Below are 115,343 nucleotides of genomic sequence, written 5' to 3'. Positions count from 1 at the left end.
ATATTCCACTTGACGCCGGGACGATACAGATTCGGGTTGTCGACAATGTGCTCGGGAATCACCAACCATGACTCATCATCGTCAAGCGATTTCAGCCCTTGGTTCAACTCGGCTTGAGGCGGTTTGATCAACGGCCCCATCTTTGTCGACAAATCCCAACTGGATCCCACTCGGATGCTCGAGACGGCGTCGGCCAACATCTCGCGGAACGTTTTGTCTTCAAACACATCGTTTTCAAGTAACAACAGCGATGTGGCACTACATTTTTGCCCGCTGTGTCCAAACGCAGACTGCACGACATGCTTGACCGCCAAGTCACGATCAGCCATCGATGTGACGATCGTGGCGTTTTTGCCACCCGTTTCCGCTAACAGATGCAGATCACTTCGCACCGAAAGCATGCGTTTTGCCGTCGAGGTGCCGCCAGTCAAAATGACCGTTTCAATCTGCGGGTTCTTGACCAGTCCTGCTTCGGCAACACGTCCCGCGCACGGCAAGAACTGCAACACGTCCTTAGGAACGCCGGCATCCCAGAACGCTTGGCACAAATGCCAGGCGACCAGCACGGTTTCGGAGGCGGGTTTTAGCAGCACACAATTTCCAGCCGCTAGCGCCGCGGCGATCCCGCCGCAGGGAATCGCCAAGGGAAAATTCCATGGCGTGACCACCGCCACGTTACCGCGGGGCTCGAGTTTGATTCCGGATTGACGATGCCAATGATCGACGGTCAACGGATAGAACTCGCAAAAGTCGATCGCTTCACTGACTTCGGGGTCGGCCTCGAGCACGGTTTTCCCGCCGTCGGCAACCATCGTCGCAATCAAATCACCACGTCGCTCACGTAGGATCTGAGCCACGCTTCGCAGTAAGTCATGACGATGCCGGACGCTGGTTCCTCTCCAATCGGCCTGAGCCGCCGTAGCCGTCTCGACTGCCGCCTCGACGTCCGCCAACGTGGCTTCCGAATAGCGACACACCACCACTGCTGGACGCGACGGATCGGTCGATTCACGCGTCTCGCCACTGCCGGTGTCGAGCGTGTCGCAGCGATCTTTCCATTTGCCCAGCACCGATTCAATCCATTGTGCGTTGTGAGGCAGCGACCAATCGGTATCCGGTTCGTTGACGAACTTGGTCCAGTGCTCGGCCACCGGTGGTTGCTGCGGTCGCACCCGTCGATCTTGGGTTCGACGGGGCGTATGAGACACGGTGTCGATCATCGCCAACGAGTCTCTGAACCCCTGAGCAAGCATCGCAAATTCCTTGCTGTCGGGTTTTAGCCGATAGGTATGCCGCAGGAAGTTTTCGGGCCCCGTGTTCTCGTCCAATCGACGAATTAAATAACTGATCGCATTGATGAAACTGTCTTGGAAACATGCAGGTGCATAGAGCACCATTTTTTTGTCGCGTTCGGAGATCGCCCGACGCTGATGGTTCGCCATCCCTTCGAGCATTTCAAACTGCACGTTCTCGGTCGCATTGCAATCATCCGACCAAAGAAGCGCGAGTGCAACATCGAACAGGTTGTGTGAGGCAACGCCAACGCGGATCACCCCTTCGGCCGCAGCATCAATCAACACACGCAGCATCGATTTGTAGTTCGCATCGGTTTCCACTTTGGATCGATACGGCGCCTGGGGCCAACCTTGAATCGACGCGTCAACACGCTCCATTTCCAGATTAGCGCCTTTGACCAAGCGAATCGTCAGCGGTTGTCCGCCGCTTGCAACGCGACGGCGTGACCAATCGATTAACCGCATCATCACGTCGAACGAATCGGGAATGTAAGCTTGCAGTGCGATTCCCGCAGACACATTCAGCATCGCCTCGCGATCCAGTGCGTTACACAAGATGTCCGCGGTCAAATACAGGTCGCGATACTCTTCCATGTCCAAGTAAACGAATTTACTTTGCTTCGTCTGTGGGTCCGCCTTGCTGAGCGCGATCCGGTAGAGGGCCTCGAGCCGATCCGCCACTTTGTCGATCGAGTGTCGCCGCGCGATCGGCGAGATCTGGCTATACAATGTCGAGATCTTGACCGACAGACATTTCAGATCGTTCATCCGCAGCGCGTTGTAACACTGATCCACTCGCCGACGAGCCTCCTGTTCGCCCAAGATCGCCTCGCCGAGCAGGTTGACGTTCATGTGCATGCCATGCGTTTGGCGATTGCGAAGATGCTCGCCCAACAATTTCGGTTCCGCCGGCAAAATCACATTGGCGGTCTCACGCCGCATTTTTTCTTTCACCAACGGCACCGCGACGCCGGGCAGGTACTCGCCAAACGACTGGAACCCCTTCAGCATCGCCTGCTCGACGGGGCTGAAAAAACGCGGAATCCCTTGCACGTCCAACAGATGAGTCAATTGGTCCGCCACCCGGGCGGGCGAGTGCGTGCGAAAGGCTTGGTCGGTCATTTCGACCAGCGTCGCCTTGTCCTCGGCGTGTCCGATCATGCGATCCAATTCGGCTTGCTGACGCCGTTCTTGGGGTGTCTGTAGTTTGCTCGCCTCTTCGAGCAATTCGGCGGCGAGCGAGACGGCACGTTCCGCATCGGTCGATAAATCTTGCCCCAAAGCCTGAACCATTGATTTGCATCCTTAAAGAGATCGGGATCGCGAGATTGCAACGATCGCCCCCGAAATTAGCGATTAATCGCGATTTTATCGAAATCCGCCTACGAAAAGTGGACTTTCGTTTTTTCTGTCCTGCAACCCATGTGCCTGTTCCTACCAGCCGATTCATCGACACATCCCCCCTAAATCCAGACGCTGGGCAGCGAATAAGGCGATACACAGTGCGATTTCGCTTCCTGAAAGGCTTTCCCACGCCCCGCGATCGCTACCATTCCCCCCACCGATGCGGCAAAGCGTGCCAAATGAATCCGCTTAGCCAACCTTTCGTACTTAATCCGCTAAGCATAGAATTCGCATCTACGCCTTCTATTCCCCGTTTTCCCCGCTTGGCAGAGACTCCCTTGCGTCGATGCCAAGCAAACCACGTGATGGAAATTCGCTAACGATGAGTGCTACCGCGACTGCTCAGCGCGTCTTCAACTTCTCCGCTGGTCCTGCTGCGATGCCCCTTTCGGTACTGCAGCAATTACAAGAGGAAATGCTGTGTCTGCCCGGCGCAGGTTGCTCGTTGATGGAAATGAGCCACCGAGACCAAGCATTTGTCGATATTTTGCACGATGCCGAGAACAACATCCGCTCGCTGCTGAACATCAGCGACGACTACGCGGTGCTGTTCCTGCAAGGAGGCGCGACGCTGCAATTTTCGATGATTCCCGCAAATCTGATCCGCGGCACCGAAAAAACGGGCCAATACCTTGTCACCGGTTCTTGGGGCAAAAAGGCGGTCGGCGAAGCGAAAAAGGAAGGCAACGTCGAAGTCATCTACGACGCCAAAGAATCCAATTACAACCACGTCCCCGCCGCAGGCGACTACAAAGTCCGCGATGACGCCGGGTACTTGTACTACTGCAGCAACGAAACCATCCAAGGCGTTCAGTTTCAATCCGAACCTGAGTGCCCCGCCGGCGTGCCATTGGTCTGTGACGCGTCGAGCGATTTCCTGTCGCGACCATTGGACGTCAACAAGTACGGCATCCTGTACGCATGTGCTCAAAAGAATGCCGGGCCTGCCGGAGTGACGGTTGTCATTATCCGCCGCGATTTGGTCGACAGCGCCAAAGCCGAGCTGCCAGGTTACTTGAACTACAAGAACCACGCCGAAGCCGATTCGGAATGGAATACGCCACCGACGTTTGCCATTTACGCCCTTGGCAAAGTCGCACGCTGGTTGGCCAACGATATCGGCGGCCTCGACGCGATGGCGAAACTGAACGAGCAAAAATCGCAACTGCTCTACGATGTGATCGATTCGCACAGCGAATTCTACCAAGGTCACGCGGTCGATTGCTGTCGATCGAAGATGAACGTCACGTTCAACTTGCCCAGCGATGAACTGCTGAAAAAATTCGTCAGCGAAGCCCAAACCCATGATCTGGCCAGCTTGAAGGGTCACCGCAGTGTCGGTGGCATCCGAGCGAGCGTTTACAACGCAATGCCGATCGAAGGCGCCGAAACGCTGGCCAAATTCATGACCGACTTTGCCAAAAAGAACGGCTAGTCTTGCGACAAACGTTTTTACAAACAAACGTTGCTTTCAAAGTTCCCCACAATTTTTACTCCCTTTCGCCCAACAACTCCTGCCATGCATCGCATCCTCGTCCTCGACAATATCGCACAAGAAGGCCTCGTTATCCTCGACGCTTCCCCGAACGTCGAATATGAAGTCCGCACCGGTCTTTCAGGTGAAGACTTACGAACCGCATTGAACGAGTTTGACGGAGCGATTCTTCGCAGCGGAGTGAAAATCACTCCGGAATCGCTTGAGGGCAATACCCGGATGCGTGCGTTGGTACGCGCTGGCGTGGGAACTGACAACATCGACAAACCTGCGGCGACGCGGCGTGGGATCGTCGTGATGAACACGCCCGCCGGCAATACCGTCAGCACGGCGGAGCACGCCTTCGCACTGCTGTTGGCACTGAGCCGCAACATCCCCGCAGCCAACCAAAGCCTGGTCGAAGGACGCTGGGATCGCAAAAAGTACATGGGCACCCAGGTTGCCGGCAAAACGCTCGGGATCGTTGGGATGGGCCGTATCGGACGCGAAGTCGCATCACGAGCGATTGCGTTTGACATGAAGGTCATCGCGTTTGACCCGTTTTTGACCGACGAACAAGCTTCGGCGATCGGTGTGAAACGCGTTGCCACTGTCGATGAGATGTTGCCGCAAATCGACTACCTGACCGTCCACACGCCGCTGACCCCCGAAACCAAGGGGCTGATCAGCCACGCCCAGCTTGACAAAGTCAAACCCGGTTTGCGTGTGATCAACGCGGCTCGCGGTGGCATTTACGACGTCGACGCCTTGGTCGAAGGACTCAAAAGTGGTCGCTTGGGCGGCGTCGCATTGGACGTGTTCGAAAACGAACCGTGCACCGACAGCCCGCTGTTCGGCATGCCCAACGTCGTCTGCACCCCGCACCTCGGGGCCAGCACCGAAGAGGCTCAAACGCAAGTTGCAGTCGAAGGCATCCATTTGCTGATCAACTATTTGCAAACTGGCGAAATCCGCCACAGCGTCAATGTCGCGTCGCTTGACCCAAAGACGCTCGACGAACTGCGCGGGTTCTTGAACGTTGCCCATCGCCTTGGTCTGTTGGCATGCCAATGGCATGGCGGCGGAATCGATCAAGTTTCGATCACCTATCGCGGTGAAGTCGCTGGCAAGGACACGCGTGTGGTCAACAACGCATTTTGTGCGGGGCTGCTCGAACGGATTGTCGATGACGCCAATATCGTCAACTCGGAAATGTTGCTTCGCGAACGTGGCATCGAACTGTCCGAAGAAAAACATCGCGACAAAGGTGCGTTCGCATCGAGCATCACCGTAAAAGTTTCGGGCGGCGGCCGCAGCATCATTGTCGGCGGTGCCGTGCTTGGTCAAAACATGCCACGTTTGATCATGTTGGATGAATACCGTTTGGAATCGTTCCTCGATGGCAAACTGCTGATTTTCGCGCACAAAGACGTGCCCGGAATCATCGGCCGTGTGGGAACCGTGTTTGGCACTCATGGAATCAACATCGCTCAGATGGCTGTGGGCCGCGAAGGCGATGCCCCCGGCGGTTCCGCGATTGGCGTGTTGAATATCGACGGCGACGTTCCCGCCGATGCATTGGCCGAAGTCGAAGGCATCGACGCGGTCACGCAAGTCAAGATTATCGACCTGCCCAAAGCAGGCGAACTACCAAGCTGGTTGTCGTAAACTTGGTTGCCAAGGCCTAAGATTGTCGACGTCACGACAGGCCTTTTCCCAGACGTGATGCCATCGCACCACGTCTGGGGTTGCAAGCGGTTTGCCTACGACTGCAAACCATGGGACCTTGATGACTTCGCATTCACGCCACATCGGGCTTGTCGGCGCCACCGGAATCGGGGTGGGAGCGATCGTTGGCGGAGGCATCTTGGCACTCGCGGGGACTGCGTTTGCAACCACCGGTCCCGCTGCGATGTTGGCGTTCGCGCTGAACGGCGTGATCGCGCTGCTGACCGCACTCAGTCTTGCGGAAATGGCGTCAAAGTTCCCCGAGTCCGGCGGCACTTACACGTTTGCCAAAAAAGCGTTGTCGGTCGAAGCTGCCTTTGCCGTCGGCTGGGTCGTGTGGTTTGCCTCGATCGTCGCCTCGGTGCTGTATGCGATCGGCTTCGCCCACTTTGCCATCATCATGGCCAGCGATCTTTGGCAAGCGTATCGCGGCGACGCTGCAGCCGATTGGCTACACGCCGGGTGGTTCAAAACCGCGGCGGCGATTGCGACAACGGTGTTCTTGGCATTCGGATTGACGCGAAAATCCTCGGGCGGAGGCCACTGGGTGAACGTGGCCAAGGTGGCGGTGTTCGCACTGTTGATCCTGTCAGGCCTAGTTGTGGTCGTCCGCCAAGGCACGATCCAAACGACAACCTCGTTGACACCATTTTTTACCGCTGGCTTTGGCGGATTGATCCAGGCGATGGGCTATACCTTCATCGCACTGCAAGGATTCGATTTGATTGCCGCGGTGGGCGGAGAAGTCCGCCAACCAGCGAAAACGATCCCGCGAGCCATGGTGTTGTCGTTGTTGATTGCGTTGGCGATTTATCTACCGCTGCTGTTTGTGATCACCACGGCCGGAACGCCCCCAGGCCAAACGATCAGCGAACTGGCCCGCGAGAACCCCGAAGGCATCGTCGCGACCGCCGCAGAATCCTACCTCGGTCCGACCGGCTACTGGTTTGTGATTGTCGCAGCCGTGTTGTCGATGTATTCGGCACTACAAGCGAATCTGTTTGCGGCGTCGCGTATTGCTCGAGCGATGGCATCGGATCGTGCGTTACCTCCGATCATGAGCGTCATCAGCGTTCATCGCGGCACTCCGGTGATGGCGATTGTCGTCACGGCCTCGCTCGTCTCGGTGATCACCTTGGTGCTTCCGGATGTGGGAGCCGCTGGTGCTGCGTCGAGTTTGATCTTCCTGGTCACCTTCGCCATTTCCCATCTATTGACGTTTTTGATCCGGCGGCGAAGTCGACGCCATCCGCCACCATTTCGCACACTCTGGTTTCCGATGATCCCGGTCGTCGGCGGGTTTGCGTGCATGGGACTCGCGGTGTTTCAAGGCATCGTGGTTCCCGCTGCGGGGCTAATCACGGTCGGCTGGCTCGCGATTGGCGGACTGTTGTTCCTAGGCCTTTTCGCACAGCGTGCCCGCGTGATGGACATCACCAGCATCGCGATCGATCCTGAACTTTCGACCCTCCGTGGCCGCTCGCCGTTGGTCCTTGTCCCGATCGCCAACCCCAATAACGCCGAAGCCATGATCTCATTGGCCGACGCGTTGGTGCCTGCGGAGATTGGACGCGTGTTGACACAAACCATCGTCGTGCCACCTGCCGATTGGGACTCTGCGACGGATCATGCACCGATTCTGCGGTCGCAAGAAGTGATGCACGAACTGCTGCGAGCCTCGAACGAATCGGGGATTCGCGTCGAAGCGTTGACCACAATCGCCGCCGAACCGATGGCCGAGATCAATCGGGTCGCGAGGTTACATCGCTGTGATTCGGTGCTGCTGGGGTTGAGTAAGATCAGCGAAGATGGCCAGACCGCTCAGCTCGAATCGCTGCTGGGGCAGCTTGACGCCAACGTGGTCATTTTAAGATCCCGCGAAAACTGGCACTTCAAAGATGCACGCCGTGTGCTTGTGCCGATTGCCGGTCGCGGAGGCCATGAACACCTGCTGGCGATGTTGTTGGGAAGCATGAAACGATCGGCACCACGCGACATCACCTTTCTGCGGGTGATGCCGACCGACACTGCGAATGATGCAATCCGACGTGCCAATCGAGACCTACGTCACTTGGCACGTGATCTCTGCTCGCAATCCAGCGTGAAGATCCAGCAGAGCAACCAACCGCTCGAAACGATTGCAAAACAAGCCGACGAGGCTGACGTGTTGATCCTGGGTGTGCAGCGAGTCGGTCGACGAGAAAAACTGTTTGGCAGTTTCATCTGCGAACTGGCCAACCGAACCGATTGCCCCATTATCTTGATCAGCAGCCGCGGATAGTCGTTAATCGCTCCGCGATCTTGACGTTGGATCACATCGCATCCAACGACAATGGAAGTCATTGTTTCCGAGCCCATCCGCAGCAGTTATGCTAGAAAACCTTTCCCGCCCCTTGAACTAGGATTTCCCCGATGAGTCTTCGCACGCTGCTTTGGTTACTGCTTCCTGTCTGTGTCGCCGCTCCCGTATTAGCCGAACAACCTCACGTCGTGATGTTGATCGCAGAACGTGAATACGAAACCGATCAAACGCTTCCCAAGTTTGCGGAACAACACCTGCAGGATCGCTATCGAACGACGATGGTGTTTGCCAAGCCAGACGACAAAAACACGCTCGATGGAATCGACGCAGTCAAGGACGCCGATGTGTTGTTGATCAGTGTTCGCCGCCGAGCGCTTCCCGAGTCTCAATTGGATCTAATTCGCGACTATGTCGCCAGCGGCAAACCGGTGATTGGCATCCGCACCGCGAACCATGCCTTCTCGCTGCGGAAAGAAGAACCGCCAGCCGGGCACGACCAATGGATCGATTGGGACGCCAAAGTCTTTGGCGGCAGCTACACCAATCACTATGGCAATGATCTTAAAGCAAAGGTCACCTTTCGCAGCGACGGCGCGATCCCTAAAACCCTTCTCGATGGCATCCGCACGCAGCCGTTTTTCGCGGGCGGCTCGCTCTACAAAGTCGCTCCGCTTGCCGAGGCCGCCGTTGTGCTGATGGATGGCAAAGTGGAAGGGCAGGGGAGTGAGCCGGTGGCATGGACCTTCACTCGAGCCGATGGTGGCAAATCGTTTTATACCTCGCTGGGTCACCGCGATGACTTCGCCGGCGATGTGCTGCCAACGCTACTGAAAAACGCCATCCGTTGGTCGCTCGAGGAATCGAAGATCAAGAAATAGTAGACCGTGAGATCATCCACTCCATAAAAAAAACGCGGTGAGGAAAGTGATTGACACTTCCCTCACCGCGTGGATTCATCCGGCTATGAAAACGGTTCCGTGTGGTGGGTGACCTACAGCTTCGCCGCTGCGTCTTTGACCGCCGCGCCGACCTCGATCGCGTCCAGCTTGTTTTCGCCGGCGGTGACTTCGACTTCGATCGGGGTGGTGGTCACTGCTCGGTACTTGGCGTCAACAAGATCGAACATTTTGGTTTCGTTTGAAGATCCTGGGTCGTTGCCTGTCGCACTACCTTCGATCTGAGTCTTGTTCACGGTCACTTTAAACTTACCCGCCGGCGCACCAAGGTACTTTCCATGCGTCATGATCACGGCTTCGCCGTTCTCGTTCGTGCTTCCGCCTGAGACCCACTTGCTAAGCGAGGGGTCAGTTGAAATGAGCTGGACGCTGGCGCCGGCCAACGGGGCGCCTCCTTGATGCACGGTAACCTCGGCCGGATAGAGCACGGGAAGCCCATCAGGTTTTTCTTCGGAAGCACACCCTGTAAACACTGCGAACAGTACGACATAAACTGAAAAACGATACATCTATAGACACCTACGTTATGAAATGGAAATCATCATCGAATCCACATGGATTGTGATCATGTGGTGAGAAATGGAAGTGAGACAGAGCGGTTTCAACCGTCATACGAGACGGTTTCTTTTCCGTCCATCGATCCCATCGCTCCCCAAATCCCGTACGGACTTTGGCCGGAGGTGACTTGACGTGCGTTGAGGTCGCCCGAATCGATCGAGTCGGTGATAAAGCGAACGGCTCCATCGAACATCAACGTCTGCACGCCTCCCTGATGTTCGCTCGACGGCGAATAGGTCCCCCAGCTATCGTTCCCCCCGCCGTAGGCACACGAGTACGAGTTCGGAGGCAGGGTGGTGGTGAAGCGATTGTTGACGGTCCGGCCATCGCCGAGAATCAAACCACGCCAGCAATCCGCGCCGTTTTGATATTGACGTGGATTATTTGGATCCAGCGGTGCGGTCAAGCAGGGACCGGGAAGCGCCGATGTTCCGTCATACATTCCATTGAAACTAGCGACATCGCCTTTGACAAACGCTTGATCGCGGGGCGTTGCCGCAACTTCACTCATCGCAATGGTATTGCTGGTTCCATCAAGAAGGTCACGAAAACGACGAACCGAATTTCGTTCGCCGTTCAGCCGAGGAATGAACGGGCCGCGTGGATCAATCCGGGCGTACTTGCTTCCTTCCTGAGAATCATTTCTCGCGTTATGCCACATGGCATCACCGGTGCTAAAGACATAATGGCACTTCGAGATACCGTTGATCGCCGTACCATCGGCATTTTGTGCTGATGGGCAGAGGAACGCAGCTTGGGGTCCGGCCTCTTGCAGTGCCACGCTTTGCCAGGGACCAGATCCCGGTGTCGCCTTTTTGGCGTCTTCGACAAACGCGTCGTGAAGCGAATTCATCTCCATAAACGGCATCAAGAAGATCGCTGCGCTGACTGTGCGGCTGTTGCGTGAAAAGCCATGAAAATCCACTGCGCCAGCAGGAAATTGGCTGTAGGCGGAGTGGTAATTTTGGATCGCCAACCCCAATTGTTTCATATTATTGGAACATTGCATGCGACGTGCCGCCTCACGCGCAGCCTGCACCGCGGGCAGAAGCAGCCCGACCAATACGCCGATGATTGCGATCACCACAAGCAACTCGACTAAAGTAAAACCTGTAAATCTACGCTTTGCTTCACGATTCATTTGTCCGCCCTTAATAACACAATGTGAAAAAACTGTTCTCGAAATTGGGACAAGCAAAATCACTTGTCACAAATCGCCGCCTGTGACCGCATTCTCAACCAGCCACTTCCTTCTCTATAGACGTTAACTGAAGCGACCGGGTGGAGAGGTACTGGCAGTGAAGACGCGAAATTAACACGCCTTTAATCACTCGTGGGGTTCAAATCATGAAAAAACTAAATCAGGCAAGCAAAACGGTACACCGTTATCGTAAACCGATACTTTGTTAACAACACGAGTTGCAAGATGCGCAGCAACGCCGGAGAAGAGTCGTCCAACCGAATCGTTGTCGGCAGGTCAACTATGTTGCGGCTGTGAAATTTGCGGAGCCAATCGTTATTGCGAATGCTCTATAGAGATTGATATAAGCGAAAAACGAGGCTAATTTCAGTGACGATCTAGAGGCCGTAAGGCCAATGCCATCTACTTTCACACGAACAGGGTGGTTTTTATCGCGGTGCGGCGTGAGCCGCCCGGTCAATTTCGAATGTATGACTCGCTGCAACGGAGCGGCTTACGATAGGGCAGGGCAGCGGGACGACCATAGATCGTCCCTGGAAGCTTGCGAACATGCCCTATCGATAGCCACGCCATCGGCTGGTCGTAAGTTTTTACAGCTTCGCCGCTGCGTCTTTGACCGCCGCGCCGACCTCGATCGCGTCCAGCTTGTTTTCGCCGGCGGTGACTTCGACTTCGATCGGAGTGGTGGTCACGACTCGGTACTTGGCGTCAACCAGATCGAACATGATGACCTGGCTTGAAACGCTGGGATCGTTCCCGTTGGCACTGCCTTCGGTTTGGGTTTTATTCACGGTCACCTTGAACTTCCCCGCTGGAGCGCCGGCGTACTTGCCATGGGTCATCACGACAGCCTCGCCGTTCTCATCTGTGCTGCCGCCGGTCACCCACTTGCTAAGTGTAGGATCCGCTGCGATCAGCTGCACACTCGCTCCGGACAGCGGCGCACCACCCTGATGTACCGTGAGAGTCACGGGATAGAGTTCCGGAAGTCCCTCCGGCATCTCTTCGCTTGCACAACCAACCAAGACCGACAACACGGTCCCCAAGAATGCCAACCGAGGTAGATTTAAAAACATAAGCTCCTCAACTCAAATGAAATGAACACGCCGCATGCATGCGGAACCAATGGAACGGAAACTAGTTTGAAAACATCTTGGTCTCACTACCTGCGGGTGATCCCATCGCGCCCCAAACACCGTATGGACTTTCTCCGCTGGTCACTTGGCGAGCATTGAGGTCCCCCGAATCGATCGAATCGGTGATGAAGCGAACGGCTCCATCGAACATCAACGTCTGCACGCCTCCCTGATGTTCGCTCGACGGCGAATACGTCCCCCAACTGTCGTTACCGCCGCCGTAAGCACACGAGTACGAGTTCGGAGGCAGCGTGGTAGTGAAGCGATTGTTGATCGTTCGCCCGTCACCCAGGATCAGCCCTCGCCAACAGTCGGCGCCGTTTTGATACAGACGAGGGTTGTTCGCGTCCAGCGGCGCGGTCAAGCAAGGCCCCGGTAGCGCGGTGGTGCCGTCATACATCCCATTAAAACTGGCGACGTCCCCTTTGACGAAGGCGACGTCTCGCGGCGTTCCGGCAACCTCACTCATAGCGATCGTGTTGCTGGTGCCATCGAGCAAATCTCGAAAACGCCGTTTTGAATTTCGCTCGCCGTCAATCTGCGGAACGAACATGCTGCGTGAATCAATGCGTGAGTAGGTACTGGACTCTTGCGAATCGTTTCTCGCGTTATGCCACATCGCGTCTCCGGTACTAAAGACATAGTGACACTTCGACACCCCATTGACCGCGGTTCCATCGGCGTTGGCGGCCGATGGGCAAAGGAACGATGATTGAGGCCCGGCCGCTTGCAGCGAAGGACTTTCCCAGGCTCCCGATTCAGGCACGGCGATCTTGGCGTCTTCGACGAACGCTTCGTACAGCGAATTCATTTCCATGAACGGCATGATGAAGATCGCCGCGCTGACCGAGCGAGACGCGCCGAAGGAATAGCCATGAAAATCGACCGCCCCGGCAGGAAACTGATCGTATGTCGAGTGATAGTTCTGCAGGGCCAATCCCAACTGCTTCATATGGTTGGAACACTGCATCCGACGCGCAGCTTCGCGAGCCGCCTGCACCGCCGGCAACAGCAGCCCAACCAATACGCCGATAATGGCAATTACCACTAACAGCTCAACCAAAGTAAAACCTGCGTACTTGTCTTTCGTCACACGCTTCATCTGTCTCCCCTTATACAAGAATGGAATTAAATACGGTCTGATCGATCGATTTCGAAAGAATCACTAAGAAAACACAAAGACGGATTGCCAAGCCAACGTAAAGCACCCGTCACGTTTCACCCCCAACCACTTCATGGCGTGTCGCGGAAATGCAAACTGCATGAGGCTGAAAAGTAACAAGCTTGAATTGATTTGTGTGTGGGGAGGGAAAAAAAACAGAATTATGAAACGGAAGTGGTACAAATCTGCTACGAGGTGATACTTTTTCGAACCACCAACACATCGCCGATGTGAATTGCCACCAATCATGCAACCACAATGACTCTGCAGGACTTGTGTTTCCCATTCGGTTTCATTTCTTCTGTCTCGACACACTCGAGAACAAACGCGGTGGACATCGCTTCACCACCACGGTGCTCCGCAATGTACACCGATCCGAAGCAGCGTCAAAATTTCCGGCGCCCTAGGTCTATAGAGCAAGGGATCGATCATTGCCACTGCGAGCAGGTCTCGGGAAACGCGTGAACGCCGACGGTAGCGTTCTGTCCCTTAACCCTCTCCTTGCAGCGATCAAAGACTCCATGAAATGTGCAACGAAGATTCCTGAATTTTCGTTGTCTTTAAAACCACATCGACCGTGTCAAAACGGAAAGAACCCCGGCGAAGGGGGGGCAGGGCAGGGGGACGACGCAAACATCGCGACCGCTGCAGTGAATCACGCACCGCCAAGTGATGACGGAGATGGCGGGGCCACAGGCCAACGCCTCTCGGTCCCTCCTGGGCAGCACCACCTCCCCATAAGAGCCACTGTTTCACCTAAGCAACGGTACTTTCCCTATTAAAAGTGTCCATTGCTCGGACGGATCGCGATTCGAGCAAGGTTTGGAGGACGGGGGGCCAGGAGGACGGGGGCCAGAGCATACGTCAGCGGCTGCACGGCGAGCTGCAGGCTGAATCGCAGCGAAACGCAATGACATCGCAAACGTTGCTGACACCATCCAACGAAAAACGTCGCGTTCCCCCGCTTCGTTCTTCTCTGGACCTGAATGTCAATTTTTTTGTACTTTCGCTAAAGAGAGGCGAACGGGTCGCTTCGTTTCATGTGAGAAGGATTCGTTCGTGCTGTCAGTTCTACTTCGTTATCGCGATTTAGTGTTGCCAGTCGGCATCATCGGCTGTCTCGTCGTGATCCTTGTCCCGCTGCCAGCAATCCTGATGGATCTGTTGCTAGCATTAAATATCACCGTCGGCGTGATCATTTTGCTGACGACCATCTACGTCGCCACGCCGCTGGAATTCAGCATTTTTCCATCCTTATTGTTAGCCACCACGCTTGCCCGTTTGGTGTTAAACGTGGCAACAACACGGCTGATTTTGACCGGTGCGGATACCTTAAAAATGGAGGCCGCCGGCGGGGTCATTCAAAACTTTGGCGAATTTGTCGCCGGTGACCGGATCGAAGTCGGGATCATCATCTTTTTGATCATCGTATTGATCCAGTTCATCGTGATCACTAAAGGTTCGACCCGGATTAGTGAAGTCGCAGCCCGTTTTGCCTTGGATGGAATGCCAGGCCGTCAGATGGCGATTGACGCCGATTTGAATGCCGGTTTGATCGATGAAAAAGAAGCGCAGCGGCGACGTGAAGAGGTCAGCTCGCAAGCCGATTTTTACGGGGCGATGGATGGTGCGAGTAAGTTCGTGCGGGGGGATGCCATTGCGGGCATCGTGATTACGGTCGTCAACGTGATTGGCGGTCTCTATATCGGTGTGATGCACGCCGGAATGACGATCAGCGAAGCGGGTGCGTTGTTTACCAAATTGACGATCGGTGACGGGTTGGTCAGCCAAGTCCCCGCTCTATTGATCTCGCTTGCCGCCGGTTTGCTCGTCACACGAAGCACGCAGAAAGTCAATTTGCCGGTTCAATTCCTGCAACAACTTTTTGGAAACGCCAAAGCATTGACGGTAGCGGGCAGCTTTTTGTTGCTGTTGATCGTCACCAGCTTGCCCACGATTCCAATGGCAACCTTGGGAATTGGCTGCATTGGATTGGCGATTGTGATGAATCGCAGCAACACACGCGAGATTGATGAGAAGCAGGTTCGCGAGAATGCCGAGAAGGCAGCGGCCGCGGCGCCACCGGAAAAACGGGTCGAAGACTTTTTGACCATCGACCCGATGGAGATGACGATCGGTCTGGGATTGCTCAGTTTGGCCGATCCAGCACGCGGTGGCGACTTGATGCAGCGAATCACCGGCGTTCGCAATTCGATCGCCTCAGATATCGGCATCGTACTGCCGAAAGTCCGAGTGCGTGACGAGATGAGTTTGGATCAAAGCGAGTACGAGATTCGGATTGCGGGGAACACGATTGCCCGCGCAACCGTCCGTCCCGACAAACTGCTTGCGATCGACAGCGGTCAAACCACCGGCACGATCGAAGGCGAACCAACACGTGACCCGACCTTCGGCGAACCCGCGGTCTGGATCGACCCAATGCGTCGCGAACAGGCGGCGATCTATGGCTACACGACGGTCGAACCAGGTGCAGTGCTAGCAACCCACTTACAAGAGGTCGCTCGTCGTCATGCCGACGAACTGCTTTCCCGCGACGCCACGAAACATCTAATCGACGAGCTGAAAGAAGTTTCACCGGCGGTGGTCGATGAATTGATCCCCGGCGCGATGAAGATCAGTGAAGTCCAGCAAGTGTTGCATCTATTGCTACGAGAAGACGTTCCGATTCGTCAATTGAGCATCATTTTAGAAACGCTTGGCGATTTTGCATCTCGCACCAAAGACCCGGTGTTGTTATGTGAGTACGTGCGTCATCGATTGGCTCGCACGATCAGCACACGTTATCGCGACGAGCACAATCAATTGCATGTCTTGGCGCTGGATCCTGCGATGGAAGACCGCATTGCAGCGGGGATCGAACATACCGAACGAGGACTTTTTGTCAGAATGAGTCCTCAAGCGGTAGACCTCACTTGCGACAGAATCCAAGAAGCCGTTAAGAAACTGATTACCGCTGGCTACCCGCCGATTTTATTGGTCAGCCCTCGCATTCGTCCGGGGCTTCGCCAAATCACCTCGCCGTCGATGCCACGTTTAAGAATCCTGTCGTACAACGAAGTGACTCAGGATACGAAGATCGAATCCCACGGAGTTGTCAGTGACACGTAAACCGATTGAGCCCACACTGCAAAACAAACCAAGTCATCAAGTCTATTGAAAACGGTCATCGTCGGTCGTTTTCAGATCACCAAGAAATACCTCGCGATGTGATTCGCACTATGCATATTCGCACCTTCCGAGCCGCCAGTCTTCAAGACGCCCTTGAAGAAATTCGCCAGCAGATGGGCCCCGACGCTTCGGTGCTGCATACTCGCCAAGTCCGCGATGGATGGATGGGATGGCTGGGCCGCACCTATGTCGAAGTCACCGCGGGATTGCGAGACGCGATCGATGCGAACGGACGCCCGTCGCTTGAATCCGACGATCTTGAAGAAAACACATTCGCCCCCGAAGAAGACGCATCGCCGCGGCAGAGCGTTTTCATGCATTCGGCTTCGATGTTGGCCGGTCCACTGCAAGCGTATCGCGAACAATTGATCGATTCCGGCGTGGCCGCGATCACCGCAGACCGCTGGTTACGCGCGACTGAAAGCTTCGCTGCGGGGCTGGGTGAAACTCATGGCCAACCATGGATGGAACATCTGCAGCGATCGATCGCTCGCGAATTGCGGCTCGGCGGACCGATCCGCACGCAGCCTGGTTCAAAGCACATTGTCGCGTTGGTGGGTCCGACCGGTGTCGGTAAAACGACCACGATTGCCAAGTTAGCAGCAGGTTTCCGCATCCAAGAGCGGCGTCGGATTGGTTTAGTGACGATCGATACCTTCCGGATCGCCGCGGTCCAGCAGCTCGAGGCCTATGCCGAAATCATGGACTTGCCGATGGAGGTGGTCGAGAAACCGGCCGAGATGCAGCCCGCGATCGAACGGCTTGGCGATGTCGATTTGGTGTTAATTGATACCGCAGGCCGCAGCCCATCGAGTGACGCTCGGATCGATCAACTTGTCGAGCTATTGCGAATGGCGCAGCCGGATGAAACTCATTTGGTGATGGCGGCGACCAGTTCCGTCTCGACCGTCCGATCGGTGCTTCGCGGGTTCGCCCCGGCGCGACCGACCGCTGCGATCTTGACCAAGCTAGACGAAGCGACGAACACCGCAGGGGTGTTATCGGCGCTCTCGTCATCGGACTCGTTGCCTCGCATTCCGCTGAGCTACCTGACCAATGGACAACAAGTCCCCGACGACATTCAAGTGGCAAGCGCCGAGACATTATTGTCGCGTTTGCTGCCTACGACATTACAGAACCAACATTTAGACGCAGCTTAATTTTTTTAGAAAGTAGACTCAGGTTTACCCTGGGTCAGTGTCGATACAGAGGGTGTAGCACACTGGACGTTTCAAAAGTGGCTTGAGTCAATTTTGAAATTATCTGGTTGCTCGCATTACAACACAGGAAACCTTGTTCTTCAGAAGGACGCTTAACCCCGTGACACGAAGCTTCGCATTATGCCTCGGTGCACTTGCAATGGCTTTGGTTGTCGTACGCGGTGCAATTTTCGGCGAGTTTGCCGATCAGGTCGCCAGCGAGGCGATCGTTGCACTGGTGGTGTTTAGCGGCATCGGATGGGGCGCAGGGTGGATTATCGAGTATGTCGTTCGTGATTCCGTGGAAGCCAATTTTCGACGCCGGGTCGAGTGGTATCGCCAAGGGATCATTGACGCAGGACTCTTAGAAGACAACTCCGCCGAAGAATCTTGAACACGGATGTTCAACATAGATACTTCGGTTGGGCGCCAAGGCGGGTTTGGTTTACGTCTGCATGGATGCAAACGTGTACCAAACCGTCATGGATTTATATGAGTAACGATGGACTTGGATTGCTGCCGTTTTCGGTAGCGACGAGTGTCGATCGTTACGAGACGCAGACGGCATGATGCCGTCAGTACATTTTTTGGTCACGGAGGATTGGATGGCAGCGACAGTCACAACCGACGATGAGATTCTGCAAGTCTGGCAAGACTTCAAGAAAATCACCAAGGACGCAGCAGAATACGAAGATTTACGCAATCGGTTGGTCGAACGCTACATGCCGCTGGTTCGCTACAACGGCGAACGTATTTGGCAACGGCTTCCCGATGGAGTCGAATTGGATGACTTGATCAGTGCCGGAATCTTCGGCTTGATGGATGCCATCGACGCGTATGATATGGAACGCGGCGTCAAGTTCGAAACGTATTGTGTGCCACGGATTCGTGGTGCCATGCTGGACGAACTTCGCACCATGGACTGGGTTCCTCGTTTGGTTCGCAGCAAAGCCAGCAAGCTTGCCGCAGCCAAGAAAGAACTTGAAACCAAATTTGGCCGAGCTCCTACCAACTTGGAACTGTCCGAGAAGATGGAGATTCCGGTGGCGGAATTGGAAAAGATGCAATCCGACGCCAATGCAGTCGGCGTCGTTTCACTGAACAAGAAGTGGTACGAAACGGATAGCTACAAGGACGTTCGCGAAATCGACGTGCTTGAAGACAAGAAGGGCGAAGACCCGACGATCCGTGTGCAAAAGAACGACTTGATGCGTTTGGTCACCAAAGGCCTAAACCGCAACGAGCGATTGATCATCATTCTTTATTACTACGAAGAATTGACGATGAAAGAAATCGGTGCGACCCTCGATTTATCGGAATCGCGAGTTAGCCAGATGCACACTTCGATCGTCAACCGATTGCAACAGCAACTCGGACCACGCCGCATCGAATTTGGTGCCTAAGCATTCCGACGTAGCGCGGCGGCCATGCACGGCCGTCGAACTGCCCATAGCGGCTCTGGATTTCCAGGAGCCGCTTTTTTTATGCGCCGGTGGATCCTGAGTAGGGCCGTTTCCTAAGCTCCGCCACCGGATGTAGTGGAAGGGGCGACATCTGTAGCGGTGCCGCGCGAGCCGCCCGGTAAATCACGAACCTTTCACCCGCTGCAACCGGACGGCTTGCGCCGTGTCGCTAGCCAAAGTAGATGGCATTGGCAGTAAGTTACCCGGGTCGTGCGTGGGCCCCGGCCGCTGACGCGTCGCGGCTCAGTGAATCAACAAGCCGTCAAGAGTTTCGAGCTGATCGGCGATTCACAAAAGTCTTGACGACTTCCGCTACAAATGGATTCGAGTTGCCAGAAGGGCAGGGCAGGGCGGGTTGAAGCGTCTTTGTGTCACCTCTCCCGAACGTGGTTGGGAGAGGGCGAACAGAGCCTTCGACGATTGCGAGGGAGAGGGCGTTCGACCAAGTGGAGGCGGAGTGCAAGTTTGGTTGCGCGGTCGGCCCTCACCCGGACGAGGCCTCAAGGGCCCGTCCGACCTCTCCCGAGCTAAAGCTCGGGAGAGGTAACTTGCAATAGACATATTTAGCTGCGTTGAAAATTCAAGCCGCCGTTGGTCGCTCCGTCCAGCTTGAAAGTAAAGTTGCCTTCGCTGCCAGTCCATTGGCCGGACATCTGTTGCAAGTCGCTCGAGCGGACCAAGGTAAGCTGGCCGTCTTCCAAACGGTACTGGCCGCTGAATGCGTTTGATTTGCCGTCTTTGGTCGCAGTCCAGCTGAATTTGCCATCGGCTTCCAGAATCAATTCCACCGACTGGTTCCCGGGCAAGTTGACTTTCCAACTGCCAACGTGATCACCACCCGTTGTCGCCGCGGCCGCAGTGAACTCGGGCACGAGCGATTGTGTTTCTTCGGCGGGCGATGAATCGGCGTTGTTGATCGATGCCAACATCTGCAGCGCCGATGCCTCGGCCGATTGCGGTTGCGAAGCGGGTTGGCTGCGCGGCGAAGTTGATTGTGCTGGTGCAGCAGCAGGCGCCGTGGCAGCCGAGCCCGCAGGCTGGGTTGGCGTTGGTTGCGAGGGGCGACCTTGGCTAGCCCCGTTTGCGGCCAAGTTCGATGGAGCCCCGGTGGGCGCCGCGGCTGGTTGGAACGACTGCTGTGGTTGCGGTGGAATGGATTGCGAAGGAAACGGTTGCGATGGAGCGGGCTGCGAGTACACCGGTGCCGCGTAGCGAGATGTTGGACACGACGGTGCATACGTGCTGGTGCCGCCATAGTGACCGCCATAGCGATTGTGACTTGGGTAACTCGAGTGGCCGCCGCCGAAGCTGACACGAGCGAACGAGCCTCCGCCACCACCGGAACGTCCTCCACAAGCCGACACGATCGAGCTGTTGGTGGTGGTCAGTGCGAGCGTGGTGACAGCAACGGCGAGGGTTTTGTATGAACGTTTCATGGCTTTCGATTCCTGAGCTGAAGTGAACTGGGTGTGAGTGAGAATCAGGCGGCTGAATTTGCTTTCTCATCCGCCTGATAAAGAACCAAGCGAGAGGCTTGGAAAAGCGTTACACGATTTCTTGCCGATTTTTCTTTTTGCCGATTTCTCGTCGCGATCTTCGCCAGAAGGTGGTGATTCGTATGGGCCGGCAAGCATCCACGCACTGGCGAGCGTAGCTACGGAACGCAGATGCCGTCATTTGCCGCGTCAAAAATGCTTCACCGCGTTGGCCAAAACGGCTAAGCCCCTGCTTCGCGAGCTTGAGTGACATTATTTGGCGAGCCAGGATGCCAACGTCTCCTTCGCGGTCTTCTGGTCTTTGCTGGGGTTCAGCTCCTTGTGCATCGCTCCGGCAATACGTCCGACGTACTCGATCGTTCCTTGCACGGCTTCCGACGGTGCGGTGGCGTCGAGCTTGGCTACAAAAATGATCATGTGTTCACCGGACGAATTCTTTTCCACGGCCCACGAGCCCATTTTGGTAGCCGAGCTTTGACGGAGCAATCGCATCATCAGCTCGCTGCTCGGAGCGTCTTTAGAAACCGAGACGAGCGACCAGATCTTCCGCACATCGGCTCGTTTGAAGTACTCGGTCTCTTTGGCAACAAAAACGGTCTGTTTTGCGCCTCCGGATACTTCCTGTTCGACTTGATAATGACCGGTTGAGTGCTTGGTATGAGTGATGTTGGCGGCCTCGAGCAGATCTTTAGTCGGCAGCGGGGCTTCTTTCCACGAGCCGCCGATGAATGCTTTGATTTCGGTCGCGTCGACGCAGTAGCTAATCAGCGGACTTTCGGGCGAAAACGACTGGGCGATTGCGACCAATTTGCCTTCGTTGTCGACGACGGGTCCGCCACTATCGCCTGGTTTGATCGGGCTTTGGATTTCGACCACTTTGAAATCGTGTTCGCCGTGGTTGGATTTGAATTTCTTGTCGTACACCGAGCGGACTGTTCCCGAGGTGTTAACCCACAAAACGTCGCTTCCGCCGGGGTTTCCGATCACATCGACCGCCGAACCGGGCTTGGTGCTGGCGTCGGCGATCTCGATCACCTTGGCTCGTGCGGGCACATCGGGCAGCTGAATGAGGGCCAAATCGCGGCGGCGGTCCACTGCGACGACCTTGCCCGGTTGGGCAAGTTTCAGCACGTTGTCGAGATAATGTTTCCGTTTGACTTCGGGCAGTCCGTTTTTGATATCGGCAAAAAAGACCACGGCCGAGCGGCTGTCGCCCACCACATGAGCGTTGGTGAGCACGAGTCGCTTGTCCACATCGACAAAGACTCCGGTTCCGGTAGAGGTTTCGTTTTCGGCATCGCTGGTGATGATCCAGACGGTTGATTGCAACGTTTTGCTGTATTTGTCAGCGTCGGCGCGGGCGGATTGTGTCATCGCGGTGACAAAGGTCAATGCGAATAGGGCGTAACAGGCTGGCGAAAAGACGCCATGGGGTCGCAAAAGGGTCATGAAATCACCTCAAAAGTTGCTGTCGCGACAGGGTGTGTCGCGGGGGGTAAAAATCGGCTTGGCTCTACTTACCAAGCGGAGACCCGATGAGGGTGTTACAAAGCGGTTTGCTGAATTCAGATAATTTGATAGCGGTGCGGTGCGGTGCAAGCCGCACGGTCGCATTGGCATCTCTGCCACCTCTCTCGGCGAAGCTGGGAGAAGTCGAACGGGCCCTGTAGGCATGATTCGGGTGAGGGCCGACCGCGCAACATGACATGCCGTGGACTCGACTTGCTCGGTCGACCCTCACCCGAGCATCGCTGAAGGCTCTGCTCGACCTCTCCCAAACCTGCGTTTGGGAGAGGTGACCAGGAACGCTTGCGCAGCTCAAACTTGCGCACCTTGCTTACTTGGCTTTGCTGAAATCAAGCTTGATAGCCACGTTGCCTTTGGCGTCGTTGACCGCCAATTGGAACTTGTCCGCCACGGTCTGATTGACCGTGCAATTCAGCGTGATTTTGTCATCGCCGATCAAAGTCAGGCTATTGCCCGAGCGAGTCACTTTGCCCTTGGACGACGTCGCTTTACCCGATTTCATGTGGATCAATTGGAATGTGCCATCGCGGTTCAACCGCAGTGCGAACGCCTCGCCGCTGTTCAGCGATGCTGACCATGTTCCTGCGAGCGAAAAGCGAGAATTGGCGGCATTCGTTTCGTTTTTGGGTTTCGCGGCAGCGGGCTGGACCGATTCGGCTTTGACCTTCGCATTGGCTTTGGACCAGATCTCGGACTTTCGTTCGGCCAAGATCGCCAATTGGGTTAGATCCGCCTTCAATTGACGCGACGTGACAGCTCGGTTGCTCAGCGAGACGCGAAGCTGGACCAGCTTGTTCTCTTGATCCACCGCAAAGTAGCCGCCTTGGGTTGCGGTGTTAGAGACCAATAATTTCAGCAGCATTTCTTTGTCAAACGCGGCATCATCATCCATTTTGGCGAGCGACATTTCGCAAGCGATGCGGTCTTCGTCAACGAACACGGTCATCGAAACGGGAAAGACCCATTGAGCATGCTGAAGTTGGAAGGTCACCGATCGGCCGTCTTCGCTGGGGTCAAATCCAGCGGCCTTCAAAACTTGGACCAGCGAAGAGGCGCCCACAATCCGCTGCATGGTTTCTCCGTCGGTGATCGTGGCGACGTCCTTCACGGTCGCGACCTGTTTCTCGAAGACCGATTCCATCGCGACTTCGGAAAACAAACTGTCATCCGCGTGGACCTGAGCGTTGCCACAAATCACTGCAGCAATCACGGCAAAAGAGAATAGGTAACGCATCGTAAAACCTGGGTTGCATGAGAGGGGGGAAAGGGTCGCGATGATTCATTTCATTCGCGTGTCTTTATCTCTCAGCGAAAAAACGCATGCGTTGTTACAAAACGCTGCGAAGCATTTAGAAGCGGCAAATTACGGAATTTACATTTCGTAGCGACGCTCGCCAGAGCGTGGATTGGCGACGTCCAATGCAAATCACCACCTTCTGGCGAAGGCAGCTATATGGAAATGCTTCGCTGCGTTGGGTGTTGCGGCCAACCCAGCTGCAAAACCATTGCCGGGAAGATCGTCGGAACGGCCAGCGAAAACCGCCTTGAAAAAAATTTTCGAATTTTCGCGTAACACATCGCCGAGGTCGTCGCTTGGCCTGTTAGTCAAGCAAACAACGCAGCGACGCGACACGGCAGACTCACGATCGCTTCCTTCAATTCACTGCCACATTTGGAGAACAGTAAGATGTTAAACCGATTCTTTTTCGCAGTTGCCCCGATGATCTTGGTTGCCAGCTCCGTGATGGCGGACGACAGCATGCTCGCAACGATTGCCAACCTCGACCAAAACGACTCGATCGCTCAGGTCGACGACAGCGACGATCTTGGGCTGGCCGATGTCGAGTCGCTGCTCAATGACGGCGAGCAACAAAGTGGCGAGGAGGCGATCGCGGCCTGTTTCCGCCGAATTGGCTACGGTCACCGCCACTTCCACTACCGCAGCTTCCACAACTGGTACCGTCCGGTGTACCACAGCCACAGCTGCTACACCCCGGTGTACACCACTCATTACAGCTACACACCGACGTACACCTACTACACCCCTTGTTACACCAGCTACTGGGGTTGCTGGTAGTCGTCGACTCCGCTGATTCAACAAAACCAATAAGCCCGACAACCCGATTACCTCGCGGTTGCCGGGCTTTTCTTCTATCGAAACTCAATTCACTTTTTCTAGCAGGCAAACTCATGAACCGCCAAACATTGACCAAGGTCTTGATGACCACCAGCTTTGTCGTCTGTATGACGATGCATTCGGATGCACAGCAGATCAATGCTTCGCATCTATTCGGAAACCATGCTCATTGCGCTCACGTCATCGACTTGATTTCGCAGCATGGAGTCAACAATACGTTTCATCGTGGATCCACATTCCACGCTTCACCGTTTGGGCACGTCGTCGTCCCTGATTGTGAAATCGGCGATCTGCAAATCGTCGATGTCCGCCAAACCGAACACGTCGATTCGGCATGTGGTCCGACCTTTGCCATCACGATTCAAAACCATAGCAGTCGTCGTGTATGTGGTTTCCATGTCACCGCCGTGGCGGTTTTTGGACACATCTGTCCAACGTCGCCCAACGTGACGGTTAAGACGGGCAACATCGACGCAGGCGAAGCGATTGAAGTGTTGTTGACGCTACCCATCGAAGCGTTAGCGATGGGCAACCGCAACGGACAAGTCATCGGTTTTCAGCGGCTCGTCGTCGCTATCGATAGTTTCGACGAACTGATGGAGAGCGATGAGGCGAACAACTTGAAAGCGTTTGACGCCGCATCGATCCCTGTCACCACCGTGTCGGTTACGACCACGGTGGAATCCGAATCGGTTTCGACGATCCAATCCAGCGACGCTGCGAGTGTTCCCACAGCCGACGAGACTGTGGTTCCACAAGCGGCTGAACCGCAAATCGATTCGCTGCAAAACGGATCCCCCAGCGGCGAGCCTGATGCCGATTCACTTCGCTCGGCCATCAAGATGCTCGATACCAACAATGCCACTGGCGATGTTGCGGCGGCAAGTGGAATTTAAGCCGGCTGTCCGAGTCCAAATCGTGCGGACGATTGCATCGAGTGTTCTTTGGGGGGAATCGAAGATGCAATCGTCCCGCACGCCGTTTTGAAAAAAGGCCGAATATCATGACGCGGCGGTCAACTCGCCGGGAACCATTGACGTTCGCCTGGACAGTACCGCATCCATCTGCTTCCAAGTGTTGACGATAAACCGATAAGCAAAAAACGAAGCGAACAACCCAATGACCCCTGCTGCCAGCGCCGTCAACGTGAACAACTGCGATGCACCTTCGGTGGTAACCAGCAGGGCCACTCCGAGCAGCGGAATGATCGCCGCGATCAAAAAATACCATTCGCTACGATACAGAATCTGGTCCGCGCGTTGATCGAATTGCGGGTCTTGCATCGTCCCGCTCAAACAACGGGGATAAAACACTAGCGTGGCCACTAGCGCCATACCAAAGTACGGATAGATCATCGCCACGCCGCCACAGATCAGTGATGACATGAAAAGATGGACCGCTTGCGTGATGCTAAAACTGGAAAAGATCTTCGAGAGTACAAGCGGAAACACCACGCCGGCGATCAACCACAACGATCCACCGATCAATGCCGCGCGGTGCCCGAGTTCCAACGTCTCACTAAGGTCCGATGGATCCACGCGAACACCTCGACGAACCGAATCGACGGCGCGTACAATCCGCCGCGTGTACCAAATCGCGATGACCGCGGCAAAAGGAAAGAACGTCAAATTGACCACCCATGAAACGATTCGCAGTCCTTCTTTGGTCTCGGGCGTTTCCATCACATGATGATAGTTGTACTGATAATTTAAACAGCCGCTGATCATGTTCGGCAATAACAAAATCACACTGGTGACGATCCAAGGTGACCATTTCGAGAGCGTCATCGCCAAAGATTTCTCAGGAGGATCGAACAGCGTCGCGGTTTCCGGGTGCAGCGACAATCGCAGCCGGCCCGCCATCTCGGCACCATCGACAAAACGATCCTTGGGATCCAACGACAACGCCTTGCGAAGTACCTTTTCAAGCACACGTTCCGACGCGGTCTGCGAACGCAGCGGTTCTTTCAGCGGTTGCCCGCGCGCCGCCAACTGATTCGTCACCGCCTCGCTCCAAGACCCCGCAATGGGATCACAGACAAACGGCCGTTCGCCTTGCCACAGCTCCCACAGTGTGACCGCGAGTGAATACAAATCCGCAGGCTCTTGGACTTTCTCAGGTTCATCGAGCAGCTTCGAACTAATCGCACGCAAATGTTCGGGTGCCATGTAGGCGATCGAACCGCCGAACGAGGCCGCCGCGCCGGCGCGGCCCGCGGCTCCCGCAAAGCTGACATTGAAATCGGCGAGTTGGGGAATGCACTCGGCCGACAACAACACATTCGCGGGTTTCACATCACGATGCAGAACACCGCATGCATGAGCTTCGTCAAGCGCCTTGGCTAGCTGCATTCCCATCCATGCAACCACCGTCGGCCAGGGCGCGGTTTCGATCCATTTTCGCACCGCCGATCGATCAGGCACCACCTGCGCGGCGCGAAGTAAGTTTTGGTCTACCGAATCGAGCAGCAAACGACTGCATCGTTCCGAGCGGTCCGACTGCCGCACTAACTGCACGACATCGGCCAAGGTACCGCCGGGATGATACTGCATGTACAACAGATGTAGTGATTGTTCGGAAACGGTTCGCTGATCAAAGACGCGAACAATATTGGGATGATCAAACTGAGCAAGCGCCTGCGACTCATCACCGCTGCCGTGCGAAACCTTGAGTGCCACCAAGCGGTGCATCGAAATTTGGCGAGCCAAATAGACCTGTGCGATTGCCCCTTGGCCAAGCTTGGCAAGAATCAAAAAATCATCGACTTGACGGCCGACCGGAATTTCGGCGGGACGACCACATTTTTCGACCGAACGCGTTGCCTCGATCCGCGTCAACATTTGATCCAGCAGCGCTTCGTGCTGAGGGAACCGTCGCAGGTATTCATCATGCGATGGCGTCTCGCCAAAATCCTTTCGCAGCTGGATTTCTTCCATTAACAAATCCAGCGGAACCGTTTCCATCGAGAGCAGGTCGGGCATCGCATCGACATAATACTCGATGCCGTGCAGCGTCCCCGCGTCGGCTGCGATGGCCATATCCAATTTGATCAGTTCGACCAACACGAAATGCCGTAATTCGGAATCCGCGTCGGGCAACAGGTTCCGCAATTCCGCAGGTTGCTGGACCGAATCACGCTGAACAAGCTTTTCAAGACACGCCTGGATCACGGCGTCCATATCGTCTTGGCGATCGCTGGAGTGGACCTGATTTTTCATGGCAGGATCTCTAGCACAACTTTCTCCACGAAATTAAGTCTGAAACACACTCCACATTTCGTCAAACGACGTCGCTACTGTATGTTGATTGGAAGAATCAAGCTACCTCACCGATAGGTTTGAAGATGGATAAATTCGATCACCCCGAACTTCTGCAACGGATCAAACAGCACGATGCCGAGGCGTTGGCGAGGTACATTGACCTGAACCGAGGCCAACTTGCCGGCTTTCTTAAATCGATCACCGGAGAACATTTGTTGGCCGTGGTCGAACTGGATGATTTGATCCAGGAGGTCTCTACCGCGGCGCTGTCGAGTCTCGATTCGGCTCCCTTTGACCAGTACGAGCCCATGCAATGGCTGCAGCAGATCGCTCGCCGCCGGGTTGTCGATGCCCACCGCTTTCATTTTGGCGCGAAACGTCGAGACGCGGGTCGCCAACGATCGATTCACGCAGCAAATTCAGGTGGCACCGCGGCGTTGGGACTCGAACAGATGCTGGTCGCCAGCATGACGTCGCCCAGTGCGGCACTGAGCCGTGACATTCGTATGGTTCGCATGCAAGAGGCAATCGAACAACTGTCCGACGAGCAGAAGCAGTCGATCCGCATGCGATACGTCGAAGGGTTACCGACCAAAGAAATCGCCGCCAAGCTAGGCAAAACCGATGTGGCCATCCGCGTGCTGCTGTCGCGAAGCATGCGGCTACTCGAAACGCAGCTTCAGGACGTCAAACCGAGCGAATGACTTTCGCAGAGCGGGGCAGGGCAGGGCACATTGCAATTGAAAGAGTGAGTAAACTAAGTGAGCTTCAAAAATCACTCCCCACTCAACCCTGCCACCAAGGAATTTGCTTTCGATGCCCGCCCACCTTCTGACACGCTGCCTCGCCGTATGGGTCGCCATCGCCACGATGGCGATCCACCCCACAAACACCACCGCTGAATCCCCGACGTCAAACGAAAAGAAACTCAAGCGGTTGGATGCCGATTTCCAACTTGTCGATGGCGCCGCTTGGGATGGCCGAAATTTGCTTTATGCGCCCGATGTCAAAGCGAAACGCTTAGTCAAAATCAATTTGGCAACGTTGAAAGTGGTTTCCGAAAACGTCTTGAAAGAACCGCTTGGTATCTCCGGAACGTGTTATCAACTCGGCAAGTTGTACTTGAGCGACAACGCCAATAGTCGGATTGCAATCCTAGGCACGGGTGGCAAAACCGAAACACTGGCCCAATTCGAAAAGAACCAACGGCCCAATGACTTGGTGGTCGATTCACGTGGCAACGTCTATGCCACGTTCACCGGCGAAGGCATCGTTCGCCGCATCGATGCGGATGGCAAGGTGCTGATCGTTGCGACCAAGTTGGACACCCCCAATGGGATTATGTTGTCACCCGATGAATCGACGCTATACGTGTCCTCGCACAAGTCGGGGGCACTCTACCAAATTCAAATCGATGAAACCCAAAAGTTCATGGCTGCCAAACCGTTCGCTCAGCTAAAAGAGACGGACGAGGGATTCCGAGGCGACGGGATGTGCATCGACCGGGCGGGCAACGTGTATTGCACCGGTGCAAACGCCGTCAGCGTATTCGCGCCCAGCGGCAACTTGATTGAAACCATCCCAACCCCTGAGCGTCCGATCAACGCCATCATCGCGGGCAGCGACGGACGGACCCTTTTCATCAGTACGTTTGGCGGCATGTACTACAAAACAATCAACCAGTACGGTGTGCTGCCGCAGCCCGCACCGGAAACCAACACGCATGGTCAATCGGATCAGGACAGGGCAGGGGAATTGTCGATCGATCGCAATGTTGTTTATGCCAATATCGATGGCCGTAAACTGCTGATGGATGTCTTTCGTCCGTCGTCCGCCGAAGGCAAACGTCTGCCTGGGGTCGTACTGGTTCACGGTGGCGGATGGCTCAAAGGCGACAAGACCAAGTTTCAATCGCTGGCCAAACGGCTCGCCCAAAAGGGCTACGTCGTCGCGGCGATCGAGTATCGGCTTGGCTATGAAGCAAAATTTCCTGCCGCAATCCGTGACGCGAATGCCGCCACGGCATTCATCCGGCAACACGCGGCGGATTGGAACATCGATCCCAACCGCATCGCGGCAGTGGGTGGTTCCGCGGGCGGTCATCTCGCTGGGTTGATGGCGGCGGGCAACACGAATGCCAAATTGCATCACGACGGACTAAGCAGCAGTGATCAATCACGTCTGCAAGCGGTCGTCGTGATGGCGGGCCCGCTGCAAACCGCATCGGGCAGCGTGGCGGACCGTTCCCATGACGTCAAAGACAATGCGTTTGCGGTGCACTGGATCGGCGCGACGATCGACGACGCCCCGGAAATGTACAAGTTGGCCGATGCGTATGAAGCGATCGACAAGGACATGCCACCAACCTTGTTCATCACAGGCAGCCTCGACAACCCAGCTCGCAACGAACCCGCTCGTGAAAAATTGAAGAGTTTGGGTGTCCCTTTCGAGCTTCGCATCCATGACGGCGCGAAACATGGTCACTGGAACCAAAACGATTGGATGGATACGGTAGTAACCGATATTGATGGGTTTCTAAAAAAACACCTCAACTAAATCGTCCTTCAACCGTCCCGCTGGCTAGGAAACAATTCGTGCGTGTTGCTCATGTCATTACTCGAATGATCATTGGTGGTGCTCAAGAGAACACGCTGCTGAATTGTTTGGACCTGATGCACGATTTCGGTGACGACGTGCTGTTGATCACCGGAAAAGAAGTCGGACCCGAAGGAGACTTGCTAAGCCAGGGTAGGGCAGGGGAGTTGCCAATTTGCAAGCTCGACCATTTGCGTCGAGCGATCCATCCGGTTCACGATCTCAGGGGACGCGCCGAGCTTCGCGAGGCAATCCGAAAATTCAAGCCCGACGTTGTGCATACACATAGTGCTAAGGGAGGAATCTTGGGACGTGCGGTCGCTTGGGACGAGCAGGTTCCGGCGATCGTCCACAGTGTGCATGGAGCTCCGTTTCACGAATATCAGCCGATGTTGACGCGGACACTGTACCGCACGTGCGAGCGATGGGCGGCCAGACGATGTCACCATATGGTTTGTGTCGCTGACGCGATGACCGATTTGATGGTCGATGCCGACGTTGCCCCGCGTGAAAAATTCACGACGATCTATAGCGGAATGGATGTCGAGCCGTTTCGACGGGCTGATGAACATCGCCAACGTATTCGCAATCAATTCGGATTGACCGAGGATGCGATCGTGATCGGAAAAATTGCTCGGCTGTTTCATTTGAAAGGCCATGACGATCTGATCTCGGCAGCGGCCACGGTCGTCAAGCAAGTTCCGCAAGTCCGTTTTTTGCTGGTGGGCGATGGCATTCTGCGAGACAGTCTGACTCGCCGAATCGAGTCGCTGGGATTGAGCGAGCACTTCATTTTCTCGGGACTGGTTCCCCCGGACGAGGTCCCCTCGTTGATCGGAGCGATGGACGCGTTGGTCCACACCTCGTATCGCGAAGGGTTAGCCCGGGCACTGCCGCAAGCCTTGATCGCCGGCCGCCCCGTAATCAGCTACGACGTCGACGGGGCTCGCGAGGTCGCGATCTCGGGTGAGACAGGCTATTTGGTTCCTCCCGGTGACATTGATCAACTCGCTGAATCGATCCTCCGATTGAGCAGTGACCGTGAGTTGCGTCAGCAAATGGGGAGGGCAGGGCAGCGGCGATTTACGGAGCAGTTCCGCCATCAAACGATGACGCGGCGGATCCGTGAACTGTACGAACAACTGCTGTCGCGACCGCGAAAGTAACGAATTCCCGCGATTTCACCGCCATTTCGTGGCGTTTCCGAATTTCGAGACGTTTCCGAATTTCCAGGCGTTTCCGAATTTCGAGGCGTTTTCTGGGTCTGCTTCGCTGGCTCGGTAGCGATTCCGAGGGCGATGACATGATGCCATTGGTTTTGCTAGCGGCGCCGGGCCTCGTCCGGTTCCCGCGTGATAAAACGCTCGATTTTGACCGGGCGAGGCCCCGCGACGCTCCGCTACCCGAAAACCCCAATTTAGTGCCAAAATGGATGACATCTGGCAGTCACCCGCCGAAGTGTTGGCAGGTCGCCCCCGCCGCGATCCCGACCTATCGGGCCAGGGACCGATTGAACTATCATAGAGTCACTGTTCTATGCCAACCAAATTACGATTCGCCCCTGATTTGTGCTGATGACCAAGACCCGTGATTTTCTGGGCCCCTATCGATTGGCCCGTCTGATTCGCTCTGGAAGTACCTGTGATGTCTGGGAAGCCATCGACGAAAACTCCGAAGAGCGATACGCGTTGAAACTGCTCAAGCCATCGGCGCGAGAGGACAAGGCAGAGATCGCGTTATTGAAACACGAGTTCACCGTGGCGTCGGATTTGAACAGCCCTCGCATCATCAAAGTCATCGACTTTCGCATTGAATCCGGAGTCCCTTTTTTGGTGCTGCAGCTCTTCAGCGAATTGAATATGAAGCAAGCACTGCGGCAGGGCCCCGAGTCGCTGGCCTACATGCTGGACAAGATTGTCGGCCAAGCCGCCGAGGGCTTGTATTACATGCACACCAAGAATTGGATCCACTTGGATATCAAGCCGGACAATTACTTGGTCAGCCGCGATGGTGAAACGAAGTTGATCGACTTTACGATCGCCGAGAAAAAGAAGACCGGATTCAGTAAACTGTTCCACAGTTCGAAATACGCCAAGGGCACTCGAAGCTACATGTCACCCGAGCAGATCCGCTGCAAAGTGTGTGACGAGCGATCGGACATCTACAGCTTTGGCTGCGTGTTGTTTGAATTGGTCACGGGCAAACCGCCATACACAGGCGACACGCCAAACGATTTGCTGAACAAGCACTTGACGGCATCGATCCCGAGCCCGATTGCGTACAACAACAACGTGTCCAAGGAATTCGCCGATGTGATCAAGCAGATGATGGCGAAGAAGCCCGACAATCGGCCGCCATCGATGTGGGAATTCTTGAAGCAATTCCGTGCGATGGAATTGTGGAACAAGCGTCCTCGCAAACCCGACGTCAGCGTGTTCGACACTCAGACGGGAATCCGCGGTGCCGAAGACATGATCAAAAAACCATCCGGAAACGGCGAAGACGACGAGATCTAAACTTCGCCTTCTAAACACAATACGCGTGCGATGCTTCCGATTTTCGATTGTCTTCGAAGCCGCACCTTACTTATCACGAGAAAAGAATGAGCGCTGGACCTGGATTAGAATTTGAATACGAGATCGCGGATCTCGAAAGCAAGATTGCGTCGCTTGAACGTCAAACCAATCGCACCGACGAAATCGAAAAAGAGATTCGCGACTTGCGTCGCAAACTTGTTGATCTACTACGCGATGTCTACGGGTCGCTGGACTCGTGGCAAACCGTGCAAGTGGCTCGTCATAAAAACCGACCCTACACCCGTGACTATTTGAACCTTGCGTTTGATGAGTTTGTCGAACTGCATGGCGACAAACACTTTGGTGATGACCGCGCGATGTTGTCGGGTTTCGCCAAACTCGATCGTTTCAAAGTGTTGGTTCTCGGTCATCAAAAAGGCCGCACGTTCAAAGAACGCGCGGCGTGCCATTTCGGTTGTGCCCATCCCGAAGGCTATCGCAAAGCGATGGTCAAAATGCGATTGGCTGAAAAGTATCGCATGCCGCTGATCTGTTTCATCGACACGCCCGGTGCGTACCCGGGGATCGGTGCCGAAGAACGTGGTCAAGCGCAAGTGATCGCCGAAAGCATGTTCATGATGAGCCGCTTGAAGACGCCCGTGATCTGTGTCGTGATTGGCGAAGGCGGATCGGGCGGCGCCCTCGGTATCGGCGTGGGCGACCGGATCGCGATGCTGCAACATTCGTACTACAGCGTGATCAGCCCCGAAGGCTGTGCGGGCATCTTGTGGAAGAGTCACGAACATGCACCCAAAGCCGCCGCAGCGTTGCGGTTCACCAGCGACAATTTGAAGCGACTTGGCGTGGTCGATGATGTGCTCGAAGAACCACTCGGCGGCGCCCATCGTGACCATCACCAAATGGCGTCGCGATTGAAGAGTTATCTGTCGCGAACGCTGTCGGATCTAGAGTCCATGTCGACCGAAGAACTGGTCAACCAACGGTATGAAAAGTTCCGCCGGATCGGTGTCTTCTTGGAAGAAGCCGAATCCGCATAGGTGAACAAAAGAGAACCGAGTTTCGATTCTCGCCAAACTTCAAAATCGGGCCATTTTCTTTCGCTCGATGGGCGACGCATCAGCGGATGCGTCGCCATCTGCTAAGGCCAAATCAGGCCTCCGTCGGTTAGACATCGGGGACACCAAGTCGCGCGATCCAGAGAGCCTGCGAAGCATCGAGCGAGGCCTTTGCCGAGTGGATCCACGGGCAAATGTTCCGCGGCGAAAGCGGAGGGCAATGCGACCAGAAACGAGCAGGTAGAGCGTCGCAATCACGACCGCGGCGGAAGCCATCGCCGCCTTCGTTTTGATCATGGATCGGCAGCGCGAACGGTGGCGACGCGGAAGCGTTTGCGAGCGACGGATCGATGACGAATGATCACGTCGAGCCATCGTCGGGAAGGCGGATCAAGCGTCGAGTCCGCCAGAGCGAAAAGCGGGAGAGGCCCGAATTTACGGGCGAAATTGACCGCCCCGCAACGTCCGATAATGCCCCTTATGTTGTATTAAAGGTGCGTAAAACCCCGTATTTCAGGCATTTCGTGTGGGATAGGCTTCTAGCCTGTCATCAGCATCCCCTTCTTAATTCAGCATGGCTAGATCTCATCGAAACTCTTGACGAGTTTCGCTACGAGCGACTGGCCGTAGCGGAAGTCGTCAAGACTTTCGTCGTCCATGCGGGACACGCTTCCAGGCAGTCATCGGCATGCCTATATCCCATCGAAACTCTTGACGAGTTTCGCTACGAGTGACTGGCCGTAGCGGAAGTCGTCAAGACTTTCGTCGTCCATGCGGGACACGCTTCCAGGCAGTCATCGGCATGCCTAAATCCCATCGAAACTCTTGACGAGTTTCGCTACGAGCGACAGGCCGTAGCGGAAGTCGTCAAGACTTTCGTCGTCCATGCGGACACGCTTCCAGGCGGTCATCGGCATGCCTAAATCCCATCGAAACTCTTGACGAGTTTCGCTACGAGTCCGATGAACCTACCGCTGAAATCCTTCCCAGGGACGCTGGGCTTGCTGAGGCACCGATGGGCCTGAATTCCAACCCCGCGGATCGACTGGCAACGGCGATCGTCCGGTCGAGTTTCCCGATCCGTCATCCCACAGCGATTCGGGCAAAATGCCATTCGCCGCATCCCCTGCCACGCCTTCCAAAAAGCCTGCGGGCGTGTCCTGGGCGTCATCCGCATTGAAGCGTTTTTCGAAGCGGTCCAGGTACGGTTGGACGATCTGCTGAATCTCTGGCGGGATGACCGATTCGCTGCGTGCCAGCACGCTGGCGATGTAGTTGCCGCTCTTGCTGCCGACAATTTTCTCGCGAACATTTTCGCCAAAAAGCGTGACGGCAAACAGCGTGATCAAGATGCAGTACAACGCGCCCTTGGCCAGCCCAAACATCGCTCCGATTTGACGATCGAATTCGCGAAGTTTGAATCGATCGATCGTGCCGCTGACCATCCGAAATGCGACCCAAACGACCAGCGATGTGCCGACGTACAGGATCAACATTGCCAAGAATCGGTTCCATGGCGGTTCGGCGTGGATCGATTGGCTGAAGGGTTCGCGAAAATGGTAAGCCACCATGTAGCTGACCACGATCGATGCGATCGACGCGAGCTGCCAGGCGAACCCTTTGATCGCGCCAAAGATCAACGCGCCAACCAACACCACCAACATCACGATGTCGTAAATTTCCACCAGAACGCTTTCGTGCGAGTAAGGGGGCATGCGAGCAAGACACATGCGAGTCCAAAGCGGGAAGGGCGGTTGCGAATATTTTTTTAGCCGTCTCGCAAGCAGTGCCGCCAAGCCCGTTGCCAGAAAACTCGTTTGATAGCAACCGGCTCATCGCTTCCAGCATGCAGCCGCCCCGAGTTTCCGTGTTGGCGCGGATTGTAGCCAAGTGCGTTTGCCAAGCGAAGATCAATTGATTCGGGCTTGGCAGCCCCCTAGGAAAAATCCTATGTAGGAGGCCAAGGAAATCTGTACTCGTCGCGCGCGATCGTAAAGCAGCTCGGTTCACCGAATTGCTACCAATGGGTGTTGTTGCTTGCAAAGCGTGACAAGATTGATTTCGACAGCCCCTGAATTTTTTTCACCACTCCCCTGCCCTTCCTGTCGTGGCCGATTTCAAAACGCACATCACCGGCAGCACGATCGTGGGCATCGCCTACGGTTATTGGGGCGTGACGTCTCAATCGATGTCGCTGGAGAGCGGGATTTTGGCAGGCGGGTTGTGCTCGGTCAGCGGTATGCTGCCAGACTTGGATAGCGATTCGGGAATCCCGCTTCGCGAAACCAGCATGTTTGCAGCGGCCGTCGTGCCGATGTTGATGATCGAACGATTTCGCGACCTGGAACTATCACACGAGGCGATGGCGTTAGCGGCGATGTTGATCTACATCGCGATCCGATTCGTCGCAGTCGAATTCTTTAAACGCTACACCGTCCATCGCGGGATGTGGCACAGCATTCCGGCCGCAGCCACAGCGGGTTTGTTAGCGTACTTGGTGATGCCGTGTCCAAGTGAATCGATCCGCGTCTACAAAAGCGTCGCGGTGGTCGTCGGATTTCTCGTTCATTTAATTCTTGACGAGATTTGGAGCATTGATTTTGGGGGAGGGCGGTTCCGACTAAAAAAATCGTTTGGCACCGCGTTGAAGTTTTTTGGCCAAAGCCAGCTCGCCAATATCAGCGTGTACGCCAAATTGTTTTTGTTGATCTATCTCGCCTGGGGCGACCATGGCGTGGTCGACCGTATCCGGCAACGATCACGATTGGACAATAGCTATATCGCCAAGCCCGCACCGGAATTGATCCAGTGGGACAAATGGCTGCCTTGGAGATAACGAATCTCGCAACCACTCGATCTTACGAACTCGTTCGATCGAGGATCAGCGTGACGGGACCATCGTTGACCAAGCTGACCTGCATGTCGGCGGCAAAGATCCCCTCTTCGACTCGCAGTCCGGTTGCCCGTAGCGATTTGTTGTATGACTGGTAGATTTGATTTGCAATTTCCGGAGCTGCCGCGTCGGTGAACGCAGGCCGCCGTCCTTTGCGACAATCGCCCAACAACGTGAATTGGCTGACGGCTAACACCGATCCTCCGATATCCAACAGCGAGCGATTCATTTTCCCCTCGTCATCCGGAAAGATCCTCAGCTGCGACGTTTTTTCGGCCAACCATTTGGCTTCGGCTTCGGTGTCGCCGTGCCCGACGCCGACCAACGCCAACACGCCCCGGTCAATTTGACCGACCGCCCTGCCCTGCACTTCCACCTTGGCCGACGTTACGCGCTGAATCACGATTCGCATCCGATTTCCTTTTGAAACCATCGAGTGTTATTGGGCGAGATTTCCGCATAGAATAGCTGCCACGGCTAATCCGTTAAACGCCATCGAATCGTTGTGCCATGCCTTATCTGTTTACCTGCCCTCATTGTCAAACCAAAACGCAAGTCGAAGATCGATATAGCGGCCAACGGGGAGAGTGCGTCACCTGTGGTGGCGAGATTCAACTACCCGATTTTGCCACCGAAGCGACTTCGCCCCACGCAAAGTCGCCATCGATACCGAAACAATTTGCGTCGATCGTCGCGGCTGTTGTAGTGCTGATTTTGTTCCTTGCGATTGGGGTTGCCGCGATCTATCAAGGCCGACAAACGGTTGGCATGTTGCAAACCAACCGCGACCGAGCCGCGTCGATACGCAACCTCGAAAAGATTGCCGCTGCGATGAATGCGTACGCCGCCGACCACGGCAGCTACCCGCCACCGTTTACCACCGATGCCTCAGGCAAACCGCTGCAATCGTGGCGTGTGCTGATCCTGCCCTACCTAGGCGAAGACGAACTGTACAACCTCATCGACCGCAACGCGGCATGGGACTCGCAGGAAAACATCACCGTCGCTTTCTCTCAGATGCCGGCCGTCTACCGACACCCACAGAGCCAAGCACGCGGCGGATTTAACGAGAGCGGGTACTACCTTGTAACAGGTGACCGCACGTTGTTTCCAAGTAGCGGCCCGCTGGGTCCGAACCAAGTGGTCGACGATCCGCTGAAAACCATCCTTGTCGTCGAAGCTTCGCCGCCAGTCACCAGCGGTGTGTGGACCGAACCAGTCGATGTCGACTTTGCGACACTGCAAGGCATCGGCGGGTCGTCAAACAACATCGGTGGTCAGCTTGACACCGGTGCGGCCATCGTCACCGTGGACGAGCGAGGTCACTTTCTTGATGACGCCACGCCTGTCTCGACGCTACGAGCCTTGGTGACGCCGCGTGGTGGTGAACCTCTCGCGGATGATACGCTGGATTAACCGCGGTGCCGCAACCAGCAAACAAAAGCCATCGACGATTCGATAACGTCACTCTGCAGTGGACGAGGCAACGAGTCCCGGTATTGCCGCCTTTAGCGTGAGACTCGTGGCCGTCTTGTGTGCGGGACTCGTTGCCTCGTCCACTACGGTTTGTGCGCGGGACTCGTTGCCTCGTCCACTACGGTTTGCGCGGGACTCGTTGCCTCGTCCGCTACGGGTTGCATACGAAAGTCTTGACGACTTTCGCTACAGAGCAAATCGCGACTGCGACTAGAACTTGCGAGGCGTTACTGCTGCTTGCACTCGACTTGGCAAACCTTGGATACGCAAGAAGCCTTCGGCATCGTCCTGGTCGTACGTTCCGCCGCCTTCCATTGTGGCGATGTCTTCGTCGTACAAACTGTTTGGACTTTGACGCGAATCAACGATGATGTTGCCTTTGTACAGTTTCAGCGTCACTTCACCGGTCACGGTTTTCTGCGATTCACGCATGAACGCCATCAACGCGTCCATCTTTGGCGTGTACCAGAATCCGTAATAAACCATTTCGGCAACTTCGGGTGCCAAGCGATCACGCAAGTGCATCAGGTCACGGTCCATTGCCAATTGCTCGATGTACATGTGAGCGTCGTACAATACGGTCATGCCAGGCGATTCGTACACACCGCGGCTCTTCATGCCGACGAAACGATTTTCGACCATGTCGATGCGGCCCACCCCGTTGCGGCCGGCGATCTCGTTTAGACCTTCGACCATTTCCAACGCACTGACCGATTTTCCGTTCAACTTGGTTGGTACTCCCGATTCGAATCCGATCGTGACCGATTCGGCTTTGTCCGGCGCCTCTTGTGGGCTGACACCCATCCCGAAATCCACGATTTCGACGCCGTTGACATCCAACTCTTCGAGCTTGCCCGCTTCGTAGCTGATGTGCAGCACGTTTTCGTCACTGCTGTACGGTTTGGCGGTCGATGCTTTGACCGGGATGTTCTTTTCGTTGCAGTAGGCGATCAACTCGGTGCGTCCTGGGAACGCTTCGCGGAATTCTTTGATTCGCCAAGGAGCGATCATCTTGATGCTCGGGTCGATCGCGTCGGCGGCCAATTGGAAACGGCATTGGTCGTTGCCCTTGCCGGTCGCTCCGTGCGCGTAGGCGGTGGCACCGACCTCGTGAGCCACATCGATACAAACCTTGCTGATCAAAGGACGCGCGATGGAGGTGCCGAGCAGATAGATGCCTTCGTATTTGGCTTGCCAACCGAGCACGGGGAAGGCGAAATCGCGGCACAACTCTTCGCGAACATCGACGATCCGTGACGACTTGGCGCCGCAATCGCGGGCTTTTTGCAGCGTCGCTTCACGATCTTCACAAGGTTGGCCGAGGTCGACGTAGACCGCGTGCACCTCATAACCTTGGTCTTGAAGCCAACCGAGAATGACCGAAGTATCTAAACCGCCCGAGTAAGCAAGTACGCAGCTTTTCATTAGGATGTTATCCACCGAGAATGCAAGAACCGAAGAAACGATGTTCGTCAACGAGCGTCAATTTGAATTTTGATTCCCCTGGACTGCAACCGCCCATGCCTCACGACGTTTCGCAGCTTTCGCAATCGGACCACCCTGCCCTGCCCCATTCGCAACGCGATGCCGCTTCACTTTCACCGGAAATTGCGGCATTAATCGCGGACGTCGCCACCGGAGCCACGTCGGTGGCCGACGCCATTTCGGCACTTCAAATCGCAAAGATCGGCTCGACTGAAAATGGTCGCACCGGCAGCGAGGCCGAAAAAATGGCCGTCATCGAGGGGGCTACGGTCGATCTGGGCCGACGACGACGCTGCGGTTTCGGCGAAGTGATCTATGGCGAGGGCAAAGATTTTGAGCTGATCGCGCGGATCATCGACTCTCAAATCGCCGATGCGCAAACATCGCTGGTGACTCGCGTTCACCCCGAGGTGGCTGAGAAATTGAAATCTCGCTTCCCCCACAGCCACCACCACCCGCTGGGCCGTACGTTCCGCACTCACCTCGCTTCGCAAGCCCCCTGCCCTGCCCCGATCGATCCCAGCGAACGCTCGTTTCATGTTGCCGTGATCACCGCGGGCAGCACCGATGCCGCGGTGGCCGCCGAAGCGATCGAAACGTTGACCTGGATGGGCGTCGCCGTTCGCGTGTTTACCGACATCGGCGTCGCTGGGCCGCAGCGTCTGATCCACGCGCTACCTGAACTGCAGAAGGCGTCCGCTGCTATCGTGATCGCTGGTATGGAAGGTGCACTGCCTCCGGTGGTCGCGGGCCATCTATCGATCCCAATCTTTGCCGTTCCCACCAGCGTGGGCTACGGCGCGACGCTGGGCGGATTGACCCCGCTGCTTGGCATGCTCAGCAGCTGTGCGTCCAACGTCGCGGTCGTCAACATCGACGCGGGATTCAAAGGCGGCTATTTGGCGGGAACCATCATCCGCCAACTCGAAAATGCAAGCAACCATTTGCCCCCCAGCGAAAACTCGACACACCAGGAATCGCAATGAACCACCAGCCCCCCGTATCCTTTCCTAAACGCGAGCACGATTCGCATAAAGGCAGCTTTGGCCGCGTGCTACTGTGCGGTGGTTCACGAGAGATGGCAGGATCGATCGCGCTTTCGTCGATGGCGGCGCTGCATACCGGATCCGGTTTGGTATCGGCCGCCGTTCCCGATCGATGTTTGGAAACCGTTGCCGCGTTCCATCCGTGCGTGATGACGATTCCGCTAGCGGATGCATCACGCGGTCACTTCGCCACCGCTGCGGCCGATGAACTTGGCTCGCGTTTGGACGGCTTGGATGCAATTGGATGTGGTCCTGGGATGACGACCAACGATGGGTCGATGCAGATCGTCCGCCGCTTGATCGAGCCGATGAAACTTGCTCGCGTGTTTGACGCTGACGCACTGAATTGTTTGGCCAAAATGGAATGGGCCAAGCAAGATCCGGTCTCGCCCGAGACCTCGCCATCCAACGGCGACGATGCCCGCAACATCGTGCTGACGCCCCATCCGGGCGAATTGGGACGATTGACCGGTGCGGGTGCCAAGGACCGCGACTTACAAATCGAAGCCGCGCAAAAATTGGCGGCCCACCACCGCGTCACCATCGTGGTCAAAGGAGGCCCGACGGTCGTGGTCGACGCGACGCGGACATGGACCAATTCGACGGGCAACCCGGGAATGGCAACCGCCGGAACGGGCGACGTATTGACAGGGGTGATCACATCGCTGCTGGGGCAAGGATTGTCGCCCTGGGACGCGGCTAGATTGGGGGTATGGATCCACGGATCGGCAGGCGATCGAGCAGCTGCGGAATATGGGCAACCCGGGATGAGTGCGTATGAGTTGCTGGCGGAATTGCCAAAAGTGATAGCGGCCTTCGATTCCTGAGCAAAGTCAGGCATAATGTCCGATCGCGGGCTGTTGATTTAGTGAGCCGCGACGCGTGGGCGGCCGGGTGCCACGCATTTCCCGGTGCCATACGGCCCACGGCTCACTGCGGTGATTTGCCTTTCGATTCAATCAACAACCCGTTTGTGGCAAGTCGGATGGTGACTCCCCTGCCCTGCCCCGCATTTTGTTCAACGCGACGCTTCCCTTTCTGAATCAACTGACACGTGACGAAAATCATCCCGCTTGCCGAAGTGACTGATGCGGTTCGCGGCGGCGTGATCAGCATCGGTAATTTCGATGGCGTGCATCGTGGCCATGCGGCTTTGATTGGCAAGGCTCGAGAAATGGCCAACCGCATCGCGGGCCCGGTCGTCGCAGTTGTTCTGGACCCGCATCCCGCTGCGATCCTGCGTCCCGACCGCGTGCCGCCAAAATTGACCTGGATCGAGCGTCGAGCCGAATTGCTTTCGCATCTCGATACCGATTTTCTAATCGTAGTGCCGACGAACCAGCAGTTTTTGAACCTTTCGGCTGCAGATTTCTTTTCATCATTGATCAAGAGAACGCTGGCGGCCAAAGGCATGGTCGAAGGCCCCAATTTCTTTTTTGGCCGTGGTCGCGAAGGCAATATCGAAACGTTGCAAGCACTGTGTGATCAGTCCGAGATTGAATTGGCGGTCGCGGATTCGAGCATCGACAGCGACGCGATGATCAGCAGTACGCGGATTCGCCAGCAACTCGAAGCGGGAAAGATCGAATCGGCGGTTCACATGCTGGGGCATCCGCACCAGATCCGTGGGCGTGTCGTCCGCGGCGATGGACGCGGTGCAAAAATCGGCTTCCCGACCGCCAACCTGGACGAGATCGACGTCCTTGTCCCCGCAGTCGGCGTCTATGGGGGGTATGCGATCCATGATGGCCAACGCTACCAGGCCGCCATCCATATTGGCCCCAACCCGACGTTCAATAATCGCAGCGAACGCAAAGTGGAAGTTCATCTGATGGACTACACTGGGGATCTTTATGACCAAACGCTGCTGGTTGACTTTGTCAGTCGAGTGCGCGACATTGCCCGCTTCGATTCGGCCGAAGCCTTGGTCGCTCAGCTGCAAATGGACATCGCCTCGGTGCGATCGTCCCTTGGCAAACCTGAAAACGACCACATCGAAAACGCCAAATCCACAAACAAGACAAATTTCAAGTAACCGAAAGTAAAGCCAGATGGGTGTTCAGTGGAAAGCCTTTGTTGATCAGATTAGCCACTACGAATCGTTCGTGCTTGTCAGCCATATTCGCCCTGATTGCGATGCATTGGGCAGCGAATTGGGCATGGCCGAAGTGCTGCGAACGGTTGGCAAGAAAGTGCGAATCATCAACGCTCACCGCACCCCTGCGGCACTGCAATTCCTCGACCCCGCCGGCAACATCGAGGTTCTGGGCGACGATGTGGAAGCCGAAGACATTTCGGCCGACTGCATCATGATTCTAGACACCAGCGCGTGGGCTCAACTGGGCGACATGGGCGATGTCATTCGCAGTTCCCGCGCCGACAAAATCGTGCTGGACCACCACGTGGGCGAAGACGAACTCGGCGCGACGATGTACAAGGATTACCAAGCCGAAGCGACCGGCCATCTCGTGGTGCAAGCTGCCGATGCGTTGGGCGTCTCGTTGACTCGCAGCATGTCGGTGCCACTGTTCGCCGCAATCGCCACCGACACGGGATGGTTCCGGTTCGGTAGCGTCACACCAGAAACCTATCGCGTGGTTGCGCGTCTGATCGACGCAGGCGTGGTGCCAAGCGAAGTCTATGCGGATCTGTACGAGCGTGACACGTTGGGTCGACTACGGCTTCGCGGGCTGATCCTGTCGAGAACGCAATCGGAACTCGACGGCGCCTTGATGCACACGTATGTCGAAAAAGAAGACTTCGCCAAAGTCGGAGCGGAACCCAATGACACCGAAGACGCGATCAACTTGACCTTGGCCGTTCAAGGCACCAAGGCGGCGGTGATCTTTGTCGGACAAATTCGAGGCGGCTTCAAACTGAGCTTTCGCAGCCGCTGCGGCATGGATTGCAACGAAGTGGCTCGGAAATTTGGTGGCGGCGGACACAAGGCCGCAGCCGGCGGATTTCTCGAAGGAACGCTCGACGACGTACGCGGCCGCGTGTTGCCCGTCGTGATCGAAGCGGTCCAAAAAGCCCTCGCCGCCGAGTGACAAGCGACCGCGGTCTCGACAACGAGTTGCTAAAAACTCGTTATTCCCAAAACGGAAATGCGGCATCACGCTCGATGCCGCAGGCGTTACTTCAAGTAGAAACCGCTGAGTGACCAACCATCCTTTTCGGTCACGACGTAGTTACCGCCTTCGGGAAAATGCTGTTCAATCTCAGCAAGTGGCGGCAGCTTGTCGGTGTTGATCGGTTCTGCCTCGTCACCGTTTTCGTCTTTAAAGACGCGGCGAATCAGGGTTGCCATGATCGTGTCGCTGTCTTTCAGCTTGCCCGTTCGCAACAGCTCGTATTTCACCCGCAGCGAAACACTGGTGCGTGCGATCCGGCTAAGCGAAACACTCGTCGCTCCAAGATCCTTGAGTGCGTCGACGACTCGAACCACCTCGGGCAGCTTGGCAAACCCGCCGTCTTGGCCGCTATGAATCCGCTTGGCCGTCTCGATCAACAGCTCAGGATGACTCGAGAACATCAGGTAAGAATTCCCGTCCGCCCCGTTCTCATCCACCACGGCGATCGCCCAATGGTCCAACAACGGTGGTGCTTCTTCAACCGTTTCTTCATCAAACCCCAAGTCGCCGAACACGTCGGCTTCAAAGGAGGCATCCGATTCGCTGCCGCGTTGAACCCGCCACACTTCCACGCCAGGCAACACATCCAATTTGCTGGCGTCTGGCTCGACTTCCATCGCCTTGCGAACCGCAAGCTTGATTGCATCGGGGTTCTTCAAACGGACCGAAACCAACATTCGCTCGGAATTGATCTCTGCGGGCAATGTATTGTCGGTCAACAACAGGACCTCGTCCCCCAGAGCGGGCAACACGTTGTTTTTAAGGTCAATTTGCGGCCCATCGGTGTCGTCGCGAATCCCTTCAATCATTGGCGCGAAAATGTCATCGCCAAACGCTTCGTTGATCATCGATTCAGAAGCCCAAAACGCATCCGCGATTTTCAATCGGATCTGGCTGATGGTTCCAGTATCCTTTCCAACCCAATTAGGAACTGGATCCAAGCCCGCGTTGAAGAAGGACAACATCCGAGCGGCTTTTTCGTACTTGCTTGGCTCTGTCGTCGTCGGTGGCGCCAACACAAACCCGCGATGCAAAATATCGTAACGATCACCTGCAATCGCCAGGATGCCGCCAGCGGCCTTGATCGCATCGAAGCCTTGATTTTCAAGAAGCTTCAAAATGTCAACTTGATTGCCTCGATCCACTTGAAAGGTTTCTCGCAAGATCAATCCCATCTGGATGGGACGAGCAAACCATTCGCCGGCTACCGTGCTGTTTCCTTCGGTAAACGGTTTTTGCATCGCTCGACTAGAACGCGTCAATACGTCGCGGAATTCAGCCGAATCGCTAATTGAAGGGCTTTTCATCTCACCCGCGATCGCATCGAGCACTCCGGTGACAACGGTATCACGATCCGAGGCAATGATACGCGTATCGTCCAGCGTGATCGCGATCTGTTCGATCTTGAGCTGCCCCGGTTTCGGTTTGGTGGTGTAAACACGAATCGTTTGACCGCGATACTCGACGTCGTTGCGGGTCGCTCCGCCGGCCTTCAAATCCCGGTCGATTTTATCGACCGCCGCGTCAGCTTCCTTGCGAAGCCCACGGATGTCGGCGATCACGCACATCGAGAAGGGACGTCGTTTGTCTTTTGGAAATGGCAACCACGCCACAACGGCTTCGCCCGACGCGATGTCGTATAAATCTTGAGGTTTCAATCCGACGCGATTGTCGAGTGAATCAAGATAGTCTTCAGCGCGTTCACGCTGAGCATCAATGAACGGCTGCATCGCCGGATCATCAAACAATTGGCCGAGGTGCGTTTTATCCCAGGCGGCACAAAAATCCGGCACATCGGGAACGCGAACCAAACCCGCCAACGAATCGGGCAGCAATTTGATCGCGGGCACATACCCGCCAGCAGCTCCACCCCCTGCTACGGCAGCATCAGCCCCCTCGCCATCAACTGAGTTTTCAGCTGCATCTTGAGCATGGATGGTGTTACCACAGACTCCAAGCGTGATGGCAAATAAAAACAGGAGGGAAGCGATTCGCGAAGGAGAAGCGTAGGCTAGGCAGTACATTCAGTATCCGGTCTCTGAGACATCTCTGGGAACAAGAGGCGTGTGAGCAGCCTGCATGTCCAGCCGCCCAACAACCAGTATGTTATCGAACTCGATTTAGCCCCGAAACGCCGTCTAGGCAACTTATGAGGACAAAATCGTCTCTTTAGCGAAATTCTTAGTGAACAGAAATGCTGCGATCCGTTGCACGTCGCCCCCCGAAATAGGGCCGCTACCCCCAAACAACACCACCCAACCGGTGCAAAGTCGATCGAGGGGGGCGAGCGAAACACCAACCCGGGTTCAAAAGCAGGCAATGCGAGGCAGGATTGGAACCACGCTCGCATCGCTCGCCCGTGATTTAATCGGACTGCTTTGGCTCGTGCGTCTCAAACGTCGCCCGGCGGCTCTGTTTCGCTTTTCGGGTCACTTCGACTGCTTCGTTGTACAGGACCCGTTGCGACTGAAACGCCCCTTTGCCTTTTTTGTCCGCCTGACCGCGGTCGTACAGCCCGGTCGGCAACATTCGCCACACATTGGTGGTGTCTTTGAAATACGTTCGCAGCACATGCAGCAATCGCTCCCGCGCCGCAGGGTCGATCACCGGGACAAACAACTCGACACGGCGGTCGAGGTTTCGCGGCATCCAATCCGCACTGCTAATGAACAGTTCATCATCGCCGCCATGGCGGAAATAGACGATGCGAGCATGTTCAAGGAATCGATCGACAATCGAAATCACTTCAATATTCTCGCTCAACCCCTTCACGCCTGGCTTGAGACAACAGACGCCTCGGATATTCAAACGCACCCGAACTCCGGCTTGGCTTGCTCGATACAACGCATCGATGACCTGGGTGTCCACCAATGAGTTCAGCTTGGCAACGATCTCGGCCTTCTGGCCTTCGAGACAACGCCGCGTCTCGGCTTCGATCAGGTCGAGAATCCGTTTTCGAAGCGTGATCGGCGCCGCGGCCAGCAACTGTAACTGCTGCGGCTGACTTGCTCCGGTCACGGCATTAAAGAAGGTCGTCGCATCGGCACCAAGCGTATCATTGCATGTCAACAACGACACATCGCTATACAGATTTGCCGTCGCTTCGTTGTAGTTACCAGTGCCAAAATGCAGGTATCGAACAATCCCCTGCGGCTCGCGGCGAACGATGATGCAAACCTTTGCATGCGTCTTTAACCCACGAATCCCGTAGATCACCTGGACGCCGGCCTGTTCCATCTCCCGCGCCCATTCGATATTCCGAGCCTCATCAAAACGCGCTTTAAGCTCTACGATCACCGAGACGTATTTTCCTCGTTCGGCCGCACGCATCAGCGCCGCCACAATCGGGCTCCGCTTGCTGGTCCGGTACAACACTTGTTTGATCGCCAACACGTCGGGATCCACCGCCGCCTCTTCGATCAACCGGACGATGGGATCAAAACGCTCGTAGGGATGCACCAACAAAATATCGCCCTTGGCAATCGTGGTGAACAATCCTTCGGCTGGATCAATACTGGGATGCGCCTGCGGCACCCAGGCTTCGTCACGCAACGAATCAAACCCCTCGAGACCGTGCAAAGTGAACAGGTAACTTAGATCCAGTGGACCATCGATCGGGTACAGATCTTGATTGGTCAACTGCATCACTTCGGACAAAAACGAGACGATGTGATCGCTTGCGGCCGCACTGTATTCAAGCCGCACGACGCGAGACAACCGTCGACTTTCGAGCACTTCTTCCATGCCGTCGACAAGGTCCGCCGCCCCATCCTCTTGCAGTTCCACATCGGCGTTTCGGGTGATCCGGAACGCAACACACTCCATCACCTCGCGTCCTGGAAAAAAATCTTCGACGTAATGCGTCACCAAATCTTCGAGCAGGATGTAGTCGTGCCCTCGCTCGGATGGCATCGAAACCAACCGAGGCACAGAGCGGCCTAGCGGGATCACAGCAAATTGCCACGAATCCACCAATTCCGGCTCGCTCACAGGCTCTGATTTCGCAGTTGCCTTGGCAGCAGACTTGGTCTTTGTCGACGCCGAGGACTCGGAACCGGATGCCGACGACGCGGTGGCGTCCTCGCTTGAATCGGCGACGGGTTTCTTTTCGGGCAAGGCACGCAGACGCACACACAGATGCACGCCCAACCCTTGCAACAGCGGAAAGGGACGATCGTGAGTGATCGCGTGAGGCGACAGGACGGCAGAAACATCACTGTGGAATCGTTGGTCGGCAACTTCGCGAGCTCGGTCACTGCAATCGCTGACCTTCACGCGGCGGATTTCGGCCGCCGCCAACTGGGGTTCAAGCACGTCGCGAAGCAGATCATATTGGCGAGCCACCATCTCGTGCACACGGCTGGAAACCGCGTTGATCTGTTGCGATACGGTCAAACCCGCCGCATCGCGCACCATCGCATTGCGGTCGAATTGCAATTTCAGTCCGCCGACGCGGACCATCATGAACTCGTCGAGGTTGGAACCCGAAATCGCCAGGAATTTGGCTCGCTCCAGCAGCGGTACCGATCGATCCTCGGCTTGTTCGAGGACGCGTTGATTGAATTCCAACCAACTCAGTTCCCGATTCATAAATCGATGATCGGGAAGCGGCAAATCAATCGGGTTGGGCTTTTTCCTAGCGTCTGCACTCTTTTTCGACACGACGGTGGTTCACGATAAGAGGAGAAAGAAGACGTCCGTATGCTGCACCAATGTAACGGAGCCAGCCAGGACGCGGGAGGCACCCGATGCCCCACAATTTGACGCCGCATCACCACCGAAAGCAGCCCCGTAGACGCAAACGCTATCTTCAATTTCTCCTTGGTGGCGTCCAGCAGCCGAAACGTGCCGCTGCTGATATTTGCCGACATGATGACATGCCGGCTTGAACGCCGTGGGTTTGGACCGCAAATCCGCCCGACGGCAATCTACTCCGACGCAGCCGTTGTGGCCGATTGAGTTTCGACCGTCACGCCCTCGTTCGATTCAACGACCACCGCGATCGGCGACTGCGACTGGCCTTCGGTCCCAAACAAAACTCGGAAGGCTTTGGGATAAAAGTCCTTTCCGTAGCTCAGTTCACCGCCTTGATGCCCGACCAAACCGACGATCCCGGCAACCACCAACAGCCCGACTTTCCAAATGCGTGTCCACGCGATGCTGTCCTTCCAAACGCTGATCGCCGCGACGACCATCAACACGACCGCCATGATCGTGACAATGATGCCGCTCCAGCGATGCCAAAAGACCTCGGAATCAAAATCGATTCGGTCCCAACCTGCGTAACCTTGCTGCGTCGCAAACGACCATCCCATCGCCGTCGCAGCCACCGAGGACAACGCCCCCAGGATCAAACAGGCCAACGGAATTTGGGTCCCAATCTCGGGCCACTTCATCCCCAGCACCACAAACAGGGCGCCGACCGTAAGCAAGGCAATGGGAAAGTGCACGGTGGCCGGGTGCAGGTAACCTTGAAACGCCCAGGCACGCTCGGGCAGACTTTTCGCGACCGACTCAGGTGCAACCGGAGGCACCGATTCAGCGGACGCCAACAACGGAACGTCTTCGGGCCAATGGGCCCCCTCGGAAATCCAGACACGGATCAGGGCGAGTTCGCCGGGGGTCAAAGGGCCGCCATGGGCTGCCGGCGGCATTAGCATGTCTTCATCGTCGGTCGTAAGATAGTCGACGTACAGCGAGCTGGATTCGATGTCCTCGGCTTCGACATAGCCCATCAACGAATCGACATCATCGACTCGAAAATCATTCTTCGCTTCCTTAGGGCCGTGGCAATCCAAACAGCGAGCGACGAGGATCGGAGCGATGTCTCGCTGAAAATTCACCATCCGGCCTTCGTCGTCCAAGATCTTTACCGGCCCAGAACCCCCTTTTTCCATGATCACGACGTCCATCTCGGGCGTCTGTACGGTCACGCGGCTTGGCGATCCCGACGCGTCGGATTCCGCAAACACAGGGACAGCCGCCGATGCAACGGCGACAATTAAGCAGGCAACGCGAGGCAGCGAAGGAAGGATGATTTTCATGTCAGTCTCAATGGAAAGGAGGGACTCTGAAAGCTCTTCATGAGCTGACGGCGATTCAGGTGGGATGCAGGGTGGGCATGGGTTGCGAGGGGAGGGTTAGATCACAATCCCGTCAAAGGCTTTAGTCAAACCGAGGGTCTGCAGTTCAATTTTAACATCTTTTGGGGTGGGTTTCTCTAAGGTTTCTGCGACCTCGTCGGCCAACAATTGAGCGAACATCGCTCGAGCTTCGGGAAGGATCTGTCGAATCCGAGCATCGGTCAATTCGAGCCCTCGCTCGGCCTTGATTCGCTGGGCCAGCGGTTGGCCCGGCTGCTTGGGTTTAGTGGTGGCGCAGTGCAGAACCGAAAACATCGGCATTTCGGGATTTTTGTGTTCGAGCTGCTCAAGTGATCGCCAGGCGCGTTCGAGCAATCCTGTCCGCCACAGCGACAACCACTTTTCATTATCGTTCATGATCGACTCGATGGACGCCGCAGAACGTTGATTTTCTGGAAGTTCTGCCAAGCGAGTCTTCGCGGTCGAGCGGATAGCACGAATCAAGAAATCTCGCAATTTGCCCTTTTTGTATTCGCCAAAACCGACCGAAACCAAATGGGCAATCAGCAATTTCAAACACTCGTCGGCGTGATCCGAAGAGCCCAGGATCGCCACCAATTGCCGACGGACGGTCACCAAATAACGCAGCACAAACCCGGCCGCACTGTTCGCTTGCGTCCATGGATTCGACGAACGGACCAGATTGACCGAGGTCGTTCGCTGAGCTGCGGCGGGAGTATCTTGTGACATAACCATCATTTTAACCCGAACTTACTACAATCTGAACTCCCTTCGCGACCAGGATCACGCGAGAGAACAGTAACGCTGGGCGTAGCATACCGTGAGAAATTGGACGCGTGTGCCCCGATTTTCCACGCTTTGACGGAATTTCGCCGCTTTGCCAGCTGCTTAAACCGGTCGCTCGATCCGCCGCACGTGCAGCCCGCTGCCGCATTGCCCTCCCCTGCGGTTCCGCCTGTCTTCCGGCAGTCTTCCCGCGGACTTCCCCCCAAAATTCCCGCCGCTCGGCCGGTCCTACGGCGGGTGAGCGTCGATCGACCGCGATTTTTCCAGGGCCTTCCAAACGTCACGTCAAAAGACCATCCTAAGGCGACGTGCGTGACAGACCCTCTTTTCCCTTAACGCGAGTGCTTCGCAGCGTGAATCGTACACCTATTTCAGAATTGACCGACGGGCAGCAAATCGCCCAATCGTTTCGCGCATCCGACAAACAATTGCGGGTGAACCGACAAGGCGGCAAGTACATCATCCTGAAACTGACCGATCGCACCGGCACCGTTTCCGGCATGCTTTGGAACGCCGATGAAATCATGTTCGATTCGTTTGACCGCGGGGATTATGTTCACTGCGTCGGCCGAACCCAAATCCACAACGGGGCGCTTCAGATGATCGTCACCGCCGTCGAGCGGATGGACGCAAGCGAAGTGGATGTGGCCGAATTCGAGCGATTTGATGCGGACCAATCCCAGCGATTGCGGACGCGGCTCAGCGAGTTATTGGGCAATCTGCACAACGTGCACCTGCGGCGACTCGGCCAAGCCTTTCTCAGCGACGACACGTTCATGCAGCGGCTAGAGATTGGTGCTGCGGCGCTCAGCAATCATCACGCCTATCCCGGCGGCCTTCTGAAACACACGCTCGATCTGATGGAACTGTGTTTGTTGGTCGGCCCCCGCTATCCGCAACTCGACACCGAGTTGTTGATGTTCGGCGCCTTCCTGCACGACCTAGGAAAACTCGAAGAAATCTCGTCCGAGGGCGAAGCCACCTACACCGACCGCGGGCAATTGGTGGGACACATCGTGATCGGAGTCCAAATGCTTGGTGAAAAAATTCGCGAGATCGACTCTCCCTCTGATCCGTTCCCCACGGAACTGCGTCTACAGCTTGAACATCTTGTGGTCGCCCATCATGGGCAAATTGAATTCGGCAGCCCGAAATTGCCGGTCACATTGGAAGCGCTGACGCTGCATCACATCGACAATCTCGATGCCAAAATTGAATCGTACACCAACATCATCGAATCTGACATTTCGGTCGACGGCAACTGGACCAACTACAACCCATCGATTGGCCGCAAACTGTGGAACAAACGAGACTAACCGTAGCATAGGCTTCCAGCCTGTGACAACCATTTACGCTTTACCATAACAAGCACGCCCCCAAAGCCTTCGGGACCGAATGGAGACCGTGATGACAAGTCCACAAAAACGCAGCGCCGTCGTCCTTCTCTCGGGCGGTCTCGACAGTGCTACGTGCCTGGCGATCGCCAATGCCGAAGGCTTTGCCACGCATGCAATCAGCTTTCGCTATGGTCAACGCCACGAGTATGAACTCGATCGTGCTCAGCAGCTTGCCCGTTCGCTCGGCGCGGCGTCTCACCGGATCGTCGACATCAACTTGGCCCAGTTCGGCGGATCGGCACTCACCGATGCATCGATTGGGGTGCCAAAGCACGAAGCCGTCGAGGAAGTTGGCGAATCGATCCCCGTCACGTATGTCCCCGCTCGCAACACCGTGTTTCTATCGCTCGCACTTGCGTTTGCTGAAACGATTCAATCGACCGACATTTACATTGGGGTCAATGCGTTGGACTACAGCGGGTACCCGGATTGCCGTCCTGCCTTTATCACCGCGTTTCAAACCATGGCCAATCTGGCGACCAAAGCTGGCGTCGAAGGGCAAAACCCGCTGCAGATTCACACGCCGCTACTGGATTTGACCAAGGCACAAATCATTGCCAAAGGCATCTCACTTGGCGTCGATTATTCACAAACGCTGTCGTGTTATGATCCGGGCGCAGGAGGCACGCCCTGTGGCCACTGCGATGCGTGTTTGTTACGAAACAAGGGCTTTGCCGAAAACGCAATGACCGACCCGAGTCTGTAGTCCGATTGCAAACGATCGCCGTGCCGCTGCAAGGGTCTCGCCGTGAGCACTTCATTGAAGAAACAAGCTTATCCGATACTGATTTTGTTGCTGGCGATGTGGCTGGTGCGGATCGTCGACATCGTGATCCCAATTGACTTGAACCAATTTGGATTACTGCCACGAACGCTACGAGGGCTGGCGGGGATCGGGTTGATGCCGTTTCTACACGCCAGCTTCGGGCATTTGATTGCCAATACGATACCGCTGGCAATCCTGTTGGGGCTAACGGTTGCATCACGACAGCGTGCTTGGCCGGTCGTTGTCGCGATCTTGATCGGCAATGGAGTCCTATTGTGGTTGTTTGGCCGCAGCGCCAACCATATCGGCGCCAGCGGTTTAGTGTTCGGTTTGATCGCCTACTTGATCACCGTCGGTATCCGCGAAAAGCAGATCGCGTCGATCGCCGTTGCGATACTCGTCGGTATGCTGTTTGGCGGTACGCTGTTAACGGGAATCCTACCGCGTTGGAACTCCGTCATCTCCTGGGACGGCCACTTATTCGGCGGCATCTGCGGCCTGATCGTCGGGATCGCAACCTCACGGTCGCGATAGCCATCAGCGTTATGCCACCCCGTCGGAAGGCGGCAGGATGACGACGAGAATCGCCACCTTTCCGGCTCGACAACCAGCAAATAAGTGCTAACGGGACGAACTGCTCCGAAAGTCTTGACGACTTCCGCTACGCTTTTGACGCAAAATGAAGGCGTTAAACTACTTTGGCTCGGTGAACACCTGTTGTAATGCTTGGCGAAAGACTTCCAGACGTTTTGGGGTGCTGCTGTCGATCACGGTTACCACCACTCCGTTGCGATCGAGGATGACGGTATGCGGCAGCGACTTGGCCTCGTAGACGTACGCGGCGTCGCCGTCGACATCCATCAACACCGACGCATCCACGCTGACTCGCTCGATCGCCCGCGAAGCCGTCGCGGCGGACTCTTCCAAATTAATAGCCACCCAGGCGACGTCGTTACCACCAATCTCCAAGATCGCCTGGGCGGACTCGGATAATCCTTGCAAACTCGGCGCACTCCAACTGGCCCAAAAATCGACCACGACCACTCGCCCTTTTAACGCCGCTAAATCAAACGATTCCCGCTCGATTGTGTTCAAATTAAAATCGGGTGCCGGCTTGCCAATCAACGGCGAAGCAACGCCTAACGCAGGTGCTTTGCGTGGCGGTTCATCGCGGTATGCCATCGGTACAGTTGCCGATTCGAACGCCCAGTCACGCTCGACACGGTCCGATGCCCGGGCGACGGCATCGCGTCCAAAATAGATGGACTTGACGTCACTAAGCGGAACTGCAAATTCATCAAACGCCCTGCTCTGCCCCGTCAACTGTTGTGCTTCGATTGCAAAATCCCGCAGCGTGACCTGGCGATGATCCACCAACATCGCATGGATGCGATTCTCCGTCGAGGTTCGCTGTGACGCCGACTGTGGATGAAGCCAAACGATTTTGGCGACGCGGTGACGCGGAAGCTCGATCGTCTTGGATCGTACTTGGACGGCTAAAACGTCCGCCGTTAATTCGAGAACATTGCATCGCAACAAATCCCCCGTCACTGAAACCACCAAGTGCGTCGGCGGCGTGTCCTTCATCAACCGAGGCACGACAAGCACTCGCTGCAGGTCGCGTGGATGAACGTCAAGCGGTTTAGTGACTTTCGTCAACGTCACCGATTCAAGATCCGCATTCGGAATCAACACGTCACCACGCCCCGACCAGCGCGCGGTCACGCCGTGCGAATCCATGCGGGTGATCACTGCGTCGACGACATCGCCCGCGCGAAAAACGATTGGCAATGCTCCGTCTGACGCGTCGGAAACGTCTTCGCGAAGCGGCGACCCGATGACAATTCGCCCTTGCGAACTTTGGCTGATCATGGACGCATTGACCGCCAACGCGGTCTGCCATACCAAACGACCGCTGCGATTCGGCGGACGATCCAACAACCATCCTGAGAGCTCGACGCCACTCGATTCAAGTTTCATCTCGAGCGAGTGAGATGTGATCAATCGGCGCCAATCCGAAACGGCCGACTGGGTAACGAGAGCCCGTGCCGGATTGCCAAATTCGCCTTGCAGCGTTTCCAAACGACGCAGTTTGTACCGGCGACCAAAGATCGTGTTCTTCTTAGTGATGCTCTGCACCACTTCGGCGTCAAATACCAACGGCGTGGCGAACAGAGGACTATCGCAAAGGATGCGATCGGTGCTGCCGTCGCAACTCAGATTCCCATCGACATAGCCTCCATCGACAAGCCAAACTCGCATCGCAGGCGCGGCGGCACAAAACGAAGGCGCCGCGAAACAAAACATCACGGCAAAAACAAAGCCATTTCGCATCGTATTTATCGCTCGTAAATTGGCAGGAATCGAAAGTTCAATGCCAAAGCCAACAGTGACATTGAGGTCGAATTCGCTGCTCCCAAGTCACCCGAAAAGCTACCATCGGGACTCTGGCGTGACTTTAATTTTCGCACCAACGAATCGTTCCATTTTTCCCACAACTCGACATCCGCTTGAAACAGAGCTTGCGATTGGTAGTACCATGCGTATTCGATCCACCCGGTTCGTTCGTTCAGATTTTTTCGCAAGTAGCTTTCGGTCGCCGCATACGGAGGCAGATCTTTTCGTCTCGCGATGGCATAGACCAAACATACGATCGACGAACGTGCGATCGATTCACCAAATCCACTCAGACCTCCCGCGTAGCCCACCGCGCCGGTCTCGGATGTCATGCTTGAAAAATAATCCAACCCCCGATCGATTGCCTCATCCGAAACTTCGATCCCGGCGTTGCGGGCGGCCAACAAACCCATCATCACCGCGCCGCTGACCGAGGTGTCGGCATCTTTCGCCCCTGGCGAATACCGCCACGCTCCGAGCGGATTGTTCTTCTGAGATGTCAATGCCGACCGCACCGCCAACTCCAACGCTTGCCCGATGCTGCGTTGATTTTCACGATCGGCAATCTCAATCGAATCGCCACTCCATAAATCGGTTTCGTCCACCGCGCCGTATGCCTCAGCCAGCGCCAACATCGCAAAACCGTGGTGATACATGCTCGGCCCCATGTAACCGGTATCGCTCGATTGGTTACGGATGATGTTGCGAAGCGATTTACGAATGGCGCTGCGGTAAAGCCCAAAATTGGGATCATCCCCGGACGCCAAAAACGCCAACAACCCAAGCGCCGTCGTCCCCGCGCCCGCTTCACCTCCCGCAGACCAGGTACCATTTTCGGTTTGCGTTTGCAGCAGGTAGGCCAACCCGGCATCGTACATTTCACGAACGTCACGTGAAACGGGATCGTTGTCGTCGCCATTTGCGGCGGGTGCCACCATGGATACCGGTGGTTGAGCAATTGCGTCAGCAGACCATAGCCAGCATGCGACCAGCAGAGCGACGGTAGCTCGGCGAGTTGGTTTCCTCATCGGCTTTCCTCTAATCGTCTAAAATACTCTCCGAGTCCGCTGCGGAATTCTTCAGGCAACGAACGCCCCGATTCACCGGTCATTTGACGCACCTCGCTATCACGCAATTTCTCGTTCGCGTTTAGCCCTGCTCCCAATAGCGCCAGTGCTTGTTCGTCGGTTTCGCCCTGCCCTCCCCCTTCCGGATTCGCACCGCCATCGCCACCGCCTTGCGGATTGATCCGCTTGGACCGCAGCAACATCTCGATCACTTCGGTCTGTGCGGCGATCGTTTCGCTGCCCGTGCTCGGTGAACGCAACAAACTGGCAGCTTCGTTCATCGTTTGGCTGGCCATCATCAACAGATTGATGTCGCCTTCGAAATGCACCAAACCGTCGGGCAGCGATTCCAATTCGTTTGCCAATCGTTCGCTTCGCTGGCGAAGCTTTGTCTGGCGATCGCTTAACGCGATGGCATCTCGCCGATACTCTTCGTCGCTGATGCTTGCTTTGGATTGTTCGGCCACACGCGTTGCCTCGCGAAGATCCACTTCGCCTTCGAGGATTCGCAACATTTCCAAAATCGCCTTAGGCGGAAGGGACGCAAGTTTCTTGTCGTCCGATTCACTCTCGCCGTCACCGTTTTCAATCAAATCATCTGCCCAACGGTCCAGCGTATCAGACCAAAATTCGGCTTGGGCCATCACCAAACCTTGATCCGTGGTGACTTGTTGACTGAGTTTCGCCAGCGATGACAACACATCGAGCTGCTTCATTTCTTCGAGCACCAGCTTAAACCGCATCAGATTCCGTCGGCGATAATAGCCATCCACATCGGACATGATCGCGGCGAGGGTCCGCGAGCTATCACGTTCGATGGTTGCCAATTGCTTGAGCATCACGCGGTCGTCCGCCGAAACGGAATCCGCGGCCCCAAACAGTCCGGCAATCCGCGCAGCAAGCTGATCCGCGACGTGGGCCTGTTGACGCGACGCCGCCTTCAAACGTTTGACCAGCGTGCTGCCTTCGAGATTCGCCATCACGGCATCAAGATCGTCCGAAACCTTTTCGAATTCGGCTAGTAATTTTTCCTGTTCCTCGATCGCAGCATCCAGACTTGATTCCGCCGTCGGTGACTCTGCTTCGCTGGTTCCCGAATCGGCTGCCGAATCCTCGACCGGACCGGTGACGATTGTCACCGCCCTGTCTAATCGTGAATGAGAATCCTCCGCCGACTCTTTCTCGCCAGGTTGTTCCTGGCGTGGTTCGGCCGGACCGGTGGGCTGTTGCGACGATTCCTGATCGACCAAGTTGGGCGTTTCGGACGACTCTGCCTCGGATGAATCCCCATCGCTCGATGACGTGCTGCTTTGCTGTTTGCTCGATGGCATCTTCGCGTTTGTCGCGGATTCAGCAGCATCGCTTTTACGGGTCGCTTGCTCTGCCGCTGCTTTTTCCAACAAATCAGCAACCGAGGGCATTCGATTTTCGGAGATATCGTCGAGCATTTGCAACATCTCGGCCCACTGCTGGACCTGCTCTGCTTCGATCTCGGTATTGTGAGACGCTTGTCGCAACAACGATTCCCCCTGCTTGGTCAGCTCGGCCAATTGACGGGCGTTTGCGTTTTCCGCGGTGACTTGTTTTCGCAGTTCGTTCCTTACTTGATCGCTGGAAAACGCGTCTTGTTGCATCGCTCGCAACTGTTTATTTCGTTCGTGCAAGCCACGTTCACGATCACGCACATCCAACGACGCGTCGTGCCACTGCTCCATTTGGTTCGCAATCCATTGGGCATGCTGCGACGCCGTCATCACATAGAACGTATACGGGGTCGAATACTGACGCTCTCGCCCCGGCAAATAATCCTCGGCCCACAAACGCAGTTCCACGATCCCCGGCTGAATCCCGAGCGATTGAGCCGAGAAGACCGCGTCGACCAACAGCGACGATTGATGCGTCTCGCCGCTAGCCAAGACCTTTTCGCCATGTGAACCTGCGGTCGCTGCGTCCGTGCTTCGATTCCACTGCAACCCGACTCGTTTGATTCCAAAATCATCGAGTGCCAGCAGCTGAAAATTGACTTGGTCCGTCTCAAGCAAAACACTTTCGCGAGCAAGATTCTGAGCCGCCACAGTGGGCGCCGCATCAGGAATCGCTTCAACATGCAACTCAAACGGCGACAATCCAACGAGCCCATGTTCGTCGCTCCATTCCAGTCGCAGCGACGACGAGTCGTTTTCCACTGCGATCGTCGACGTCGTAAAGGAGTCGTTCCAAACCGGTGCCGCCACTCCATTGACCGACGCGGTGCGAAGCGGACTCGACGCCGTCACCGCTACGGTGCCGTAGCTGCCTTGGACTGCACGTAACGTTCCCCCCCGAACATCCACCTGTATCGGATCGGGACGCTGTAGGTAGTCGGGTAGATGCATATCGGCCACCACCGACGTCAGTGCGGGCCGCAGTTTCGGCACAAGTAACACGGATTGTTTGGCATCGCCGACCTGCAACTGCATTTCGCTGACTTCATTCCGTGGTGGCAACTCAAACGCATACGAATTGCTTTCGCGGCGGGCGATGATTGGCGACAAACCATCCAAATGAAGTGAGGCCGTCGCGGGACGCCATCGACTTTCCGGCTTCAAACTCACCTGCCACGGTGCCGACTCGCCGTGAGGCACGATCATCCAATCGGCGAGAGATTCGATTTCCACAAATGTATATCGAGGCGTCGACCGCCATGGCATCATCAATCGATCCCAGCCGCTGCGAAGTACCGGAGTGGCAACCACGGCGAGTGATGCCAGCAGCAAAAGCGCCACTGCAAGCACTGTGGCGAGAAGACGAAGCAACGTGGGCGGAACCGCCGCAGCAAGATCTCGCTGCTTGACCATCTCAGCCACTTGCACCATCGCGGCTTGGCACAACGCCGGCGAACGCGATTGCTCGCGATCGCATTCAGCTAACTCGATCACCCCTAACAATTGACCGCCAACACCAGGCTCGCGAACTCGCAGCAAGCGTGCGATTTGATCGAGACTTCGGCACTTCCACACCCATCGGTACAAGGCCCAAGGGACTACAAACCCAACCGCGATCAGCAGCAACAAGATCACCGACCGCAGCAACCTCGGGGTATCCCAAAACCGGTCGAGCGTCATCACAAGCAGTAGCGAAACGAGTACCGCGACCATCACGATGGAAATCGACTCGGCCACTTTGGCGGTCCAGACGCGATTGCGAAATGCCACCAGTTGCTCGCGCAGCAGCTGCGGAACAATCACCCGGCGGTCGCGGTCGTTGGGATAGGAGACGCTCAAAAGTTTGCTTGTTACCTCGATAGTGTTGCTAACTACAATTGGTCATTCTACTCGGTGACGTTCAAAGCCAAAGCGGACGTGCAGCTACATCAAACCCACTCGCTTGCGCGCGATCCAAAACAGCCCCAGCAGCGAGATCATCAGGATGGCGACCAGCGGGTGGCTCCACAATTGCACTCGGCGTGTTTGCGACGTCGGAACCGATATGGCGGCTACGGCGTTTTGCAGCGAGTCGAGTTGCTTGAGCGAAAACATCTCGCCTCGCGAAATCCTGGCGATTTCCGCCAACACTTCGGGACGGGCCGGTTTGCCAATCCGTTCCACTTTCGCGTGCTGAACATGGATCGTAGTTTCAAACGGCGAGTCGCCGGCCTCGGAGGGCATCGTCACTTGATAGTCGCCCGCTTCGCTTGGGGTGAACGCCCCGGCGTAGGCTCCCCACGTATCGTCGATGTTTTCCAGGAGCACATTTTGAACCTGCCCGGACGGGGCGACAATCCGCACCGACACCTCGCGAGCGGCCAACGGATTCCCATCATCCCCCAAGCGATTCGCACTGAGTGTGACACGTTGGTTCACGCGAGGTTGCTCGGGCGAATAAAACAGCCCCTTGGACATTCGATGCTGGTACGCCATCCAACGAACAACTTGCCCCCAAAACCGATAGTGATACAAATCCTCGACGCCGCGTCGCCAACGCCATGCACCATCGGTCCCCATGAACAACACTTTGCCCGCGCCAGCCGAACGGGTGACGATCAGCGGCGTCCGCCCGTACTGGTTGGACGCATCCTCGTGAACCGCCAAAACCTCGGCACCCGCCGTCGCACGAACCACGGCAGCGTACCACTGAAACCCCGGCAAACCTGCCCAAACGCGCGCATTGGAATCATCATCGTCGGCAAGCTTCGTCAGCAAACTGTGACGTCCCGCTTCGGTCAGGGCAAAGTGGCTGGGCGTTCGAGCTCCCCAACCGGTCGGTTGTGATTCGTCGAGCGTTACCGGCAACAGATCACCCAGCGGAGAGTCGACAAGCGACATCATATGACCGGCAATCCCCGGGATCACCACCAGTCCGCTCGCTTGTTGCTCAACCAATCCCTTCAACAAACGACACTGTTCTTCGCTCAATTGATCTTCACCGACGCCAACATCACCAAGGAAAACCACGTCGTACTGCGACAACTCGGCCAAATCGCTGGGGAACGACGCGATGTAATCTCGGTTACCGCCGCCGGTCTTACTTAGCCCTGGATGAAACAGCAAACACGAAACTTCGATTCCAGGGTCTCGTGACAGCGCATTTCGGAGATAGCGGTATTCCCAACGCGGTCGCGATTCGATGACCAGCACTTTCAACTGCTCTTCGGGAATCGAGATCGGCATCGAAAGTTCGTTATTGCTCGTGATGCGTTCGCTTGCATGCATCGGAATCGATAACGTCAACTGGAATTCACCCGTCTGCTGCGGCTTCCACAAAATCGTTTCGGACGTTTGCCCCATTGCATGGATCGTGAATTCACGAGTCGCCTCGGTACCATCAGACGCGGTCAACTTGGCGATCGCACGATGATCTTGTGCCAAAGAACTTTCGACCGCAAAGGGGATCCGTAGCGTTTTGTTGGCGACCCCCAACGCGGGAACATCAAAGCTGAGCAGTTCGACATCCGGCAGTCGCTCTTGACTGCCAACCGGGATCGTAAAGATCGGAATCTGCTGCATGCGGAATTGCGTCGCCGCTTCGACAGGCGTTGCCCCCGCATTCCAGTCTCCATCGGACGCCAACACGACGGCTCGCAGATGAGGGTAGCCATCGATCGCCGAACTGAGTGCTGCATCGATATCGGTGCGGTCGTTTTTAGCGCCGCTGGCGAATGGCATCACGATCACATCGGCATCCTGCTGCACAGCCGCCCAGGTTCGCTCGTCCATCACGTGGCCGATCGATTCTCGACGCGTTCGCATCAGATTCAATTCGTCACCGGTATCGGTGGTATCCATGCTGAGCGAATCGTCGCCCAGCACCACGACGGTGGGGCGGCGTGTGGGATCAATTTGGTAGATCATCTCGGGCTGGTTCAGCAGCAACACCGCCAACGCGACCAACAACACACGAAACAGCTCGATCCAAACCACGGAAGATCGAAAACGGCTTCGCGCACACGCGATCCACGCAAGCCCGCAGGTAACGACCAGCACGAGGATCGAAACGACCAAGAACAGCGAATTCCACTGAAACGAGAAACCCGAATCTATCATGCGGGTCTCCCTTGGTTGGCGATCGATGTATGACGACGAGGCAAACAGAGCACCGCTTCAAGCAACATCGCGACGATCATTCCAAACAAAAACAACCGCCAAACCTCCCTGGCAATGCCGCTATCCTTATCCACGCCGTCGTCGACACGCGAGAAATGGACTCCTTCGAAAAGCGCCTCGACGTCGGCCGCATCCGCCAACTCGACTTGGTCCTCGCTGGCCGCACGATTCACCGCGATCAATCGACTGCCCTGCCCTGCCCCGCTGCGGTAAACTCCGGCGGTCGATGCATACTCGCTAGAGATTCCGTTGGGGTCGCCGGCGAGTTGTTTCCATCCATCGATTGGCAAATCCACTTGACCGGCAACTTGGTTGCGTGTGCGAGTGAGCGACTGTAGCCCTTGATCGATGGCACGTTGAACGATCGCGTACAACACGACACCGTTATCGGCCAGCGAAGATCGATCAAGCGAAGGAGACGCCGCGCAAAAATAAACGCCTCCGTTCTCCGTCATCGCCCGTGCCAACAAAGGGTCGCCACCAGTCACTGTGGCCAATGCAGTGACGTCACCTTCGATCTTCGCATGCCCATGGACTTGCAACTGCCCCACCGGCAATCCAGCACCGCTGCTGGTCGCAGCGAGCAGGTCCTGATCGGATCGCCAGTTTTCGACAAGCACTTTTTCGCCATCGCCCTGCCATGGCCCCCACTGGATGCCATTGAAACTGCGTTCAGTGATGACACCACCTCCTGAGGGCAACCCTGGCGGCGGAAAGAAGATCACTTGGCCACCTTGGCCGACGTAGTCGGCAACCTTCTGTGCCGCCGCTCCGACCGGCAACTCGACACACCACAGCAGCAGCGCCGCCGCGTCAAGGTCGAGCGAATCAAGTGCATCGGACGTGAGCACCTCAACACTAGCGGGGTCATTGGGATCGGGCGAAACCGCTGCAGCAATCTCCAACGCCTTCGTCGCATCACGATCGTCGCTGACCAACACGACATGCCGTGGCGGCGGAGCATCAAAAACAAAATAGGAGACATTGTCAGCATTGTTCGCGTCGGCAGGGATCGCCAATCGTCCCCAACCAGCTTCCGTTTGCGACGAAATCGGGATCCGTTGGTTGCGTGTTTCGGACTGACTGCTGACCAGCGGCACATCAAACTGAGTCCGCACACCATCGACTTCGACTTGAACTGGCACCGCGGCGCGATCACCCCGACCACCAGCACTGGGGTGTGCGAATTGCGACAAATTCAACGAGACCATCACGGCTTCGCCATCATCGTCCTTGATTCGCCGCGTCTCGGTAACGCGAACCGAGCGATTGGATGCATTGGATTCGGGATACGCCAACAAGTGAAAACGAACCGACTGAGGCATCTGGCTGAGCATCTCGCGTGACGCCGTCCACTGGGGATTGGCCACATCCCAATCGACAGCGTTCATGTCGCTACAGATCCAAACATCGGCGTCGCCCACTTGATTGCTTTTCAAATAGTCGATTGCGGTCTGAACCAACTTGGGAAACTTCGCCGTGCTACTTGAACCTCGCATCAGTGGCGAATCCACCATTGCATCGAGTGTCGCGAACGAAGTCGGCTGCTGCGTCCCGCTATCGATCAACACCCAGTGCGACGCGTCGAGCATCCCAAGTGTGCTGGCAATTTGCGTACGTGCACGGCTCAATTTCGACTCGCCCGACACCCCGGCCTCTTGCATGCTAGGGGACCGATCCAAAATCACGATCGTCGTATCGACATGCGATCCAAATCGCCAAGCGAACATGCCGCTCGAAAGCGGACGGGTGACGGCAAAGACCAGCCCAGCTACGACAAGCACTCGCATCGCGAGAATCAACCAGCGACGCAGTTTCGCATAGCCCTGCGACATCTGGCTCGCCTGCATCAGGAACGCCATCGCCCCCCAAGGCTTGATTTGGTGACGTCGTTGGTTCATCCAATGAATGATCACCGGCAGCATGACCAACGGCAATGCCAACAGCATCCAAGGCTGCAAGAAACTCATCGGCGCATCACCCTATCAGCCCCTTCTTCCTTGAGTCCGACCGACAAGGAAATCACTCAGCACTTGCTCGTACGGCTGGTCCAACACGACGCGGTGATAATCCACCGACGCGCGTGCCATTCGCATTTTGATCGATTCCAAGTACTCGGTCATCGCCGCGTGATAGGCCGCGGCAACTTCAGCGGGCTCGGCAAAGATCGTCGCATCGTTTTCCATATCAACGAACCGAGTCGGCTGGTCGAAATCGAACGCCAGTTCTTCGGGATCCAACAAATGAAATACCGACACGTCGTGTTTGCGAAAACGCAAATGCTCTAAACAAGGTTGCAATTGCTCGGGAGACACAAACAAATCCGACAACAAAATCACCAGAGCATGCTGCTGGATCGTCTCGGCCAATTCGTGCAATACCGCGATCAATTCCGTCTCGCCCGCAGCAGTCGCTTGATCAAGCAAGTTGAATAAGTTCGATAGATGTGCTGGGTTCCGTAGCGCCGGCAACCGATTGACCACCTGATCCGCCACACATGCCAGTCCAACTGCGTCCCCCTGTTCCATTGCCAAATACGCCAGCGTCGCCGCCATTCGTTTGGCATAATCGAGTTTGGACAAACCGGTACTGCCAAAGCCCATCGATCCACTGGTGTCGACGACGATCACCATTCGCAGGTTGGTATCCGCTTCGAACTCTTTGACAAAGAAGCGATCCGTTCGCCCGTAGGCACGCCAATCGAGTCGCCGCAAATCGTCGCCGGGAACGTACTTGCGATACTCGGCAAACTCGACACTCGATCCACGATGCGGGCTGCGATGTCGGCCCGAAACGCTTCCCAGCATGACTTTGCGTGCAAACAGCGGCAGCCCCCGCAGCCGCGCAAGCACGTTGGGATCAAGAAAATCGCGAGTCGGCACGGACGACGTCATACCGCCGTTTCCTCGACCAATCGCTTGACGATTGTCTTTGCAGTGACGCGTTCGCTTTGCGCCGCAAACGTCGTGATGATGCGATGCGTCAATACCGACGGAGCCACGTGCTGGATGTCTTCCAACCGCACCATGTAACTGCCTTCGAGTGCCGCACGGCTCTTGGCGCCGAGAATCAAGTTTTGCACCGCGCGAGGCCCCGCGCCCCAAGAAACCAAAGGCCGCATCCAATCGGGCGCCGTTTCGCCATCAGGCCGCGTTTTGCGAACCAACCGCGCTGCGTAGGTGTAAAGATGATCCGGCACCGGCACCCGTCGTACCAAGTGTTGGTAGCCGAGAATATCCTCGGCAGTCAACAAGTGCGCTAGTTGAGGCAATTCGTCACCCGTTGTGGTCTTCGCGATCTGAATCTCTTCGGCTTCCGATGGGTAATCCAATTCGATTAAGGACATGAACCGATCAAGCTGCGCCTCCGGCAGCGGATAGGTTCCCTCTTGCTCGACGGGGTTCTGAGTTGCCAAGACCATAAACGGCTCGTCCAGCGGAAAGTGTTTTCCAAGCACGGTGACGCGGTGCTCCTGCATCGCTTCAAGCATCGCGGCTTGGGTTTTTGGCGGAGCACGGTTGATCTCGTCCGCCAACACAATGTTGGAAAACAATGGACCTTTGACGAATTGGAATTCACGCCGCCCATGATCCGATTCCTGCAAAATGTCCGTGCCGGTGATATCCATCGGCATCAAGTCGGGTGTGAATTGGATGCGGCTAAAATCCAGCGACATCGTTTCCGCCAACTTGCTGACCAACAAAGTCTTGGCCAGTCCCGGAACCCCCATCAACAGGGCATGTCGGCGCGCAAAAAGACAGACGACCAATTGCTCAATCGTATCCTGTTGGCCCACGATCACACGTGCCAATTCGACTCGCAGTTTTTGGCAAGTATCCGCGAGTCGATTGATTGCATCGACATCATTGTCGTTGAGAGTATCGGTCGTCATGGTGTTTTTTGAGTTTCCGTCGGCGTCCATCCCGCAACAATGTAAACGATCACCTTCATCGTTCGAGATGTCTCCGCAGTATAACCAGTCAAACGTGATTCCGCGTCACTTCCCCCCGACGTTGAAAACTGCTGATTTCGCTGGCCGCTTTGGCCAACGCAGGTAAGCATTTCGTAGCGAAACTCGTCAACGGCTTGTTGATTTAGTGAAGTTTCCTGCGGCAAGGGTCGTATGATGGACTTCCTAGTCCGTCAGTGGTGTATTCGACGGACTCGGAGGTCCGTCGTACGACTAAATAAACAAGCCGTCAACGGTTTCGGAGGCAGGCGCCCAATGGCATTAGGTATACGCCATGAAACGAAAGTCTTGACGACTTCCGCTACGATATTTCAGCTCATGCCCTATAAAAAAATCCTTCACCGCGCTGATGTTCAATCAAATCAGCCGTCTCCGTTGGTGTGACGGGACACCGGAACGGCGAGCCGACTTAAAACATCTGAAAATCGCCAGCGGCTTCAAAGGCGGCTTCGTAATGTTCGATCCGCTCAGGCTCGGCCAACCCGCTGGGCCACCACACTGCAACAACGTCAAAGCGACATCGCGAACCGAGCAGTTTTTTTCGTTTTAAGTACCGTAGTGCCGCACGTGTCACCCGCCCCTGCTTCGCTTCGTCCACCCGGTCCGCCGGATGCCCTGGCTTGGTCGTCGAATGCGTTTTGACTTCGACAAAGATGACGACTCGCGTCTTGGGGTCAATGGCGATCAAGTCAATCTCGCCGCCCCGATCCGACTCGCTTTCGGCAACCACCACCAATCGTTTTTGACGCAGCAACCGTGCCGCCGCCTGCTCGCCCCGCTTGCCTACCGGTGCGGACAAATCGATCGCTCCATAACGGTAATCGAGGTAGCGATCACGCCAACGATTCAGCAGCCTCAGCACCGCAGCAGCCCTCGGAAAACGAAAAAAGCGACAGAGCGTCATTTTAGACGCTCTGCCGCTTTGTAAGTTTAAGATTTGCGGGGTGGGAGGCCGATTTGATGCCGATCGGAATGAACAGCACAGGCCAATAGCGTGTACTGGATTCAGGCCGATGACAGGCTGGAAACCTATCCCACATTGCTCACAGGCAAGCAGCCCGTGCTACGTTTAGCTGCGGCGACGCTCTTTCAAGCGAACTGCCTTGCCGACGCGATCGCGAAGGAAGTACAGCTTCGCGCGACGAACCACGCCACTGCGTTTGACTTCGACCTTTTCGATGCGGGGGCTGTGGACGGGGAACTTACGCTCCACACCCTGGCCGGCGACGATACGGCGAACCATGAACATTTCGGTCGAACCACTGCCGCTGCGACCAATCACAACGCCACTGAAGACTTGGATTCGCTCTTTTGCACCTTCAAGAATCTTCAAGTGCACGTCAACGGTGTCGCCGATTTCGAATTGTGGCGGGTTCTCTTTCAGAGCGGTCTTTTCGACCAACTCCATAATGGATGATTGACTCATTTGTATTGCTCTCTTCTCAAAAAGATTTAGTTGTTTTCATTGTCCGACTCCAGCAAATCGCTGCGTCGTTTTTGAGTTCGATCGAGGCTTTGCTGGTCCCGCCACTTGGCAATCGCCTTGTGGTCGCCGCTCAGAAGAACGTCGGGAACTGCGTGGTCGCGAAACTCTCTTGGTCTGGTGTATTGAGGAAACTCGAGCAACCGATTTCCACGGCTGAACGAATCATCAATGCTGCTGTTCTCGTCACCCAGCACGCCTGGCAAGAGCCGGACGACTGCGTCGACGATTACCATTGCCGCGACCTCGCCTCCGTTTAAGACAAAGTCACCGACACTGACCTCTTCGGGCTGCAAAATATCAACCACGCGTTGGTCAAATCCTTCGTAGCGACCACAGAGCATTAACACACGCTCACTTGTCGCAAAATCCTCTGCCATGCGTTGATCAAAGCGTTTCCCTTGAGGCGTCAGCAAAATTCGCCGCGCCGGTCGGGGATCCATCGCTTCGACACTGTCGACACACGTCACCGTCGGTTCGACTTGAATCAGCATCCCTGGCCCGCCCCCGAAGGGACGATCATCGACTTTGCGATGAGGTGTGTTTTCGGCCCAATCCCGCAGGTTATGCCGGTGGATTTGCACCAATTCACGCTGAATCGCTTTGTCAAGCAGACTCTGAGTCAGGTAGCCATCAAAAATCGCTGGGAACAGTGTGACGATGTCCAGTCGCATAGCGCAGGACCTCTATCACTCGCTCGCGGATTCTTCAGCCGCAGGAGCTTCGGCTGCGGGTGCTTCGGCCGCAGGCTCTTCCTTCTTCTTCGCTGGCTTCGGAGCTTCCGGAGCAGGCGTGTACTGTTTTCGCTTGCCCAATCGCTCGCGTGCAGCCTCTTGCTGTGCAAGATGGCTACCGTTGGTGCCATACTTTTTGATGAAGGTCGCAACGCCTTCGCTTGGCTGAGCACCGACGCTCAACCAATGGTCGATTCGGTCTGACTTCAGTGTCACCCGTGCATCGGTCTCGGGGCACATTGGATCGTAATGACCCACTTCTTCGATCACACGACCGTCACGAGGACTGCGTTGATCCATCACACATACACGATAAAACGGGCGGTGAGTCCGGCCCATCTTCTTCATACGAATTCTTACTGCCATTAACTGCTTCTCAATTGATACAGGGTTTCACTTCTAGTCAGACTGCCTAGGGCGGAAAACACTTTCCCACGCCGGGTCGGTGCCAGAACGTACTGGCATCTTCTTACTTCATCTGAATTGTTAACGCGGCCACCTAGCCTTTGCGTTTCATTTTTCGCAACATCTTGTCACGTTCTTTCTTTCGTTTGCGTTTCTCGGCGGGCGATAATCGTTCGCCAGTGCCTTTTTTGACCTTCATCCCGCCCATCCCGGGATTGTTCAGCAGCCCGCTGCTCTGCATCTGCTGCATCATCTTCATCCGTCCGCCAGCACCTTGGCCCATCATGCCTTGCATCAGCGGCTTCATCATCTCGAACTGCTTGACCAACTGCGTGATCACGGGCGACTGAACCCCAGCCCCTTTGGCAATCCGCGTTCGCCGATGAGCATCGATGATCTTGGGGTTGCGACGCTCTTCCATCGTCATGCTGTTGATCGCGCCGATGGTTTGGCGAATCCCGCCTGCAGCTTCCTCGCTGTCCATCATCTCTTTGAATTGGCCCATCCCAGGCATCAGGCCCATCATCTTGCCCATCAATCCGGGCTTGGCGACCTTTTCCATCATGTTTTTGAAGTCATCGAGCGTGAAATCGCCCGACGCCATTTTGGCCTCGAGCTCCTCACGTTCGCTCTCATCGACAATCCGGTGAGCTTCGCGAGCGGCGGCGACGATATCGCCCATCTGCAAAATGCGGCTCGCCATGCCTTCGGGACGAAACGGCTCGAGCGCATCAAAGTGTTCGCCCGTTCCGATAAACTTGATCGGCACGCCGGTGACATGCTTGACCGACAACAACGCACCACCGCGTGCGTCACCATCAAGTTTGGTCATGACCACGCCGTCCAGCTCCAAAGCGTCATTGAACGCTCCGGCACTGTTGACCGCGTCTTGCCCGGTCATCCCGTCGACGACCAGATAAACCTGGTCGGGACCGACCTTTTTGTCGATCTTGGCCAATTCGGCCATCAATTCATCATCGATCGCCAAACGGCCGGCGGTGTCGAGGATGACGACGCGAGCCCCTTCGGCCTTGGCCTTGGCGACGCCGTTCTGACAAACCTTGACCGGATCTTTGTTGTCCGCTTCGCTGTAGACCGGAATGTCTAATTGGCGGCCAATAACATGCAATTGCTCGATCGCCGCAGGACGCTGCAAATCGGCCGCGACCAGCATCGGCTTGATGTCTTGTTCTTTGAGCAGCTGCGAAAGCTTGCCACAGGTCGTCGTCTTACCACTTCCCTGCAACCCGCAGAGCATGATCACGGTAGGACCTTCGCTCTTCAAATGCAGCGACGAATCGACCGGACCGAGGATCGAAATCAACTCGTCGTGAACGATTCGCACCAATTCTTCGTGCGGACGCAGACTCAGCAGGACTCGTTTGCCCAGTGCCTTTTCGGACACATGTCCCATGAAGTCTTGGACGACCGAGTAGCTAACGTCAGCCTCGAGCATCGACTTTTGAACGATCTCGAGCCCGTCGCGCATATTGCTTTCGGTAAGCTTGCCCTTGCCGGACAAGCTCTTAAAAGCAGACTGCAGACCATCAGATAGAGATTCAAACACAGGAAACTACGGGGGAAATCGAACAATCGCACAGAAGTCGGGACAGAGGGGTCCCGAGCGAAGCACGGCAGTTTACGTGAGAAAGGCCGGTTTTGTAAATGCACAACGCTGAACTAGCTTGGCAAAATCGCCCAAAAGCAAGCTCGCAGCCCCCCAAACCCTCCTTTTCCTGTCTCAGCAGGATGAAATTTGGCCCAAGCCGGGCACGCCGTGAAGCTTTTTTTGTAGCTACCTTCGCCAGCAGCTGGTAATGCGATCTGGATATCAACCATCCACGCTCTGGCGAGCGTAGCTACCAATCGAAAATGCTGTAACTTACCGCCTCTAAATGTTTTATAGGGTTACCAAGTGGGGCTAATCCGAGAGCCGCTCGAGCACGGCAGCATGCAGATGACCGTTGGTCCCGACTCCATCCCCCCCTCGTACGGTGGAATTGCCTTTCCAGTCGGTGAACTTCCCGCCCGCCTCTTGGATCACCGGCATGATCGCGGCGACGTCCCAAGCATTGCAGATCGGGTCGACCATTAAATCGGCACGCCCCGTGGCAACCAACAGATAACCGTAGCCATCCCCCCAACTTCGCGTCACCCATGCATCCCGCTCAAGCTGCGCATAAGCATTCTGGCTGCCTCGCTTTGCGAACGACCCGACTTCACTGGTAACAAACACGGCGGTGGACAGATCGGTCTTGCTCGACACGGTCGCTTGGGTCCACTGGGCATCGGAGGTTTTCCGGTGCCAACTGCCCTGCCCTACCCCGGCGACGATGATCTCGTCCAACGCGGGAATAAATATCGCCCCCCCGATCACCTCGCCATCGCATTCGACCGCCAACAGCGTCGAGTAGAGCGGAACGCCGCAAACAAACGATTTCGTGCCATCGATCGGATCGACGACCCATCGATAAGCACTGGTGCCGGTTTTTTCGGCAAACTCTTCGCCTTGCAGCGTGTCCTCAGGAAACCGCTCGCCCAACAGCTTGCGAACCAACTGTTCGGCTTCGCGGTCGGCCACTGTGACGGGCGAATCGTCTTTTTTCGCATCCACGACCAATTCGCGGGTCCCAAAATACTTCAGCGTGTGTCGACCGGCCGCCTGAGCAACCTCGATCATCGCCGAAAGCCGGCCATCGTGCATCGATTGCCAATCGTCTGGTTTGCTAGTCATTGCGTTGGCTCTTCGGAATGGGAGGGTTTGAGTTTAGGGTCGTTCGATTCAGCGTCGCTTGGCGGGGTCGACGATGCCGATCCCGCAGTGGCCGACGGCGTTCCGTTCACGCCTGGAAAAAACGATTGATACATCAACATGCACGCTCCGACCACCAACAGCGAGTCGGCAATATTGAAATTGGGCCACTTCCACTGGTCGCTCGCCTGCCACAAAACCCAGTCACGGACCCCGCTTTTCCAGGCATCGGGGTAGCCCGGTTGCCACCACAGCCCGAGCCGATCGTACAGATTTCCAATGATTCCGCCGCTAATCAGCCCGAGTGCGACGGTCAACCACATCGAATGCGCGGCCCGAAACCAGAACAACCACACCAAAACCCCAATCCCGGCTACGACGGACAGGCTAGCAAAAATGACCCCTTGTCCCTGCCCAATCCCGAAGACGGCACCGAGATTGACGGCCGTTTCGATCCCGAAATAGCCATCAATCAGCCACCAAATGTCCTTTTGTCCAGGCAAACCACGCCAAGCAAAAATGGCTTGTTTGCTCCACAAATCGGCGATCGCACCGGTGATGGCGAGCCCTAAAAAGACGACCACACGGTTCTTCGGCAGGCTCGGCGGTGGGGTGTTGGGAGGGTTTCGATCGGGTTCGTCCATGTTTTCAGATCAATCAGCGGTCGGATTTGTCAACCTTTCACAGTAGAATTAGCAGCAGAGTTTGCCCAGAGCGATCGGGTTCCGCAATCGTGATCTTCCGCATATTTTCACTTCTTCGTGATTAGTGAATCTAGCGGCGGCGACGCCGTGCCGATCTACTTTCAAGAGAGATGGTGATTCGTGACTGCCGAAAACCATCCACCATTCCAATTTTTATCCCGTTTCCTCCTCACTTCGTCATCGTCATGTTGCAGACCGCCAATTCGACCAGCGCCCCGCAAACGGACCTCGCCTTCCAACGCTGCATCAACCCAACCTGCGGTGCAACGTACGAAGCCAACAGCGTCCGCACATCGTGCGACAAGTGCGGTGATCTGCTGGACATCGATTACGAATGGGATCGTGCCGTCCTGCCGAAGAAGCTCAGCGAGTTCGAGGCGATGTGGAGCCAGCGGACCAACCCGGTCCGTTTCAGCGGGGTGTGGCGGTTCCATGAATTGCTGCCGTTTGTCCCGCAAGACAAAATCGTCACCGTCGGCGAGGGACAAACGCTGCTGCAGCAAACTGATGCGGTCGGCGATTACGTCGGCATGAACCACGGTAAATTGCATCTGCAATACGAAGGGATGAACCCGTCGGGCAGCTTCAAAGACAACGGCATGTGCGCCGCCGTGACCCATGCAGCGATGATGGGCGCCAAGCGGGCGGCCTGTGCGAGCACCGGGAACACCAGCGCGTCGCTTGCCCTTTACTGCAGCGCCACACGCTTGATGCGAGCAGTCATCTTCATCGGCAGCGGCAAAATCTCGTACGGCAAGCTCAGCCAAGCCCTCGATTACGGAGCCCTGACGGTACAGATCGCGGGCGACTTTGATGACGCGATGATCCGCGTCAAGCAAGTCTCGCAAGAGCTGGGCATCTATCTGGTCAACAGCGTGAATCCCTTCCGCTTGGAAGGTCAAAAAACGATCATGTTCCGGATCCTCGAAGCCCTTCGCTGGGAAGTGCCTGATTGGATCGTCGTCCCCGGCGGCAACCTCGGCAACAGCAGCGCGTTTGGCAAGGCGTTCAGTGAACTGAAGGCCCTCGGCTTGATCGACCGCATGCCACGTTTGGCCGTCATCAACGCCTCGGGTGCGGACACGCTGTACGAATTGGTGGAACGTCGCGGCGTCCGCTGGAACGGTGGACATGTGAACATGGATCCGATTCGCGAGTACAACGACTTGATGGACCGCGAGGGCAAAAAGGCCGATACGATCGCCAGTGCAATCGAAATCAATCGCCCTGTGAACCTGAAAAAGTGCTTGCGGGCACTGGACACGATGGACGGTGTCGTTCGCCAGGTCAGCGACCAAGAGATCCTCGACGCCAAAGCCAAGGTCGGTGCCGGTGGATTCGGTTGCGAACCCGCCTCCGCGGCAAGTGTTGCCGGCGCCAAATTGCTCCGCCGCGAAGGCGTGATTGCACCAAGCGACCGTGTTGTGTGCATTTTGACCGGGCATGAACTAAAAGATCCGACCGCCACGGTCGCCTACCACACCACCGACCAAGAAGTGTTCAATAAAACACTAGGTAGCCGCGGGGTGACCAAGGCAAGCCATGCGAACCGAGCGGTCGCCGTGCCGAACGAATTGGACGACATTATCAAAGCGATTCAGCTGTATTCGTAGATCCGTGGCGGCACGGATTACGTTGGCTTGAGCTGCTATTAAGCAGTCAGACGCAAGACGCCCGGTTCGATTCGAACGTTCTGCGCGCTGCGAACGGACGGCTCAAGGTCGGTGACTAGGCAGATCTGCAGGAGACTGGCGGTTTATCAGCCGTTTTTGGCCAACGCGGTGAAGCATTTTTGATTACGAAAAGGATGCTCTCGGCGGCTAAAGCCTGTACACCAACGGCTCGGACCGAGAATGTTGGTGTCCAGGCTTTAGCCGCCATGTCACTGGTTCCGCGATTTTCCGCTTATCTAGCTTTGTAGCGTCTCGTTTTGGCGATCGCCACGGTTCCGTCACCATCCAGCCCGCACTAGCGTCCAAACGCAACGCTGTGAAGCATTTTCTCTTATAGAATTTGCACTGATTTAGCGTAGCGGAAGTCGTCAAGACTTTCGTTTCGATGACGTATGCCCCCGAAACTCTTGACGAGTTCCGCTACAGGAAATACTTCACAGCGTTCGCCCAAACGGCTAATCGACGAGTGGTGGTGCCGTACGAAATCAGCAGTCTCCAATGATATTGGAGAGGCGACAATGAAGTAGTGCAACCGAAAAACTAAACCAGCCTGAAGACTTAGCAACTCAGGCTTCGGCTGCGGTCGCTCAAATGTGGATGGCACATGTCGCAGCGATGTTGGCTTTGAATCGTAGTCACTCACGTCCCCAAGGTTCGCGAAACCAAAGCCGACTTCCGGAAGTCACCTTATCTTCATCGTAATCGCCGCATCTCGACGACGCGCCGCCGCCCCGGTGACGGTCTCTGTACGCGTCTCGGCTTTTCAAAATCTTTTCAAGCGATGCGGCAAGCCGCGTCCACTTGCTTTTCGCAAAACCGTTACGATAAAACTCTGCCCGTCCCCACCCACCGCCACACTTTGACTTGCGCCCCCCTATGAAAACGGTTCTAGCTTTCGATCAAGGCACTACCAGCTCGCGTGCGATCGTCTTTGATCACTCCGGCACGATCCTTGGCACCGCACAACGCGAGTTTACTCAGCATTACCCACAATCGGGCTGGGTCGAACATGATGCAAACGAGATCTGGGAATCGCAGCTCGCGGTGGGACGCGAGGTGATCCAGCAGTGCAAGTTAGCCCCCAGCGAAATTGCGGCGATTGGCATCACCAATCAACGTGAAACGACGCTGCTATGGGACCGGACGACGGGCGAGCCGATTCACAACGCGATCGTTTGGCAAGACCGACGCACCGCCGAATTTTGTGACTCGCTACGCGAAGCGGGACACCTCGAAATGATCGCCCAAAAAACTGGCCTGCTGATCGACGCCTATTTTTGCGCGACCAAATTGCGATGGTTGCTGGACAATGTCGACGGAGCTCGAGAGCGTGCTGACCGCGGCGAATTGGCGTTTGGAACGATCGACAGCTGGCTGTTCTGGAAACTGACCGGCGGCCGCGTGCACGCGACCGATGTCAGCAACGCATCACGAACGATGCTGTTTGACATCAACACGCACACCTGGGATGACGAGCTTCTGGAACTGCTGAAAATCCCCCGCAGCGTTCTCCCTGAGGTGCTACCGTCGAGCCATCTGTATGGCGAAACCGACCCCGAACTGTTTGGCGGTGCGATCCCGCTTGGCGGTGCTGCGGGCGATCAGCAGTCGGCGCTGTTTGGACAAAACTGCACTCAAGTCGGGATGGCGAAAAACACCTACGGCACCGGCTGTTTCATGCTGATGAACATCGGTGAAAAACCGTGGGCATCCAAATGCAAACTGCTCACCACCGTTGCGTGCACTGCCGGAGAGCATCGTCAGTACGCACTGGAGGGCAGCATCTTCATTGCCGGCGCGATCGTCCAGTGGTTGCGGGATGGACTTGGGATCATCGAATCCTCTTCGGAAATTGAACCGCTAGCGGCCAGCGTGACCGATTCAGACGGTGTTTATCTAGTACCTGCATTTGCAGGGCTCGGGGCACCGCACTGGGACGCGTACGCTCGCGGAACAATCGTGGGGCTGACGCGGGGAACCACGCGAGCCCATATCGCGCGGGCCGCGTTAGAAGGAATTGCCTTTCAAGTCGCCGACGTGCTCGATGCAATGCAACAAGACGCAGGCACTAAGATCGCAGAACTTCGTGTCGACGGTGGCGCGGCGGCCAATGATCTGCTGATGCAGTTCCAAGCCGATATCATGCAAATCCCCGTCGTCCGTCCCAAGGTGCTCGAAACCACCGCACTCGGAGCCGCCTACCTTGCAGGACTAGCCAGCGGATTTTGGAAAGATCTCGACGACATTGCGGACGTCTGGCAAACCGAGCGAGTGTTTACACCCTCGATGCCCCCAGAGGAAGCGAAACATCGTCGCGACCGTTGGGCCGACGCACTCGGGCGGGCGAGATCATGGGAGCAACATTGATGGATTTTCATGGCAACACTCCGGCGGGCACGGCACCGGCGGGCATGAATCGCGACAATGCGATCAAACGATTACACCAGCGTCAATCTCCATGGGATATCCTGATCATCGGCGGCGGTGCGACCGGAATCGGGATCGCCATGGACGCTGCTTCGCGTGGGCTAGACGTCCTGCTGCTTGAACAAGCCGACTTTGGCAAAGGCACGTCCAGCCGAAGCACCAAACTGGTCCACGGCGGAGTCAGGTACCTCGAACAAGGAAACATTACGCTGGTGCGAGACGCGCTGCGTGAACGAAGCTTGCTGCGAGCCAACGCACCACACCTTGTCCACGACATGCCGTTTTTGATCCCCTGCAAAAATCGCTGGGAGCGTTTCTTTTATGGCGTCGGACTGAAAGTCTATGATTTCCTTGCCGCTGGCAACAATTTTGGCCGCTCGCATGGCGTGTCCAACAAAGAAACGCTGACCCATATTCCTGTCCTCAAGTCCACCGCGTCCAAAGGGGGCGTGATTTATCACGATGGCCAATTCGATGACACACGGCTGCTGATCAACATGGCGACCACGGCGACCGACCATGGTGCCTGCCTGATCAATTACGCCTCCGTGGACGCCTTGACCAAAGATTCGATGGGCGACCTCGACGGCGTCATCGCCAAGGACCATGAATCCGGCGATCAGTGGACGATCCGGGCCAAGTGTATCGTCAACGCAGCCGGCCCTTTTTGTGACAGTATTCGAGCATTGGACGACGCCGGTGATGAAAAGATGTTGTCGACCAGCCAAGGCGTCCACATCGTCTTGCCTCGTCACTTCTTTCCCGGTGACACGGCAATGATTGTCCCCAAAACGTCCGATGGACGTGTGATTTTCATCATCCCGTGGCATGATCACGCCGTGATCGGGACAACCGATACCCCGATCGAAACGCCGACGTTGGAACCGACGGCCAAAGCCGAAGAAATCCAATTCTTGCTCGACACCACTGCCGAATACTTGTCCGACGCTCCGACCCATAACGATATCCTCAGCGTCTTTGTCGGCATCCGGCCGCTGGTCAAAGGCGACAAGTCGGCGCGAACCGCATCGCTTTCACGCGATCACACGATCCGTGTCTCGACCTCAGGACTGGTGACCATCACCGGCGGCAAATGGACGACCGTGCGAAAGATGGCCGAAGACTGTGTCGACCGCGTCGTTCGCGAGAAATACCTTTCGGCGAAACCGTGTATCACCCAGTCGATGCACTTGCATGGCTTTATCGAATCATCCAATGTCAGATCGGATTCGCGTTCCTATTACGGATCGGACCTAGAATCGATCGAACAACTGGAAAGCGAATCCCCCGATCTTGGCAAACTGCTGCACACTTCGCTGACGATCCGTGGCTCGGATGTGGTGTGGGCAGTGCGCCATGAAATGGCTCGCACGATCGAAGACGTGTTGGCACGACGAACACGCTCGTTGTTCCTAAACGCTCAAGCGGCACTGGACATCGCATACGAGGTCGCACAACTGATGGCGACGGAGCTGAATCGCGACCAAGCGTGGATCGACGAGCAACTCCGCGACTTTCGCAGCGTGGCTCAGCACTACCTGCCAAAGAAGAGCCGATAAACCAAACACTGGCGACAGGCTGAGAAGCCTACCCCACTTTTCTCTACAGCGTCTTTAGATACTCCAGCACGGCGGTCTTTTCCGCTTCGCTGAGTTCGTCGGGATAAGTGTGCCCGGAATTGCTTTTGCCAAAGCGACGGGTGTCGAAATAACTGCGACGTATTGCGACGTCGGGCTCCGTGACCGGCATCTTTTCAGCCAACTCGATCGTCAGCCCCATTCGCTGCTCATCCATCACTTCGCTCACCGTTCGCCACACGGTCGGCCGCTCGCTCGGGTGCAACACATGCCACAACGTTGGCACACTGCCGTTATGAAAATACGGAGCACTCGCCCAAACACCGTCCAGCGGCGGTGCGACATAGCCGTCCAGTTCGACAATCGTCTGCTGCGGGTCGTCTTCGCCCGCATGAGCAAACCAACTCCTTGCATACTTGGCCCGTCCCGCTTCGGTCAACGCTTCGGCGCGGACTGGGTCGGTGCCAATCTCATCCAGTGGAATCCGGCGGTTGGGGTACTCGGAATCATCACCGTACGTGCCATGACATTCGGCACAATTGCGATCAAACACACCTTTGCCAACCGACACAAGCTCGTCGTCGATCGCTCCGTCGTATTTGGGCGGACGCAGCGATGACATGTAGGCATAGACGTCACGAAAGTCATCTTCGTGCTCACGAAAAAATCCGGGTCCGTTCTCAGGCACAAGCATGAACTGCATCAAACCACGATGTCCTTTTTGAGCAAAGCCATCGATGTAAATGTACGGACGCTTGTAGAAATGCCACCATGGCGGCGCGTCCATGTCATGATGCACAAACGGCACCGGAGGACGATTCACCACGTTGAGCTGTTCGTCTCGTTGGTGCATCAGCCCCATCCCAAAGACCACCGCATTGGTCGTCCCATGAGTGGTCCCCAATGGAATGAACAGCGACCCTAAATCCATTCGCGACATGGGTTCGCCGATGCGAAACTTGGTTCGCCGAACTTCCTCGGTCATCGTTTGCAGCGCGAACCGATTGTTCGGAGCTCCGGGGGTCGGTTTGCCATACACACTACCGCCGTGACATGAAAAACAGTTCATCGTCCACTGGCCATCGTCACCGACGACGTACTGCAGCGGTTTGCCGGAATCATCACCTGGCCGCGTGGTCAGCCCATAACGCGAAAACGTCATTTCTCGCCGCTGCTCGGGAGTTGCTTTTTCCGCTTCACTCCGCAGCGGTTCAGGCCAACTCTGCCACACGTTGTCGATCACCCGCTGATGAAAATCACTCGGCAAAAGCGGCGTTTCGGTCAACAAACGGTAGCCGCGTGCGATCGCATTCGTATCCTCCGCGTTGGCCGCAGCAGCAACGACGCACGCCAGAAACACAAAAACGATATTGAGAGTTTTTTGACACATGAACTTATTATACCGCCGCGACAACACGTGTAGACCGATAAACCGTCTTACCGCAAACCAATGTCGAATCCAACCGACAACCATCAGGAACACCCGACGAAAGGGCTAGAAAAAGGGCGGTTAGAACCTGCAGGAACGGACGCGCCCCGCAAGTTTCGACACTCCCATGCGCAACGCCTGTGGAGGCTTGCATTAAAATGGTACCTACCAGCGGTGGATGATGGTGTCGCGATCGCACTACGCGTCAATCGATTGACCTTCATGCTTGGCAGACAAATCCCTCGAAAGGTCAACCGACCATGAACATTGGCATCGACCCCAAAGTCGATTTTGCGTTCAAGAAGCTTCTCGGTAGTCGAGAGCATCCTGAGATCACGCTTCATTTTTTGAACTCGGTCTTAGCCGGTGATCCTGTGATTGAGAGCGTTGAAATCCTCAATCCTTTCAATGAGAAAGACTTCGACGATGATAAACTCTCGATCCTGGATGTGAAGGCGACTGACGACCGTGGACGATTGCTCGACATCGAGATGCAAACGAGCCTTCCCGGCGAGCTTGCCAATCGATTGATCTACTACGCGGCATCGCAATATGTTGGCCAACTTCGCGAAGGCGACCGCTACGGAAGCCTCATGCCATCGCTCGGTATTAGCGTGCTCAACGGCGTCCTATTTCCTCAGGTCCCGGAATTTTGTCTGGATTTCCGAATGCGTTGCCAAAACCCGGAGTTAACTCTGTCTGATGCCTTACAAGTCCATCTTTTAGAGTTGCCGAAGTACACCCCACCTAGCGATAATACAGTCATCGATGACCCACGTGAGCAATGGGCTTATTTTTTCCGACGGGCGGCAACGCTGGAGCGAGAGGAATTGATCTCTCGTCTAGCGGCTCCCATTTTCACCGAAGCGACGAGAGTCCTTGAGATGATTTCCAAAACCCCCGAAGACCGCGAAATTTACGAATCGCGTTTGAAGCTCCAACGAGACGAGCAATCCCGCCTAGAAGCCGCCGAGGCACGTGGCGAAGCTCGTGGTGAAGCACGTGGTCGAGTTCGTATGTTGGAAGGTCTCCTGGGTCTCGATACACCTGCGAATTTCGATTCTTTGACGCTTGAAGAACTAGCTTCCCGAGAGCAGTCGCTTCAACGACAGCTTCGAGAACGTGGAATCGGCTAACTCAGCAGCACCGTTTCTACACGCACCAAAACCAACAGGGACACAGCATCTCTTGTGTTTGTGTCGCAAGATTGAACGAATGAGATCAAATGGGTCAAACCTCTTTTTGAGATCAAATGGGTCAAACCTCTTTTTAGTCAACTGGGGCACAGCACCTTTCCTAAATGTGTCGCGAGACTGAAAAAGGGCGTGGTCGACATTTTGGAATCGGTGGAATCGGCTGCCCGCGTGAACTTGTGCCGATAACTGCCCATCGAGGCAAGGCGAAGCGGAAAGCGGCTTGTTTGGTTTTCGCGATCACATTTTCTAACCTTTCATTTTCTAACCTGGCTTCTTCTTTTTTCACTGATATGTGTCATCTCGATTGCGGACTCGATCGGAGTGACAGTGCCGCGTCAGAGAAGCAGCGTGCATTTGCCCCTGAGTAGCGGACTGCGAACGAAGAAGGTTAGAAAATGGGAGGTTAGAAAATCAAAGCTCGGATGCGCCCCGCAAATTTCGACACTCCCGTGTCAATGAGCCATTGCCAGAAAGCGAGTTGAAAGCGAGCCGAATCTGTGCGAACCGCGGTGCACCGTTGGGTGATGAAGGCTGGGTCGAACCGATTGCCAGGCGACTCAATTTGGAATCAACGATGCGGTAAAGAGGTCGTCCGAGAGTTCGACCATTGCCAATAAACGCAAAAAGAGGTTTGACCCCTTTACTTCCTTGACCCCTTTACTTCCTCTGGGTCAAACCTCTTTTTAGTCAACTGGGGCACAGCACCTTTCCCAAATGTGTTGCAAGACTGGAAAAGGGCGTGGTCAAAATTTGGAATCGGTGGAATCGGTTGCCTGCGTGAACTTGTGCCGATAATTACTCCACCAGGTCGAGCCTAAGCGGAAAGCAGTTTGCACGTTTTTTACGATCCAATATTTTAACCTACCATTTTCTAACCCTGCTTTCCTTTTCCGATAACGGATGCCACCTCGATTGCGGACTCGATCGGAGTGACAGTGCCGCGTCAGAGAGGCAGCGTGCGTCTGCCCATGACTGGAGGACTGTGGACGAAGAAGGTTAGAAAATGGGAGGTTAGAAAATCAAAGCTCGGATGCGTCTCGCATGTCTCGACAGTCCCGTGAGCAACGCTAGTGGAGGCAATCGTAAACATGGGGCCCGCAATCGCATCATTCAATCAGAGGGGCAAACCCCTTTCATTGTTCGAAGTTGTTGCCTCCACGGCTTCCAAACCGGGGCTCTCGTGTCAATGAGCCATTGTCGGAAAGCGAGTTGAAAGCGATTCGAATCTGTGCGAATCGCGGTGCACCGTTGGGTGATGAAGGCTGGGTCGAATCGATTGCCAGGCGACTCAATTTGGAATCAACGATGCGGTAAAGAGGTCGTCCGAGAGTTCGACCATTGCCAACAAACACAAAAAGAGGTTTGACCCCTTTGTTTCCCAAAAAGAGGTTTGACCCCTTTGTTTCCCCATGACTAGCGGACTGTGGACGAAGAAGGTTAGAAAATGGGAGGTTAGAAAATGCAGGAACGGATGCTTCTCGCAAGTCTCGACAGTCCCGTGCGCAACGCTAGTGGAGGCATTCGTAAACATGGGGCCCGCAATCGCATCATTCAATCAGAGGGGCAAACCTCTTTCATTGTTCGAAGTTGTTGCATCCACGGCCCATCCCACGGTTTCCAAACTGGGTCTCTCGTGTCAATGAACCATTGTCAGAAAGCGATTCGAATCTGTGCGAATCGCGGTGCACCGTTGGGTGATGAAGGCTGGATCGACTCGATTGTCAGGCGACTCAATCTAGAATCAACGATGCGGCCAAGAGTTCGTCCACGAGTTCGACCATTGCCAAAAAACATATTGAAGGGCATCTGAACGCAGCATGAAGAATCGGAACGGTTTATGATCAGCTAAGCACGTCTAACGAACACCTCGTCCCTCTGCGTTCAGGTACACCTCCATGGCAATGATTTTTCGAATTCATTCTTCACTAGTTGGAACCGCCGCGGCATTGTTGATCCTTACAACGATTGCACCTTGCAACGCTGAGACACCGGAAATTGTGGTGATAAGTAGTGCAGAAAGCTCGCAAGTACGTTCAATAGATAAATTGCTTCAAGTTTCGTATGGGTATAACTATGAGGCGATTTCAATGGTTTGCAACATAATTAAAGAGTGGCGAGACCCTAACGGAATCGAAGATTATCGGTTTGATCCTTCCTTTTTGGAAAGTCCAAATGTTGTTCTGCTGATATTCGATTTGGATGTTGGTACTGTCGGGCCGGATCAGGCCGCCGCAATAAATAAGTTCGTAAATAGTCCTCGAACGATTATTGGAATTGGCAACGGACTGAAGAAGGTATCCGCTATCGACCAACACCGGCCCCAAAGGATTGACCAGACCAAATCGATTGACCTGGGTGCCGTTTGTTTTGGATACGCTGGTTCTCGCAAAGGGCAGCGCACTACCCAAATATTCTTTGAAAGTGGTGTCTCAGTCGGTTTAAGCAAGCCACTCAGATTCCCCAGTTCCAAAGTCGACTTGCCCGTCGCTTTATCCGGAACTGCAAAATTGACCTCTACGGCAATTCCAATCGCTCGGACAAGCACAGGAATTCCAGTGATTTGGGCATACTTGCGACCCTCAGGGGGCTGGTCGTATTTTCTCGATATCGACGATAAATCGAACATTGAGTTCCCAGCGATCCGCGAATTGCTGGAATCCATAATCTCCAGTTGCTTGGAAACATCAGCGTTGCCGGAGCGAGAAAAGGCAAATTCGGACTAAGGGGAATTCTCCGGGGGAGGAATCAGCAAAAGCAGTCAACGGAGTGCGCCACCAACACGCGGCAACTACAGGTTGCATCGGTGAGAAACGATGTCACTATAGCCCGCCGCGCGGCAGTCTTTCTTTTCCGACCACGCGGATGGATAACGCCCTTTTGACGTGCGACGACAGCAACAGGAAACGCTTCTAGACATAGCCTATCGTTGGCTTACCAAGGCTGACTTGGACACAAATGACGTGTGAATGCCGGAGCGGCGGACGCGATTGAAACGTGCATCGCCTGCCAATGCGGATGTAAAAAGGCTACCGCTTGCGTCGCTCCGGCATGCGTTTGCGTCCTTAATCCGGCCTACGGCTTTGCAGTGGCGACGGAGACACCGCCGAATGAGTGGACCTGAAATGCGGAACCGAGCTGTTTTTGCAACTTTCGAGCGGGCCGTCGCGAGAGCACCACTTCGGGGGCAATCGCTAAAATACCGTGCAGCGGCTGATTGCTGACAATTTCGACCGCCAAATCGTCACGAATTGCGTACGGGCCATCAACAACGTATCGCAGGTATTCGCCATGCTCAAAGCGCTGATGCGGCTCGCGGAGCATGCTCTGCTCGATCAAGCCAGGATCAAGAAAAACGACCGATCCGTTGGACGCGACATTATTGACATGAGCAATTGCGTCTCGCCAATTTTCACCTCGATGCACGAGCCACTCACCGCGACTTAGCCGCGCGGCCGTCCCCTGCGACTGCATCAATAAGCCTAGCAGCAGCACCATCAGTGTCCCGGCTGTGACCGATTGAACGGCGGTATTGCGTTCAATTGAAAACGCTTTCGATGCCTCAGCAATCGCGGCACCAAAAAACCATGCTAGCAGCGGTAGCGATGCGACCAAATAGCGTCGATGCCAAAGTGCAGCAAACTCGAAATAGGCCACGCCCCAAAAACAAAGAGCACTGACGACCGCAATCGCAACCAACGCGAACATCAACGTGACGGGCTCGCGTGATTGCCAGCCACCACTGCTCTGTTGCCTCACAAATCGCTGCCACAAGAACCCAGCAGTCCACACCAAAAACGGTACGACGACGAGGTACGTCCAGGGCCAAAGGTGTAGGACCTGTTTTAGCGAAGTCGCCGAGGCGAAACTGGCCCACATCTTTCGCTCATTCCACACCTCAAGCCCACCACTTGCCACCAACGACAACGCCACCACTGCAAAGGCAGCAACAAACGGCAGATCCCATTTCGACAAACGCAGTGTGGCGTGCCAATCGGCGCATCCCCATCGCACCAGCACCGCGACGACCAACCATCCCAAAACTCCGAGCGAAGTAATTTGACACAGCCCCGCCACCCCGATAGCAACACCAAGCCCCACCCACTGCAGCGAACGTCGACCGTCGGCGGGTGACATGCTCCACAACCGAGACGCGAACCCGCACGCAATCGCCGAGGCAAAGATCACGGCGGCGTAGGGGCGAAGTTCGGTGCCGAAAAAAATCGAGTTCGACTCGACCGCCAACACCAAACCGGCGGCAATGCCACCAACGAGCGAACGGTGGAATTTTGCCACCGCAATAAAGACGCAACTGCATGCCACTGCAACGGCCAATACGCTGCTGAGCCGCATCGCGATCTCGCTGCTGCCGACAAGCTGTTTCCAACCCCAAAGCCACTGGAAATAGAACGGCTGTTGATGGCCAAACGCCGACCGCGTCGTCACATTGGCAAACGAATCGTTCACGGTCCAGGCCGTATGCAATTCATCCACCCAAAAACTTTCCTCCGACGCAGGAAGTCGCAAACCGCAAGCAATCACAAAAATCACTGCGGCAATCACCCACAACGTCGACCGCTTCGGACAGACATCGCTCATGCCTTGGCATCAACCAGACGAGCGAAAATGTCACGCATTTGACGGATGTGATCCGAGTGAATGTCGAGATGCGTGACAAAGCGAATCGCTTGGTCACTGATCGCAAAACAACGCACACCGTGCTCTTCCAGTTTCGCCACCCATTCGTTGGCACTTCCAAGATTCGCTGCGATCTCGACGGCAACGATATTGGAGTCGATACTATTTCCCCGAATTGAAAACCCTTCGTGCGACCGGAACACGTCACCGAGCTGTTTGGCGTGCTCGTGATCTTCACCCAGTCGGCCTCGATGGTTTTCGATCGCGTACAAGGCACCGGCGGCGATGATGCCGGCTTGTCGCATCCCGCCACCAAACAGTTTTCGCGTCCGACGTGCTTGTTCGATAAAATCGCGGCTGCCGACCAAGGCCGAGCCGACGGGGGCTCCGAGTCCTTTGCTAAAACAAACGCTGACGGAATCAAACGGCGCGGCGAGCTCGGCTTCGCTGATTCCCGTGGCGGCCGCGGCGTTCCACAGCCGAGCTCCATCGAGATGGGTCGCCACCCCTTCGGACTTCGCCCATTGGCACGACTCGATGACGTCGGCCTGAGGCAAAATCCGGCCGCCGCCGCGATTGTGAGTGTTCTCCAAACAGAGCAGCCGCGTATGAACGAAGTGGTCGTTATGGGCACGGACCTGGCCACGCAGATGCTCGATTTTCAGCACCCCGCCCTGCCCCGGGATCGTTTTCGCCACCAAACCCGACAGCGAGGCAAACGCTCCCTGTTCATACTGATAAATGTGGCAATCTTGCTCGCAAATAAACTCGCTGCCGCGATCACAATGGACTCGCACGGCGACTTGGTTGGTCATCGAGCCGCTGGGCATAAATGCGGCGGCTTCTTTGCCGAGGATTTCTGCGGTTAAATGCTCCAGCCGCTCCACAGTGGGGTCAATATCGATGACCGCGTCACCGACTTCGGCTTCGGCCATCGCTTTCCGCATCGCGGGCGTGGGCTTGGTCAAAGTGTCGCTACGTAGGTCGATTTCTTGACGCATTGTGGATAATTCGAGGGGGCTGCGGCTAAACAAAACGCATTGTATCGGCTTATGATACCGTTGGGAGAGGCTTGCCCGCCTGTCTACGCATTCCGCCTGTCTACGAAACTGAACGAAGCCTGCGAATAAGCAAACCATGACCGTATCGAATCCATCCAGCTCAAACCTCCCAACGCTCCAGATCCAGCGAGTGGATGCTCGCGAGGGCTCGGCGGACATTTTGCTTCAGCTGCGTCGAAAACTCAGTCCCGCAGGCGATGTCGTCAGCCCCCGAGGCCGGGCGCTGACCGAAAAGGTGTTTGGCAAACCGTTGACGCCCGTGGAAGTGGTCCAGACGATTTGCAATGACGTCCAAACCGAAGGCACCGCGGCGCTACTGCGGTACTGTCAAGCACTCGACAATGCCGAGCTTTCGGCCGCCGAGCTTCGCGTCCCCGCCGAGGCACTTGAGCAGGCTCACGCCGCGGCGGATCCAAAATTGATCGAATCGATTCGCCGGATTCGTGACAACATCACCGAATTCCAATCAGCGATCCTGCACCAAGATGTCACCATCGAGCCTCGCGCGGGCGTCCGTTTGACTCAGCGTTATGTGCCGCTTGAACGCATCGGCGTGTGCGTTCCCGGCGGTGCTGCCGCCTACCCATCGACCGTGCTGATGACGGTCGTTCCGGCCCAGGTCGCTGGGGTGAAACAGATCGCCGTGGTCGCTCCGCCAACCAAGTTTGGTGCGTACAACACCGACATGTTGGCGACGTGCCACGAGCTAGGTGTCAGCGAAGTTTATCGCATGGGCGGCGCACAAGCGGTCGCAGCAATGGCGTACGGCTGCGACTGCATCGAGCCGGTTCACAAGATCGTCGGTCCCGGCAACCTGTTTGTCGCACTGGCGAAGAAGCATGTGTTTGGAACGGTCGACATCGATTCGTTCGCGGGCCCGAGCGAAGTGATCGTGATCGCCGATGGCACCGCCCGCGCCGACTACATCGCCGCCGACTTGTTGGCGCAAGCTGAACACTCACCGGGGTCCGCGATCCTGATCACTTGGGACGAAACGCTGATCGACGCGGTTCACGACGAGTTGGCGAAGCAAGTGGTCCAGCTCGAACGCAACGAATTGACTGTGGAGAGTCTCGAAGCCTTTGGCGCGTTGATCCTGGTTCGCGATGAACAACAAGCGTGTGAACTGACCGACGATTTTGCTCCCGAGCATTTGCATATCGAAACCGCAAACCCACGCGACCAAATCGCCAAGATTCGCAACAGCGGCGCAGCGTTCTTGGGCCACCATACACCGGTGGCACTGGGCGACTACGCAGCCGGGCCGAGCCATGTGTTGCCGACCGGAGGGACTTGCACTTGGGCAGCCGGATTGTCGAGCAACAGTTTCTTGCGAAGCGGCAGTATTACCGAGTTCGATGAACCTGCACTGAAACAAATCGCTCCTGATGTCGAGCGACTTGCCGAGAAAGAAGGGCTGACCGCTCACGCCCGCAGCGTCTCGATCCGGCGTTGAGCAATCAGCTGGAGACGTATAATCAATGACTGAACCATTGCCCCGTGCTAGATTTTGCAAAAGGTCCCGCATAAAGGATCTTTAGCAAGATCCACTACGCCAGTTATTTGTTTCGCATCCAGTGCGAAGGTTCCAAACACGAAAACAAAAACATGTCCACCGCCAAAAGCTTCGATGAAACGCCATCTTCGATGACGCCGGCTGAGTTTTTGGTTTGGGAGCGGGGGCAAGTGGAGAGACATGAATACACCGGCGGCAAGGTTTATCTTCAATCCGGTGCAAGCCGCCAACATAACCGAATCGTATCGAACTTGATCCGACGACTGGACGAAAAGCTCGAAGATCGTCCCTGTGACGTTTACGCAAACGACCTACGCTTGTGGATCAACGCGGCACAATCCTATTACTATCCTGATGTGCTTGCGATTTGTGGCGAAGCGGAGTCGGCCGATGACACGTTTGATACGCTGATCAACCCACAATTGGTAATCGAAATCTACAGCCAATCGACTCGTGGCGTTGACGACATTATCAAACGTCGACATTACCGGACGGTTCCGTCGATTCGTGAATACGTTTACATCGATCAATATGCAATTGCGGTGGAACGACTCCGAAAATTGGACGACGAACACTGGGAATCGGTATTGTTTGAATCGATGGATCAAACGTTTGAACTATCCAGTATCGGATGCCAATTGAGTGTCGCCGACATTTATCGCCGCGTTGAATTTAACCATCCCGAGCCACCTTCTAGCTGAAACGAATTAAGAAGTGCCCGAGTCATCGTTCTTCCGTCCTGCCCTTGCCAAAATGCAGCCCTACACGCCGGGTGAACAGCCTGCGCCGGGCAAAACGGTCAAGCTGAACACCAACGAAAACCCCTACCCGCCACCCAAGGCGGTGGTCGAGGCGATTCAGCATGCGGCCACCGGTGCAATCAACCGTTACCCCGACCCGGTGGCGACCGCGTTTCGCCGGGCGGCTGCTAACGCGTTGGGGTTACCCGGTCCCGAATGGATCCTGGCGGGCAATGGCAGTGACGAGATCCTGACGATGTTGGTTCGTGGCTTTGTCGGTGAAGGGCAACGATTGCGACTGCCCTACCCCAGCTACATCCTGTACCGCACATTGGCGGACATCCAAGGTGCCGATTGGGAGCAGGTTGCGTTTGAAGACGGTTGGAAATTGCCGGCCGCGTTCGGGGAAACGGCAGACAACGTTCGTTTGGTTTTCTTGCCTAATCCGAACAGCCCCAGCGGCACCGTGGTCCCGCCTGAGGAAATTGAGCAACTCGCCTCAACGATGACCTGCCCGTTGGTCGTTGATGAAGCGTATGCGGACTTTGCCGAAACGAATTGCTTGGACCTAGTCCAAAAACACGAAAACATCCTTGTAACCCGCACGCTCAGCAAATCTTACGGGTTGGCTGGGATTCGGTTTGGTTTCCTAGTCGCTCAACCGCATGTGATCGCCGAGCTTGCCAAGATCAAAGACAGTTACAACTGTGACATGATTTCGATCGCCGCAGCCACCGCCGCGATGGGTTGCCAAGACTGGTTGGCGGATGTGGTTGCCAAGATGAACGCGACGCGATCGCGACTTGCCGAACGACTGGCAACACTCGGGTTCAACGTCACGCCGTCGCAAGCGAACTTTGTTTGGTGCCAACACCCCAGCGGTGACCACCAAGGGATGTACGAATTTTTGAAGAAGAATCAAATCCTGGTTCGCTTCATGAAATTTCCTGAGTGGGGTGACGGACTGCGGATCTCGGTCGGAACCGATGAACAAATTGATGTCTGCTTGATGTTGCTCGAAAACTACTTGAAGAAAAACGCATGACACGCACCGCAACGATCGCTCGCAAAACGGGCGAAACCGATATCCAATTGACGCTGAACCTTGACGGTGATGGCGGCGGCACACGCTCATCCGGGATCGGTTTCCTTGATCACATGCTCGATCTATTGGCGAAACATGCGTTGATTGATTTGGACGTCAAGGCGAAAGGCGATCTGCATGTCGACGATCATCACACCGCCGAAGATATCGGCATCGCACTTGGCCAAGCGATGCACGAAGCGCTGGGCAACCGAGCGGGAATCCGACGCTATGGGCACTTCACACTGCCGATGGACGAATGCTTGGTAACCGCCGCAGTGGATCTCGGTGGTCGTTACGCGTTTGAATACCACGCACCGATTGCTGCGAGCAAGATCGGTACGTTCGACAGCGAATTGGTGGAACATTTCTGGCAATCGTTTGCGGCGAATTCGCATAGCAATCTGCACGTCGTGTTGCACCACGGCCGCAACGCGCACCACATCGCCGAGTGTGTTTTTAAAGCGACCGCACGTGCAATCCGAATGGCGGCTGAAAGTGACCCACGAAGCGATGCGATCCCAAGCACCAAAGGTGTGCTGTAGCGACGGATCGATCAAAACCGGTGCCCCGAGACGCGATTCGATTAGGTGAGTAATGGAATTTATCTGGAATGATGGCGGACGGGCAGCCAGCGGGTTTGTGGGACTGACCGGCGACTGCGTCACTCGTTCGATCGCGATCGCCACGGGAACAAGTTACCGCGACGTCTATCGCGAACTCGGCGAGGTGAGCAACAAAACCCCTCGCAATGGAGTCTGCACCCATCATAGCGAGGCTTACTTAAAACAGCTGCGTTGGCAATACACACCGGGCCGCGGACAGCGGTTCCTTGCCGACTCGCTGCCCAAAGGTGTCGTAGTGGTTCATTTGGAAATGCCCACGCGACGACGTCACGGTCACTTCTGTACCGTGATTGATCACGTGATCCATGACACGTGGAACCCCAGCGAAGAACCCGACTATCAAATCGTGGGTTACTGGACGTGTGCGGCGGCCGCAAGCGAAACCCCCCTGCCCTGCCCTGCACCAGGGTCGTCACAAAATGCCGAGCAGGTGACGACGCAAAAGGAATTCGACAAGATCCTGCATCGGCTCCGCGCGTTGGACAGCACGGCCAACAACCACGCCAGCACCGAAGGCGAGAAACGCAATGCGTTGCGAATGATGCAGAACTTGATGCTGCGACACAACTTGTCGCGCGAAGACATCCGCGACGATGACAATGTCGAAAGCGTCTGCTTTACCCGTCGAGCGTGTCCGGTCAATGGACGCCGAGCCTGCGCGTGGGAAAAATGGCTAGCCGCCTACTTAGTCACAGAAATTTTCCCGATGACAGGCTGGTATTACGGAGTCAAAGGCAATCGGACCTTGTTTTGGTTCTACGGGCCGGTCGAGGACGTCCAGAACTGCATCACGCTGTTTCGCGAGCTGTTACTGACCATTGCGACAGCGGCCCAATTGCAATACGGCGGCCACTCGCGTGGCAGCGGAGCGTCGTACGCCGAAGGCTACGTTCGCGGTCTGCCACGCCACAATTCGCCTGACGAAGACGACGACACCCAACCGAGCGAAGTGGTCAGCGAAACCGCCCTCGTGCATGCTCGCACGATGGCGGTTCAAGACGCCGCACGAAAATGGCTCCGACTAGAATGCGGCGTCTCGATCGTGACGACGTACGGAAGCGGCCGCAATCAACACGATCCGGATGCGGCAGATCGAGGCAAGCGGCACGGCGCGAAACATGACGTCACCGCCGAGAACGGCCGCAAACGGCTTGGATTCTCCTAAGGCGGTTCATGCCGCTGGCCTTAGCAAGGCTAACCACCGCGGCAACGTCCTTTGAAAAACAGTCCAACGCCATAGACAAGTCGCTAGCGTCATAGCTGCTTCCTTATCACGAAAAACTTCGGTGCCCAAACATTCTCCTTTCGTTAAATGCTTCAGAGATAGGTTTGGCCGATCCAGTCGATAGACGAACGATCAACTGCTGCGATCGAAGGCTCGCAGCAACGCGGAGGCTACTTCGACTCACGTAACTTTTTTTAAATCGAAATTGTTTGATGTAGCCATACCTCATTCTCATCCTCCCGTTATACCGATCGGCTGGCAATAGCATCACGCAGGTCTACTTGTCGCAGGCCCGCGTTGCTGTGGCAGTTCTTCATAGGCGATGATTGCAAAAACTTCCCCAACCAGGTTACTTTCTCGAAAGGTAATCTCCAGAAGCCAATCGATCGGCCAGCCCCATCTTGGATCGTCGAATCGATCGATTCCCCGAAGGAATATCACTTCCATGACGAGTTGACATCAGAGCAAAAATGTCTCGATGATCGATGCTTGATCGAAAAGCTTTTAGTTTGATACAAAATACGTATCACCTAACTCGCAAATTGTTTAGGTAGATGGTTCTCGAAGTCGCATATTTGAAAAGCATATCACGAGCTAATCTGGCGTCGTAATCGCATACAGCTTATGCAAATCATCATCACGACTCTCATCATCTGGTTGTGCCATATTATCCTTTTATTACTCACCAGACAACTTTGTGTTGTTCAAGGATCGTTCGATAGACACCAAATTGTAAAATCAATTCAGACTTGACTTGTTGTTCGCTCCAGCCTTTCTTTTCCCCAAGATCAACGATTGCTTGTAAGCCATCATTCACCGCATAAGCATAGTCATCACCATGAACTACAGCCCCCTTTTCAATGTTCAATTTCATTGAAGTATTGCCAGCCATCAACACTTCCTCTGTCGCAGATACGCTTTCCCTAGGACGCGGAGAAAGCACAATTGCACCAGCAAACAATCTAGCGGTCACATCTTTACTAGCACCAACAGCAAACGCCTGGGTCGCAATGCTTGAGAATTGAAAAAGAGTGGTTTTCTACACGCGTCCACCCTGGTTTTTAAAACGGAAGCCTAATGGGAAATCGCATCAAGCTGATGCACCATCGCCAAAGTACTGAACGATGATGGCCCCCGACCCTGCCGTCGAAGAAAATTCTATTAACGACTAGACTGGCTTTCAAAAATCCAAGATTTTGCTAAGTCAACCGAGATTACATTAATGCCCAGGATATCCGCTGATATCGATAATACGATCTTGAAACACAAACCGTGTCTGCCCTGTACGTTTGGCATAGGCTTTTAACTGGTCTGCGACGAGCGTTGTAAGTGCTGCCCGTCGCACAAAATCTAAATCGCGAAAGTTTGTGCCAATGGGATCAAGTGATGTTGGAACCTTGGCATCAACGCTCGACGAGAAGTTGGGATCTCGCTGGTCAACAAACTCAACGTCGGAATTGGGTTGAACAGCATCAAAATTCAACGTATTTTCAGGATCAATTAATCGATCTTGATCACTCCGCCGGATCGCGAACGCAATCCCATTTGCCCCCTCTCGAATGACGCGGAAATCACCAAAAACAAACGTTGCAGCGCCGTTCAGCTTAGCACGAGAATCAATTAGCGGCGTCGCATTGACGATGCCGTTCTTAAGCTGCGTCGTCGGATCCGGCCCCGTAACATCGACATTCGTTCTGATATCAGTGAACCCTAATGCGCCAGGTGGTACTGCCGGGTCAGGAACATTGTATTGATCAAACTCTACGAGGTAGTGGTCTGTTCCGAGGATCGAAATTGTTTTTGGATTTACGCTTGTGCCGTGTGTATCCGCTGCAAACTGATCGACGTAGTCAATCACTATCTGAGACGGCCGAGCCCCCGCACCGATTGAGTAGTACTTGCTCGTGTCGGATCCAAAGATGTCCAAAGTTTCGTTCGAGGACAAAGCAACCCCGTCAAAAGCGACCTTTGTCTCCGCTGTCAAGAAATTGATATAGCCAGGGAACGGATCTCCGGCTGAAAAAGGCCCATCATTTAATGCAACCGTCGCGAATTCACTGGAGAAATTCACGTTGTCGGAAAAGATTCCACCTGAAAAAAATGCCCCAGTCCCCCCAGCTAGAGCACCAAGACTCAACGAGCTACTTCCTCCAAAAAAGCTAGCCGAACTGCTGCTCGACTCATCTGATAACGGCGAACCTCCACTACCACGGTTCATTGGTGTCGCTTGAACGAATTGTTCATCCTCCTCCCTCTCATTTGGCTGAAGTAATGGCTTTTCCATATTGCCATCGTCGTTGACCGACGCGCCGAGCGCAGCTGGTGTGGGTTGCTGTAGTACAGGTTCGGTCTGCATTGCAGCGGCTAAGCGAATCTCAAATGGTTTTAATTGCCAAGCAGTGCCGGACGAATCCACACGTCGAATCACTCCGCTGGAATCGACCGCAAACGTGTTCCCACCGGTCACCATCGATGCTTGGTGGACCATGGACTGGGCGACGACTTCCCCGTCGATAACCTCGAATACTCCTCCAGCCGGTTGTTTTTCTAACTGAACGATTGCTCTCTTTAGATCAAGCACCAAAGCACCACTGACGACTGTCAATTGGGTATCACCAGGATGTATTACTCTCGCTTCCCCCTTGGTAATATTTACACGCCATTGAAGGTCCACTTGCTCGATCGCAGCAGTCGTTGAAGCATTGAGGATAATGACGGGGCCATCGACGAGAATCATTGCCACCCTACTATCACTTCGCGTGCTGATCGTGTCTCCAGCTTTCAACCCGCCACCACGAATCACACGTAGCGACTGTTCGCCGCGTTGCAATATCACATCTCCAGAGCATAGTGTGACCGTACCTTGCCACGGTTCAGCATCTAGGCCATTCGCACCAAGATTGGAGACGAAGCACGCCAACACCGCGAACGCTACATACGCAATCATATTTAATGTTCGTAGGACCATAATTTTATCCTTGATGAGAGGGCCTGGTAGTTCAACCGTGTAGAGCTACAGTGTGAAAATCAGCTGCGTGCTGAAAATGTGTCGGGCATAGTCGTAGAACTGCACACCAAACAAGTTCTCAGTGTCCGATGAGTCGTTGTTGATGTACGTGTAGTCGAGACGAAGACTAACGGGTCGAACAAAATTTTTCTGCAATCCTGTACGAACTTCCAACCGATCATCGTCTCGGGGACGACCGAAAAAATCGAGGCTATTGGGATTGTCGTAGTCGTCCCAGACAAAGCGAACATCCAAGTCGGCAATCCAGCTATCGCAAAATGGCCGCTCGATTCGCCCGGTTACCATATTGGATGTACGGTCAAAGTCAGAGCCGTCCGCGTTCGTTTCAGCGTACTGGTAACCCGCATAGACTCTCCCATTTCCACCAAAGGTGTAAAGAGCTTGAGTGACACCAAAACGATGGGTTTCTGCCGACTGCTCTTGAGCCGCAATCAAGGCGGGAGCACGCGCATCGACTGGATTGAACTCGTAAAACATCGTCGTATGACCGTACGTGCTCAACCGACTGAGCGAGGGCGTCAGACGATGTTCGCTTGCGAATCGAGACTCGTCAACCAAAGTATGATGAAATTCGTATCGGAGGGATCCAACTAGTTTTTCGAACAGCAGCCCGTTCACGTAGGCGCCGCCCATATAGTCCTGAATGTTGAAACGATTCAAGTCAACCTGAAACGTGTTGTAGGTGCTACCGACCAGACCAAGGTTACCGACATCAGATGTCAACAACTGCAGATCTAAGAACGATGCCATTAGAAAGCGATAGTCTTCGTAATCGATATTTGATCCGAGTCCTGAAAACTTCGGCTGCAGTGGCACGTTGCTGTCGAACTCGCCAGCGAATAGGATAGTCAGGTTGTAATTCTTGTCAGGGATTCTACGGCTGTCCACAAGACTCCCTGTCGCTGCCTGCGTACCGGTGATCGTACCGAGGCGCTGTGCAACATCGACCGGAACCTGCATCGCGACCTGCTGAATTTGCGTCATCTGGCTTTCGTCGTAACCCGCATTTCGCAGCGAGTGTTCTGCTCGCTCTGGTTGATTCTGACGCAGGATAGCGAGTCCTCGCAAAAAATGCGAATAAGAATCCTTTGCGTTTTCGCTCAGGTAAAGATCGACAGCCATCTCACTCTCAACCGCTCGATCAAGATGCAGATATCCGGCCGCCAGATACTTGCTAGTTTCTTTGGGTGCATCGGATCGAGATGCAAGTTCCTCCAGAATCGCAACACCACCTTCCACATCACCACTCTCGAAATTCCACATGGCAGCCGCGTAAAGAGCAGCTGTGTCCTCGGTATCGAGTTGCCCTAGCACTCTTACCGCTTTTCGATATTTCCCTTCGAGCGACTCGGCAATGGCAAGGTGAAATCGCATCTCAAGATCAATTTCGTCACTCGTATAAATGCAGGAAGCTTCGGTGAAGGTCACCGGAGGGACTGCTGGCTCAGACACTACAGCCGTTTCACCGGCCGCCCAGGTGGCAACTTGCTCGAAATCACCAGCAAGCAAACAAGCCGATAGCAAATGAAAAAAAGTTAGATAGATGCACCCGATTGAAATCACAAGCAGAGCATTTGTTTTCCGAGAGAAAGCGGATATTTCTCGATGCCTCATATTTGACTCCATTCCATAACTACCACTCCATTCGATGGGCTCAGCAAGAACGACACACCGCACCCCACTGAGGTAGTTCGGAACAACCCCTCAATCCAGAAAAGTGAACACTCTTGAGAATTGGTAAAACCCAACTAATCGGACCGGTAAATCCAAATGTCCCTCATAAACGGCAAAACCCGCTTGCTTTAACACCCAACTGGATTGCCAGCGTCTCAAACGGTGATCTTTACAAAGAGACGAAGTGGGGTTCAGTCTCTGTCATAAAAGAAAGTTCCGCTGTTTCGCGAACTGTTACTGACGATTGCGACGGCGGCCCAATTGCAATACGGCGGCCATTCGCGTGGCAGCGGTGCATCGTATGCCGAAGGCTATGTTCGCGGTCTGCCTCGCCACCATTCGTCTGACGAAGATGACGCAGGCCAACCGAGCGAAGTGGTCAGCGAAACCGCCTTGGTGCATGCTCGCACGATGGCGGTTCAAGACGCCGCACGAAAATGGCTCCGATTGGAATGCGGCGTCTCGATCGTGACGACGTACGGAAGCGGCCGCAATCAACACGATCCGGCTGCTGCGGACCGCGGCAAGCGGCACGGCGCGAAACATGATGTCACCGCCGAGAATGGTCGCAAACGGCTTGGATTCTCCTAAGGCGGCTTTGCACGATTCCCATGCCGCTGGCCTTAGCAAGGCTAACCACCGCGGCGACATCCTCTGCTGCCATATGCACTGTCTGTACACGCTGTCGTTGACGGATCATCTCTGGTGACCGGTCATGACGGTCGCCGTTGATTCGGGTTTCAGCATCCAAATCGCAAACGGGTGCGATAACCCATATCGACTAATGGGGGGATCCACCCTGACACCGCTACTAGAAACACGTCATAATGACGGCAGCCAGTCACGTAACGAATACCGTCACGTAACCAATACTCATGGAGGATGTGATGATCTTGTTCAAGCACTCATTCCGCCCCGGCGATTGGGTGATTTATCGCAAACAAAAAAGCAGTACGACGCCCGGCCCACGTGCTGAAAATGTGCACGCGGCGTCCAAGGGCAATCTGTATCGGTACACCGTCGATAAGTACTGGGTCGTCGAATCGATCACCGAAGAAGGCCGCGTCTTGCTTCGCACCCGCCGTGGCAAACGTCACACCGCAGACCCAAACGATCCTCAACTACGAAAAGCTCGTTTCTGGGTACGATGGCTCTACCGTGATCGCTTCGAGGCGGCCCAGTCGGGTGCCGAGACGGCCAATGAACCATGCGGAACCTCCACCGATTCACCGACCGACGATCCACCAGCCACCGATTGAACGAGCGATCGAGACTCGGCCCACTCCGTGTTTTGCGAAAGGTCTTCGCGATTTCCATTCGCTTCGTCGACGCGCGAAAAAGGCAACCGACAGGGGGAAAGGAGTGTCTCCGGGGGGAAACTGGCAAAATTCCGCTTGCTCTGCGATCTCCTATTCGATCCGACGGTCACTGCGACGGGCGCACCCTCGAAGCAAAGAGTGGTTAAAAGATGGAAGGTTAGAACATGAGGATGCATGGGCGTGCCGTGCCGGACGCGGACTCTGATGGCCTTCTCCTTTTTCTGTCGCCCGCATCATTTTGCCATTCTTTTGGCCGCGAGATTTGACGCATGCTTACCACCTGAATCAGAGAAATCGGATGAACCAAGTTAGATGTAACCTGATCGTCATTCGGTCGCACCAGGCAGAGCAAGCATCCTCGTTCTATTCCGCCCTAGGACTCGAATTCCTTAAGCACCGACACGGCAATGGTCCGGAGCATTACGCAGCCGAACTGGCAAACTGCACGTTTGAGATTTACCCTCTTGCCGCCGATGCTCCGCCAACGACCGAGACTCGCATCGGATTCGTAGTGTCAGACGTTGAGACTGCGTTTTCTGACTTATTACGCGCTGGCGGTAAATCCATCCGTCCCCCCAAACCATCCGCCTGGGGGCTACGTGCCGTGGTAAGTGATCTCGATGGACATCGAATCGAGTTGACACAAGCGCAATAGTGGTCCCAAGAATCGAAACTAAACTTGCGCTATCCAAACTACCTCGGAATGCCGAGTTTCTAACTGCCATGCACGAGTCTTTGACTGTTCCGATCATCCGCCGAAAGTCTTGACGACTTTCGCTACGAGAGCAGCAAAGATGGCCGAAAGTCTTGACGACTTTCGCTACTGGGACGGCAAAGGTGACCGAAAGTCTTGACGACTTTCGCTACAGTTTCAGTTACTTCGTCGCCACTTTGTTGGATCCTGACTCGTTGGCTTTCCAGCCTAGCTTGTAGGCGGCGGCTTGGGCTTGGCGACTGTAGTCGATCGATTCGCCTAAAATCCGCGCGGCTTCTTGGTCAGCATGAAAGCCTTTCGAATTTTCGCTGCTGATGTAGTCCAACCGCCACATCGCCTTGCGCTGCAGATCACGGATCGGTTTTAACTGAGCTTCGGTGACACCGTTTTCTTGTGCCATCACGATTGCATCAAGCATCTCGGTCATCGCGACTGCCGCGCGATCGATCAGTGCTCGTGTCCGATCCTGGATCGTATCGACGCGCGCTTGCAACTCGGTCTCAGAAACGTTGTGACACGTCTGACATGCCTTGTTGATATTCAGCATCGGGCTGCGAACCCAGTGGCTACTGACCTTGGTCGCCCCTTGCTTCTCGTACGGCATGTGACAATCACTGCAACTGACTCCGGCGCGAGCATGAATCCCCTGGCTCCACAATTCAAACTCAGGATGCTGAGCCTTGTAAACCTTGGTTCCGGTTTCTTTGTGAACAAAGTCATAGAACTCGCCACCGTCGTCGGGGAATTCTGTTTCATCCCATTCCTGCTCGAGATCCTCGACCTTCAGCCCGTTGCCCCAGGGGAAGGTTAAGGTCATTTTGTTGGCACAGTAGTACTCAACATGGCATTGCCCACAAACGAACGAGCGGAGTTCTTGACGTGACGCATCGGTGTTGGGGTCGTAAGGGGTCTCTGAGCCTGAATCACGCCACTTTTGAATGCTTGGCAAGTGGGGAACGGGATCGTCGCTGCGAGCAAGTTTTGCGATCCCATCAATGAACCCAGGACGAGTGACACGGATCTTCATCGTGTCCGGATCGTGACAATCGATGCACGAAACCGGATGGGCACTTCCCATATGCGGATCGCCTTCGCTGGCCTCGGTGACGCCGTCATACGTCCTTAGCAACTCGGCGTGAACCTCCTCGTACGGTTTGCGGCTGACCGCTCGGAACCCCGCCATTACCGCCTCTTGATAAAATCCTTCGGCCAGTTTCGCTTCGCTAACCTCTTCCCCCGCTTGCTCGAGTCCAATTCGGCGATAGGTCGGAATGATCGAGGCGTGGCAATGCAAACAGGCACCGGACTGTTTGAAATCGGTCACCCGCTTGGTGACCTCTTGATCGTGCAGCATAAAGGCGTGCCCGCGAGCTTCGCGATAGTCGACGCTAAAAGCATAGCCGTCGTACAATCGTTTCAGCCAAGGATCCTGCTCGAGCTTACTTGGCGTGAACGCATGATTCCCGCCGTATTCGGTACGCTCGGTATCGGCGGTTCTCAAATAACCTTCGTATTGCAGCGGAAAGTTGACGCCCCACGGCTCGGGGTCGGTACTCACTTCGTTGACTTCGACCAATCGCACAAAAGGTTTTCTCGCTTCCTGCTTACGTTCAAAGATACTGACAAGCACCGCCACGACACCGACCGTAGCCATCGCTACCAAAGTCGTCAGCACCATCAACAAGCCAAAACCGCGTGATTTTTTGGATTCCATTTAACGAAAACCATGCTCAAAGAGAAGTGAGTAAAAAAGCAGAATAAAACACTAACGCTGGGCATGGCCTACGTCGGCGTGACAATGCACGCACGACTGCATGTCTTCGCCCTTGACCGCCGGCAACATTGAATGCACGAAATCGCTGTGACAATCGACACACGTGCTCTGCGTCACTCGCTTGTTTCGCGGCTTGATTTGAATCGGATCTTTGTAGTTGCCCAGCGTGAACGCCAGCGAGTGAAAGAAACCATTGTCCGCCTTGGTCACCCATTTGCCGATCGCATCGTGAGGCAAATGGCAATCATTGCAAACCGCAACGTGATGATGGCTCGAGTGTTGCCACGAATCGAAGTGACTCTGCATCGCGTGACAATTAATACACATCACCGGGTCGCTACTCATATAACTGGCCCCTTTGCCGTACCCAAACGTGAATGTGCCTAACCCGACGAGCATCCCGACCAAGACGACAAAAAAGAGGGAAACACGACCAAAGCGACGCCATCCGGCGGGTGACTTCGTGGCGTTCTCGGATGATTGCGGTATTGATGGTTCCATCCGCCGCTCGACTACTTTCAGATAAGGAGGTTGCAACACGTTGCCGCTGGCCCGGCAACTTGAGCCGCTGAACGCGATGCGATCAACAACCTTTTGTGGCCTGTAGCGATGCTACAGCATCTAGGCCACGTTCGAAGCCGACAACCGCAAATTGAACGCCGAACAAAAAAATTCAGCGGATATTCACGGCCTTATTTTCAACCGAGCATCGACGCACAGAAGTGTGCGAATGGGATCAGAGCGACCGTTAGAAAGTGCAAAGATAGAGTTGGCGCGACGAGCAATTGAACACGGAGTTCGGCTCGGCGTCGTCAGCATCCAATGCCATCGACGTTGGTAGCGGCACGGCGCGAGCCGTCCGGTTGCAGCGAGTTAAACGTTCGACATTGACCGGGCGGCTCGCGCCGCTCCGCTACAAAAACACCCGGCCAGTACCAATGTAGATGATATTGGCCGTAAGGCACCGGGTACCGCGTGGGACCCGGCCGCTGACGCGTCACGGCTCAATAAATCAACAAGTCGTCACGACTTTCGCTGCATGGTGTAGGCCCCCGAAACTCTTGACGAGCTCCGCTACTACGGACAAGTGCTTCACAGCGTTGACTGTGGGCGATCGCAACGAGTGGAAAGTAACTTCCTACCCACATCGGTCCGTGCTGGGCTAGGACTGGATCAGCCGCAGCAAGGTTTCACGGACTTTGCCGGGATTTGCATTGGGGTTCTTCTTTTTAGCTTGGCCGATCAATGCCCCGATGGCTTGCACTTTTCCGCCTTGCACATCGGCAACGACTTGCGGATTCGCGTCCAGCAATTCTTGGCAGAGCGCATCCAACTCGCTGCTATCGACCTTTTCGATCCCCAATGACTTCATCGCTTCGTCTACCGACACATCATGCTCAAGCAAGTACGCAAACACATCGCGAGCGCGCGCGTTGTCAATCTCGCCAGCGGAAACCTTTTTCAACAGTGCCCCCAACTGATCACTGGAGACAGCGAACGCATCGATCGAAGTGTCTTGTTCTTTGAGCGTTCGCATCACGTCTTGCTGGATCCACGAACTCGATCGCTTGGCGTCGCCGGATACTTCGACGACGCGTTCGAAATAGCCAATCAATGCCGGGCCTTGATTGACGATCACGTTGGCATCGTAGGCTTTCAACCCGTGTTGGTCCTGCAAACGGCGAATCGTCGCTTGCGGCAATTCGCCGAGCGTTAGCCTTGCTTGTTCGATCCGTTCTGCGGGAATTCGAATGGGCAACAAGTCAGGATCGGGGAAATAACGATAATCGGCCGACTCTTCCTTTTCACGCTGAATGAAGGTACGTTCTTTCGAATCGTCCCAGCCGCGTGTTGTTTTGGCTCGATCATCGATCGTCAATCCGTCGGTTTCCCAATCGATGTACTGTCGCTCGATCTCATACTCTAGCGCCCGCTCGACGGCGCGGAAGCTGTTCATATTTTTGACTTCAACGATCGGAGTGGCGATCTTTTTGCCATCGGTGTCGATGTGCAGGTTCACGTTCGCGTCCACACGAAGACTGCCTTCTTGCATCTCGCAATCCGAAACATTTAAATGCATCAGAATCAATTTCAACTGCGTCAAATACTCGCGGACCTCAGCCGGTGAACGCAGATCGGGCTGGCTAACGATTTCCAGTAGCGGCGTGCCACAGCGGTTCAAGTCAATTCGCGTGTCGCTCTTTCCGGCGACCTCGTCATGCATACTCTTGCCCGCATCCTCTTCGAGATGCGCCCGAATGATGCCGATATGGCGAGTGCTTTCGTCATCGGCGGGGTCGACAATCTCGAGATAACCATCGGCACAGATTGGCAAATCGAATTGGCTGATCTGATACCCTTTGGGCAAATCAGGATAGAAGTATTGCTTGCGATCCCACTTGGTCATCTCTGGGATCGAACAATTGATCGCCAACCCGGTGCGGATCGCCAAATCGATCGCTGCTTCGTTGATCACCGGAAGTGCGCCGGGAAGTCCCAGACACACCGGACAGACCTGCGTGTTCGGCGGCGCCCCAAATTCCGTACTGCAACCACAAAACAGTTTCGTTTTTGTCTTGAGTTGAACGTGAACTTCCAGCCCGATGACGGTGGTGACTTGATGAGTGGACATTGGCGCAAGTGAATGGGGGGTGACGGTGCGATCACGAGCCGTGTGCGGACTCGCAAGTCAGTGTCTTGAAAAAAGGCAATACAGCGTGAAATCAGTGGGAAGGACGTTTTTGGTGATGATCGGTGGCGGTTTGAAATGCGTTGGCCGCAAATAGCAAACGCGACTCCTCAAGCGCAGGTGCTTGCAATTGAATGCCAATTGGCAAACCTGACGAATCGCTTCCGCCCGGCAATGAGATCGCGGGCAACCCAGCTAGATTGGCACCGACCGTGAACAAATCGCAGAGGTACATTTGCAGTGGATCGTCAATTTTGTCGCCCAGCGGGAATGCGGTCGATGGTGTGACCGGGCCAAGCAGCAAATCGACTTGCGAGAATGCGGCGTCGAAATCGCCTTTGATCAAACGGCGAACCTTCAACGCTTGGTTGTAATACTTGTCGGTGTAACCTTCGCTCAGCGCATACGTCCCGACCATGATGCGGCGTTTGACCTCCGAACCAAATCCTTCTTCGCGACTGCGACAATAAGCCGAGACAAGCGGGCCGTCGGGGCTGTGCATGTCGATCGAATCGGTGCGATGACCGTAATGAGCACCATCGTATCGCGACAGGTTGCTGCTGGCTTCACAAGGAGCGATCACGTAGTAGGTGGGAACCCAATACTTGCTGTGTGGCAGATTGACTTCGACAATCTCGGCACCTTGACTCTGGAACACCTTGGCCGCCTCGTTGACGACGTCCATGATCGCCGGATCGATACCTGCAGTTTCCGCAGTCTCGCTGAGTACACCGATTCGCAAGCCACGTAAATCGGACGACTGCAGTACATCGGTATACTTGGGTACAAATTGATTCAGCGAAGTCGAGTCGCGTGGTTCAAATCCAGCGATCGCTTCCAACAGAAGCGCGACATCGGGCACCGACCACGCCATCGGGCCGACTTGATCCAAGCTGCTGGCGAACGCGACCAACCCATAACGGCTGACGCGTCCATAAGTCGGCTTCATCCCCGTGATCCCACAGAACGCGGCGGGTTGCCGAATCGAACCACCGGTATCGGTCCCCAGACTCAGCGGCACCGAGCCGGCTGCAACACAAGCGGCCGCGCCACCGCTGCTGCCGCCTGGCGTGCGATTGGTATCCCAGGGGTTTCGGGTCAGCCCAAATGCACTGGTTTCGGTGCTGGCGCCCATCGCAAATTCGTCCATGTTCGTTTTGCCGATGATCACGGCATCGGCTTCGCGAAGCTTGCTGACGACGGTGGCATCGTAGGGTGGGCGAAAATCTTTGAGCATTCGCGAGGAACACGTGGTCGGCATGTCGTTGGTGCAGAGCACGTCTTTGACCGCCACGGGAACGCCAGCCAAGATGCCCAGCGGCTCGCCAGCGGCGCGTTTGGCATCGACGCGTCGAGCCGCCTCGATGGCCTGTTCCGCCGCAACATGAGTGAATGCGTTGATCGAGTCTTGGGTGTCGCGGACCGACGCCAAAGCTTTTTCAGCAATCTCAACTGCGGTTAAATCGCCATTTTCTTGCAATCGAACCAATTCCAAGGCGGAATCTAGCATGGTTTCTGCATCAATCGTAAAGTGGAAACGTGTTCAAGCGAAAAAGAATTATTGGAGATCGCCGGCCAGCCGACTACCGGGCTATGTTTTGGATGTTTTTAGCGTCTTCGGCGATTTTGGATGCTCGCAGCGTTGCCGTTGCGGCAGCCAATTTGGGCGTTTGCTGCGGTGCGACAAGAGACGAAGCGGGAGCCTCGAAAGAAGTGCGTTCCCAGCCAGAGTCCAACACCATGAACAATCTTCAGGCTGGAAATTGCAGCATTTGCGTTTCGTAGCTACGCTCGCCAGAGCGTGGATTGTTCGCGTCCGTTGTGAATCACCACCTTCTAGCGAAGGTAGCTACTAGGAATATCGTTGACGGCGTCAGGCAGAGCTTGGGAACGAAGATTTTATCCGCTACGCGGGCGACCTACCCATTGTGATCGTGGCGACACAACCGGCTGCCCCACCGGCGAGCGTGATGTCGGCGTTGTGCAACTTGGCAATCCGGTAGGCTCGGCACAGCCCGAGCCCAAGCCCGCGGCCGGCTTCGCGGCCGCTAAAGTAGGGATCAAACGCATGTTCACGTGCCGCACGTGAGAGTCCAGGACCGCTGTCGGCTACGTGAATCAAGATGCGAGTCGCCTCGGAGACGACCGAGACCACAATCGTGCCGGATGATCCGATCGCTTCGATCGAATTTCGCAGTAAGACTCGCAGCGCTTCGCCAAACATCGGTTCATCAAGATCAAGCACGAGCTCGTCGACAGAAGTCTCGGTTTCCAATCGGATGGATAACGAATCAGCCTCGTCGACAAATTCATCCGCAACCGATCGCACCAATTTGTTCAGATCACACTGCGAGGTCTCCGGTAACGGCGGATTCGCGTAGAACATCAAGTCGGCAATCATCTGGTGAGCTCGATAGACTTGGTCGACGATCTTTTGCAGCGACGCACTTCGCTGCGGGTCGGCTTCGCCCTGCTTCAATTGTTGGGCTCGCGTCGAGATGTTCGCCAACGGATTGTTGATCTCGTGACTGAGTCCGTAAGCAAATTGTTTGAGCGCAGCGAGTTTTTGCGTATGAAGTCGACGATCAAACGATCGCTCGAGCGTGCGGGTGTGTTGCATCTGCCGAGCAAGCTGATGCAGCGAATCGGCCGCCGCGATCTCGGCCGCCGCCATCCCAGGCGTAGGCGAAGGAGCCACACCGTTCAGCTCTGCTGCGGTGAAGGTGACACTCGGCCATCGATCTCGCCATGACGCAGCAACACTTGGGCCGGTCACCTCGAGCCAAAGCGTCGCCTCTGCAAGCCATTGTTCGACCGGCAGCGTTCTAAAATACGCATCCAGTTCGCTCCAGCGTGATCGGATTGCGGACGTGATCACGGGCGCCCCTAAAAACGCATCACCCTCGGAAAACGGTGTGATTGCGTTTTCGGCAAGCCAAGCTGCCAAACCGGTTAACGACGTCGAATCACCGGGAAACGACGCAGCGGCGAAGATCAACAGCGGCGGATCGGTCCGCAATGCTGCGATTGTTCGCTGGAGCGTGATCGGATCCGGCGATTGCGAAACGCCGCCTTCGACGCCTTGCTCGCCAGCGGCCAACAAATCCGTTTCATGGCTGCGCAACAGCACCCCCGTCAAACACTCGGTAGCAACGAGCGAACGGGGCAGCCACCATCGACTGGATTCGAAACGCAGGCTGGGCAACAAGTGGGTTGGGGACATCACGCTAAGAAGACCATCCGTGTCGCACTTGTTTCAGTTTGCACCACGTCGAGGTAGGCAGGTCGCCTGCGTTTGTCACCGAGAGGTGGTGCTTTGTCAACGTAAAGTTTCAGGGTCACGAAAATTCGGGCGTGGGTTTCCGAATCGTTTAGTAACGACATCGAAAGTCTTGTTGAGCTTCGCTACGGCGATGACAGGCTGGATGCCAATGCGACTTTGACAGGCTGGAAGCCTATCCCACATTGAAAGGATCGGAGCCTATCCTGTGATGCTGGAGCGAAGCCGAATTCCGTTTTCGCGTGACCGTTTAATTGATCACGCCGCGTTCCATTTCGAGCAGGTCGCACGATCGGTTGATCAAATCATCGATCGCGAACGGCTTTTGCATGAAATCGTTTGCACCGGCCGCTTTCAAAGCGTCGACTTTGTTGTGCTCGACCATCCCCGAGATACACAGGATCTTGACCATATCCATCGCGGGATCGCTGCGAACACGTTGGCATACTTCTTTGCCGTTGATATCGGGCAACATCACGTCCAAGATCACCAGATCGGGGCGAAACTCTTTCACTCCCATTCCGGCGTCGAACCCGTTGTTTGCGGTGCGGATGTCGAAACGCCCGTCACGCGAAAAACCTTCGCTGATCAGTTCGACCAAATCTTGATCGTCGTCCACGATCAGCAGCTTCTTCTTGCCGCTTTCAAGTGCGTCGGTGGGAATTCCGTTTTCCTTCATGAACATGAAAAGTTGTTCACGTGGAATGCGTCGGAATTTACTTCCGGGGACACGAAACCCCTTTAACGAACCGTTGTCGAAACAACGGATAATCGTTTGCTGGCTGACCTTACAAATCTTGGCCGCTTCGCCTGTCGTGAAGACCGTCTTAATGGTCATGGCAGAAACCATCCTCCCTGCATGACGAGCCGTTACATTGTGAATCCTGGAGCTTTGAACACGACCTCGGCGTATTGCAACATGCAGCCCAATACAGCGTGTCTCGTCCAAAGACAGACCATCATGATGTCACTTGCTAGCAAATGTAAGTTAATGATTCGTTGTGCATCCGATACACAAGTCACCCAACCGTTCACCACGAGTCTTTGTTTAGCAACCTTCCCGTCCCCCGCACTAGCACATTACCGAGCTAAAGTGTGCGAAAAACGCAAGCAGCAAGAAACTCCGAGTCCCCCTGCCTTACCAAGCTTGCCTCACCAACGAATTCTATCGAGTTGACACAGTGGGTCAAGATCGATTTGAATTCCATAAGTCCCGTATTCATCGGAACTTAAGGATTCTAGCCCGCGTTTTTTGGATTTTGTGGGGCGTGCAGGACCCAGAATTAGTGGAACGCGACTTCGCCGGATGCTCCAATTAACTTGTACTCCTGTGGAGGCTCTGCGTCCGATCTACCGCGTGCACTCATCTGCCAATGATTCTTATCGCCCCCTACACGACCGATGCTCCGGTCTACCACCTACCAATCGTGACTGGTGGCCTAGTCGCGACCAACATTGTGATCTTTTGTCTCACCACGCTTCAGGTCGCCTTGGGCAATGTGGAAGTCGAGTCGATCGAGTGGCTGATCCTTCAATTCGACACGATCAATCCGCTGCAGTGGATTAGCTGCGCATTCATGCACGCCGACCTGATGCATTTGCTGGGGAACATGTTGTTCCTGTGGGCGTTTGGATTGGTTGTCGAAGGCAAGATAGGAAACCTGCCGTTTTTGGCGTTGTACCTTTTGATGGCCTTGGTCGGCGGCATCATTGTCCAGCTTCCCATGTTTATCCTGGGCAGCGACGGCGGGGCACTCGGAGCCTCGGGCGTCATTTTCTCGTTGCTGGTGATCGCAATGTTGTGGGCTCCTGAAAATGAAATGGACTGTTTCTGGGTCGTCGGCTTTCGCATGGGGACGTTCGAGGTACGAATCATCAGCCTCGCGTCGGCGTTTCTAATGATGCAGCTTGTGTTTTTGGCGTTGGGAGGATTTTCGATGTCGTCGGAAATGCTGCACTTGATCGGCGTGGCAGTAGGATTACCGATTGGCCTATTGATGCTGCGGCAGGATTGGGTGGACTGCGAAGGCTGGGACGTCATTTCGCGAAACGCGTGGCTACAACAATACAATTTGTTTTGCAGCGACAAGCAGCGTCTCGCGAAGTCTCGCAAAAAGATCGAACACGAAGACCCGATCGCAGCGGCACTGGGAAATCGCCCCACCCCGGTGGCCATGAACACCGCCACCGCCACCCGCCGCGCCACGGTAAAAACCGAGACGCCCCAACCTGCGGCGGCGGCCAAACCCGGTTTCAATCCGCTGTTAACGAAGCTACTCGCAAAGCCAAAGACACCTGCGGTTGCAGCGGAGAAGCCTAACGCCCAGGACCATCCGGAATTCAACCGACTGGTGCACTTGCTGAGACAGGCCATTGATTCATCGAGTGCCATCATCGCACAACAACACTTCCAGCGACTGGAACAACTGAAACTCACCTGCGGACTATCCGATACCCTGTTGGCAGCCTACGCCAAATTATTGGCAAGCAAGAAGCTGTATGTCGAAGCGATTCGACCTCTCACACTCGTCGCGATTCACGGTGGAGCTCAGTCGAATCAAGCACGATTGCGAATCGGCCAAATCCAATGGTCTGTTCAAAAGAATCGGCAAGCAGCTGAGACCACGTTGCGTGGAATCGTGATCCCGCCGGACGCGATGAACGAGGCCAACCAAAAAGTGATCACAATGCGTGACCAACTACTGAAACAGATTTCAGTGTCGCAGTAGCTGTAGGGCCAACGCGGTGAAGCATTTTCTCGTAGCGACCTTCGCCAGATCGTAGCTACCTTCGCGAGAAGGTGGTGAATTGCACTGGCTGGCAATCATCCACGCTCTGGCGAGCGTAGCTACGGAATACAAATGCTGTAATTTGTCGTCTCTAAATGCTTCACAGCGCCCCCAATTGGGCGCTAGCCCCGGTTCAGTGCCGGAACCCTGGCAATCACCAAAACGGCCAATTTACTGAAAGACTCCTGCTAACTGCCTAACGGCTTATCGTTTGCGTTCGAGGTGAGCGAGTACCAAGGCGAGATCGGCCGGGGTGACGCCGCTGATTCGTTTGGCTTGATCGAGATTTTGCGGACGAACTCGATTCAGTTTCTCTCGCGCTTCCTGGCGTAGCGGACCGATGGCATCGTAACTGAACGCTTGGGGAATCTGCTTACTTGCGAGCCGGTGGTGCTTTTCGACCTCCATCTTTTGCCGCGTGATGTAGCCTTCGTATTTGATGTCATACAGACATTGCGTGGCAGCATCTTCGTCGATCTGACGCAGTCCTTCGACGTGGCTACACATCACGTTCCAGTCAACTTCGGGACGACGCAGATAGACATCGCCGGGCGTGTTGTCGACTCGGGAACTCTTTAGTAGCTCCATGCCCAAATCGATTTGTGACAACTTGTTGGCAAAACGATCACGACGCTGCGCATCAATCAACCCGAGCTCGTCGGCCGCGGCGGTCAACCGGCGGTCCGCATTGTCTTGTCGCAACAACAACCGATACTCTGCCCGGCTAGTAAACATACGGTAGGGTTCATCGGTTCCTGCGGTCACCAAATCGTCAACCAAAACACCGATGTAGGCTTGATCACGCGTGGGTACCCATGGCGACTTGGAGGCGACTTTACGGGCGGCGTTTAGCCCTGCGATTAAACCTTGACCAGCGGCCTCTTCATAACCGGTCGTGCCATTGATTTGCCCGGCCAAGAACAATCCTTCGACCGCCTTACTTTCCAAATGCGGCCACAATTGCGTGGGAGGACAGAAGTCGTATTCGACGGCATAACCGTAACGCATGATTTGAGCATTCTCGAGTCCTTTGATCATACGGAACATCTGGTCTTGGACGTCGCGTGGCAGACTGGTCGAGATTCCGTTGACGTAGACCTCTTCGGTTTGACGTCCTTCAGGCTCGAGAAACAATTGATGCGAATCTTTGTCGGCAAAGCGGACGACCTTGTCTTCGATCGAAGGACAATAGCGTGGCCCCCGCGAATTGATTTGGCCGCTGTACATCGGCGCCCGGTCCAAATTGGCACGGATCAATTCATGCACCGCATCGTTGGTGTAGGCGATGTGGCAAGGCAATTGCTCGCAATGAGCCAACGATCCAGTTATGAACGAAAACGGCTGCGGATTGTCGTCGCCCGGCTGCAATTCGAGTTGCGAGTAATCGATCGTTCGCGAGTTCAACCGTGGCGGCGTTCCGGTCTTAAACCGCTGGACCTCGAAACCCAATCGGTTCAGCGCCCCGCTGATTCCGGTCGTGGTCCCCTCCCCTGCCCTGCCCCCGGACGTTTTGGCATCGCCGGTATGCATGATCGCTTTGAGGAAGGTGCCCGTGGTCAAAATTACGGTCGGAGCGAGGTACTCGGCATCGCCGACCACGCTGATTCCGACGACACGGGTTTTGCCATCGACCGTTTCGGTGATCAGATCCACGACCGTTTCTTGCCGCAGATGCAGATTGGGCTGCTGTTCAATCTGACATTTGATGTGGTTTTGGTAGGCTTTTTTGTCCGCTTGAGCCCGTGGACTGTGCATCGCCGGGCCTTTTCGGCAGTTGAGCAGGCGAAATTGGATGCCGGTCGCATCGATCGCTCGCCCCATCAATCCGCCCAACGCATCGACTTCGCGGACAATCTGCCCCTTGGCAACACCCCCGATAGCGGGATTACAGGACATTTGCCCCACCGTGTCCAGGTTGGTCGTCAATAACGCGGTTTTTGCTCCCACACGAGCCGCAGCGGCTGCGGCTTCGGTGCCCGCATGACCGGCACCAATGACAATAACGTCATAAGAGTAAGAAGACTTTGTCATGGAATCACGTCGCAGGGTGAATAGATCAAGAAGGAAAGGGGAGCGAGTCGAACCGGAGAGGATAGGTAAGGACACCGTTTTCCGTGTTTGAAGGCTGATCGACAAGATGCATACCGCCAAGAAAGCCGTCGCCGCTGCGGTATTCGCGCTAAGCGGATCGGGATTTGCTATCACAGCAGTACATGCTCATGCAGACTCGCCGGCTCTAAAAACAAGCAGCACTGACGCCATCATATCAACCGAGGTGGGTTCTGCTAAAGGACGGCCGCCAAGTTATGCGGTCTCGGCAGCCAGCTCGACCGTCGAACCGGTTGCAGTGCTCAATTCTCGCTCGTTTAAAATCCCATTCAACGTGGACACTGCCGGATCGCGTCCGGTGGAAGTGCGTTTGTACGTCAATCGCGGCGGCAATTCGGGCTGGGAACACTTTGATTCGAAACCGCCGACGATCCGTGAATTCGCATTTTCGAGCGACGAAGACGGCGTCTATCTGTTTGCGACCCAAACCCTCGATTCCAGCGGCAGTGCCCACCCGGCGGGCCCGATTCATCCGCAGCTAAAGGTCGTCGTCGACACGACTGGCCCGCTGATGACGCTGCATGCCGACGGCGATGCCGATGGCACGGTTCGCTGCCGCATGGATATCGAAGACGCCACCGCGATTTCGGACACGCGGATCTATTACGCCAGCGATGTGGAATCTCAGTGGCGATTGATTCCGGTCCAACCCGAAGGGGACGATCGTTCGTTTACGTTTCTTCCCAAAGAAGATTGGCGTCAACTATCGATCCATGTCACTGCGATCGACTCGGCGGGCAACCAGACCGTGCAAATGAAGCGACTGCAGCGGCCACGATTGGCTGCATTGCCAACTAACCGCTTTGCCGCCAGCGATCACCGCGACAGCGAAGTGCCCACCGCGGCTCCGTTTGCCAAACCGCAGCTAAAAGCCATCTCGGTTCAACACCGAACGGCTTCGTCGTCCCCATCGACCACCGATTTGTATATTCGTCCGGCCGAAAGCGATCCTACGAGCGGTTCGAGCCCGATCATCAAACTGGATCGCAAAAAGCCTGAAAGCGAGACGCCAAAGATCGCCGCGAACTACGGCTCGATCCGTGGTGATTCTCCGCTGAACCAATTTCGTGGGCACACGCCTGCCGGCGAAACTCAACACGCGTATGCTCAAGCACCGCTCACCGGGGCGCCACCTAGCCCAGCCAATACGCGACGGATCATTCCGCCGGCGAAGGTCCCTGTGCTGACCGCGCCCGCAGTGCCGACCGTCCCCGCAGCACCGCCCCGTGTCAGTACGCCGCCCAGTTTACAAGTGCCACCCAGCTTGCAAGTCCCGCCTAGCTTGCAAGTTCCACCGAGCTTGCAAACTCGACCAAGCCAGCCCGCGCAGCCAAAGTTGCAAACGCAAACGCAAACGCCAGCCGCAACGGGTTTCCTGATGCCACAAACCGCCACGGTGCCACACAACCCGGTTCGCGGGCAGGTTGCTGGGCAAATCGGAAACGCGTTTCCGTTGCCACGTTACGCCCAGCGGCCAGGTGCGATTGAGTTGCCCTCGCCTGCCACGCCAGAGCAAGTCACGCTGCCGTTTGGTGCTGACGAAACACCACGACCTGCGACTCCGTCCCGCAAAGGTCCCACGCTGTTTGCACCTGGAACCGGGGCCGCGGCCGCAGCACCAACAAGTCCCGAAACCACCGAAGCGGCGCGACCTAAAACGCCTGCCGAAGCGATGCGGCCGATCGACAAGAGCGAGATCACCAAAAGCGACCGTCCCATACGCCCGGCACCACCGGAGAAACGGGTTGAAAAACGACCTGCCACCGTGAGTGGCAATCCCAATGAACCGCAAACCCAATGGGCGGTTCCTACCACCACCGCCGACGATCACTACAGTGCACAACGTGCGTTGCAGTCACGCATCGATTCGGCCACCTTTGGTGGTCGTGTTCCGACTCGGTTCAGCGACTCGAATCGATTCAGCTTGGAATATGAACTCGAGGCTGTAGGAATCGTCGGCGTCGAATCAGTGGAACTGTACGGCAGCACCGATGGAGGCAAGAGTTGGAAGTTCTGGGGCCAAGACCCTGACAATGCCAGTCCGTTTGATATTGAAACCAAGGAAGAAGGTGTCTTTGGTTTTCGCATCGTCGTCGTCAGTTCCAACGGATTAACCAGCCCGAGACCACAGGCGGGCGAAAGCCCCGATATTGTCGTGGTCGTTGACCAGAGCAAGCCGACGGTGCGAATCACCGGGGCTCAATATGGCGAAGGCGACCGCACGGGATCATTGGTGATTCGCTACGATTGTGACGACGCCAACTTGATGACGCGGCCGATCACGTTGTCGTTCAGCGACGATGTGGAAGGTCCGTGGACCACGATCGCCGCGGGACTTCGAAACGATGGCGACTATGTTTGGCCCGCCGATCCGCAATTGCCGCGTCAACTGTATCTACGCATCGACGCGACCGACAATGCGGGCAACATGGGCAGCTACGTCCTGGATCGCCCGATCGACACGCAGGGGTTGGCCCCACGTGCTCGGATTCGCGGTTTCCTGCCGATCAGCGGGCTCCCGATGCCATCGGACAACGAGCACACTGCCGCTCGCAACCAATCGACGTACAATTAGTGAGTAGTGCCTCGCCGGTCAGGATGAGGGATCGGCTTCCAGGCGGTCATCAATAGGAGCGGCACAACTCCGGTCGCCTCTAAACTCCGGTCGCAGGCGAACTTCTGCCACCGGTGGCGTTTGCAAAGCACAGTCTTTAGGCTGGAGCCCTGGCAGTCCCCACTCGAAACACTCGCTTAAAAGTTACTGATGGCGATTCTGAACGCCTTTGAAATGTTAACCAAGCCACCGGCGCAATTGCCGTCGATGGCCGCCGTGTTTGGTCCCGACACCACGCTACGGACATGGGTTATTTCGGCGTTGTCTTCTGATGGCGACGTCACCTCGTTTGATGGTGAAACGGTTCGCTGGTCTGATCTCCGTGATGACCTGGCCACTGCGTCGCTGTTTGATTTTGATGGAAAACGAACGATCGTGATCCGCGATGCCGACAAATTCGTGTCGAATCATCGTCCGGAGCTGGAGAAGTATGCTGCTAATCCAGGCGAGTCCAACCGCTTTGTCATGGAAATGACAACGTTGGCGTCGAACACCAAGTTGTACAAAGCGATTGCGGGCGACCACTTGGCCGTCGCCTGCACCGCCAGCACCGACAAGAAGCTGGGGATCACCGCAGCCAACCGTCGCAAATTTTTGTGCAACTATGTCGCCAAACGGCATGGCGCTGCGTTGTCTGGGGAAGCCGCCGACGCCCTGATCGAAATGCTGGGCGAAGAGATCGGGATGATTGAAACCGAGATCGCCAAGCTGGCACTTTACAAACCGCCCGGAGAAACGATCGACGAACCGCTCGTGCGGGAAGTGGTCGCCGGATGGCAAGGCAAAACGGTGTGGCAAATCACCGAAGCGATCGCGACCGGCAACGCTGCCGAGGCGCTGCTGCAATTAGACAAACTGATGAGCGGCGGTCAGCGGCCAATCGCACTTCTGCCACAGATCGCTTGGTCGCTGCGTCGATTGGGGATGGCCACCGCGGTGGTCGAGCATCGTGAACGCGAAGGCCGCTCGGTGCAGCTCGAAGACGCATTGGCATCGGCGGGAATCCACCGCCCCTCGGACATCCAACAATCCAAAGCTCAGCTGCGAGGCCTCGGGCGAGCCCGCGGCAAACAGCTACTGCCCTGGCTACTGGACGCCGACCTCCGGCTCAAAGGAACGCACAGCGCCGATGGACGCGATCGATTCTTACTCGAACATCTGGTCATGCGGTTAGCCAAAGCCGCGCCGCAGAAGTAGCAAAGCTGCGGCTTGGATTTCAAAAGCGCTGTTTTTTCCGCCACATGAAGTGAATCCGTAGAACGCTACGATCGACTTGCTTAAAATTAGCGGGAATCAGCCCTACGCCTTTCCAGAAAAATGCTCAACTGACTGATGATCGAACCAACTTCCGACCACATTTCGGCTGCAAATGAAAAAGCGAACGCTTGGCGACGCAAGCAGATGCACGCACTGACACCGGAAGAGTGCTTAGCTCTGTCTCGCCAGCTTCAACAAGCCGCCATTGCAACGATGCGATCTAACCCGAAGGCAGTCGAAGCATTTATCAAACGCAACCACCATCAGCGACGAGCTTCAAATGTCAAGCGTTTAGAGATGGAGATGAAACACGAATGCGGACTGCGCGATGAATGATGATTCGCCGCTACGCATTGCCGAAACAATGGCCACAGCAAACGTACCGTTCGTGATCATCGGTGGACACGCTGTCAACTACCACGGCTTCCCGCGAGCCACGCAAGATGTCGATATCATCTTCAAACGATCCGATGAAAGCGTGAAAGCACTTTATGAAGTGCTATCCAAACTAGAGGGATGTTGGATTAGCAATGAGCTGGATCCCGAAACGGGGATTGAGAAAACAGTTCCCATTACGCCCGAATACATTGCCCGCGAACACCTGATGATGCTCAGTACTAAACTGGGCTACCTCGACTTGTTTGATTTTATTCCAGGCCTACCTGGCGAACCCTTGGACGAGCTTTTCGCGACGGCTAAAACAATCGGTTCCCTGCGTTTCGCGAGCCTCCACTGGCTAAGAAGAATGAAGCAAGCATCCGGGAGACCTCAAGATAAAATTGACCTTGAAAACCTTCCCTCAAGCGAGTCGTAATTGTTTAACGTCTACATGCGGCGGCTGGTGCCCTTGGTCAGTGCCATGAACGCGGACTCGAGATCAAGCTCTTCTTCGCTGAATCGTTTCAACGCGATCCCATTTTCGATTAGCAGTTTCGGTAGATCGCTGTAATCTTCCACACCTGCTTTTAGCACGATGCGGATCGCATCATCGCCGGGCTCGCTGCCCTGCACTTTCTCGTGCCCTTGCAGCAACTTGGCGACATCATCCATC

The 115,343-nt window shown here is 55.4% G+C and carries 86 protein-coding genes (2 of these 86 cut by a window edge); 42 read left to right on the top strand and 44 right to left on the bottom strand.

What is annotated here, in order from left to right:
• Positions 1–2,588, bottom strand: partial view of a proline dehydrogenase family protein gene (locus ABEA92_RS08875; protein ID WP_345683461.1) — the 5' portion only. It extends 991 nt beyond the left edge of the window; only the first 2,588 of its 3,579 coding nucleotides appear in the window; its start codon is at positions 2,586–2,588; its stop codon lies beyond the left edge, outside the window.
• A 433-nt stretch (positions 2,589–3,021) separates the two neighbouring features.
• Here ABEA92_RS08875 and serC point away from each other — a divergent pair, with 433 nt between their 5' ends.
• The 4 genes from serC (at position 3,022) to ABEA92_RS08855 (ending at position 9,081) form a co-directional block, all read left to right on the top strand.
• Positions 3,022–4,134 carry a 3-phosphoserine/phosphohydroxythreonine transaminase gene (serC, locus tag ABEA92_RS08870; protein WP_345683460.1) on the top strand — a complete coding sequence of 371 codons (1,113 nt, stop codon included), beginning with the start codon at positions 3,022–3,024 and terminating at the stop codon, positions 4,132–4,134.
• An 84-nt stretch (positions 4,135–4,218) separates the two neighbouring features.
• Positions 4,219–5,841 carry a phosphoglycerate dehydrogenase gene (serA, locus tag ABEA92_RS08865; protein WP_345683459.1) on the top strand — a complete coding sequence of 541 codons (1,623 nt, stop codon included), beginning with the start codon at positions 4,219–4,221 and terminating at the stop codon, positions 5,839–5,841.
• A gap of 121 nt (positions 5,842–5,962) precedes the next feature.
• Positions 5,963–8,182, top strand: a complete 2,220-nt coding sequence (locus ABEA92_RS08860) for an amino acid permease (protein WP_345683458.1) — start codon at positions 5,963–5,965, stop codon at positions 8,180–8,182.
• A gap of 131 nt (positions 8,183–8,313) precedes the next feature.
• Positions 8,314–9,081, top strand: a complete 768-nt coding sequence (locus ABEA92_RS08855; RefSeq protein ID WP_345683457.1) for a ThuA domain-containing protein — start codon at positions 8,314–8,316, stop codon at positions 9,079–9,081.
• A gap of 113 nt (positions 9,082–9,194) precedes the next feature.
• Here the strand turns inward: ABEA92_RS08855 and ABEA92_RS08850 are convergent, their stop codons facing one another.
• The 4 genes from ABEA92_RS08850 to ABEA92_RS08835 all read right to left on the bottom strand — a co-directional run bounded on the left by ABEA92_RS08850 (position 9,195) and on the right by ABEA92_RS08835 (position 13,156).
• The gene (locus ABEA92_RS08850) at positions 9,195–9,668 is read right to left on the bottom strand and encodes a carboxypeptidase regulatory-like domain-containing protein (protein ID WP_345683456.1); all 474 of its coding nucleotides are present in this window, start codon (positions 9,666–9,668) and stop codon (positions 9,195–9,197) included.
• 92 nt (positions 9,669–9,760) lie between these two features.
• Positions 9,761–10,858, bottom strand: coding sequence for a DUF1559 family PulG-like putative transporter (locus ABEA92_RS08845; RefSeq protein ID WP_345683455.1), 1,098 nt, complete (start codon positions 10,856–10,858; stop codon positions 9,761–9,763).
• Between the two features lie 650 nt (positions 10,859–11,508).
• On the bottom strand, positions 11,509–11,994 hold the full coding sequence (locus ABEA92_RS08840; protein WP_345683454.1) for a carboxypeptidase regulatory-like domain-containing protein: 486 nt from the start codon (positions 11,992–11,994) through the stop codon (positions 11,509–11,511).
• A 61-nt stretch (positions 11,995–12,055) separates the two neighbouring features.
• Complete coding sequence (locus ABEA92_RS08835) at positions 12,056–13,156, bottom strand: DUF1559 family PulG-like putative transporter (RefSeq protein ID WP_345683453.1); 1,101 nt, start codon at positions 13,154–13,156, stop codon at positions 12,056–12,058.
• A gap of 1,119 nt (positions 13,157–14,275) precedes the next feature.
• Between ABEA92_RS08835 and flhA the strand changes: the two genes are divergently transcribed.
• The 4 genes from flhA to ABEA92_RS08815 all read left to right on the top strand — a co-directional run bounded on the left by flhA (position 14,276) and on the right by ABEA92_RS08815 (position 19,007).
• Positions 14,276–16,345, top strand: a complete 2,070-nt coding sequence (gene flhA, locus ABEA92_RS08830; RefSeq protein ID WP_425572408.1) for a flagellar biosynthesis protein FlhA — start codon at positions 14,276–14,278, stop codon at positions 16,343–16,345.
• Between the two features lie 110 nt (positions 16,346–16,455).
• Positions 16,456–17,565, top strand: coding sequence for a flagellar biosynthesis protein FlhF (locus ABEA92_RS08825; RefSeq protein ID WP_345683452.1), 1,110 nt, complete (start codon positions 16,456–16,458; stop codon positions 17,563–17,565).
• A 199-nt stretch (positions 17,566–17,764) separates the two neighbouring features.
• On the top strand, positions 17,765–17,998 hold the full coding sequence (locus tag ABEA92_RS08820) for a hypothetical protein (RefSeq protein WP_345683451.1): 234 nt from the start codon (positions 17,765–17,767) through the stop codon (positions 17,996–17,998).
• A gap of 211 nt (positions 17,999–18,209) precedes the next feature.
• Positions 18,210–19,007, top strand: a complete 798-nt coding sequence (locus tag ABEA92_RS08815; protein WP_040771197.1) for a FliA/WhiG family RNA polymerase sigma factor — start codon at positions 18,210–18,212, stop codon at positions 19,005–19,007.
• A gap of 623 nt (positions 19,008–19,630) precedes the next feature.
• Here ABEA92_RS08815 and ABEA92_RS08810 read toward each other — a convergent pair.
• The 3 genes from ABEA92_RS08810 to ABEA92_RS08800 all read right to left on the bottom strand — a co-directional run bounded on the left by ABEA92_RS08810 (position 19,631) and on the right by ABEA92_RS08800 (position 23,324).
• On the bottom strand, positions 19,631–20,503 hold the full coding sequence (locus tag ABEA92_RS08810) for a hypothetical protein (protein ID WP_345683450.1): 873 nt from the start codon (positions 20,501–20,503) through the stop codon (positions 19,631–19,633).
• 312 nt (positions 20,504–20,815) lie between these two features.
• Positions 20,816–22,012, bottom strand: a complete 1,197-nt coding sequence (locus tag ABEA92_RS08805; protein ID WP_345683449.1) for a S1 family peptidase — start codon at positions 22,010–22,012, stop codon at positions 20,816–20,818.
• Between the two features lie 388 nt (positions 22,013–22,400).
• The gene (locus ABEA92_RS08800; RefSeq protein ID WP_345683448.1) at positions 22,401–23,324 is read right to left on the bottom strand and encodes a hypothetical protein; all 924 of its coding nucleotides are present in this window, start codon (positions 23,322–23,324) and stop codon (positions 22,401–22,403) included.
• Positions 23,325–23,777: 453 nt separating this feature from the next.
• On the opposite strand from ABEA92_RS08800, the gene ABEA92_RS08795 reads away from it, so the two are divergent.
• Entirely contained in the window at positions 23,778–24,167 is a 390-nt protein-coding gene (locus tag ABEA92_RS08795; protein ID WP_345683447.1) for a hypothetical protein, read from the top strand.
• 113 nt (positions 24,168–24,280) lie between these two features.
• Positions 24,281–25,123: a hypothetical protein gene (locus tag ABEA92_RS08790; RefSeq protein ID WP_345683446.1), complete on the top strand. Its 843-nt coding sequence runs from the start codon at positions 24,281–24,283 to the stop codon at positions 25,121–25,123.
• Between the two features lie 105 nt (positions 25,124–25,228).
• Here the strand turns inward: ABEA92_RS08790 and ABEA92_RS08785 are convergent, their stop codons facing one another.
• Positions 25,229–27,445, bottom strand: a complete 2,217-nt coding sequence (locus ABEA92_RS08785; RefSeq protein WP_345683445.1) for a serine/threonine protein kinase — start codon at positions 27,443–27,445, stop codon at positions 25,229–25,231.
• A gap of 125 nt (positions 27,446–27,570) precedes the next feature.
• Here ABEA92_RS08785 and ABEA92_RS08780 point away from each other — a divergent pair, with 125 nt between their 5' ends.
• From ABEA92_RS08780 to ABEA92_RS08760, 5 genes are all read left to right on the top strand, one after another.
• Positions 27,571–28,191: an RNA polymerase sigma factor gene (locus tag ABEA92_RS08780; RefSeq protein WP_345683444.1), complete on the top strand. Its 621-nt coding sequence runs from the start codon at positions 27,571–27,573 to the stop codon at positions 28,189–28,191.
• A gap of 112 nt (positions 28,192–28,303) precedes the next feature.
• Positions 28,304–30,043 carry an alpha/beta fold hydrolase gene (locus tag ABEA92_RS08775; protein ID WP_345683443.1) on the top strand — a complete coding sequence of 580 codons (1,740 nt, stop codon included), beginning with the start codon at positions 28,304–28,306 and terminating at the stop codon, positions 30,041–30,043.
• A 38-nt stretch (positions 30,044–30,081) separates the two neighbouring features.
• On the top strand, positions 30,082–31,248 hold the full coding sequence (locus tag ABEA92_RS08770) for a glycosyltransferase family 4 protein (RefSeq protein ID WP_345683442.1): 1,167 nt from the start codon (positions 30,082–30,084) through the stop codon (positions 31,246–31,248).
• Between the two features lie 408 nt (positions 31,249–31,656).
• Entirely contained in the window at positions 31,657–32,598 is a 942-nt protein-coding gene (locus tag ABEA92_RS08765) for a serine/threonine-protein kinase (RefSeq protein WP_345683441.1), read from the top strand.
• 86 nt (positions 32,599–32,684) lie between these two features.
• Positions 32,685–33,656, top strand: coding sequence for an acetyl-CoA carboxylase carboxyltransferase subunit alpha (locus tag ABEA92_RS08760; protein WP_345683440.1), 972 nt, complete (start codon positions 32,685–32,687; stop codon positions 33,654–33,656).
• Positions 33,657–34,642: 986 nt separating this feature from the next.
• On the opposite strand, the gene ABEA92_RS08755 is transcribed toward ABEA92_RS08760, so the two are convergent.
• The gene (locus tag ABEA92_RS08755; protein ID WP_345683439.1) at positions 34,643–35,359 is read right to left on the bottom strand and encodes a CvpA family protein; all 717 of its coding nucleotides are present in this window, start codon (positions 35,357–35,359) and stop codon (positions 34,643–34,645) included.
• A 422-nt stretch (positions 35,360–35,781) separates the two neighbouring features.
• On the opposite strand from ABEA92_RS08755, the gene ABEA92_RS08750 reads away from it, so the two are divergent.
• Positions 35,782–36,510 (top strand): metal-dependent hydrolase, encoded by a 729-nt coding sequence (locus ABEA92_RS08750; protein ID WP_345683438.1) that lies wholly within the window; start codon positions 35,782–35,784, stop codon positions 36,508–36,510.
• Between the two features lie 22 nt (positions 36,511–36,532).
• Here ABEA92_RS08750 and dtd read toward each other — a convergent pair whose 3' ends face one another.
• Positions 36,533–36,979 carry a D-aminoacyl-tRNA deacylase gene (dtd, locus tag ABEA92_RS08745; protein ID WP_345683437.1) on the bottom strand — a complete coding sequence of 149 codons (447 nt, stop codon included), beginning with the start codon at positions 36,977–36,979 and terminating at the stop codon, positions 36,533–36,535.
• A gap of 98 nt (positions 36,980–37,077) precedes the next feature.
• Between dtd and ABEA92_RS08740 the strand changes: the two genes are divergently transcribed.
• A complete protein-coding gene (locus ABEA92_RS08740) occupies positions 37,078–37,983 on the top strand; it encodes a DUF1559 family PulG-like putative transporter (protein WP_345683436.1) in 906 nt (301 codons plus the stop codon).
• A 270-nt stretch (positions 37,984–38,253) separates the two neighbouring features.
• Here ABEA92_RS08740 and ABEA92_RS08735 read toward each other — a convergent pair whose 3' ends face one another.
• Positions 38,254–39,468 carry an argininosuccinate synthase gene (locus ABEA92_RS08735; RefSeq protein ID WP_345683435.1) on the bottom strand — a complete coding sequence of 405 codons (1,215 nt, stop codon included), beginning with the start codon at positions 39,466–39,468 and terminating at the stop codon, positions 38,254–38,256.
• 62 nt (positions 39,469–39,530) lie between these two features.
• On the opposite strand from ABEA92_RS08735, the gene larB reads away from it, so the two are divergent.
• The 4 genes from larB (at position 39,531) to ABEA92_RS08715 (ending at position 43,624) form a co-directional block, all read left to right on the top strand.
• Positions 39,531–40,514: a nickel pincer cofactor biosynthesis protein LarB gene (gene larB, locus ABEA92_RS08730; RefSeq protein ID WP_345683434.1), complete on the top strand. Its 984-nt coding sequence runs from the start codon at positions 39,531–39,533 to the stop codon at positions 40,512–40,514.
• A complete protein-coding gene (locus tag ABEA92_RS08725; RefSeq protein WP_345683433.1) occupies positions 40,511–41,401 on the top strand; it encodes an NAD(P)H-hydrate dehydratase in 891 nt (296 codons plus the stop codon). Before larB ends, ABEA92_RS08725 begins: the two co-directional genes overlap by 4 nt.
• Before the next feature lie 227 nt (positions 41,402–41,628).
• On the top strand, positions 41,629–42,609 hold the full coding sequence (locus ABEA92_RS08720) for a bifunctional riboflavin kinase/FAD synthetase (RefSeq protein WP_345683432.1): 981 nt from the start codon (positions 41,629–41,631) through the stop codon (positions 42,607–42,609).
• A gap of 16 nt (positions 42,610–42,625) precedes the next feature.
• Positions 42,626–43,624, top strand: coding sequence for a DHH family phosphoesterase (locus ABEA92_RS08715; RefSeq protein ID WP_345683431.1), 999 nt, complete (start codon positions 42,626–42,628; stop codon positions 43,622–43,624).
• An 86-nt stretch (positions 43,625–43,710) separates the two neighbouring features.
• On the opposite strand, the gene ABEA92_RS08710 is transcribed toward ABEA92_RS08715, so the two are convergent.
• From ABEA92_RS08710 to ABEA92_RS08695, 4 genes are all read right to left on the bottom strand, one after another.
• A complete protein-coding gene (locus tag ABEA92_RS08710; protein WP_345683430.1) occupies positions 43,711–45,732 on the bottom strand; it encodes a membrane or secreted protein in 2,022 nt (673 codons plus the stop codon).
• 340 nt (positions 45,733–46,072) lie between these two features.
• Positions 46,073–48,298, bottom strand: coding sequence for a polyphosphate kinase 1 (gene ppk1 / locus ABEA92_RS08705; protein ID WP_345683429.1), 2,226 nt, complete (start codon positions 48,296–48,298; stop codon positions 46,073–46,075).
• Between the two features lie 338 nt (positions 48,299–48,636).
• On the bottom strand, positions 48,637–49,620 hold the full coding sequence (locus ABEA92_RS08700; RefSeq protein ID WP_425572414.1) for a c-type cytochrome domain-containing protein: 984 nt from the start codon (positions 49,618–49,620) through the stop codon (positions 48,637–48,639).
• Between the two features lie 228 nt (positions 49,621–49,848).
• The gene (locus tag ABEA92_RS08695) at positions 49,849–50,541 is read right to left on the bottom strand and encodes a hypothetical protein (RefSeq protein ID WP_345683427.1); all 693 of its coding nucleotides are present in this window, start codon (positions 50,539–50,541) and stop codon (positions 49,849–49,851) included.
• Between the two features lie 410 nt (positions 50,542–50,951).
• Between ABEA92_RS08695 and ABEA92_RS08690 the strand changes: the two genes are divergently transcribed.
• From ABEA92_RS08690 to ABEA92_RS08680, 3 genes are all read left to right on the top strand, one after another.
• Complete coding sequence (locus tag ABEA92_RS08690) at positions 50,952–51,914, top strand: 3'-5' exoribonuclease YhaM family protein (protein WP_345683426.1); 963 nt, start codon at positions 50,952–50,954, stop codon at positions 51,912–51,914.
• A gap of 91 nt (positions 51,915–52,005) precedes the next feature.
• Complete coding sequence (gene queC, locus ABEA92_RS08685; RefSeq protein WP_345683425.1) at positions 52,006–52,701, top strand: 7-cyano-7-deazaguanine synthase QueC; 696 nt, start codon at positions 52,006–52,008, stop codon at positions 52,699–52,701.
• Between the two features lie 42 nt (positions 52,702–52,743).
• The gene (locus tag ABEA92_RS08680; protein ID WP_345683424.1) at positions 52,744–53,295 is read left to right on the top strand and encodes a rhomboid family intramembrane serine protease; all 552 of its coding nucleotides are present in this window, start codon (positions 52,744–52,746) and stop codon (positions 53,293–53,295) included.
• Positions 53,296–53,454: 159 nt separating this feature from the next.
• Here ABEA92_RS08680 and ABEA92_RS08675 read toward each other — a convergent pair whose 3' ends face one another.
• From ABEA92_RS08675 to ABEA92_RS08610, 14 genes are all read right to left on the bottom strand, one after another.
• Complete coding sequence (locus ABEA92_RS08675; protein ID WP_345683423.1) at positions 53,455–55,095, bottom strand: TlpA family protein disulfide reductase; 1,641 nt, start codon at positions 55,093–55,095, stop codon at positions 53,455–53,457.
• A gap of 5 nt (positions 55,096–55,100) precedes the next feature.
• Positions 55,101–56,186 carry a prenyltransferase/squalene oxidase repeat-containing protein gene (locus ABEA92_RS08670; protein ID WP_345683422.1) on the bottom strand — a complete coding sequence of 362 codons (1,086 nt, stop codon included), beginning with the start codon at positions 56,184–56,186 and terminating at the stop codon, positions 55,101–55,103.
• Positions 56,183–59,488, bottom strand: a complete 3,306-nt coding sequence (locus tag ABEA92_RS08665) for a coiled-coil domain-containing protein (protein ID WP_345683421.1) — start codon at positions 59,486–59,488, stop codon at positions 56,183–56,185. Before ABEA92_RS08665 ends, ABEA92_RS08670 begins: the two co-directional genes overlap by 4 nt.
• 84 nt (positions 59,489–59,572) lie before the next feature.
• Positions 59,573–61,747 carry a hypothetical protein gene (locus ABEA92_RS08660; protein ID WP_345683420.1) on the bottom strand — a complete coding sequence of 725 codons (2,175 nt, stop codon included), beginning with the start codon at positions 61,745–61,747 and terminating at the stop codon, positions 59,573–59,575.
• A complete protein-coding gene (locus ABEA92_RS08655) occupies positions 61,744–63,777 on the bottom strand; it encodes a BatA domain-containing protein (RefSeq protein ID WP_345683419.1) in 2,034 nt (677 codons plus the stop codon). Before ABEA92_RS08655 ends, ABEA92_RS08660 begins: the two co-directional genes overlap by 4 nt.
• Before the next feature lie 15 nt (positions 63,778–63,792).
• Positions 63,793–64,701, bottom strand: a complete 909-nt coding sequence (locus ABEA92_RS08650) for a DUF58 domain-containing protein (protein ID WP_345683418.1) — start codon at positions 64,699–64,701, stop codon at positions 63,793–63,795.
• Positions 64,698–65,699: an AAA family ATPase gene (locus tag ABEA92_RS08645; RefSeq protein ID WP_425572407.1), complete on the bottom strand. Its 1,002-nt coding sequence runs from the start codon at positions 65,697–65,699 to the stop codon at positions 64,698–64,700. Before ABEA92_RS08645 ends, ABEA92_RS08650 begins: the two co-directional genes overlap by 4 nt.
• A gap of 487 nt (positions 65,700–66,186) precedes the next feature.
• On the bottom strand, positions 66,187–66,639 hold the full coding sequence (locus ABEA92_RS08640; protein WP_345683416.1) for a YraN family protein: 453 nt from the start codon (positions 66,637–66,639) through the stop codon (positions 66,187–66,189).
• A 207-nt stretch (positions 66,640–66,846) separates the two neighbouring features.
• Positions 66,847–67,203 (bottom strand): 50S ribosomal protein L19, encoded by a 357-nt coding sequence (rplS, locus tag ABEA92_RS08635; RefSeq protein WP_040766013.1) that lies wholly within the window; start codon positions 67,201–67,203, stop codon positions 66,847–66,849.
• A gap of 26 nt (positions 67,204–67,229) precedes the next feature.
• Positions 67,230–67,934, bottom strand: a complete 705-nt coding sequence (gene trmD, locus ABEA92_RS08630; protein ID WP_345683415.1) for a tRNA (guanosine(37)-N1)-methyltransferase TrmD — start codon at positions 67,932–67,934, stop codon at positions 67,230–67,232.
• Between the two features lie 15 nt (positions 67,935–67,949).
• Positions 67,950–68,342 carry a 30S ribosomal protein S16 gene (gene rpsP / locus ABEA92_RS08625; RefSeq protein ID WP_425572413.1) on the bottom strand — a complete coding sequence of 131 codons (393 nt, stop codon included), beginning with the start codon at positions 68,340–68,342 and terminating at the stop codon, positions 67,950–67,952.
• Between the two features lie 151 nt (positions 68,343–68,493).
• Positions 68,494–69,966: a signal recognition particle protein gene (gene ffh, locus ABEA92_RS08620; RefSeq protein ID WP_345683413.1), complete on the bottom strand. Its 1,473-nt coding sequence runs from the start codon at positions 69,964–69,966 to the stop codon at positions 68,494–68,496.
• A 354-nt stretch (positions 69,967–70,320) separates the two neighbouring features.
• Positions 70,321–71,133 carry a histidinol-phosphatase gene (gene hisN, locus ABEA92_RS08615; protein ID WP_345683412.1) on the bottom strand — a complete coding sequence of 271 codons (813 nt, stop codon included), beginning with the start codon at positions 71,131–71,133 and terminating at the stop codon, positions 70,321–70,323.
• Positions 71,130–71,795, bottom strand: a complete 666-nt coding sequence (locus ABEA92_RS08610) for a signal peptidase II (RefSeq protein WP_345683411.1) — start codon at positions 71,793–71,795, stop codon at positions 71,130–71,132. Before ABEA92_RS08610 ends, hisN begins: the two co-directional genes overlap by 4 nt.
• Before the next feature lie 245 nt (positions 71,796–72,040).
• Here ABEA92_RS08610 and thrC point away from each other — a divergent pair, with 245 nt between their 5' ends.
• The 3 genes from thrC (at position 72,041) to ABEA92_RS08595 (ending at position 77,514) form a co-directional block, all read left to right on the top strand.
• Entirely contained in the window at positions 72,041–73,468 is a 1,428-nt protein-coding gene (gene thrC / locus ABEA92_RS08605; RefSeq protein ID WP_345683410.1) for a threonine synthase, read from the top strand.
• 936 nt (positions 73,469–74,404) lie between these two features.
• On the top strand, positions 74,405–75,895 hold the full coding sequence (glpK, locus tag ABEA92_RS08600; protein ID WP_345683409.1) for a glycerol kinase GlpK: 1,491 nt from the start codon (positions 74,405–74,407) through the stop codon (positions 75,893–75,895).
• 44 nt (positions 75,896–75,939) lie between these two features.
• Positions 75,940–77,514, top strand: a complete 1,575-nt coding sequence (locus ABEA92_RS08595; RefSeq protein ID WP_345683641.1) for a glycerol-3-phosphate dehydrogenase/oxidase — start codon at positions 75,940–75,942, stop codon at positions 77,512–77,514.
• A gap of 43 nt (positions 77,515–77,557) precedes the next feature.
• On the opposite strand, the gene ABEA92_RS08590 is transcribed toward ABEA92_RS08595, so the two are convergent.
• The gene (locus ABEA92_RS08590; protein ID WP_345683408.1) at positions 77,558–78,922 is read right to left on the bottom strand and encodes a c-type cytochrome; all 1,365 of its coding nucleotides are present in this window, start codon (positions 78,920–78,922) and stop codon (positions 77,558–77,560) included.
• A gap of 299 nt (positions 78,923–79,221) precedes the next feature.
• Between ABEA92_RS08590 and ABEA92_RS08585 the strand changes: the two genes are divergently transcribed.
• Positions 79,222–80,097, top strand: a complete 876-nt coding sequence (locus tag ABEA92_RS08585) for an Rpn family recombination-promoting nuclease/putative transposase (protein ID WP_345683407.1) — start codon at positions 79,222–79,224, stop codon at positions 80,095–80,097.
• A gap of 1,955 nt (positions 80,098–82,052) precedes the next feature.
• A complete protein-coding gene (locus ABEA92_RS08580) occupies positions 82,053–82,880 on the top strand; it encodes a hypothetical protein (protein ID WP_345683406.1) in 828 nt (275 codons plus the stop codon).
• A 349-nt stretch (positions 82,881–83,229) separates the two neighbouring features.
• Here ABEA92_RS08580 and ABEA92_RS08575 read toward each other — a convergent pair whose 3' ends face one another.
• Both ABEA92_RS08575 and ABEA92_RS08570 read right to left on the bottom strand, forming a co-directional pair.
• The gene (locus ABEA92_RS08575; RefSeq protein ID WP_345683405.1) at positions 83,230–84,753 is read right to left on the bottom strand and encodes a hypothetical protein; all 1,524 of its coding nucleotides are present in this window, start codon (positions 84,751–84,753) and stop codon (positions 83,230–83,232) included.
• Positions 84,750–85,793 carry a threonine aldolase family protein gene (locus ABEA92_RS08570; RefSeq protein ID WP_345683404.1) on the bottom strand — a complete coding sequence of 348 codons (1,044 nt, stop codon included), beginning with the start codon at positions 85,791–85,793 and terminating at the stop codon, positions 84,750–84,752. Before ABEA92_RS08570 ends, ABEA92_RS08575 begins: the two co-directional genes overlap by 4 nt.
• A gap of 136 nt (positions 85,794–85,929) precedes the next feature.
• On the opposite strand from ABEA92_RS08570, the gene hisD reads away from it, so the two are divergent.
• From hisD to ABEA92_RS08545, 5 genes are all read left to right on the top strand, one after another.
• Positions 85,930–87,309 (top strand): histidinol dehydrogenase, encoded by a 1,380-nt coding sequence (hisD, locus tag ABEA92_RS08565; RefSeq protein ID WP_345683403.1) that lies wholly within the window; start codon positions 85,930–85,932, stop codon positions 87,307–87,309.
• Positions 87,310–87,461: 152 nt separating this feature from the next.
• Complete coding sequence (locus ABEA92_RS08560) at positions 87,462–88,070, top strand: Uma2 family endonuclease (protein WP_345683402.1); 609 nt, start codon at positions 87,462–87,464, stop codon at positions 88,068–88,070.
• Between the two features lie 13 nt (positions 88,071–88,083).
• Positions 88,084–89,154, top strand: a complete 1,071-nt coding sequence (hisC, locus tag ABEA92_RS08555; protein WP_345683401.1) for a histidinol-phosphate transaminase — start codon at positions 88,084–88,086, stop codon at positions 89,152–89,154.
• Positions 89,151–89,738: an imidazoleglycerol-phosphate dehydratase HisB gene (hisB, locus tag ABEA92_RS08550; protein WP_345683400.1), complete on the top strand. Its 588-nt coding sequence runs from the start codon at positions 89,151–89,153 to the stop codon at positions 89,736–89,738. Before hisC ends, hisB begins: the two co-directional genes overlap by 4 nt.
• 52 nt (positions 89,739–89,790) lie before the next feature.
• Positions 89,791–90,984: a DUF2786 domain-containing protein gene (locus ABEA92_RS08545; RefSeq protein WP_345683399.1), complete on the top strand. Its 1,194-nt coding sequence runs from the start codon at positions 89,791–89,793 to the stop codon at positions 90,982–90,984.
• Positions 90,985–91,726: 742 nt separating this feature from the next.
• On the opposite strand, the gene ABEA92_RS08540 is transcribed toward ABEA92_RS08545, so the two are convergent.
• From ABEA92_RS08540 to ABEA92_RS08530, 3 genes are all read right to left on the bottom strand, one after another.
• On the bottom strand, positions 91,727–91,936 hold the full coding sequence (locus tag ABEA92_RS08540; protein WP_345683398.1) for a hypothetical protein: 210 nt from the start codon (positions 91,934–91,936) through the stop codon (positions 91,727–91,729).
• A gap of 327 nt (positions 91,937–92,263) precedes the next feature.
• Entirely contained in the window at positions 92,264–94,012 is a 1,749-nt protein-coding gene (locus ABEA92_RS08535) for a FecR domain-containing protein (protein ID WP_345683397.1), read from the bottom strand.
• Positions 94,013–94,057: 45 nt separating this feature from the next.
• A complete protein-coding gene (locus ABEA92_RS08530; protein ID WP_345683396.1) occupies positions 94,058–95,698 on the bottom strand; it encodes a hypothetical protein in 1,641 nt (546 codons plus the stop codon).
• 309 nt (positions 95,699–96,007) lie between these two features.
• Here ABEA92_RS08530 and ABEA92_RS08525 point away from each other — a divergent pair, with 309 nt between their 5' ends.
• The 3 genes from ABEA92_RS08525 to ABEA92_RS08515 all read left to right on the top strand — a co-directional run bounded on the left by ABEA92_RS08525 (position 96,008) and on the right by ABEA92_RS08515 (position 97,720).
• Complete coding sequence (locus ABEA92_RS08525) at positions 96,008–96,337, top strand: hypothetical protein (RefSeq protein WP_345683395.1); 330 nt, start codon at positions 96,008–96,010, stop codon at positions 96,335–96,337.
• Between the two features lie 296 nt (positions 96,338–96,633).
• Entirely contained in the window at positions 96,634–97,005 is a 372-nt protein-coding gene (locus ABEA92_RS08520) for a hypothetical protein (protein ID WP_345683394.1), read from the top strand.
• Positions 97,006–97,363: 358 nt separating this feature from the next.
• A complete protein-coding gene (locus ABEA92_RS08515) occupies positions 97,364–97,720 on the top strand; it encodes a VOC family protein (protein ID WP_345683393.1) in 357 nt (118 codons plus the stop codon).
• 220 nt (positions 97,721–97,940) lie between these two features.
• Here ABEA92_RS08515 and ABEA92_RS08510 read toward each other — a convergent pair whose 3' ends face one another.
• From ABEA92_RS08510 to ABEA92_RS08485, 6 genes are all read right to left on the bottom strand, one after another.
• Positions 97,941–99,494 (bottom strand): ammonia-forming cytochrome c nitrite reductase subunit c552, encoded by a 1,554-nt coding sequence (locus tag ABEA92_RS08510; protein ID WP_345683392.1) that lies wholly within the window; start codon positions 99,492–99,494, stop codon positions 97,941–97,943.
• 51 nt (positions 99,495–99,545) lie between these two features.
• Complete coding sequence (gene nrfH, locus ABEA92_RS08505; RefSeq protein WP_345683391.1) at positions 99,546–100,055, bottom strand: cytochrome c nitrite reductase small subunit; 510 nt, start codon at positions 100,053–100,055, stop codon at positions 99,546–99,548.
• A gap of 661 nt (positions 100,056–100,716) precedes the next feature.
• The gene (gatB, locus tag ABEA92_RS08500; protein WP_345683390.1) at positions 100,717–102,186 is read right to left on the bottom strand and encodes an Asp-tRNA(Asn)/Glu-tRNA(Gln) amidotransferase subunit GatB; all 1,470 of its coding nucleotides are present in this window, start codon (positions 102,184–102,186) and stop codon (positions 100,717–100,719) included.
• A 91-nt stretch (positions 102,187–102,277) separates the two neighbouring features.
• Entirely contained in the window at positions 102,278–103,753 is a 1,476-nt protein-coding gene (gene gatA, locus ABEA92_RS08495) for an Asp-tRNA(Asn)/Glu-tRNA(Gln) amidotransferase subunit GatA (RefSeq protein ID WP_345683389.1), read from the bottom strand.
• Between the two features lie 396 nt (positions 103,754–104,149).
• Positions 104,150–105,466 (bottom strand): sensor histidine kinase, encoded by a 1,317-nt coding sequence (locus ABEA92_RS08490; protein ID WP_345683388.1) that lies wholly within the window; start codon positions 105,464–105,466, stop codon positions 104,150–104,152.
• Positions 105,467–105,773: 307 nt separating this feature from the next.
• Entirely contained in the window at positions 105,774–106,361 is a 588-nt protein-coding gene (locus tag ABEA92_RS08485; protein WP_008700604.1) for a response regulator, read from the bottom strand.
• Positions 106,362–106,896: 535 nt separating this feature from the next.
• On the opposite strand from ABEA92_RS08485, the gene ABEA92_RS08480 reads away from it, so the two are divergent.
• A complete protein-coding gene (locus tag ABEA92_RS08480) occupies positions 106,897–108,252 on the top strand; it encodes a rhomboid family intramembrane serine protease (RefSeq protein ID WP_345683387.1) in 1,356 nt (451 codons plus the stop codon).
• A 264-nt stretch (positions 108,253–108,516) separates the two neighbouring features.
• Here ABEA92_RS08480 and mnmG read toward each other — a convergent pair whose 3' ends face one another.
• The gene (gene mnmG, locus ABEA92_RS08475; protein ID WP_345683386.1) at positions 108,517–110,343 is read right to left on the bottom strand and encodes a tRNA uridine-5-carboxymethylaminomethyl(34) synthesis enzyme MnmG; all 1,827 of its coding nucleotides are present in this window, start codon (positions 110,341–110,343) and stop codon (positions 108,517–108,519) included.
• 106 nt (positions 110,344–110,449) lie between these two features.
• Between mnmG and ABEA92_RS08470 the strand changes: the two genes are divergently transcribed.
• The 4 genes from ABEA92_RS08470 (at position 110,450) to ABEA92_RS08455 (ending at position 115,106) form a co-directional block, all read left to right on the top strand.
• Positions 110,450–112,996, top strand: coding sequence for a hypothetical protein (locus ABEA92_RS08470; protein WP_345683385.1), 2,547 nt, complete (start codon positions 110,450–110,452; stop codon positions 112,994–112,996).
• 189 nt (positions 112,997–113,185) lie between these two features.
• Complete coding sequence (gene holA / locus ABEA92_RS08465; protein WP_345683384.1) at positions 113,186–114,232, top strand: DNA polymerase III subunit delta; 1,047 nt, start codon at positions 113,186–113,188, stop codon at positions 114,230–114,232.
• Positions 114,233–114,367: 135 nt separating this feature from the next.
• Positions 114,368–114,628: a hypothetical protein gene (locus ABEA92_RS08460; RefSeq protein WP_345683383.1), complete on the top strand. Its 261-nt coding sequence runs from the start codon at positions 114,368–114,370 to the stop codon at positions 114,626–114,628.
• Positions 114,621–115,106 (top strand): hypothetical protein, encoded by a 486-nt coding sequence (locus ABEA92_RS08455; protein ID WP_345683382.1) that lies wholly within the window; start codon positions 114,621–114,623, stop codon positions 115,104–115,106. The genes ABEA92_RS08460 and ABEA92_RS08455 overlap by 8 nt, the downstream gene beginning before the upstream one ends.
• An 11-nt stretch (positions 115,107–115,117) precedes the next feature.
• Here ABEA92_RS08455 and ABEA92_RS08450 read toward each other — a convergent pair whose 3' ends face one another.
• On the bottom strand, positions 115,118–115,343 hold the end of the coding sequence (locus ABEA92_RS08450) for an ABC transporter ATP-binding protein (RefSeq protein ID WP_345683381.1). The gene runs 713 nt beyond the window's last position; 226 of the gene's 939 nt are visible here — the last part of the coding sequence; its start codon lies beyond the right edge, outside the window; it ends in the stop codon at positions 115,118–115,120.

This window comes from Novipirellula caenicola (assembly GCF_039545035.1).
GTDB lineage: Bacteria > Planctomycetota > Planctomycetia > Pirellulales > Pirellulaceae > Novipirellula > Novipirellula caenicola.
This window is presented reverse-complemented; position numbering and strand designations above follow the sequence as displayed.

What these genes read in the sequence shown, in the direction of transcription:
- serC (WP_345683460.1), top strand. Translation starts at nt 3,022, where the DNA reads ATGAGTGCTACCGCGACTGCTCAGCGCGTCTTCAACTTCTCCGCTGGT.
- serA (WP_345683459.1), top strand. Translation starts at nt 4,219, where the DNA reads ATGCATCGCATCCTCGTCCTCGACAATATCGCACAAGAAGGCCTCGTT.
- ABEA92_RS08860 (WP_345683458.1), top strand. Translation starts at nt 5,963, where the DNA reads ATGACTTCGCATTCACGCCACATCGGGCTTGTCGGCGCCACCGGAATC.
- ABEA92_RS08855 (WP_345683457.1), top strand. Translation starts at nt 8,314, where the DNA reads ATGAGTCTTCGCACGCTGCTTTGGTTACTGCTTCCTGTCTGTGTCGCC.
- ABEA92_RS08850 (WP_345683456.1), bottom strand. Translation starts at nt 9,668, where the DNA reads ATGTATCGTTTTTCAGTTTATGTCGTACTGTTCGCAGTGTTTACAGGG.
- ABEA92_RS08845 (WP_345683455.1), bottom strand. Translation starts at nt 10,858, where the DNA reads ATGAATCGTGAAGCAAAGCGTAGATTTACAGGTTTTACTTTAGTCGAG.
- ABEA92_RS08840 (WP_345683454.1), bottom strand. Translation starts at nt 11,994, where the DNA reads ATGTTTTTAAATCTACCTCGGTTGGCATTCTTGGGGACCGTGTTGTCG.
- ABEA92_RS08835 (WP_345683453.1), bottom strand. Translation starts at nt 13,156, where the DNA reads ATGAAGCGTGTGACGAAAGACAAGTACGCAGGTTTTACTTTGGTTGAG.
- ABEA92_RS08825 (WP_345683452.1), top strand. Translation starts at nt 16,456, where the DNA reads ATGCATATTCGCACCTTCCGAGCCGCCAGTCTTCAAGACGCCCTTGAA.
- ABEA92_RS08820 (WP_345683451.1), top strand. Translation starts at nt 17,765, where the DNA reads ATGGCTTTGGTTGTCGTACGCGGTGCAATTTTCGGCGAGTTTGCCGAT.
- ABEA92_RS08815 (WP_040771197.1), top strand. Translation starts at nt 18,210, where the DNA reads ATGGCAGCGACAGTCACAACCGACGATGAGATTCTGCAAGTCTGGCAA.
- ABEA92_RS08810 (WP_345683450.1), bottom strand. Translation starts at nt 20,503, where the DNA reads ATGAAACGTTCATACAAAACCCTCGCCGTTGCTGTCACCACGCTCGCA.
- ABEA92_RS08805 (WP_345683449.1), bottom strand. Translation starts at nt 22,012, where the DNA reads ATGACCCTTTTGCGACCCCATGGCGTCTTTTCGCCAGCCTGTTACGCC.
- ABEA92_RS08800 (WP_345683448.1), bottom strand. Translation starts at nt 23,324, where the DNA reads ATGCGTTACCTATTCTCTTTTGCCGTGATTGCTGCAGTGATTTGTGGC.
- ABEA92_RS08795 (WP_345683447.1), top strand. Translation starts at nt 23,778, where the DNA reads ATGTTAAACCGATTCTTTTTCGCAGTTGCCCCGATGATCTTGGTTGCC.
- ABEA92_RS08790 (WP_345683446.1), top strand. Translation starts at nt 24,281, where the DNA reads ATGAACCGCCAAACATTGACCAAGGTCTTGATGACCACCAGCTTTGTC.
- ABEA92_RS08785 (WP_345683445.1), bottom strand. Translation starts at nt 27,445, where the DNA reads ATGAAAAATCAGGTCCACTCCAGCGATCGCCAAGACGATATGGACGCC.
- ABEA92_RS08780 (WP_345683444.1), top strand. Translation starts at nt 27,571, where the DNA reads ATGGATAAATTCGATCACCCCGAACTTCTGCAACGGATCAAACAGCAC.
- ABEA92_RS08775 (WP_345683443.1), top strand. Translation starts at nt 28,304, where the DNA reads ATGCCCGCCCACCTTCTGACACGCTGCCTCGCCGTATGGGTCGCCATC.
- ABEA92_RS08765 (WP_345683441.1), top strand. Translation starts at nt 31,657, where the DNA reads ATGACCAAGACCCGTGATTTTCTGGGCCCCTATCGATTGGCCCGTCTG.
- ABEA92_RS08760 (WP_345683440.1), top strand. Translation starts at nt 32,685, where the DNA reads ATGAGCGCTGGACCTGGATTAGAATTTGAATACGAGATCGCGGATCTC.
- dtd (WP_345683437.1), bottom strand. Translation starts at nt 36,979, where the DNA reads ATGCGAATCGTGATTCAGCGCGTAACGTCGGCCAAGGTGGAAGTGCAG.
- ABEA92_RS08740 (WP_345683436.1), top strand. Translation starts at nt 37,078, where the DNA reads ATGCCTTATCTGTTTACCTGCCCTCATTGTCAAACCAAAACGCAAGTC.
- ABEA92_RS08735 (WP_345683435.1), bottom strand. Translation starts at nt 39,468, where the DNA reads ATGAAAAGCTGCGTACTTGCTTACTCGGGCGGTTTAGATACTTCGGTC.
- ABEA92_RS08725 (WP_345683433.1), top strand. Translation starts at nt 40,511, where the DNA reads ATGAACCACCAGCCCCCCGTATCCTTTCCTAAACGCGAGCACGATTCG.
- ABEA92_RS08715 (WP_345683431.1), top strand. Translation starts at nt 42,626, where the DNA reads ATGGGTGTTCAGTGGAAAGCCTTTGTTGATCAGATTAGCCACTACGAA.
- ABEA92_RS08710 (WP_345683430.1), bottom strand. Translation starts at nt 45,732, where the DNA reads ATGTACTGCCTAGCCTACGCTTCTCCTTCGCGAATCGCTTCCCTCCTG.
- ppk1 (WP_345683429.1), bottom strand. Translation starts at nt 48,298, where the DNA reads ATGAATCGGGAACTGAGTTGGTTGGAATTCAATCAACGCGTCCTCGAA.
- ABEA92_RS08700 (WP_425572414.1), bottom strand. Translation starts at nt 49,620, where the DNA reads ATGGACGTCGTGATCATGGAAAAAGGGGGTTCTGGGCCGGTAAAGATC.
- ABEA92_RS08695 (WP_345683427.1), bottom strand. Translation starts at nt 50,541, where the DNA reads ATGTCACAAGATACTCCCGCCGCAGCTCAGCGAACGACCTCGGTCAAT.
- queC (WP_345683425.1), top strand. Translation starts at nt 52,006, where the DNA reads ATGACAAGTCCACAAAAACGCAGCGCCGTCGTCCTTCTCTCGGGCGGT.
- ABEA92_RS08675 (WP_345683423.1), bottom strand. Translation starts at nt 55,095, where the DNA reads ATGCGAAATGGCTTTGTTTTTGCCGTGATGTTTTGTTTCGCGGCGCCT.
- ABEA92_RS08670 (WP_345683422.1), bottom strand. Translation starts at nt 56,186, where the DNA reads ATGAGGAAACCAACTCGCCGAGCTACCGTCGCTCTGCTGGTCGCATGC.
- ABEA92_RS08660 (WP_345683420.1), bottom strand. Translation starts at nt 61,747, where the DNA reads ATGATAGATTCGGGTTTCTCGTTTCAGTGGAATTCGCTGTTCTTGGTC.
- ABEA92_RS08655 (WP_345683419.1), bottom strand. Translation starts at nt 63,777, where the DNA reads ATGAGTTTCTTGCAGCCTTGGATGCTGTTGGCATTGCCGTTGGTCATG.
- ABEA92_RS08650 (WP_345683418.1), bottom strand. Translation starts at nt 64,701, where the DNA reads ATGACGTCGTCCGTGCCGACTCGCGATTTTCTTGATCCCAACGTGCTT.
- ABEA92_RS08645 (WP_425572407.1), bottom strand. Translation starts at nt 65,699, where the DNA reads ATGACGACCGATACTCTCAACGACAATGATGTCGATGCAATCAATCGA.
- rplS (WP_040766013.1), bottom strand. Translation starts at nt 67,203, where the DNA reads ATGAGTCAATCATCCATTATGGAGTTGGTCGAAAAGACCGCTCTGAAA.
- trmD (WP_345683415.1), bottom strand. Translation starts at nt 67,934, where the DNA reads ATGCGACTGGACATCGTCACACTGTTCCCAGCGATTTTTGATGGCTAC.
- rpsP (WP_425572413.1), bottom strand. Translation starts at nt 68,342, where the DNA reads ATGAAGAAGATGGGCCGGACTCACCGCCCGTTTTATCGTGTATGTGTG.
- hisN (WP_345683412.1), bottom strand. Translation starts at nt 71,133, where the DNA reads ATGACTAGCAAACCAGACGATTGGCAATCGATGCACGATGGCCGGCTT.
- ABEA92_RS08610 (WP_345683411.1), bottom strand. Translation starts at nt 71,795, where the DNA reads ATGGACGAACCCGATCGAAACCCTCCCAACACCCCACCGCCGAGCCTG.
- thrC (WP_345683410.1), top strand. Translation starts at nt 72,041, where the DNA reads ATGTTGCAGACCGCCAATTCGACCAGCGCCCCGCAAACGGACCTCGCC.
- glpK (WP_345683409.1), top strand. Translation starts at nt 74,405, where the DNA reads ATGAAAACGGTTCTAGCTTTCGATCAAGGCACTACCAGCTCGCGTGCG.
- ABEA92_RS08595 (WP_345683641.1), top strand. Translation starts at nt 75,940, where the DNA reads ATGAATCGCGACAATGCGATCAAACGATTACACCAGCGTCAATCTCCA.
- ABEA92_RS08590 (WP_345683408.1), bottom strand. Translation starts at nt 78,922, where the DNA reads ATGTGTCAAAAAACTCTCAATATCGTTTTTGTGTTTCTGGCGTGCGTC.
- ABEA92_RS08585 (WP_345683407.1), top strand. Translation starts at nt 79,222, where the DNA reads ATGAACATTGGCATCGACCCCAAAGTCGATTTTGCGTTCAAGAAGCTT.
- ABEA92_RS08580 (WP_345683406.1), top strand. Translation starts at nt 82,053, where the DNA reads ATGGCAATGATTTTTCGAATTCATTCTTCACTAGTTGGAACCGCCGCG.
- ABEA92_RS08575 (WP_345683405.1), bottom strand. Translation starts at nt 84,753, where the DNA reads ATGAGCGATGTCTGTCCGAAGCGGTCGACGTTGTGGGTGATTGCCGCA.
- ABEA92_RS08570 (WP_345683404.1), bottom strand. Translation starts at nt 85,793, where the DNA reads ATGCGTCAAGAAATCGACCTACGTAGCGACACTTTGACCAAGCCCACG.
- hisD (WP_345683403.1), top strand. Translation starts at nt 85,930, where the DNA reads ATGACCGTATCGAATCCATCCAGCTCAAACCTCCCAACGCTCCAGATC.
- ABEA92_RS08560 (WP_345683402.1), top strand. Translation starts at nt 87,462, where the DNA reads ATGTCCACCGCCAAAAGCTTCGATGAAACGCCATCTTCGATGACGCCG.
- hisB (WP_345683400.1), top strand. Translation starts at nt 89,151, where the DNA reads ATGACACGCACCGCAACGATCGCTCGCAAAACGGGCGAAACCGATATC.
- ABEA92_RS08545 (WP_345683399.1), top strand. Translation starts at nt 89,791, where the DNA reads ATGGAATTTATCTGGAATGATGGCGGACGGGCAGCCAGCGGGTTTGTG.
- ABEA92_RS08540 (WP_345683398.1), bottom strand. Translation starts at nt 91,936, where the DNA reads ATGGCTGGCAATACTTCAATGAAATTGAACATTGAAAAGGGGGCTGTA.
- ABEA92_RS08535 (WP_345683397.1), bottom strand. Translation starts at nt 94,012, where the DNA reads ATGGTCCTACGAACATTAAATATGATTGCGTATGTAGCGTTCGCGGTG.
- ABEA92_RS08530 (WP_345683396.1), bottom strand. Translation starts at nt 95,698, where the DNA reads ATGGAGTCAAATATGAGGCATCGAGAAATATCCGCTTTCTCTCGGAAA.
- ABEA92_RS08520 (WP_345683394.1), top strand. Translation starts at nt 96,634, where the DNA reads ATGATCTTGTTCAAGCACTCATTCCGCCCCGGCGATTGGGTGATTTAT.
- ABEA92_RS08515 (WP_345683393.1), top strand. Translation starts at nt 97,364, where the DNA reads ATGAACCAAGTTAGATGTAACCTGATCGTCATTCGGTCGCACCAGGCA.
- ABEA92_RS08510 (WP_345683392.1), bottom strand. Translation starts at nt 99,494, where the DNA reads ATGGAATCCAAAAAATCACGCGGTTTTGGCTTGTTGATGGTGCTGACG.
- nrfH (WP_345683391.1), bottom strand. Translation starts at nt 100,055, where the DNA reads ATGGAACCATCAATACCGCAATCATCCGAGAACGCCACGAAGTCACCC.
- gatB (WP_345683390.1), bottom strand. Translation starts at nt 102,186, where the DNA reads ATGTCCACTCATCAAGTCACCACCGTCATCGGGCTGGAAGTTCACGTT.
- gatA (WP_345683389.1), bottom strand. Translation starts at nt 103,753, where the DNA reads ATGCTAGATTCCGCCTTGGAATTGGTTCGATTGCAAGAAAATGGCGAT.
- ABEA92_RS08490 (WP_345683388.1), bottom strand. Translation starts at nt 105,466, where the DNA reads ATGTCCCCAACCCACTTGTTGCCCAGCCTGCGTTTCGAATCCAGTCGA.
- ABEA92_RS08485 (WP_008700604.1), bottom strand. Translation starts at nt 106,361, where the DNA reads ATGACCATTAAGACGGTCTTCACGACAGGCGAAGCGGCCAAGATTTGT.
- ABEA92_RS08480 (WP_345683387.1), top strand. Translation starts at nt 106,897, where the DNA reads ATGATTCTTATCGCCCCCTACACGACCGATGCTCCGGTCTACCACCTA.
- mnmG (WP_345683386.1), bottom strand. Translation starts at nt 110,343, where the DNA reads ATGACAAAGTCTTCTTACTCTTATGACGTTATTGTCATTGGTGCCGGT.
- ABEA92_RS08470 (WP_345683385.1), top strand. Translation starts at nt 110,450, where the DNA reads ATGCATACCGCCAAGAAAGCCGTCGCCGCTGCGGTATTCGCGCTAAGC.
- holA (WP_345683384.1), top strand. Translation starts at nt 113,186, where the DNA reads ATGGCGATTCTGAACGCCTTTGAAATGTTAACCAAGCCACCGGCGCAA.
- ABEA92_RS08460 (WP_345683383.1), top strand. Translation starts at nt 114,368, where the DNA reads ATGATCGAACCAACTTCCGACCACATTTCGGCTGCAAATGAAAAAGCG.
- ABEA92_RS08455 (WP_345683382.1), top strand. Translation starts at nt 114,621, where the DNA reads ATGAATGATGATTCGCCGCTACGCATTGCCGAAACAATGGCCACAGCA.